This window comes from Fibrobacter sp. UWR3 (genome assembly GCF_900143055.1).
Lineage (GTDB): Bacteria > Fibrobacterota > Fibrobacteria > Fibrobacterales > Fibrobacteraceae > Fibrobacter.
In genome coordinates this window covers 1-114,851 of the sequence record NZ_FRCW01000001.1, presented here as the reverse complement: position 1 = coordinate 114,851, position 114,851 = coordinate 1, and the positions used below count along the sequence as shown (strand labels likewise).

Genomic DNA, 114,851 nt, shown 5'->3' with positions numbered 1-114,851 from the left:
ATTCTTTTCTTTTTTCCCAGAATATGCAACAAAAAGCCACTTTTGTGTAATGTCATCGTAATTCATGCCAACACCATTATCTTCTATTATAATGGTGTATTTGCCACTTTCGTTTTGTTTATAAGTGATGGAAACGCATGTTGCTCCTGCATCATAGGAATTTTTTACTATTTCAAAAATTGCGATATATTTATCGCTTATCAACTCTCGGCCAATAACACTTTTCAAACCCGCACTAATGCGGAAATTAAGTTCTTTGCTTTTATTAGCCATGGCCCATCACCTCCATCAAGGCTCTTCCCACTTGTTCGGCAAACAATGGTGGAACGGCATTCCCAACCTGCGTATATCGGGGAACTTCTTTCTTCCTTAACTTTCCACCCGAAGTGTATTTCCCCTTAAATTCGAACCAATCGGGGAAACTTTGAATTCGAGCTTGTTCGCGCACGGTAAGAATTCGCGGTTCTTCGTAATGAACGAGTTCATCTGGAATTGACGTTATTGTCGGTGCTTGAGAATTTGCGTCAAGGACTGTAACACCACGTCTTTTCAGATTATCAACATATCCGTCATCGGGCGTTATTCGCTTTCCTCTCGGAGCATTGTCCAACAAATCTCTATGCAACTGAATTACAGCAGCAGAATGGTTAACAAAACGATGACTATCGACAGCCCCTCGATGATTCTGGAGGCCTTGACGCATCAACTTTTGGTAACCCGACTCGGCGCGGCCATAGAATCCAGCCTGGAAGCGTTTCGTATCAGGGGACTGGCATGTGCCGTTCGATTCCTCCAAATCGCCTATGGCATCTTGAATAGTCGCAGACTGCTTGATACCTTTTTCTCGGCAAAAACAACCTTTGTTATTCTCCAAGTGCTTAAAAACTTCGGAGGGATTTGAATCAAGCATTGCGACAAGGATAAATCTGCGCCGCTTTTGAGGAACACCATATTGAGAAACATCGATAACTTTAGAATCCGTATGGTAACCGAGTTTCCTAAGTTTTTTTATGACATAGGATGAATATTGGGATATTCGGCCCTTTTGACTTTGAAAATGAACTGTAAAACCATGAACATTTTCAAATATGAGCGCCTTAGGCTTAACCAATTTGACAAACCTTATGTACTGTTTGACAAGCATGTTTCGCGAATCACTTGTATTTCTTTTGCCAGCCAATGAGAATCCCTGGCACGGCGGTCCTCCGGCCACCAAATCCACTTGACCTTCTAGCTCACGAAGTTTATCTTCGTTTTCATCCAAAAATTTCTTGATATCATGTTCTTTCACATCCAACCAATCGGGCCACTGGAAATGATGACCATGATCAATCAAGTTATATTTCAGTGTAGAGAATGCGTCTTTATTTTTTTCAATAGCGAATATGCCTTGCCAACCTGCGTTTTGCAAACCAACGGACAAGCCGCCGCACCCAGCGAATATGTCGATATAGCGCATTTACGCCTCCATGCCTTTCACGAGGTTGCCAGGCCTTTTGGCCTTGTTGTCAAGAAATGTTGAATGCATACAATATCTCAAGTTTAATATACATATTTTCACCATTTAGGTAAATAGGAACATCTTTTTTCGCTTACGTAGAGCCAGGGCGTTGCGGGGCCGGCGTCTGAGGCCCCACCTTGGTGGCCATGCGCACTAAGGAGCAAGCTCCTAAGTGCTGTCCGCCCGCAGAGGGGGTGTCCGGAAGACCCAGCGGAAAGTTGGCTTGTGATTGCTTCGCTACGCTCGCAATGACAACTTGGAGCCGGGGCTGCAGGCAGGGGACAACTGTGCAAGGCGAGTGTCGCGACAGACCGCTTGCGGGCTGGCATGATCGAGCCGAACAGTTGGGACTTTAGTCCCACGCTTCCCCCACCTTTATCCGTTCGGGTTGGCGGGGGCCGGGGTTGCTTTCCAGAACACTTCCCGGAAGAAGGGGTTGCCTGCAAGCCTGTTCCTGATTTTGAGGATGTTCCTGTGGGCGAGTTCTATCAAGATGCAGTTCCGTTTCAAATTCAGTGCGGCTTCCCCCACGACGCCGCTGCCGGCGAAGGTGTCGAGCACGGTTTCGCCCTGCCTGGTCACGAACTGGAGGATTCTTTCGCACAGGGTCAGCGGGAGTTCGCTCTGGTGTATCTTGTTCTTCCTTGCGACGGGCGGGATGTCGAACATGGCAGGGAGCATCTGCGCGGTGCCGCTCATGTACTGGGGCGTCCCGGTGTCTTTTGTCTTTTTGGCGTCGATGCGCAGGCAGCGCGCCTTGCCTTTCGAGAATATCATCACGTCTTGCGTGTTCTTGGACTTGCGCCCGGTATTGCTGACAAAGTTCCCCTTTTTCCAGGTGACTTTCGAGTAGTAGAGCAGCCCGCACTGTTCAGCGTATTTCTTTATCTGGTAGAGGTAATCGTAGTTGTTCTCGTTTTCGGCGGGGAGGATTTCGACGAGGAAGCAGCCGTCCTTGAGCACGCGGGCTTTTTCTTTGAAGTCGTCGAGGGTGTACCTGAAGCAGTCGTATGTGGCGAAGTTGCGGTCGCCGCCCTTGTTCGACTTCTTGTCGAGCCACGGGTGGTCGGTCAGGATGCAGTCGATTGAGGCGTCCCCGAGCATGGAGAGGTCGCGGCCGTCGCCTTCTATCACGACGCAGCTTTCGTCGCCCTCGATTGTCTTGTACAGGCCCTTGGCGACGCGCTCGAATTTTACGCCGAGGTTGTCGTAGATGCGTGCGCGGACGGTTTCCTTCGGCTTGTCGGAGTTTTCGGAATAGGCGTCCTTGAGCGAGAATTCGCCCTTGTCCTTGAAACAGGAGTAGATGGTATTTGCGAGTGATTTCATGCGCAGAAATATAGATCCGGCGGAGTGACAATTTGTGACATTTTAGTGTTCAAAAAATTTTGTATATTGTCTTAAACACCAGAAAGGGTGGTATTACGGATCATTCCCGCGCAAGCGGAGAGGTCCGTTTTTGTTTATAACGAGGTGAAAATGGCGACGGATTTCACATGTGCAAATTTTGCACATGTGGGTGCTGACGCTGATCAAACTTACAAGTTGCCAATGAAAGGACGATAAGGAATGAAAAAAATGTTGCTTTTACACGTTGTTTATACTATATTTTGTAGTTGTATCAACTGCGAGGCGCATATGGCGATGTCAATTCTACAAATCCGTGTAGACGATAATCTCAAGAACGAGGTGAGCGACCTGTTCGAAAGGCTCGGGATGGACATTCCGACCGCGGTCCGTATTTTCTTCAAGCGGGCTATCATCGAGAGGGGACTTCCGTTCAACGTGAACGAAATCCCTTCTGCCACCACGCAAGACAACAGTCGGCTGATGCAAGCCCTGTATGCGCTCAACGACGAGGCTCACAAGAACGGGACCGCCGGGATGAGCGAAGAGGAAATCGAAGCCGAGATCAAGGCGGCTAGGGCCGAGAGGAAAAAGAAACATGGTGTACGCAGTCGTTGATACAAACGTCTTGGTTTCTGCCGCACTGGCAAAAAACAGGGGTGAATCCATCCCACTAAAGATTTTTCTAGGCATTGCCCAAAAGAAGTATATTCCCATTATTGACAGCAATATTATTGAGGAATATCGGGAAGTCCTACAAAGGGGAAAGTTTAATTTCTCGTTAGAGTATCAGAATTCTTTTATTGACGAGATTTCAAAATACGCGGTCAATGAGCCGGTAAAAGAGTCTGGTGTTGTTTTGCCAGATATGGATGACAAGATTTTCTACGATGTTGCTTTCGCTCATCAGGATAAGAAAGCCTTTCTTGTGACGGGGAATTTAAAACATTTTCCAGGATGCCCTTTTGCAATATCGCCCAAGGATTTTTACGAACTGATTAGGCCTACTCCGTCGGGATTTGTCATAAACGAGTCTCGCATCGATTACGACGTTTCCAGGCTGATGCAAGCCCTGTACACGCTCAACGACGAGGCTCACAAGAACGGAACCGCCGGGATGAGCGAAGAGGAAATCGAGGCCGAAATCAAGGCTGTTCGTCATTCCCGCGCATCAGGATTATGACGTCGTTTCTGTCGAAGTCCTTGCCGAAGGCTTGCCGGTAGCTCGATTCCAGCGCCTCTCCGGGGGTGCAGTTTTCCCTGAACAGGACCATGCCGCTGTCCAGGCATTCCATGTTGAGTTCGCCGTCGGTGTCGATGCTTTCCGGCCGGAACGTGGACCATAGGCAATAGTCGGTGAACCCTTCCCGGATGTCTTCTTCGAGCAGGTTGTCGCCGGTGCCCGCCTGGACTTTCAGGAACGCCTTTGCGCTCTTGACCCATGCGAGTATCGCGCCGCCGAACGTGTCGTTTTCCATAGTGCCTCCGCCCCGAAAGATAGATAACGTCAGTGACAGAAAATGTCTTTTTGTGGACTGCGAATTTTTTGCGATTTTGCCCGGGGAAGGGGTTGACAAATTTCAGTTGACCGAACCTGCAAATAAATGTAGATTATGGGGGTATTATGGCTCTTGAAATAAGAAATATCCCGGTTCTTACAGGCTCTACGGCAGAGTCGTTCGTTCGTGCTGCCGAAGAACACGAAAAGAATCCGCGTCGTCTCGGGCTCAAAGTTTCCTTCGCCCAAATCGACGAGATGGCTGCCCGCGCCCGTTCTTACAGAGAGGCCCATAATGGAAAGAATCCGTTTAGCATCTGATTGCACCCTTTACCCCATCGACAAGAATACCGACCTGTCCTCGTTCTGTTGCGGCGATGAGGATCTAGACGATTTCTTTCGGAACGATGCGTACTTGTACTCCGCTCAATTGTTGGGGAAAAGCTATATCGCTGTAACGAATACGGAATCGCCGCAGATAGCCTGCGCCTTCACTTTGTCCAACGACAGCATCAAATCGACAATGATTCCCAAGTCTTCGCGGAACCGTCTGGAACGCAAGGTGCCCAATGCAAAGCATACGCGTACGTATCCTGCGCTCCTGATTGGACGATTGGGAGTTAACGGCCAGTTCCAACGCAGCGGCTTGCACTTGGGGAGTCAGGTCATTGATTACCTGATTTCCTGGTTTATCCACCCGGATAACAAGACCGGTTGTCGCTTTATGGTTGTCGATGCCTACAACAGGCCCGAAACGATAAATTTTCACCAAAAGAACGGTTTCCGCTTTTTGTATTCGGACGAAAATCTCGAGAAAGAAGCCTTCCGTGTTGATTCGAGCCAGTCGTTGAACACCAGGATGATGTATCTGGACTTAATCGACTTCGTGTCGTAGAGATTTTGACACCACTGGTGACAGTGGGCACGAACACGTTTTTCTTCAATCCCGATTTTAATTATACCGAATTCGGTACAATTAAAAATATGGCAGGAAGCAACAATTTCGTCCTTTCGACAAAACAATGGATACTTTCCACTAATGCCCTTGGCATAGTAGCAAAAACAGGCCGATATGGGGGAACATTCGCCCATAGGGATATCGCCTATCATTTTGGAATGTGGATTAGCCCACGATTTCACCTACTTCCCATTCACGAATACCAGCGTCTCAAGGCTGCAGAAAAGGCTCAATTGGGCTGGTCCGTGCGGCGAGAACTGTCGAGATAGCCATTTCTCAGATGACTGTGCTGGAATCGATTGGGGAAAACAAGTTATCGAAATAAACTAATAAGGTTTTAGGGGCGGTGAAAAAGGAGTTTTTTGATGAAAAACGGCGAAAAACCGCTAAAATCGCCTTTTTTGAATTATTTCTTTGGAAAATATCCGAAAACGGCGAATTATTTGTTTGGAAAATATCCAAAATTGACTATATTTTTCTTTGGAAAATGTCCGGAGGCGGTTCTAGAATGTATTTTGAGCGAAAAATTGACAAATTCTTGTTGGAATGGTCCAAGCAGAAAGACCACAAGCCGCTACTGCTACGTGGGGCACGCCAAGTAGGGAAATCTAGTTCTGTTGAACACCTGGGTGAGCACTTCGAAAATTGCGTCAGCATCAATTTTGAAAAGAATCCGGAATACAAAGAGGTTTTTAACAAAAATCTGGATGTGAATAGAATCGTTGCTGAAATTTCCGCTATAAGTGCCCAGCCTATTATTCCTGGACAGACGCTCCTTTTTCTAGATGAGGTTCAGCTTTGCCCCGAAGCGATCATGTCGCTCCGTTTTTTCAAGGAGGATTTGCCCTGCTTGCACGTGATTGCCGCCGGATCACTGCTTGAATTCGCCCTACAGGAACTCCCGACTTTTGGCGTGGGCCGCATCCATTCCATGTTCATGTACCCCATGACCTTTGACGAGTTTGCGCAGGCAAACGGTTTTGACGAGCTTCTAAAAATCCGCGACCAGGCATCGAGCGATAAGCCGTTGCCGGAAACGATTCACAATAAATTCGTGGAACTTTTCAGAACCTACCTCATGGTGGGCGGAATGCCAGAAGTAGTCGCCAAGTGGGTTGAAAGCAAGGACTATCTACAGTGTCAATCTATCCAAGACGACATTCTGATTTCGTACGAAGATGACTTTGCCAAATACAAGAAGAATGTCGACCCTACTTTACTCAGGACTGCATTCCGAAGTGCGGCATTGCAAATCACAAAGAAATTCACGTATGCAAAGGTAGGGAACGGTTACAAAACAGAAAAAATCCGTGAAGCCATGCAGTTGCTTACCCTTGCGGGAATTGTCACTCCCGTAACACGTTCTGCAGCAAACGGACTCCCTTTGGGGAGCGAAGCGGATCCGTCTTACCAAAAATACCTGCTTCTCGATTCCGGTTTGCAATTACGGCTAATGAATATGTCCCTTGGCGACATTTCCGAGACAATCTCTGCGATTCTCACGGCAAGTGCCGCGGATCTTGTGAACAAAGGCTCGTTGGCAGAAATGGTTGCCGGGCTTGAACTTTTACGGAACAAGACGCCAAATATGCGGCACGAATTGTTCTATTGGACGCGGATGCAAAAGAATAGCCAGTCCGAAGTGGATTATGTGGATTCCCTTGGTGGACATGTCATGCCTATCGAGGTCAAGGCAGATACCCAGGGGGGCATGAAGAGCCTATGGAATATGATGCGCGAGAAAAATCTTTCGAACGCTTATCGTATTTCTCTTGAAAACTTAGGGCAATTCGACTATCATGATTCCGAAGCGGAAAATGCAATTCGCCACGTTCAAATATGTCCGCTTTACGCCATATCGCAGATAAAGTAGAATTGGTTGAGCAAAAGTTCTTTAAGGAGCCTCAAACCCGTCCAAAACCTTGTACAGCAGGGTATACAGGGTCTTGGCTTCGGCATCGGAGAGGTTCACGCAGCTGGCCATAGACTTGGGGACGCTTGCGGCCTTGCGCTTGAGCGATTCGCCTTCGGCGGTGAGGCTTACGGAAAGGCAGCGTTCGTCGCTTTGTTCGCGGGTGCGCTGGACATAGCCCTTGGCTTCGAGCTTTTTCAAAAGCGGGGTGAGCGTCCCGGAATCGAGGAACAGCTTTTTGCCGAGTTCCGAGACGTTGCACTTTTTCTATTTTTACACCCATGAAACGCATAGAAGTCGTGGCAGGCATCATTTGCGCGGATCCTTTCGGGAATCCGGCTGCGCCTCGCACGCCAGGCGTTCGGTTTTTTGCCACGCAGCGCGGGTACGGCGACTACAAGGACGGCTGGGAATTCCCGGGCGGCAAGGTGGAACCCGGCGAAACCCCGCAGCAGGCCCTGGTTCGCGAACTAAAAGAAGAACTCGCCATCGACGTGAGCGTTGGCGAGTTTATATGTACCGTCGACTACGACTACCCGGCCTTCCACCTGACCATGCACTGCTTTTACTGTGCAATCGCGGGCGGAAAAACGCCAGAACTGCTGGAACACGAGGCGGCCCGCTGGCTCAACCGCGCGGAACTGCACAGCGTCGACTGGCTGCCTGCCGATATCGAGGTCGTGAAGGCCCTGGTAAAAGGCTAGCTACTTGCCGGCCTTGACCTGCTCGAGTTCCTCTTCGAGTTTCTTGGTCTGGGCGTTGTTCGCGTCGATGATGTTCTTCAGGTTCTCGATCTCGGTTTCCTTGTCCGAGAGCTTGTCCTCGAGGTCCTTCACCTTCGCCTCGGACTCGTGCTTCTGCTCGTTGCTCTTGCTGAGCTGCGCAAGCAGGCTATCGGTGGAACTGCGGAGCTTTTCGGCGGTCTCCTCGGCATCCTTCACGGCAGGGTTGTCGGAATCGTCGCCGCAACTGCAAGAGCAGAACTTGCCGGGGAACTTCTTGTTGAGGGCAAAAGCCGCCGCGACACCGAGAGCAAGGCCCGTAAGGAAACTGCTAGTCTTCATAAAAAACTCCTTGGAACAGATTGTCTTTAAACCGATTATGCTTGAAATCTATAAAATTTTCAAAAAAGTCAAGCATAAAAAATGAAAAAAGCCCCAAAAAACAAAAATCCCCCGGATTGCTCCGGGGGACCTTTGCAGCGGGAAGAGCGAGATTCGAACTCGCGATAGGATTAAGTCCTATACGTCCTTAGCAGGGACGCGCCTTCGGCCAACTCGGCCATCTTCCCATCTTGGGGACACTAATTTTACTTAATTTTTCGCCATTTTTCAAGGGGTACCTTACAAAAAATGCTAAATTCCCTATATAATAAAAGGCGCTGCGCTACCACGCAGGGTCTTTTTGGCGATTTTATGGCAAAAAGAAAAAGGAAAACTAGGAAATCTGGTTCCATGATAGGAAAGCTGTTCAAGATTACCGCTGCATTCGCGCTGGTCGGGCTCATTTGCTGCATTCCGGCGTACATCTTCGTGTTCAGGATTCTCCCGGAGAGGGACCCCGACAACCAGTTCAACCGTGATTCCATACTGCAGGTGCTTTCGGGCGAGACCCGCGTGTACTACAACGACGGCGACGAGCTCCTGGGCGCATTCTTCGATGCGAACCACCGCATTTACGTGCCCTACGGCGACATTCCCAAGGATATCGTGAACGCGCTTATCGCCGCCGAAGACGCCGGCTACTGGAACCACAACGGGTTCAGCCTGCAAGGATTCTTGCGCGCGATGGTCGCAAACATCAAGAGCGGCCACATGCGCCAGGGCGGCTCCACCCTCACGCAGCAGACGGCAAAAAACGTGCTCGGCCGCGAAGAAAGGAGCATCAAGGCCAAGTGGAAGGAACTCATCAACGCGCTCAGGCTCGAGACGCATTTTAGCAAGGAAGACATCCTCGAGTTCTACCTGAACCAGTTCCATGTTTCCGGTACGGGCAAGGGCGTGGCCATTGCCGCGCAGTACTTCTTCGACAAGGAACTCAAGGACCTCTCGCTCGCGGAATGCGCGTTTATCGCGGGCTCCGTGAAGGGCCCGTTCAACTACGACCCGTTTATCCAGCGCACCGAAGAACGCCGCGAAAGGGCAATAAAGCGCGGCGAGGACCGCCTGCGCTACGTGCTGGGCCGCATGGTCGAGGAAAAGTACATCGACAAGGAACAGATGGACGAGGCGCTGGCACAGCCGCTGCGCTTCAAGCACGGGAACTTCCGCTTCAGCGTTTCCACCACCCTCGAACGCATCGACGAAAAGCTCTCGAGCGACTTTTACCAGAAACTCTTCGAAGAGAAGGATATCGGCGACTGGCGCAAGGCGCAGCTCGAAATCGTTTCTACCCTCGACGCGAAGAGCCAGGATGCCGCAAAGCGCGCACTCCAGACCAACATCAGCAACCTGCAGATGCAACTGGGCGGGTTCATGCTCCCCAAGGCGCAGTACGCGAACAAGGCAGTGAGCGCACGCAAGGGCGACTACCTGTACGGCGCAATCGACACGGTACTCTACGACGACAAGGGCGGCCTCAAGGCGCTGCGCCTGAACTTTGGACAGCTCAAGGGCGAGGTGGGTACGGAATCCCTCAAGGAATTCGGCAAGCAGGTCGGCAAGGACCCGGCCGCAGTACTCGGCAACCAGACCAAGAAGGGCGCAATCCTCTTGGTGAGCGTCACCGACGAGACCAAGGTGAACGGGTTCGTGCCCTGCAAGATAGAGACCGAGCCCGTACTGCAGGGCGGCCTTATCGCCATCAAGAACGGCAAGGTCGTGGCAAGCCAGGGCGGTTTCCACAACACGGACTTCGACCGCAGTTTCAAGGCGCTCCGCCAGCTCGGCAGTAGCTGGAAGCCAATCCTCTACGCGCTCGCGCTCAAGCACAACTGGAACTACCTGAGCATCCTCGAGAACGACTACAACGTGTTCCAGTACGTGAACCAGTTCTACTACCCGCGCCCCGACCACAAGAACAAGGGCGACCTGGTGACCATCGCGTGGTCGGCAACGCGTTCCGAGAACATCGCGAGCATCTGGCTTTTGGACCACCTGCTCGACAAGCTGAACCAGGACGAGTTCAATTCCGTGGCGCAGGAAAACGGCTACGCCCGCCTCTCCGACGAAGACACCAAGGCATACTTCGCGAGGCTGCGCGACAAGTTCGGGCTCACCCTCAAGGAAGACGTGAAACGCGAAATCGAATTCACCCGCGCCCAGTACGCGCTCGCCGCGGAATACGAGGCCGAAGAAAAATTCGACCGCGCCATCGACGTGCTTGACCTGCGCTACGGCACCTACAACGACGTGGCCATAAAGCAGGCGAAGAAAGACGACAAGATAAAGGCGTTCATCGCACACAACTTCAAGGACTACTCCGAGATACTCCGCAAGCGCGAGGTGCAGGAACTCGACCCGGACCTCTCCGAAGCACTCCCGCCGCTCGATTCCGTAAAGCTGTTCAGGAACTTTACCCTCGGCGACCTGAAGCGCATTACCGTCAAGATGCAGCCCGTGAATTCCGAGGTGGACTACCTGGATGCGGAGCACCTGCGCTACTGGCCGGATTTCCGACGCTCCCTCTCCATGGCGGAATACGCACGCTTCGCACATGAAATCGGCATCAACCAGAAGTTGCAGAAGGTGTTCAGCATGCCGCTCGGCGTGAACGAGATTACCCTTGCCGAAATCAGCACGGCATACCAGTCCATACTCACGGGCAAGGTTTACAAGTGCAAGGACGGCGACTGGAACGAACCGTGCTTTATCAAGGAAATCAAGAAGGACGGGCAGACGATATTCAGGAACTCCGTGGAATCGAAGGTGATTCTTGATTCGCTCGTGACATCGCAGATGGGCGCCATGCTGCGCTCCGTGTTCACGAACGGTACGGCACGTAGCCAGGTGGGCGCCCTCACGGTAACGAGCCCCGACAAGGGAACCTCGCTCCGTTACCCCGCCCTCGGCAAGACGGGTACCACGAACGACTACAGGAACGTGGCGTTCATGGGCGCACTCCCGGTGTACGTTACCGAGAAGGAGGCCGTGGCGCTCGATACCGTAGTGGCAATCGGCAGCTACGTGGGCTTTGACAACAACAAGCCGCTCAAGTCGGGCAAGACCCGCATCGCGGGCGCCTCGGGTGGCCTGCCGCAATGGGCCGCCTTCGCTAAAGAAGAAATCGAAATCCTCGGGACGCCGAACATGATTGACTTCTTCGACATCTCGATGCTCGCCGCAGGCGAAGTCCCGCTGCACCTGGCAAACGAGCGCGGGCAGATTAGCGTGGATCCCGTCACCGGGTTCTACATCGCCGACGCATCGCAGGGCAGGCCGCTCCCCTACATAGAGGTACCGGGATACGTACCGCCGCAAATCCAGGAGAAGGCGGCCGAGGCCATCGCGACCACCGGGATTATGACGAGCATGCCGATGCCGGGAACGATGCCCGCCCCCGCGGAGAATAACGGCGCAGGCGCCCCTGCAGAAGCGGGCCCGGATGCGGGCGCCGTGCAGAATAATGCTGCACCGGTCGCGGAACAAGCAACAGTGAATTCTGCAGCACAGGCGCCTGCAGAGCAGCCCGCCGCGCCCGCAGGCAACGCTGCGGCGGCACCTGCGCCGGTTGAAAACGCGCCGGCCGAAGCGCCTATAAACAGCGGCGCGGCATTAAACGGCGCGGCATTAAACGGCGCGGCCGCCCCGGCAGAACCGAAGGCCGCCATGCCGAAGGACGACGACTGGGATCTGCCCGCAGGTATGGACGGTGGCGCATTCGTACCTATCGAGGCGGAATAAGACCAGGTTAAAGAACGGCGCGATGCGCCGACAGAAGTGTGAAATGAGGAGTGCGAAATGAGCACGAAATTTTTGTACAAATCCCTCCTGATGCCGGCAGTGGCTTTCGCGCTCGCCGCCTGCGCAGGGAACACGCCCTGCCCCGCGACCGACGCAGCACCGCAGGCAAGTGCAGGTGAAGTTGCGGCCGACACGCAGGCCGTTCCGCAGGGCAACGCGCCCGCGGGTGAAAGTTCCATAGCCGGCGACAAGTCCGCATCCGCGCCCGGCAAGCAGGCGGTGGCTCCGCAATCTGACGCATCGCCCGTCTTTACATCGAGTGCGCTCGACAGCTACAGGCTCGCCTCTCCGGATTCCATTCCCGCGACAAGCCCGCACAAAGGCGGCAGTGCAGACAACGTTACCCATAATACGCCCATTCCCGTATTGAACGACGTTCCCGTAGACCCCTACACCGCCTTCCCCGCGCTGGTCTCCCGCGTGTTCGCATACGCGGATTCCCTCTACGCGCAGGGCCTGACCGATTCCGCGAGCGCATACCTGCAACGTTTCCGCATCATCAAGCCGCTCTGGAACACCTGGGAAACGCAGACCGATTCCATGCTGAACGAGTTCGGCAAGACCCGCGCCGAGAAGGCGAAGGCGTTCGAGCCCTACGTGCTTACCATCCAGAACATGAACCGCGTGCAGGCCGCCTACAGTATGGTCAAGGAGACTGCGGATAGCCTCATCGCGCTCGCCCCGGGCGACTCGCTCGTGAACTGGGCGAACGGCCAGATGCAAGTCGCCTACAAGAACACGCTCGCGAAGGCAAAGAAGGAATACGCAAGCATCAAGGCGCTCGCCGATGACCACGCCCAGTTCAAGGAGGCGGCACAGAAGGCAAACGAACTGCAGATGCGCTACCGCGATTTCGAGAAAGAAATTCAGATCCAGGCGCTTATCGACTACATCGCGGGCCTCATGGCCGCAAACGACGAGGAGGCAACCAAGTACTGGGAATCGCACGACCCCGCCGAGGCCCTCGCAAAAGCCGGCGAACTCGTAAAGGCAGGCAAGTACGCCGAAGCCAAGTCGCTGCTCACCAAGCTCAAGGCGAGCAAGCTGCGCAAGGAGGCGGGCACAAAGTACCAGGAACTCGCCAACACGTTCTGCAACGCGCAGCGCAAAACCACATCGCAGATATTCGCGAAGGCGCAGAAGCAGAAGGATGCCACAAAGAAAAAGAAGTTGCTCCAGGACGCCATCGCACCGCTTGACAAGTGCCTCGCGGAATACCCCGAATACACGCAGAAGCAGAAGGTCGTAGACAACAAGAGCTTCCTCGAGAAGGAACTCGCGAAATGATTGACTCCGAAGTGTGGCAATATGCGCAGTACCCCGCATTCTTTGTGCTGGGGGCAGTAGTCAGCCTCATCAACAGCATCGCGGGCGGCGGTTCCACGCTGAGCCTCCCCATCATGATTTTCCTCGGCATGCCCGCGACCGTCGCGAACGGCACCAACCGCATCGGGCTCATCATCGGGAACTGCAGCAGCGCATACAACCTGATGAAGCACGGCTACCTGAACAAGAAAATCTTCATGCAGCTCGTGATACCCACCTTCCTGGGCGCGCTCGTGGGAGCATGCTTCCTCGTGCACATCGGCGACAAGGCGTTCCAGGCGATACTCGCGGTCGTCATCTGCGCCGTGGTGGTCATGAGCAACCTCCGCAAGGACATCCTCGGCAAGCCTCCCGCGACACCCCCCGAAAAACTCACGTGGAAGGGTGCGCTCGGGTTCTTCGGCATCGCCATCTACGGCTGCATCGTGCAGGTGGGTGTCGGGTTCGTGCAGATATTCGGGCTTACGCGCTACACCGGCATGGACGCCGTCCGCGTGAACGCGCTCAAGAACGCGCTCACCAACGTGTTCCTTATCGTGAGTACCATGGCACTCGGCATCGCGGGCAAGATCGACTGGCCCATCGCCCTCGTGATGGCCGCGGGTGCATGGTTCGGCGGTTACCTCGGGAGCTTTACGCAAAGGAAAAAGGGCAACAAGTTTGTCCAGCACTTTATCAGCGCCTGTAGCGTCGCGATGGCCGTGTATCTGATTGTGGACCTTGTTATTTAATTCGCAATATTATGCGAATTAAATGCGTTTTACAGGTATAATTCATTTAATTTAATGAATTAGAATTCACGCATCCTGAACGGATTCCTTCAGTCGTTTCCGTTTATCGCGCAGCTTTTTTTCGCAGGTCTTGACGGTTTTATCGCAGGTCTTGGCTTTTTCATCGCAGGTCTTGGCTGTTTTATTGCAGGTCTTGACTGCGCGGCGTTCTTTCCTTTCACGCGCAGACTTTTCCTCGAGGGTTTCGTTCAAACCCGCAAGCAGTTCTGCCGCAATCGCATCGTCACCGCCGGCAAGCAGTTCCTTCTGCTCGCGGGCCAGTTTCTTGATACGCGCCTCGAGCCTGAGCGCCTGCTCGTACGAGGGCAGTTCGAACTTGCGCAGTATGCACTCCGGCGGGAACGCCTTGGTGAACTTCGCCCCCTTTCCGGATTTGTGCTGTTCAAAACGCGCCTCGACATCTACGGCATAGCCCGTGTATATGCGGTTACCCGCACAGCGAAGCATGTAAACGAAGTGGGGCATTTTATGGCAGTCGGCAGATTTTAGTTGGCAGAACTTAGTCGGCAGTGGGCAGAGCTTAGTTGGCAGAGCCTAGGTCGCTTCGTTCTTCGGCTCTTCAGGAGCGTCATGCGGCTTCGACACGATGTTCATGTATATCGTACCGAGGATTGCAGCACAGAAGCTTCCGAGCAATATGCCGAGTTTCGCGGAGTCCTGGCGGTCGCCCACGTCGAAGGCAAGGCCCGCGACAAACAACGCCATCGTAAACCCGATACCCGCAAGCATGCCGCCACCCCAAAGGACCTTCCAGGGGTAGCTCGGCTTCTTGGAAATGCCAATCTTGACCGAGAGCAAACTGAACAGGAATATGCCGATAGGCTTGCCCAGAATGAGGGCGATTGCCACGGCACCCATCACCGGAATCTCGACGCCGCCAAGCTTGATTTCGACACCCGCGTTGCTGAGCGCGAACAGCGGCATAATGAAGAAGTTCACCCAGGGCACCAGCGGCTTGAAGAAACGTTCCTGCATCGAGATACTCTCGCGCGCACCGCGCTTGAGCTGCTGGAACACCTCGTACTGTTCGTTCCTGTCCTTCGCCTCGCCCGAAAGCGCGCCGCCCAGGCTACCCGCAAAGTGGGCAAGCCTGCCCTTCGCGAGCACGGGCTTCGCCGGTACCGAGAGGCCAAGCAGCACGCCCGCGATGGTCGGGTGCACGCCGCTCTTCACAAAGAACGCCCACACCGCAACGCCAATCACGCCGTGCAGCAGCAGGTTACGCACGCCAATGCGGAACAGCACGTTGATAAGCACCAGCAGTGCAAAGCCCGTCCCGAGGGCCACAAAGTTGATGCCGTCGCCGCTCGGGTAGCCAATCGCAATCACGAGGATGGCGCCGATATCGTCGGCAATGGCGAGGGTCAAAATCATCACGCGCAGGGCATGCGGCACCTTCTTCCCGAGAATGGCCATGCAGCCCACCACGAAGGCGATATCGGTAGCAGTCGGCACGCCCCATCCGTGGGCGGCGCTATGTTCGCCATGCGGGCAAAGGAGCAAGTAAATAAGTGCAGGGAAAAGCATACCGCCCGCAGCCGCGATAATCGGCAGGCTCGCCGCCTTCGGGTCGTGCAGTTCGCCGTATGTCATTTCGCCCTTGACCTCGAGACCGATATTGAAGAAGAATATCGTCATCAGGGCATCGTTGATAAACCAGTGCAGGTCGCCCGCGCCAGTCCAGCCGCCAATCGTCATGGAGAACGGCATGTGCCAAAAGTGGTGGTACGTTTCGGGGCTCAGGTTCGCCCAGACAAGAGCGGCAAGCGTCATGACAATGAGCACGATGCCGCCCGTCGTTTCCACCTTCATCAGGCGTTCAACAGGGGTAATGATTTTCCGGACGGGGGTTTCCGGGAACAGATCTTCAATCTTGTCGCTGCTAGTAACTTTTGCTGACATACGAAAACAATATAGATTATTTTGAAAAAATCTTTGACGGAAAAGCGAAAAACTGCAAAATTTTACGATAAACGGGCCTAAACGAGTATATCGCGGTAAGCATCCACGAGCCTTTCGAGCGATATGGCGCAGTTCGCGGGCGACGTGGAGGGGAGTTTAACCGCATCGATGCCTACATCGGCGGCACAGTACTTCTGGTATAGTTTGTGCGCAGTGGCGCCCGTACAGAATATGCGGGTTACCTTCGACCTTGCCACCAACGCGGCTATCTTGTTCGGGACGGCATCCTCGATGCTCGTGTCGCTCGCCCCCACGATGGTACAGCTTTCGAGCACGTCCCAGAGGGCGATGTGGTGCCTCTTGAGCATGGCCTTCTTTTGCGGGATGGTCTCGGGAATTTTTTCGCCGAGGACTGTTGCGAGCACCTTCCAGAAACGATTCTGCGGATGCCCGTAGTAGAAGCCCACTTCCCGCGACTTGGGGGATGGTATCGAGCCCAGCAGGAGCACGCGCGAATCCCGGTCGTAAACCGCGGAGAACTCGTGCGTCACGCGGGCGCGCACATTTTTGCCAGCAGGAGCCTTCTTGCCAGCAGTCGACTTCTTGCCGGCAGCAAGATGCGCGCGGTTCGTTCTCTTTTCTGTTCTGGTGGTCATAAGCAACTGCGGGTAAAAATATGAAATTTTCTATCTTTCCCTGCATGGACAGAGCACGCCGCCGCAAGTTTGGCCAGAACTTTCTGGATGTACCTACCGCACAGATGATTGCGGGCGACCTGCCTGCAAATGCCGGAGAGGCAGTGCTCGAGATCGGCCCTGGGCACGGCGCCCTCACGGAACACCTGCTCGACCGCGCCGTGCAACTCACTGCCGTCGAAATCGACGAGCAGTGCGTGGAATTTCTGCAACAGAAATTCCAGGGCCGCGAGAACTTCCACATCGTAAACTGCGACTTTCTCAAGTTCGACCTGCAGGCATTCCTCGACGCGCACGAAAAGCCGTGGGTTACCGGGAACCTGCCCTACAACGTGTCCACAGCGATTATCGCGGGGCTCATGCCTCGCCTGCACCTCACAAAGGGATTCATGGGAATGGTCCAGCTGGAAGTCGCCGAACGCATCTGCGCCGCCCCTTGCAGCAGCAACTACGGGAGCCTCTCCGTACTCGTGTCCGCGTTCGCCGACACGCAGATATTGCGCAAGATCGGGCCCGAGCACTTCACGCCCCGCCCGAACGTAGACAGCGCCACGATGCTCCTCACACCCAAGGAATGCCCGCTTGCCGCTCCCGAGGGCTATTTCGAGTTCGTACGCGCCGCCTTCACGCAAAAGAGGAAGACACTCGCGAACTCGTTCGGCCGCGCCTACGACAAGAAGAAAATCCAGGAAGCCATCGAGCTTTTGGACTACCCCACTACGGTACGCGCCGAGGAACTTTCCCCCGCGCAGTTCCTTGAATTCTACAAGGTCATCGTCGGGGAATAACCTTATTTTTCGACCGTGGCCTGCTCGAAGTCAGTCGCGGTAAGGCTGCTCACGTCAACACTGCCCAGGTCGGGCGATGCCGCCAAGCGGTTCGCCTGCTTCTCGATGACCTTCTCGAACAGGTTGCGCACGTAGCGCCCGTTACCGAACCTGCTATCCTTCCGGCTCACCGCATCGGCAATGCAGCGCTTCATGGCGGCAGCGGCGGCCGTGCCCATCTTGTAGTCGTATTTGTTGAGGAACGATCTGAAAATTTGCGCAAGCTCGTCTTCAGTGTAGTCGGGGAAGTCTATGTACCTGTTGAACCTCGAGGATAGACCCGGATTCGAATTCACGAAGCGCTTGATTTCTTCGGTATAGCCGGCGATAATCACCACCAGCCTTTCGCGGTCATCTTCCATGCGCTTGAGGAGCGTGTCAATCGCCTCCTGCCCGTAGTCGTTTTCCGCACTGCGCGCGAGCGTGTAGGCCTCGTCGATAAACAATACGCCGTCCAGTGCCTCGTCAATTACCTTGTTCGTCTTGATGGCGGTCTGCCCCATGTAACCCGCAACCAGGTCCGCACGGGTCGCCTCTACCAGGTGGCCCTTCCGGAGCACACCCAGGTCCTTGAAAATTTCGGCCATGATGCGCGCAATCGTCGTCTTGCCGGTACCGGGGTTTCCTGAAAACACGAAGTGGTACGATGTCGGGGGCACGGAAAGTCCCTTCTTCTTGCGTTCATTCTGCACGCGGATAAAGTTGTAGAACGTGACGACTTCCTTCTTTACCGTCGAAAGCCCGATGAGGGAATCGAGCTGCTTCACCGCCTCGCCGGACGGGACGTGTTCCTCTTTCTGTATGCGGAAATTCCGCTTTACGGCATCCTTCAGCGGGGTATCCTTGTAGTTCACTACGCGCGTGGAGCACTTCACGAATCCCGGGCGACGCGCCGCCGAGCGGTTGTTGCCGATATAGCGTTCCAGGTACTGCAGCCACTGCACCTCTTCGGGCGTGAGCCTGCCGTCGATGTTCGCGAGCGCCGCGGAGTAATCGTACATCAGGCGCATGTACTTGCGGACCGCATCGGGCGAATACCCGCCAAAAATTGCGGAGAACAGGAAGAGTTCTCCCGTAGATTCCAACTGCGCGTGGTTCTTCTCGAGGTTATGGACCAGCGGGCCCATCTCTATTTCCCTGTCGACAAACGACTGCAGTACAAGGCGGTTCCAGTCCGTAGTGGCAGGGGCGTTCGTACGCAGGCGCAACAGCAGGGCTACAAATCCGCACGACTCGTAATCGTCCAGGCTCATCTCGTGCCCGAGCTTTTCCGAGAGGTAGTTGACATCCGAGAGGAATATGGTCGAAAGTTCCTGGAAGGTATCCGTGCCTTCGCCCAGTTCAAAATGCTGGCGCAATTTCTCGGCAACGCCGTCGTAGTATATGAAGTCCTTGAAAAAGTTCGAGATGGCATTCACCGTTGGTGCAAGTTTTGTCATGTACTTCGTGAGCTTCGGGTCTATCTTGCCATCGGGCCTTACAGCGACGGCATACTGCGAATCGCCCGCGAGAGACTTTTCCAGCGGGGAGGTCATTACCTCCTTCATGAGGTCGGCAACCTGCTGCGCGGTCTCGGTAGAGCGGTAGCGGGTCCATATATGGAATCCGATAACCGCCACAATCAGGAAAAGCAAAATAAAGAGGAAGTACGAAGATGGGCCGAGAATAGTAGTGAGCTTGATTATCCCAAAAGACCCAAAAAGCATCACCAACATCATGACGATGGTGATGCACGTAAGCATTGTCTGGTTTATCTTTCTTCTCGGCATACCTTTCCAAATCTATAAAATAATATCCGGAAAAGAGCGCCAGGCATGCGGACAACAGAAAATTACTTGCGGTTCGGCCTCTTGTAGCCGAAGGGCTTCAGCAGGTCGTCGCGCACCTTGCGCACGTAACCCTTCCTGTTGGATTCCTTGTCCCTTTCCACGGGCGGCGTATCGCACTGCAGTTCGGACCTGACCGAGACATCGGTCTTGTACAGGTATGCGCCGGTCGCGTACTGGCGTCCGTCCGCCGTTCTCACGTAGCCGTCCTTGTCCGGTTTCTGCTCGAAGTAAAGCGTCATCACGCCCGCATCGTTCGTGTATTCGGGCTTGTCGAGATCCTGCTCGAACGAGAAGTAGTCCACAAAATTCCCGAGCGTCGTGTACACCCAGATTTTCACCTTCATCGTCGTGTGGTACAGGCTCGCCTTCGAGATGTCGCTCCCGAGGGATTCCTGGAATTTCGCAGTGCAATGTTCACGCACGTATTCCTCGACGGTGTGCTTGTCGCCGTTCTCGGAATCAATCCCGTCGTAGTTTACAAGGCCGTCCTTCCCGACAAGGTCATCGAGCGTGGCGAGGCCAAGCGTGGGGCGAATCGTGGAGAGCTTCGTGTCGATGGCGAGCGTCGGGCCAAGGTGCCCCTCGAGTCCCGGGTACGGTTCATCGCCGCTCCCTTCCTCCGTCTTGAAATCGCCGCCACGGAGCGTCTCGATTTCCTTGTCCGCCTTCGAATTGTAGATGGTCACCGCGAAGGTCTGCCCTTCCTTCGGTTCGTTGCTGGCATAGTATTCCTCGGTCTTCTCGCGGGTCACGATTGTCACCGGGGTGACCACGGAAATATCCAGGTCCTTCGAGTTCTTCATGATGACCTTCACCGTATCGCTCGCCACGTTGCCCGCCTTGTCGCGGTAGAAGCGCACAATCGCATTGCCACCCTTCACGAGCCCCTGCTCGGTAAGCGTGTCCATCACCACGGGGCCGTTGCCGTCGTTCCTGTCAACGGTCCATTTCACGTCCACGTAGTTGGCATAGAATATCGCGTTGTTTTCCGGCGAAAGGATTTCCACCTTCGGGGGAATCACGTCGACCACGATATAGATGGACTGGCTAGATACATTGCCGAACGCATTCTCGTACATGTAGGTCACCTCGTAGCCCACGTTGCCGTCCTTGTCCTCGATAGTCTTGCCCTTGGAATCCAGCGCATAGCCCACCGTGACCGATTCACCGTTCCTGTCGGTATAGCGGTAGCTTACCGTATAGACCGCACCCGTTTCCGATTCCACGGGCGCGCCGGTGAAGGCATCCGCCACATACGAAATCTCGACAGCCTTCCCGTCAATCTTCGTCGTGAACGAAACCTTTATCTGCCCGTCCACCACGTCGCCCTTCGCGTTCGTCACGTAAGAGACGGTCACGGAATCGTTCCCGATAGCCTCCCTGTAGCTCACGAGCACGAGGCTGTCGTTGAAGGGCGCCTGCTTCACGCTGCCAGCGGGCATATCGTTCAGCACGGGCTTTTCCGAAGCAATCTTTTCGACCGTCTTGAACGTCGCCTGCGGTACGTTCAGCGTCTCGAACATAACTGCAGAAACGATGATTTCGCGTTCCGTGTACTTGCAGGTAGAATCCGTGTACGTGGAATCGAGAACCGGTTCCTTGACCTTGACGGAGATATCGTTCTGCTTCTTGTTCACGTAGAACGCGGTATCGCCCTCGGCGGGTTCTTCCGCGATGGTATAGATATTCGCATCGGGCATCTTTTCGACCGTCGTAGAAACCTGCACCTCGGGAGTCTTCGTACAAACGAATATTATCACTTCCTTCACGGCGGGCATGTCCTTCGTCTTGTCGTAATAGGTGAGCGTCACCACGTTGTAGCCCTCGTGCAAGTCCGTGAGGGTCGTATCCGGCTGGGGAATGGCGTCGCCCGTCCACGAGAGCGTGAGCGTCTTGTCGTTTATCTTGATCGGTTCCTTCGGGTTCGACTCGCTATAGTTGCCGTTGCCCGATTCCGCGTGGGTCACGACAATCACGGAGGTCTCCATCACGTTCACGATGTTGATTTTCACTTCGGCCACGCTCTTGTTGCCGTCGGTATCCGCAATCTGGACCTTTACCACGTAGTACTTCTGGCTGTCCGGGAGCGCCTCGTAGTCAAACACCTCTCGCGTCGTAATCACACCCGTCCGCGCATCAATCTTGAAGAGTGCGGAATCACCGCCCACGAGGCTAAAGCTGTTCTCGCAGAATCCGGAATTTTCGCCGTCCTGGTCGTAGTAGAGCATCGTACCGACGGTCGCCCCCACGGGCATGTTTTCGGAAACCTGCATCACCGTATCCGTCACGGAAGGCGGATCGTTCTCGTCGACAATCAGGATTTCCACCGCGGTCGAATCTTCGGACGTGCTGTTTGCGCACTTCACAAAGAACACGTAGGAGGACTGCGTCTCAAAATCGAGAACCCCGTTGACGTATATGCGCGTAGTATCGAACCTGAAGGTGGCACCCGTATCGCCCGAAACGATAGCGCAGCTCTCGATGTCGCTAATGCGCAGCTCATCTATAATCCCGACGAGCGTATCGACCGAAGCGTTCTCGTTGATGGTGTACTGGAACCGCACCACGTTTATCGTCATCGTCCTCGCGGAATCGCTGATGTCCGGGTTATGGATGTTCGCCACCATAAATTCAAATGTCGTATAGGGCGAGCCGTACTCGTCATGCGCCGGAGTGTAGTTCAGGCTACCGGGGAACTTGATGAAGTCTCCAGCCGCTACGGGAGCGCCGTTGTACTTGAGCGTGCCCGAGGCAGGGAGCGTCTTGATAATCACGCCGTACTTGTCGAGTACAGTCACGCCGTCATTCTCGTACGCCGGGAAAGCAGTTATCGGCAATGTCTCGTTCATCATGACGGTGACGGAAGTATCTTTCGACACGGGCCGCTTGTCGTTATCCACGATGACATACTCCATCGAGTAGCTGGAATCCGCATTGCGGTCGCCGTCCGGGGTAATCGCCGCCGTCAGGTTGAAAATCTTCACCAGGACGAGCTCGTCCGCTTCCTCGAGCATGTCGTCCTTCGCGTGGAAAACGATGGGCGTTTCCAAATCCTTCGAGAACTGCGGGAACGCCGCATGCCCCGTATCTCTCCCGCACACCGGAATCTCGGTGTAGTTCGATTCCAGCACGTCATTCGCGTTTGCAAAGCTGCAGGCAGGGTCGTCCATGAAGCCGTCGCATTCGCTCGCGGGCTTCAGGGAAAAACAGTAGTCGAACGTCACGCGGGTCGGCGGGTCCTTTGAAAGCACGAGCTTCACCGTATCGCCGCGGGCCTCGTTATCTTCGTAGGCCATGGAACCCACCGCCATGTTGATTACAGGTGGTCTGAACGGCACGTAACGGAAGTCGCCCGCCTTGAATTCGGCATTGATGGAAACCTTCTTTGCCAGGAGCTGCCCCGCAAAGTTGTAATGCTGCTGAAAACTGATTGTGCCACCCGAAATATACGTTCCCTGGATAGTGCAGTTCTCTGCCGGGAACGCGATGTCGTTCGGCGTGTAGAAAAGGAGATTTCCGCCGTAGTTCTTATTCAGCGTGGTGTCCAGGGTACCGCCTTCCCACTGCTGTGTCGTCTCGTTCCAGGAACCCTCCGTCACGTTCAAAATGACTATGTTGTGCAACGTAGATGTAACCGTAAGATTTCCGTCGACAAAGATTCTCACATAACGATTCCCCGACATGCGAATGAACAGGTTGTCGTTGTTGTTGTCCAGCAGCATGTCCCCTTTCACATGGATATTGTAGAACTGGCCGGAACCTGATGGAATGTCGATGTAGTTGGTCTTATCGCTGAACGTGTACGAATCGACTTCTAAGTCATAGGTAATCGAGGAATGGTCTACGCGCGGCACATCCAGTGTGCTATCAAGTGCCGGGATATCATTTGCGGCGCAGTCAAGCTTTCCCCCGCCCTTGACCAAGCCCTTGGTCATGGTAGACTTGTCCCCACGCACGCAGAAGTTCCCGTGAAGTTCCACGTTATCGCTGTTAACGGCGTTATTGCCTATGTTGAAATTTCCGCCGAAGTACGAAGGGCCGGTCACGATATTGTCCTGGCCATCCCCGTTTTGGAAATTCCCTGCAAAGGCGAGCGGGCCACCAATGCTGTGCTTGATGTTGCGCATTTCAAGCCCGGCAATCGCGCTCCCCGAATACCCGACCGAATCAGTAATCTGCACGTCCTGCCCAATGAAGGCGACGCCATAGGCATCCCCACTTATGCCCGTCCCCCATAGTTTGTACTTAATGAGTCTCTGCCATTCGTCGTTCTGCTCCTTATCCGTCAACGCGTCAGGACTCGCACCGAAATAGAACGGCGTAATTTCCGAGGCAAAAAGTTCCGCCACGCCCCCAAGGCACAGGAACAGCGTCCCTAGTGCAAACGACAATTTACACTGTTTCATCGTTTTTCTCCTAATAAATGCTCGAAGCACCCCGTACGTAAAAAAAATATAATAAAAAAAAGTAAACGTTTGTCCGCAATTGCCCCTTTTATAGACAATTCATCCATAAGTATCGAGGAACGTCGGGGAACATTTTTCCTATACCACATTAGATTACTTAATGTCAGGGTGTGCTCCGTAGGTGGATTAGGGCAAAAAAGGAGTACAAATGAGTATTATCACGCGCAGTTTTCTTGCGACGGCGAGCATTCTCGCTTTTTGCGGGCTCGCTTCCGCCTACACCGTGTCGGGCAGCGTTTCCGACGAGCAGGGCAAAGCGCTCGAGGGCGTCTCGGTAAGCCTCCTCAAAGAGGGCAAGGCGACCACCACCGACAACCAGGGCAAATTCACCCTCTTCGAGGACGAAACCATCGGCTTCCATGCCGTCAGGAATTCCGTCGGGTACGTGAGCGTCAACAACGGCGTGCTCTCGTACTCGCAGAGCACCAGCGCGCCCGTCCACGTGCAGATATTCAACTCGCTGGGGAACCAGGTTTTCGGCAAGACCCTGCAGGGCTCCGGCATGTTCGACCTGAACAGGGCCATCAAGGCGCACGGCACCTACTTCGCGCAGGTAACCGTAGGTAACGCAAGGCAGAATTTCAAGTTCTCTACCGAGGGCAGCTACAGCAACACCTTCAGCGCACATGCAAGCGCACTCCTGAAGGAGGTAGCGCAGGGCGAGGCAATCCGCTTCGTGGCAGAGGGCTTCGACACGCTCACGGTACCGCTCGGCACGCTCGACACCACGCTCGACGTGAAACTCAAGGCAGTGGCACCGCAGTTCAAGTTCGGCTATGCGCTGGGGAACGAACCCACCCCGAGCAAGGGCTGCGGTTCCAACTCCAAGTTGCAAAAGGTCAAGAGCGTCGAAAATGGCGACCAGTTCCAGATCAAGGTAGGCAACGACAACCGCACCTACTTCATCACCCTGCCCAAGAACTACGACAACAAGAAGCCGCACAAGGTGCTCTTTGCACTGCACTGCTACGGCAGCAATGGCGAGGACTTCGTGCACCACAAGGCCGACTACGACCACCCCACTCCGTACTACGGCCAGCAAGTGCTCGACAAGAACGGCGACTACATCTTCGTTTCTCTCGATGCGGTTGGCGGCCTGTGGACCAAGGGCCAGGGCGACCACGACTTCTTCGCGCAGACGCTCACCACCCTCGAGGAGAACTACTGCATCGACACGAGCCGCGTGTTCATTACAGGCTTCAGCTTCGGCGCCATGTTCAGCTACTCGCTTATGCAAGATATGCAGAGCCGCGTGCGTGCCGCCGCGACATACGCCGTTGCCGACTACAACATCTGGCTGCCCGAAGGCAACAATATGAAGGACCTACCCATCGCCTGGATGAACGTACATGGCGTAAACGATGGCCGTTGCAATTACGACCGTGCAAAGAACAGCGCCCTTCCGCGCATCCTCAAGCGTAACGGCAAGGCCGACGCGAACGGCGACTTCACCGACGCAAGTTCCGAGAAGCCCAAGGAAATCAGCGGCAATACAGGGCACGTGTGCTACGACTTCAAGAACGTAGACGAACGCTTCCCCGTCAAGTGGTGCACCTGGCCGGGTGACCACCAGTGGACTGCGCACGACACCGGCAACATGGGCGTCGGCTGGAACTGGGAACAGACCTGGGTCCCCGAAGCGGTACACGAGTTCTTCGAGCAGTTCTAAAGTTTTACACCTCCATAAACTACCCTAGGGTCCGCCGGTAACACGGCAGGCCTTTTTTATTTTCCGTTAAGCCGGAACGCCACGCAGGCGATGTCTACGGCACGGGGTAAGCTCATCTCGCGGCTCATGCCCTGCGGCAGGTTCCTGAACCCGACATTGCAAATCGTATCGCAGAGTTTCTGCGCCGCACCCGCAACGGAATCACTTGCGGGGGCAGAACCCTCCGCGGTATTGCTCGCCGCGTTCTGGAGCATATTGAGCAGCATGAACCCTGCACCAAGCCGCTGCTGCCTATCCACAAGCGTCACGAGGCGCGAGGTATCGGCCACAAGGAAACCAATCTGCAAAAGCGAATCGCCGGCGAGTTTCACCTTCACCTGGCGCTCCACCGCAGAGGCAGGCCGCACATGTTTCTGCAGGGGCTGCATGTAGGCGGCGAAGGGGCGCGATTGTGGCACTTCGGCAAGCTCCGACGTGGATCCTATCGCCACACGGCTCCAGGATGACATCTTAGCGCATTCCGCCCTGTAATTCGCCATCACGATTATGTTGTCTGCAAGGTCGAGATAGTCCCCGCAGGCACCGGCGACAAGGATAAAGTTCATACCCGCAGAAGCGAGAGAACGAATGCGGTCGGTCAGCGGAATTAGCGGTTCGCGCTCGTCGCCCAGCAGCTTGCGCACGCGCACGTCGCGAATCAGGAAGTTCACCGCCGAGGAATCCTCGTCGATAAGGAACGTGCGCGCTCCCGCCTCCATCGCCTCGAGCAGGTTCGCCGCCTCGCTCGTGGAACCCGAAGCCGAGAGCGTGCTGAAATCCTTCGTGCTTATACCACCGGGCAGGTCACGAACGAACATCGAGAGGTCGGTCCCGCGTACGCTGCGCCCGTCCTCCACGCCCACACGGAGAGCAGTATCGTCCACGACTATACCCTCGCGCCCGTCGCCCGGAACATGCGGGTACACCGCACGTACAAGCGCCTGCAGCAGCGTGGACTTCCCGTGGAACGCACCGCCGGTAATTACCGTAATCCCCTTCGGGATACCCATCCCGCGGATTTCGCGCCCGCAGGCATTCAACGTCACCGCAAGTTCCGCAGGCGCTGCAAACGGCACCGCCCCTTCAAGCGGCATTTCGCTCAGGCCCGATGCCCGCGGAAGCACAGCCCCGTCGGGCACAAACGCGCAGAGCCCGCGCCCGTCCAGCTGCGCAAGGATTTCCCTGCGTTCGGCAAGCACGCGGTAATGTCGCTGCATCGCGGGTTCGTCGCCCTGCGTGTAGTAGAGCCCCGCCGCTACCAGGTCGGGCATGACCATCGTCAAAATCTCGGCGGCAAGTTCCGCCTGTATCTTGCGCCCCTCGCCAGGGAGCCTCACCTGCAGACACGCGCGGATCTCGCCGTTGTCTATCCACAGGCTGTTCCGCACCAGCATTTCGGGTCCCGCCGTGTCGAACACCACGGCGGCATCCTTACCCGGGTAGCGTTCCTGTACCATACGTCCGAGCCTCCGGTACAAGAAATCGCTCAGCGAAAGCCGGTGCTCGAAATCCGAGCCCCACTCCGGCGCATACCCGAGCGTCGCGAGTTTCGCACGCAACAGCACGCGCGATGCCGGCGCATACGGGTCGCCCTGCACGTGGATGAATTCCAGCACAAAATCGCCGAAATCCCATTCCCGCGTGGCGAGGTTCTTGTAGGTCCCGTAGGGTTTCCCGTCGAGGGAACGTATCTTCTGGTACAGTGCTTTCATATAAAATCAGGCCCGAAAGGCTCGTTTAAAAGAATTTTACCTACAAAATATTATAAAATGCGAGCCACTTCAAGGAAATCTTTATATTTTAGGGTAAAACGCAAATAGGAGTAAGCAAATGAAAAAGCTCTACATTTTCGCCCTTATGGTGGCGTTCCTTGTTACTGCGGCTGTCGCCGACGAAGATCCACCCCCGCGCGGTAAGGCCGCAACCGTGACCATCATTACCAACCCGCCCAACAGCGACGTGTACCTGGGCAATGAACTCCTGGGCAAGAGCCCCATCGAGAACATGCAGGTCAAGTCGGGCCGCCAGACGCTTATCGTCATCGACCAGGGCTACGAACTGGTGAACCAGCGCGTGAACGTGTGGCCGGGCAACGACAAGCGCAACACCTTCGACTACGGTACCAAGATTCCGAAGGGCAACATCGAAGTGACCACCAAGCCGGGCAAGTGCATCATCTACGTCGACGGTGAAAACTCCGACAAGACCGACGGTGCAGCGCTCACCATCCACAACCTGGATGCCGGCGACCACCTGGTTCGCGCAGAATGCTCCAACCGCAAGTCCGCCGAAATGCTCGTGACCGTGAAGGGTGAAGAAACCGTCAAGATCGAGCTCGACGCCACCAGCGGCAGCAAGAAGAAAAAGAAGTAATCGCTCAGTCAGGCATTACAATTAAAGGACGCCTTCCGGCGCCCTTTATTTTTTTATGCACCGTCAGGCGCCCACGAAAATAACCCACAGACCTAAACGTTGTTATATGAACGGAGTGGGTTATTGAGTGTCGGGAGGGTCTTAGGGAGGGCGGAGCCCGCCCTAGTCTCTATTTGCAAACCTTGTCGAATTCTTTGACCTTGAGCTTGCCGACAGCCTTCGTCACCGCCTCGGCCTCGGTCTTGCCCACGCCCTTCGATGACTTGGTAAAACTTACCTTGTCACCAGAAACAGACACCATCACGTCAAAGGAAAGCAGCTGGTTGAGCGAGCCCTTGGGCGTCGCCTTCACCTCGGCCTTGATAACCGGGTCCTTCGCGTTCTTGCCCACGAGCACCCCCTGCTTTGCCATCTGGTCGGCAAGCGCCTTGCAGCCCTCGGGGCTACCCGTGCAGTCAAACCGCACGTTGCACGAAGCCTGCTTCACCTCGTAGGGCACCACAAAGCCCTTCTCGAGCCTTGCCGCCTTCAGGATATCTTTCGGGAAGTCGGGCACGAACGATATGGCAAGCGTCCCCGCCCCAAAGTTCACGTTCGGGATGGTAAACACGGCAGTTCCGTTATCCTGCGTGCGGCGGGAATCGAGCTTCTTGCCGTCCTGCACCGCCTTGAGCGGGAAGTCCGTCACCGCACCCTTCGCGTCGGTAACCGTCACCGTGAGGTTCTCTATCACGTCCTTCTCGAGCACGAGCTTTTCGGGCGCGGTCTTTACCTGCAGGTTACCGAGCTTAGACGCAATATCGGCACGCAAACCCGGAAGGTTATGCTTCAGGTTGAACGACTCGTTCAGGGTAAACACCTGCGCAAGTTCGCTCTTCAGCGCGCTGTAAGGCTCAATGAGCGCCTCTGCGGCAGTGAGCATGCGGATAGCCTCGTCGTAACGCGATGCTTCCAGCGCGGCACGGCCGTCGGCCTCGTACTTCGCAATCTTCTCCTTCGCGTTAGCCATCTGCAGGCGGATGTTGTTCGTCATCTCGTCCACGTCGAGCGTCGCCGTGGCGCGGAACTTCTTGCCGTCCTTCGGGAGCGGCTGCACCTTCACCCACTTGAGGTCGACATTCGTCTTCACGTTCTTGTTCGAGGTGTAGGTCTGCGAAATCTTTTCCTTGCCGCCCGCGGAAACATCCTCGGTACGGAGCCTGTCGTCGGTCACGACCGTCGAGGAAACCTGCTTGGCGACACCCGCGATGGCCGTGTTGTTCGCCTGTTCCTGCGAAACCTCCGAGGAGGCGGTGTACGTGATTACCTTGCCCGCAAAAGCGGCTACAGAAAGGGAAAGCAGCAAAAAGGCAAACTTCTTGATGTTCATACTACTTGAGTTCGATCAAAATCAGTTTCTTGGTAATGTTTATCTTGCGCACGGTCACGGAACCCTTGAGCCCGCGACGGATGTAGCTGTAGACTTCCTGCGAGTCGGCGAACTTGTCCATGTCGGCAAACACGGTCATGTCGATAGTCTTTGCCGTCTGCACGTTCGTGTTCACACGCTTGAACGCCTTCTTCGCGAGCATGTTCACGTCGTCCTGGATATCTTCCACGCGTTGCTCGTCAAAGTCGCCCTGCAACTTCATTATTACCTTGTACTGAACGCCGTTCTTGCGGTCCACTTCCCAGTAGCCCTTGATTTTCTTCTCGAGACCCGGCATGGCACGGTGCGCGGCATCGAATACCGCCTGCGCAATGGCGCCCTTGCTCTGCCCGTTTGCGGCAGCCTGGCTCGTCTGGCTACCCAGCAGGCGCGCAGTCGCCGCCTCGTAGGCGCTCAGCTCGATAAGCACGATACCGCCTTCGATGGAAGCGGAGAACTTGATGTAGATATCGGCACTCAGGGCGAGGCTCGCGAGGTACGAAAGGTCTTCTTCCGTCTCGGCGATATCCTGCTGCATCTGGATGACCTCGCCGAGGGTCTCCTCGCCGGCAAGCGACTTCACCTCGTACTGGCGCTGAGTCAGGTAGCCGTTGATGGCCTCGATGGCCATACGGTTGTTCGGGTTGCTTTGGAACGCCTGGAGGTCGCTCATGCCCTTCGCCTTCTGGGCGGGGACAACGATAATCGTAGGCAACGCCTGGTTGCCCATAGCTATAGACTGCTGTCTGGGAGCGGGCGCCTGCCTGGCAGGGGCCTGCTTCTCGTAGGCGGGCCTCTTCGCGGGCCTTGCCTCGTCGGCATCAAGTTCGTCGAACGCCTTTGCGGAACGGCGGCGGGTGGCGGCATCGTCTGCCGCAAAGGAAAGGCTCGCCATGAGTCCCATAAGGGCGATCAGTGTTATCAGTTTGCGCATATTTCTCCTCTTGGAAAGAAAGTCGCCGGGAATCCCAAGGGACCCCCTTAAAACTTACATAATATATACTTTTTTTCGCGGGTATATACAATTTTGTTTACATTGTCTTGATAAATAAGCCATAAATACCGATAAAATGCGCCGGAACATCACAAAAAAGCGGATTTTGGCACTTTTTCGCCCCAGGGGGCGCCCCATTTTGAAAATTTTTATCTAGTTTCAAGTCTAGAAGTTTTCCTAGGAGCATTTATGAACGCTAAAATCCTACTCGCAGCAGGTGCCCTGCTCGCCTCGCAGTCATTCGCCATCATCGGTATCGGCGCGCACTACACCCCCAATTTCGGCAGCAAGATGACAGGCTTCGCCGAAACCCCCGACAGGTTCGGCAACAGCGTCAACGTCACCGACGCGGGCGAAGTCAAGCTGTGGCACGGCGGATTCGACGAGATGATGCACGGTTTCGGTTTCAAGGTGTGGGTGGATATCCTCCCCATCATCGACATCGAAGCGACCTTCAACATCCAGTTCGGCTCCTACGACGCATCGCTGTTCGTCATCAAGGACCCGACCGCAGTTCTCGCGGGTGCTGCGGCAGCCGACCTGAGCGCCTACCAGCAGATTGACCTCGAGGTGGAACTCGGCGGCACCCCGTTCGGCAAGGCGAACCCGAAGTTCGTGCAGATGAACGGCGACCTCTCCATTACCTACCCCATCACGTTCATCCCCATTATCCGCCCCTACATCGGCGGCGGCCTTACCTACTACATGAACACGTTCATCCTGAACCAGCCCTTCACCTCGAAGGTCGTGGGCGGCACCTACAACGTGGTGAAGGCTGAACTCGAGGCCGAAATGCAGAACGCGATTGACGGCGTGATGAGCAACCCGGCAGCGGCGCTCGACCCCAATTCCATTGCCCTGCCCGACCAGAACGCAATGGCACAGCGCCTTACCGACGCCCTTGTGGAAAACATCCAGGACGCCGCCCTCGAGGAAGGCCTCAAGACCAGCATCGGCGGCCATATCCTCGTTGGCCTGCGTGCAAAGCTTCCGATTATCCCGATTGCCGCATACGCGAACTTCAAGTACTACTTCGGCGGCGACTTCCCGGAAGAAATCGAACCGGGGCGCATGGCTGCTGAAATCGGCGTCGGTCTCGCAATTTAAACTAAATACCCCCATAGGAGTTTAAGGGAAACAAAAATGGCTAACAATACTAGCAACACTAGCATTCTTATTGTTGAAGACGAAATTGCAATTGCAGAAAGCCTCGTAGACCTCTGCGAGCTCAACGGCTACCACGTAAAGCATGTCGCCGACGGCGAAAGCGGCCTTACCGAGGCCCTCACCGGACAGTACGGACTGGTGCTCCTCGACGTGATGCTCCCGGGCATGAACGGCTTCGAGGTCTGCGACAAGATTCGCGAAAAGGACAGAAGCCTCCCCATTATAATCCTCTCTGCAAAGAACACCGACGAAGACATCATCAACGGCCTCAAGTTCGGTGCCGACGACTACATCCCGAAGCCGTTCTCCACCCCGATGCTGCTCGCACGCATCGAGGCCGTACTCCGCCGCAGCCGCCAGTCCATGGAAAACGAAGGCAAGCTCGTGGCAGGCAACCTCCGCGTGAACTTCCGCGAATACGCAGGCACGCGCGGCAAGGAAGAACTCGCATTCACGCGCAAGGAAATCGAAATCCTCGAATACCTGTGGAACAACCGTGACCATGCGGTCCCGCGCTCCGAACTGCTCCGCGAAGTCTGGGGCTACGAGAACGCCGAATCCGTGGATACCCGCACCGTCGACATCCACATCACCAAGCTCCGCAAGAAAATCGAGGACGATCCTTCCCATCCGAAGCTCTTGGTCACGTTCCGTGGCGAAGGCTACCAGATGCGTTCTACACCTGAATGCTCAAAAACCGCTTAATAAAGAAACGTCTCGTTCTCATCTATTCAGCCATCTTCGCCGTGATTGCACTCCCGGTGGCGGGGCTGCTTTACGATTCGTACCTGCACATGCAGGACGAGTCGAAGGCGGAATGGGCCATGCACGCAACGCAGGTCCTGAAGATGGCGAACAACCGCATCAAGGACGACCTCGCGATAGAGAACAAGCGCTCCTTCATGGAGTACAGGTTCATCAAGGTCGCGAAGACCATTTCTGCAGGCGAGCAGCCCACCTACTCGGACCTCGCGCTCAACTTCCCGGTAACATCGTGCAATAGCGATTCCAGCAAGCTGGACTACTGCAGCCAGTACGCCGGACTTATCGGGCATTTCCAGATAGACCCCGACGGCGTGTTCAGTACCCCCTACCTGCCGGCGGGCGCGCTCGGGCAGGTGCAGCTCGAGAACAAGGATATCCGCGAGTCGTTCCAGAACAGGCTCAAGTTTATCGTGCGCGACATGGGCATCAAGAACAAGGGGACGGCCGCCACGCTGGATACCTCCAAGACTGCAGGCGAAAGTTCCAACGCGCTTGACCAGCTCGCCAACGAGGTGGACCTTTCCAAGAGCAAGAACCGCAAGAAGCGCATGCGCGTGGAGCGCACCTCCGAGCAGGAACAGTTCGCGTTCAACGTGGAATCGGCCAAGATGGACACCTCGGGCCTGTACAGGATATTCCCGTACGTGGGCACGATGGACATCGCCATCGAATCGTTCCAGGCGGAACTGAACCGCCAGTACATCGTGTTCTACAGAAACGTGCTGCGCGGCGAGGAGAACTTTGTGCAGGGGTTCGTGGTAGACCTTCGCGAATACCTGAGGAGCATCGTGGATCTCGAGGTGGGCGACTACGCGAACGAAGACAACCACCTCGCCCTGAAGTTTACGTACAAGGGAGACCTCGTATCGTTCGGTATCGACACCCGCTTCGCCGTGAAGGTATTCGAGGAAAACCTCGCCGAACCGCTGAACGCCATCACCATGAGCGTCTACGTCGACAAGTCGGTGCAGGAGGCAGGCGGCAACGGCCAGATTATCAGCAACGGGCAGCTGCTGTTCCTGATAGGCGGAATCATGTTCCTGCTTCTGGGGGGCGGCCTCATCTCTATCTACCGGCTTACGCAGAGCCAGCTCGACCTGGCCCAGAAGCGACAGGACTTTATATCGGCGGTGAGTCACGAACTCAAGACACCGCTCACCACCATCAAGATGCGCGCCGAGATATTACAGACAAGTTATCAGAAGATGGACGACGCCAAGCGCAAGCGCAGCTTTGACCAGATTGCAAGCGAGAGCGACCGCCTCACGAGGCTTATCCAGAACGTACTCGACCTCTCGAAAATCGACGGCAACCGCTGGGTGGCAAACATCAGGAAGGACTGGCCGAAGGCCGTGCTCGACGACTTCGTGACCATGTACACCAAGAACATCGAGGACCACGGTTTTTCACTCACCGTGTCGTGCGACTCGGATATTGACCGCGTGCAGCTGATGATGGACCGCGACGCCGTGATGCAGATTCTCACGAACCTCGTGGACAACTCGCTCAAGTTCTCGAAGAACGCCGACTACAAGATGATTATCATCGAGATGAAGACGGAAGGCGACCACGTGTACCTCGCCGTGCGCGACTACGGCCCGGGCATTCCGCCCTCCGAGATGAAGAAGGTGTTCCAGGAATTCTACCGCGTAGAAAACGAGATGACCCGCACCACGAAGGGCACGGGCATCGGGCTCTCGATGGTGAAAAAACTCTGCGCGCTCTCGAACATGAAAATCGAGATAGAGAACGCGAACCCCGGTTTGCGCACGAAAATCCATTTCCCGCCGATGGTATAGTGGGCGCGGGCTCCGGATTTTTAGTATTTTAGGGTCACTATGACCCAAGAAGACATTCTCGCCAACCCGAAAGATTTTGACCTTTCTATTGAAACCGTCGGCAAAGGCACGCTGAAATCCCCCATGAAGGGAATCAAGTTCGTCTCGGAAGACGACCGCATCAGCCTCACCACCGACATCAAGCGCATACACGAATTCATAGACAAGGGTATCGAGGTCCCGTCGCTCGAGGCGGCCGGCCCGCGCGAAACCATTTTCCACGACCCCGCCTGGACACGCGCCGGCGTGGTGACCTGCGGCGGGCTCTGCCCCGGCCTCAACAACGTGATCAAGGGCCTCGTACAGGTGCTCTGGTTCGATTACGGCGTCCGCAATATTTTTGGCATCCCCTACGGCTACCGCGGACTCAACCCCGCATACGGCTACTCGCCCATCACGCTCAACCCCGACGTGGTCGATTCCATCCAGGAAGACGGCGGCACGATTCTCGGGAGTTCACGCGGCATGCAGGACCCGGTGGTGATGGTGGATACCCTGATGCGCCTCAACATCAACGTGCTGTTCTGCATCGGCGGCGACGGCACCCTCCGCGGCGCACACGCGATTGCCGAAGAAGTCAAGAAGCGCAGGCAGCCCATCTCGATTATCGGCATCCCGAAGACTATCGACAACGACCTGAACCTCATCGACCGCACGTTCGGTTTCGAGACCGCGGTCCTCAGCGCGACCGACGTGATTACGAGCGCACACAACGAGGCGAACGGCGCATTCAACGGGCTTGGGTTAGTGAAGCTCATGGGCCGCGACTCGGGCTTCATTGCCGCATACGCAGCGCTCGCGACTACGGTCGTGAACTTCTGCCTCGTGCCCGAGGTTCCCTTCACGCTGGAAGGCCTGTTCAAGGCTCTCGAGAGCCGCTACAGCAGTGGCAAGACACACGCGGTTATCGCCGTCGCCGAAGGCGCCGGGCAGGAACTGTTCAAGGACCAGGAAGAACGCCGCGACGCGAGCGGGAACATCCTGAAGAACGACATCGGCGAATTCCTGACGCGCAAGATAAAGGAACACTTCGACAAGGTCGGCAAGGAAGTGAACATCAAGTACTTCGACCCGAGCTACATGGTGCGGAGCATCCCCGCGAAGGGAACCGACGCCATCTTCTGCTTCCAGCTGGCAGAAAGCGCGGTTCACGCCGGCATGGCGGGCAAGACCGACATGGTGGTGGGCAGCATGAACGAGCAGTTCAGCCACGTACCCATAGAGTACGCCGTGAACGAAAGGAAGAAGATCGACCCGAACGGCACGCTGTGGCACGCCGTGCTCGGGGCCACCCGCCAGCAGGATTACTTTGCAGGCAAGGGCAAGGGCAACAAATAAAGTAACATTTAATTTTTTTTGTATTATTACCGCACTATGCTCAAGAAAGAAGACAAGATTCTGATTCGCACCGCCATGATGGAATACCGTAACCTGCTGTTCAAGACATTCCACGGCACCGACGAAGAAAAGAACAGGATTGCGCACGTCAACAAGTTTCTGAGGAACTGGCAGACCTAAATGCGTATTGCATCCAAAATAGCACTTGCCGTACTGCTCTGTACGTTCACGGTTTTCGCAAACGACGACCTGCGCTTTGCGGATTCGTGCTATGCGGCCAGGGCCGAACGCGCAAAGGGCGACAAGGCGGATGCACACAATGCGAAACTCATGATTGATGCCTACAGGAAGGCGATGGACGACGCATCTGTTGCCGAGGCGGCGACCGAGGGCTACGTGAAGAGCCTGTACTTTTCTTTCCGTTTTGTACCCTTCGACAAAAAGAAGCGCTCGCAGAAGCTGGACTCCCTGAAAAACATCAGCGAGGCGGCCTATGCGAAGTTCCCGAAGAACAAGGACATCTCGCATATATACGCAACCGCGGTATCGATGTGGGGGGCCGACAAGAACCCGCTGCAGGCGGTAAAGGACGGGATTGCGACAATCGTGCGCGACGTGGCCACAAAGACTGAGGACTGGCAAGTGCTCGGTCGCGCCCACCAGCTTTTGCCCTACGTGCCCCTGATTCTCACGTGGCCCGACAAGGACCTCGCCGACAAGTACCTGAACATGGCCCTGCAGCAGGACCCGAAGGACCTATACAACTACTTCTTCCTTGCCGAACTGCGGTTCGAGCAGAAGCGATACGCCGACGCGCTCGACCTGATAGAGCGCGGACTTTCCCGCGGAATACGTACAAGCTACTTTATGGAAGACAAGCGCGGGCGCTGGCAGTTGAAAGAACTGAAGAAGAAAATCAACGCGAAGTTAGACAAGAAATAATATGAAATGTCATGCCGCAGTCAAGCTTTGCTTGACAAGGGCATCCAAAAAAAATCGGCTGCGAAATAGCAGGCGATTTTTTTGATATATGCTAATGGACACACTTGCCTTGCTACGCAAGGCTTCGGTGTGACGCGGGCTTAACCCGCCTGCACAGCAGTCAAGGCAATCGTGTAGACGATGTCTTCGACGAGGGCGCCACGGCTCAGGTCGTTCACCGGCTTCGCGAGGCCCTGGAGCATGGGGCCGATGGCGATGGTGCCCTGCGCGCTACGCTGCACGGCCTTGTAGCCAATGTTACCCGCAGAGAGGCTCGGGAACACGAACACGGTGGCCTTGCCGGCGACGGTGCTGCCCGGAGCCTTGAGGGAGCCGACGCTCGGCACGGTCGCGGCATCGTACTGCAGCGGGCCATCCACGAGCATCTCGGGGCGGGCTTCCTTAACGATCTTGGTCGCTTCGCGCACGAGGTCTGCATCCGGGCCCTTGCCGCTGTTCATGGTGCTGTAGCTGAGCATCGCGACACGGCTGGGAAGGCCAAAGGCCTTAGCGGTGTCGTCGCACTGCATGGCGATTCCCGCGAGTTCCTCGGCGGTGGGGTTCAGGTTGATAGCGCAGTCGCCGTAGATGTAAGTCTTGCCGGGCATGCACATGAAGAACACGGAGCTCACGGACTTGACGCCCGGGGCGCACTTGATCACCTGCAGGGCAGGGCGCAGTGTATCTGCGGTAGAGTGGATGGCACCAGAGACGAGACCGTCGACTTCGCCCATCTTGAGCATCATGGTGCCGAGCATTACGTTATCTGCAAGAGCCGCGCGGGCCTGGTCTTCGGTCATGCCCTTCGACTTGCGGAGTTCCACGAGCGTCGGAACGTACTTTTCGGCGAGTTCAGCACTGGGTTCGATAATTTCGATGTCAGCCGGGAGCTGCACGCCCTGTTCCTTCGCGACCTTCAGGATTTCCTCCTTCTTGCCCACGAGCACGGGAACCGCGATACCACGGTCGATTACGAGCTTCGCGGCCTGCACGGTACGCGGTTCGCTACCTTCGGGGAGCACAATGCGCTTCTTCGCCTTGGACGCCTTGAGGAGCAGGCCCGCACGGAACATCGCCTGGCTCGTCTTGCGTTCGGCAGGTTCTGCGGCGAGGTCCTTCGCGAGGCACTTCCCGCAGTGCAGCAGGCGGCACGGGCAGAACAGGTCGGCATCCTCGCTATCGGAATAAATCTTCGCGTCGAGCGCGGTCGCGAGGGTGTCGTTGAACTTCTGGGCCATCACGTCGCTCATGCCAACAGCGCCTTCCACCACGACTGCATCCACGGAATCGAAATTCTGCTTGAGGAAGTCGGCGGCAATCTTTTCCATGAGCACGGCGGAGTTGTGCGCCTTGAGTTCGGCGGCGGCTTCGGCACCGTTCACGCACGGCTTGTAGGTGGCGGACTTGAGGCCGGCAGCGGCAACGCCGTCGACGACTTCCTTGACCTTCGCTTCCATGTTGGCAGAAGCAACCAGATATACACGATTCATAAATTATCTCCAAAAAAAACTGTTTGTTGAACGTATAAAAAGTAGGTTTTAACCGCGGGAAAAACCGGAGCCAGACCCAAAAACGGCACCCTTCGCCTTGTAGTAAACTTTTATTTACGTTTCAAGTATGATTTATGCACGTTTTTTGCACGCTTATGTTAAATTGGAACCCTGCCTCCTGTTGCATTTTTACCCAAAATAAGCGATATTTATAGTATCGCCCCACTGATTGGGATGTTTATTAAGGAGCGTTTATTGTGTGGTATAAGGCTATCACCCGTGTCATGTTGTTGACACTCATCGCCTCGATGTGCGCTATGTCACAGCCCGGGAACGGGAACGGCAGAGACAACAACAGGGAAACACCTGCAGAACAGGAACCTGCCGGCGGAGAAGCTGCAGGCGGTTCTAACGTCGTTATCCGGTTCATGCCGAACTGGACGAACACCAACGCCATCTTGAACTACAAGGGCACCGAAACCACCATGACCGCGGTCAAGAACTACTGCGGCTGGTTCGAAGCCAGGGTCAAGAACGCACCCGCCACCGGCTTCGAGGTCATGTTCAAGCAGACCATCGGCAACACCTACGTGACCGCGGAAGGCCCCGAGCACGTAGCACGCGGGCTCACCCCCGTAGGCGAACCCATCAACCTCGACAGCATCGCGGCACTCAACGACACGCTGTGGATTATCGGCAACCCCTCCGGCCCCCCAGACCAGTTTTCCGCATACCCGAACCGCCTGGGCGACTGCCCGGTAAAGACACTCTCGGTAATGATGTTCGACTGGTACGACGGTTCCGAAAGGGGCGGACGCAACGGCTACGAGGCGCGCGGGGTCCCGAGGCGCGGCGAAGGCACCAACGAGGACTTCGGCGCAGACGGCTGCACGCTCACCAAGGGGATGGTCGAACCCGTACTCGGCAGCAACGGCGTACCCGTGCGCGTACAGGAACTCCCCTCCAGCTGCACGAACGCGACACATCTCGACTACTGGTTCTTGCCCGATGTCATCAACACCGATGCGAACGGCAAGAAGTACACGAACGCCACCTGCCGCGACCTGGAACTCGAACTGACCGACGACGGATTCTGGCTCGGCCAGCGTGACGACGGCAGCCCCGAAGGCGGGCTGTTCTTCCTCGACGACTTCCGCTGGCTCGACGAGGAAGGCACTGTCGAGAACGTGAACTACGACTCCCTAAGCGGCAACAAGGGCTACCACAACTTCGGCTTCACCATGAAGATCCAGGCGAAGTTCGAATACGTGCCCGGACAGTACTTCGAGTTCAACGGCGACGACGACGTGTGGGTGTTCATCAACAACCGCCTGGTGGTCGATATCGGCGGGCAGCACACGAAGGCATCGGGCGCGGTGGACCTCGACACGCTCGGGCTTACCGAGGGCGAAACCTACCCGTTCCATATCTTCTACGCCGAACGCAAGCAGACGCAGTCGAACTTCATGATGCGCACCTCCATAGACCTGCGCACCGAGGCGAGCATATTCCTCACCGACCTGCGCTCCACGCCCGCCATCAAGAACTACGACGTGTGGCAGATTGTGAAGAAGGACGCCCTCAGCTGCGACTTCTCCGCGAACGAACTTGCAGACGTCGACACGGTAGAAGGCCCGTCCAACTACAGGCTCACCGGCGGCAACCTCGGCGAAGCGGGCGTAATGCTCGATACCGCAGGAACATGGTTCGAAGGCATCACCATCGAGGACAACTGGTACCAGTTCAGCATCGACTCCGCACGCATCGTAGAGAACAACGGGCTTGCCCCGGGCCACTACTACCTCGAGGTCTCGCTCAAGAACAACCCCGAACAGAAGACCGGCGTGTGGATTACCATCCCGCCGTACAAGGTGCCCACGCTGGTGTTCGCTACCGAGCAGTGGAAGTCGCTCACGTCGCAGGTCTCGGGCGACACGCTCCAGATTGGCCAGTGGGCGTACGAGATGTACAAGGTGCAGGTGATGTTCGAGGAAGACTGGGCGCAGGTATCCATCTACAACCAGAACATAAACCTCTCCTCTAGCGACCCGAACATGAAGACGGTCGACGAGACCGGCAAGGCAATCAGCAAGGTGGTGCTCGACTCCACGGGCCGCGCCACGTTCTACGTTATCGCGAACGCGCCCGTTACGGGAGCGACGCTGCAGGCGAAGGGCGCCGCATCTTCCGCTGCCGTCTGGACCGACCTCGTGTTCCAGGAACCGCCCATCCCGAGAATCTCCAGCGCGGAATTCTACGACCGTAACGGCGACGGGCGCGGCGACAGCCTGCACATAAAGTTCAACAAGGAACTCGGCGGCAAGAACACCCTCGATTCCCTGAAGTTCGCGTTCGGCGAAGGCTTCCCGGTACAGACAAAGGAAAACTGGAAGGTTTCCGGCAACAACACCGAACTTACGATTGTCTCGAGCGGCACCTGCGAGCCTTACAAGCTCTGCGGTTTCAGCAGCTTGATATTCACCGGCGGCAAGGAAGACCTGTACACGGGCAGCATCGACACCTGGTTTACCTACACCGAGAACAACAAGGGGTACCACTTCCACATTGCGGCGGACCCGCTTACGGATAAAGTAAACCCGATTGTTACCCAGGCGGTAAAGAGCATCACCAAGAGCGGGCACGAGCTCACCCTCACCTTCAGCGAGGCGATTACCGAAGACACGAAGCAGTACTTCAAGGACATGTTCCGCTATTCGTGCGTGCGCGGCGGCGAGAAGGTCGACCCCGAAAAGCCCGTAGGCGCAGACAACGGTTCTTCGAACAGTTCCATGACCCTGCTGTTCACCATGAGCACCTACGATGCGGTAATCCCCTCCGTGGGCGACTCCGTAGGCTTTGTACCGCAAGGAGGTTCCACCACGAGCCTCGCCGAGGACATGAGCGGCAACAAGCCCCACAGGTACACGCCGATGGTGCGCATCTCGGGCCAGCAGGACATGCAGATTACCGGCACCGACGTGCTGCCGCTCGACCCGAATAACGAGATTGTGCAGGACGAAGAGAACACCACGCAGCCGAAGCTCATCACCAACAAGGATGCCGACGCGAAGCACGTGTCCGATTCCCTCGGCGTGCAGGGCCACCTGATAGGCTTCGACGTCGCCGAGCTCATCTCGACGCAGACCGCCGAAGACATCGCGAGCCTCGACGCGCTCATCTCCACGCTCCTGAACGGCGGCGAAGACGACACCACGTACACCGTGCTCGAGATTACCGAGGAGGAATCCATCGCGCAGCTCATCGAGGCCATCAAGGCGAGCGCCATCAGCGGGTTCACCGACGAGGCCATCACCGGGTTCATGGACTCGAGCATCACCGCGAACAACTACAAGAAGAAACTGAGTGACGAAGACCTCGAACTGTTCGAGGAATACGTGCAGCGCGGTATCGAGGCGAGCCGCGATACCATCGTGAACATCAAGACCGCGGCCGACATGGACGTGGGCGCGCTCTTCCAGGATATCATCGACGGGAACATCTCCGCGAAGGAACTCAAGAAGAACGGCGTGAGCGAAGAGGTGATCGAGGCAATCAAGAACGGCACGATTACCGCAAGCAACATCGACCAGTTCCGCGACGGCACGCTCTCTCTCGCGAAACCCGACGATGTGAAGCTCAAGTACGAGACGCACTACTACACGCACCTCGGCACCTACGTGGGCGGCAGTTCGGGCAGCATCCTGTGTTCCGACAAGGAAGTCTACGGCGACGCGGGCTGCCTTGCCAACCCGGGCAACCTGTTCCTCGCGTGGAACATGCGCGCCGACGACGGACGCCTCGTGGGTACGGGCGCCTACATCGCCCGCCTGCACGTGAAGGTGATGGTGGGCCACAGGACAGTATCGAACATCACGCGCGACCTGATGTGGGGTGTGCGCCGCGGGAGTACGAACGGTATCAACCTCGGCGACATCCTGAACGAGAAAAAGAAAAAGTAGGGCATCAAAGGGTTTTTCGGAACCTTTATACCCTATTGTAAAATTCCTTTAACATTCAATACGCGAAAAACGCCCCTTTTCGCGTATGTTCTTGTGTTGTAAATAATTATATAGTTGCTTTTTTGCTTACAAAAAGGCATATTTATATAGAAGAGTTATCGCGTTTTATACAGGGATGTTAAAGGAGCGAGATTGTGTGTAAGTCAATTACTCATGTATTGCTGTTGACCCTAGTCATGGCAGTGTGCGCTGCATCACAAACTGCACCCGGGGGTGAACCCGGCCAACCGGCCGCCACCACAAGTTCAACTAAAATCATCCGGTTCATGCCGCACTGGACGAACACCAATGCCGTGCTCATCTACAACGGCACCGAAACCATCATGTCGGCGGTGAAGAACTACTGCGGCTGGTTCGAGACTAAGGTCAAGAACGCGCCCGCGACAAACTTCACCGTAAGGTTCAAGCAGACCATCGGCTACACCTACGTGGGTGCCGACGGTAACGAGGAAGTCGCCGCAGGCGGCATCCCCATAGGCAGCGAAATCGTGCTCGACAGCATCGCCGCCCTGAGCGACACGCTCTGGATACAGAGTTTCAAGAACGACGTACCCGAAATGTTCGCACAGTACCCGGGCGTGCTCGGGCAATGCCCCGTCCGCACCATCCAGGTGATGATGTTCGACTGGCTACACGGAGAAGGTTGTGACGGCATCGAATGCTCCGCTTCCTCGAACAAGCCCTACGCAAACGGCGCCAAGGACCAGTACTTCGGCAACACCCTCTACCTGATCAGCAACGACTTCGGTAGCGGCGGCTGCAGCGGATCTTACAACAACTACAAGAACAACGCGAAGGACAGCAAGGGCACCAGCTACATGGCGGGCATGGTGAGCGAAACGCTCGGCCCGAACGGAGTCCCCGTACGCTCGCCGACCTTCCCAGAAGACTGCAAGCTTTCCGACCACCTCGACTACTGGTTCCTGCCCGTCGTAATCGGCCAGGATGCAAGCGGCAAGCAATACACGAACTCCGCCTGCCGCGACGTCGATCTTGAACTTGACAAGGAAGGCTACTGGTACGGCCAGAAGAACGGCAGCAGCCCGGAAGGCGGGTTCTTCCTGCTTGACGACCTCGAATACCTCGATGACGCCAAGACGGTCAAGAACATCTTCTTCGACCAACTGAACGACAAGAAGAACAAGAAGCACAACTTCGGCTTCACCATGAAGTTCCAGGCAAAGTTTGAATACGTCCACGGCCAGAAGTTCGAATTCAAGGGCGACGACGACGTGTGGGTGTTCATCAACAACCGCCTGGTGGTGGACCTCGGCGGGCAGCATAGCGAAGTCGTCGGTTCCGTGGACCTCGATACGCTCGGCCTTGTCGAAGGCAAGGAATACCCGTTCCACATCTTCTACGTGGAACGCCATACCAGTTCCTCGAACTTCATGATGCGCACGTCCATGGACCTGCACACCGACGCAAGCATATTCCTTACCAGCGACTCGCTCAACGCGGCCGCGATGGGCAAGGCATGGAACCCCAAGAACTACGACATCTGGCAGATTACCAAGGGCGACGCGCTCAGCTGCGACTTTGACGCGAACGAAGGCGGCCAGGTCGATACCACCGAAGGTCCCTCGAACTTCCGCCTCACCGGCGGCAACCTCGGCGAAGCGGGCGTATTGCTCGACTCCGTAGGCATGTGGTTCGAAGGCATCAACATCGACGAGAGCTGGGCGAAGTTCAGCATCGACTCCGCAAGGATTGTCGAGAACAACGGGCTTGCTCCGGGCCACTACTACCTGGAAATCACCCTGAAGACCGACCCGACGCAGAAGACCGGCGTGTGGATTACCATCCCGCCGTACAAGATCCCGACGCTCGTCTACGCGACAGAAGAATGGAAGCCGCTCGGCGCACAGGTCTCGGGCGACACGCTCCAGATTGGCAAGTGGGCGTACGAGATGTACAAGGTACAGGTGATGTTCCTCGAGGACTGGGCGACGGTCACGCTCTACAACCAGAACGTGAACCTCAATTCCTCTGACCTGAACTTGAAGACCGTCGACGAGACCGGCAAGCCCATAAACAAGGTGGTGCTCGACTCCACGGGCAAGGCGACCTTCTACGTTATCGCGAACGCTCCCGTAACGGGCGCGACGCTACAGGCGAAGGGAGCCGCGGCCTCTGCCGCAGTATGGACGAACCTCGTGTTCCAGGAACCGCCTATTCCGAGAATCTCCAGCGCAGAATTCTATGACCGTAACGGCGACGGACGCGGCGACAGCCTGCACATCACGTTCAACAAGGAACTCGGCGGCAAGAACCACCTAGACTCCCTGAAGTTCGCGTTCGGCGAAGGATTCCCGGTACAGAAGGAAGAGAACTTCCACATCCACGGGAACAAGACTGAACTCACGATTGTAACCGAGGGCGCCTGCGAGCCCTACAAGCCGTGCGGTTTCAGCAGCCTGATATTCACCGGCGGCAAGGAAGACGTGTACACAGGTAGCATCGACACCTGGTTCACCTACACCGAGAACAACAAGGGCTACCACTTCCACATTGCGGCCGACCCGCTTACGGACAAGGTAAACCCGATTGTCACCCAGGCGGTAAAGAGCATTACCAAGAGCGGGCACGAACTGGAACTCACCTTCAGCGAGGCGATTACCAGCGAATCGATGGAGCACTTCAAGGACATGTTCCGGTACCACTGCGTACGCGCAGGCGAAGTCGTAGACCCGGAAAAGCCCGTAGGCGCAAGCAATTCCAGCTCGCAGAGCAAGATGGTTCTGCTGTTCAACGTAAGCACCTACGACGCTGTGATACCCTCCGTGGGCGACTCCATAGGCTTTGTACCGCAGGGAGGCTCCACGGTGAACCTCGGCGAAGACATGAGCAGCAACAAGCCGCACAAGTACACGCCGATGGTACGCATCACGGGCCAGCAGGATATGCAGATTACCGGCGCCGACGTGCTGCCGCTTGACCCCAGCAACCCGATCGTACAGAACCCGACAACGACGCAGCCCATCCTCATCACCAACAAGGATGCCGACGCGAAGCAGGTTTCCGACGAGAAGGGTGTGCAGGGCCACCTGATTGGCTTCGACGTGGCTGAACTCATCCAGACACAGACCGCCGAAGACATCGCGAGCCTCGACGCGCTTATATCCACGCTGCTCAACAGCGGCGAAGACGACACCACGTACACCGTGCTCGAGATTACCGAGGAAGAATCCGTGGCCCAGCTTATCGCAGGCATCACGGCAAGCGCGGTAGGCGGGTTCAGCGAAGAGGCCGTCAACGGGTTTACCGAAGGCACGATTACCGCCGACAACTACAAGAGCAAACTGAGTGACGAAGACCTCGACCTGTTCGAGGAATACGTGCAGCGCGGTATTGAGGCGAGTCGTGATTCCATCATGAACATCAAGACCGCGGCCGACATGGACGTCGGGGCACTGTTCCAGGATATCATCGACGGGAACATCTCCGAGAAGGAACTCAAGAAGGCCGGCGTGAGCGAAGAAGTGATTGACGCCATCAAGAACGGCACGATTACCGCAAGCAACATCGAACAGTTCCGCGACGGCACGCTCTCTCTCGCGAAACCCGACGACGTGAAGCTCAAGTACGAGACGCACTACTACACGCACCTGGGCAACTACGTGGGCGGCAGTTCGGGAACCATCCTCTGCTCCGACAAGGAAGTCTACGGTGACGCGGGCTGCCTTGCCAACCCGGGCAACCTGTTCCTCGCGTGGAACATGCGCGCCGACGACGGACGCCTCGTGGGTACGGGCGCCTACATCGCCCGCCTGCACGTGAAGGTGATGGTTGGCCACAGGACCGCCTCGAACATCACGCGCGACCTGCTGTGGGGCGTGCGTCGTGGTGGCAAGAACGCCATCAACCTGGGCGACGTCCTGAACGGAAACGACCAGAAGAAAAAGAACTAGCTCTCTCTTTCTGCAACAAGAAACCCGCGGATAAATCCGCGGGCGTTTTTGTTAAAACGAACTTCGATAAACGAGCGTGCCCGGCAAGCCGGGCGCGGTACGCTATACCTTTCCGTAGAGTTCGGTGATGTCCTCGTTGCTGCGGTCGAGCATCCAGAACTGGTTCACGTGGGCGCAGGTATCCTCGACGAGGTTTATCTTGATCCCGTGCTTCGCTTCCAGGTAACGGTAGAGGCGCAGGGAATCTGCACACAGCGCGTCGACCATCATGGTGCTTACCACCAGGTTGATTTCGCGGAGCTTGCCCTTGTTGCGGGCACGCGCCATCCAGCGGTCAATCTCGCCCATCGTGGATTCGAGCGTCGCGATGCGGCCACCGCCACGGCATACCGGGCAGATTTCCGTCTTCTCGGTCATGAGGTTCACGCGCACGCGCTTGCGGGTAACTTCCATGATGCCGAACTGGCTAATCTGCGCAGGGCTAATCGGCGCCTTGTCGCGGCGGATAGCCTTGCGGAATTCCTGGTACACGGCATCGCGGTCGGAATCCGCGCCCATCTCGATGAACTTGATGATGATGAGGCCGCCCACGTCGCGCATGCGCAACTGCTTCGCGATTTCGCGGCAGGCGTCCAAGTTCGTCTCGAGGGCGAGCTTGTTCCTGTCCTTGCCGCGGGCACGCCCGAGATTCACGTCGATGGAGACGAGCGCTTCCGTCTGCTCGATCACGAGGTTCGCCCCGTTGTAGAGCGGAATGCGGCGCTGCAGGGAACGCGCGTAGTCGTTCTCTATCTTGAAATGTTCGAACAGGCTCTCGTTCTTGTCCCAGAGCTTCACCTTGTCGAGCTTGTCCGGAGAAAGCACCTTGAGGTAGTCACGCAGCGCGAGGTATTCCTCGCGGTTGTCGATATACACGTAGTCGGTGTTCTCGCCGAAGTATTCGCGCACGGTCTGCTCGATGGAATCGGATTCCTCGTAGATGCAGGTCTCGGCAGGCTGGTTCGCGAAGTTGAACTTGGTCTGTTCCCACTTGCTCTCGAGTTCGCGCATCTGCTTCTGGATTTCGAATTCGGATTCGTTGAGGCCGTTGGTACGCACGATGTAGCCCACGTCGCGGGCCTTGAGGCGGCGCACCACCTTCTTGAACTCGCGGCGCTTGGCCGGGTCGCGTTCACGCTTCGACACGCCGATGAAGTTGGTACCCGGCATGCACACGAGGAAACGCCCCGCAAAGCTCAGGTGCGTCGTGAGGCGTGCGCCCTTCGTGCTGATGGGTTCCTTCACCACCTGCACCATGATTTCCTGGCCTTCCTTCAGAATCTCGTCGATAGAGATTTCCTTGGACGGGCCATCTTCGTCATCGTCGTCACCGTATTCGCGGCGCAGGAGTTCACTGCGGTCCATTGCATCGTCCTGGTGCAGGAACCCGGCCTTCTCCATGCCGATATCGATAAACGCGGCCTTGAGCGCGGGCAATACCTTCTGCACCACGCCCTTGTATATATTCCCGAGCACGCGGGTCGAGGAAACGCTTTCCACCACGAGTTCGGCAAGCTCGCCGTCTTCCATGATGGCAATACGCTTCTCGTAAGGCGTCTTGCTGATGAGGATTTCGCGTTTCACCTTGTTGCGGCCGCGCATGTTGCCGCGCTTGGGGCGCGTAGGCTTCGCGGGCGCATCGGACTCCACGAAGTCGTAGAGCTCGGTGATGTCTTCCTTCTGGTCGTTGAACATCCAGAACTGGTTCACGTGGGCGCGGTCGTCCTCGACGAGTTCGACCTTCATGTCGTGCTTGTATTCCAGGTAGTGCAGCATGCGGGCGCGGTCACGCACCAGCACCTCCACCATCGGGGAGCTGAGCACGAGCGTCACCTGCTTGAGGCCGCCCTTCGAGTGGGCACGCGCCATCCAGCGGTCGATTGTCCCGAGGGCCGACTCGAGCGTGGCAATGCGGCCACCGCCACGGCACACCGGGCAGAACTTGCTCTTGTAAGAATCTTCGCGCACGCGTTCGCGGCGAATTTCCATGAGCCCGAACTGAGTAATCGGGGAAGGCTTCACGATTGCCTTGTCGCGGCGGGCGGCCTTCACAAATTCCTGGTAGATAATCTCGCGGTCGTTGTCGGTCTCCATGTCGATGAAGTCCACAATCACAAAACCATCCACATCCCTGAGTCTAAGCTGCTTCGCAATCTCGCGGCAGGCGTCGATGTTTGTTTCGAGGATAATCTTGCCCTGGTCCTTGCCGTGCACCTTGGGGCCCGTGTTCACGTCGATGGACATGAGCGCCTCGGTCTGCTCGATTACGAGGTTTCCGCCACGCGGGAGCGGTACCTGGCGCTGCAGGGAACGCGCGTAGTCGTTCTCTATCTTGAAATATTCAAAGAGGCTCTCGCTAGAGCTCCAGAGCTTCACCTTGTCGAGCATCTCGGGAGCGGCGCTGCGCAGGTAGTCACGCAGCGAGAAGTACTCGTCGCGGTTGTCCACGTACACGTAGTCGGTGTTGCCGTTGAAGTATTCGCCGATAGCGCGGCCCGCGGAATTGGACTGCTCGTACACGCAGGTACCGACGGTGGCACCCGCATAGTTTTCCTTGGTGCGGTTCCAGAGGGCCTCGAGTTCCTGCATCTGTTGCTGGAGGGCTTCCTCCGTCGCTTCCATGCCCGAGGTACGCACGATGTAACCCACGTCGCCGGCCTTGAGGCGGTTGATCATCCCCTTCACCTCGCGGCGACGGGCAATATCACGTTCACGCTTCGACACGCCGATGAAGTTCGTGCCCGGCATGCAGACCAACAGGCTACCCGCGAACGTCACGCGCATGGTGAGCCCCACGCCCTTGCCTCCCGCGGCCTCCTTCGAGACCTGCACCATAATCTCGTCGCCCTCGTGGAGCACGTCGGTTATGGCGGACTGCCCGTAGGCATCCGAATCGTCGTCATCGAACCTGCATTCGAGCGCGGCCTTCGCGTCAAAGACATCCTCTTGCCGCAAGACACCGTCCTGGCCGAGCCCTACATCTACATAGGCAAGCCCGGCCGCAGGAACGACCTTCTGTACGACACCCTTATAAATATTACCCTGGACCTGATTCGAAGAACTCCCCTCGACCACGAGTTCCGCCAGTTCGCCATCTTCCATGATGGCATAGCGCGTTTCGTAGGGAGTCTTACTAATCAAAATTCCACGTTTGCACTTATACGTCATTAACAATCCTAAAAGTATGGTAAAACTTTATAGAAAAACGCCCAAAACAGCAATCCGGGTCCGGAGCGCCGTAAAAGGTAATATAAATATAATAAAAGATATTTAAACCAGACGAGCAGTCACGTGAGACGAAGCGACCGATATCAATCGGTCATGTAGGCGACCTTTGGACACTTGGCCGTTAGGCCTTAGTGTACATGGCCACCTTTAGGTGGGAGTGCTCACGTCAAGTGAGACGGCGGGGCACCGGCGCTGTTGCGGATGGCGGCCTGCTTCCTTGCCACAATCTGGTCGGCGATGGCGCGGGCCTTCTCGGTCAGCCACAGCCACGACTGGCTACCCGTCACGTAGTCCGCCTCGCCGAACATCTGCACGCGCTGGGCATGCCGGAGAGCCTCCACCTGGCGGAAAGCCTTCACGTCGCCCTTCGGGTACACCGCAAAGGTGGAACCGCCGTTGTAGTTCAATATGCTGAACGCGGGCACGTCACTCGGGCCGTCCGCAATGTAGACCATGTTCTCGAAGGGCACACGCCTGCTCTCGCGGGCAATCGCCGAATTCACGTCGATGGAATCGGGATACTTGTTGCTCCCCTTGTTTATCTCGAACAGGTAGCGGGTCTTGCTCGTGTTGTCGAGCGCGCAGGCGACCTGCGAAATCTCGCGGGCCGGAACCAGGCCAAGTTCCGCGGCAGACGCCCCCGATTTCAGGTCCCCCGCTGCATCCAAAAAACCGGGCTGCAGCGGGTTCTCGATAAACTCGCAACCAAAAATGCCCTCCACGTAGGGCGCGATGGAACTCCCGCGAATCGTCTCCGCAAACCCGGTACTGACAACGTAATGTTCCAGCCGGATATCGAACGCCTTGTACTTCGGGTCTTCTTCCACAAGCTTCTTGATTTCGCCAAAGAACTGCGGGAGCCCCGGGTAAAACACGAGTTCCTTGCCGAACTCGCGCAACAGCTTGTTCGAAAGCCCCTTGAAGAGCCCCGCCTTCACGTAGGTAAGGATATGGTTCAGGTAGCTTGTATCGGAATTCACCGAAATGCCCTGCGCGCCGTAACGTTCCTTGAGCGCATTCACCTCGGCCCAGAATGTTTTACCGTCCACGCCATAGTGGCGAAACAGAGGCTCCTGCATGTACGAACTGATGAGGGTCTTGTCGCAGTCCCACACCATCGCGATAATATTCTGTTCAAACGGCGCCTGTTTCATAATAAACCTCTACACCTCCCGCAATAAACTTCTCAATCCCGCAATAAACATCCCGTAACGCGAATCCTAATCATCCATCATCAATCATCCATTATCCATCAATAAACATCCCGTAACCCGAATCCTAATCATCCATCATCAATCATCAATTATCAATCATCATTTACTTTGTAATAAAGTAGTCTTCCGGGTTCACGGGCACGCCGTCCAAGCGAATCTCGTAATGCAGGCCCACGCCGGATTCTCGCCCGCTCTCGTTGACGGTCGCAATCGGGTCGCCACGGCGCACCACGTCGCCCTCGCGTACCAGCGCATGCCCCAGGTGCGCGTAGAATGTGCGGACCTTCGGCAGGTGGCTAATCTTCATCGAGAGTCCGAATCCGCGGTGCGAACGTACCTCCATCACGATGCCCGCGCCTGTCGCGTACACCGTGTCGCCCACATCGGCCACGTAGTCAATCCCGCGGTGCGGCAGTTCAATCTCGGTAAACGGGTCGCGAATCATCTCGAACCGGTTCCTTATAGCGTGCCCGTTCTTGAGCGGGTGAATCACAGGGAAGCGCGCCGCCAGCGCCGAATCCGCCTCGATTCCCTTCAAGAGCCTCTTGAAGCTGCTCTCGATTTCGCGCAGGCTCTTCCTGGAAGAGAACGGCACCGATTCCTCGCCAAGGGCATCGTCCAGCGTAAACCCGAGCCCGCTCAGCTTCATGGTGCTGTCGCGCAGGAGTTTCGTCTCCTCCGCCTTGAGGATAGATTCGTCCACCGTCTCGCGGATACCCTTGATTTCTTCCTTGATGGCCTTGTTCTGGCGGTAAACCGAAACGATATCGTCTGTTGTTAAGTTGTCTATAATCTGCGTCGGGGAGAACAGGATAAACCCGACTGCCGCGAGCAGTATGGCCACCGGCACAAGGAGTATGCGCCAGAACGACAGCCGGAAGTTCTTGCTGCCGGACGTCCGTTCCGTAAACACATGGACTTCGAGCTTGCGCACGGGCTAGCGGCCCCCTCCGGCAATCTTTGTCTCGAGGTCTTCGATACGGCGCTTGGTCTCCTCGATGTCGCCGATGAGTTCCACCACCGACGGGTCGTCCTTGATGGTGGAAAGAAGGTCGCCCTGGACCGCCTTGTAGAGCTTTTGGCCGAGGGACTGGAACTTGGTTTTGAGCCTACCTTCTTCCGTAGCCAGTTCAACCCTGCTCAGTGCGGTGCCGGCAACCCCCAGCGCCTTGCTTTTTATCTTGTTTAGAGCCGTTCCGTTCATAAATCTTACCTCGCTCGGCCTTAAAAAATAGTAGTTTTTCATTGTAAAAAACAATGGAGACATAACATGAGCCGAAGCGAACGCAGACGCGCTAAGCAGAACGTCAAAAATTTTACGCCAAACAAAAAGAACGCCCTGAATAAAGGGGTTATCGTAATTATCGGAATTATTGCGGTCGTATTCTTCGTGGGTACGATGCTTATTCAGAGAGGTGCCTAAACAATGAAGTTCGTGATCGAAAAGAACGCTTTCCTGGATGTACTGCAGGCAGCCATCAACGCAGTCCCCAACAAGTCCACCATCCAGATTCTCAACAACTTCGCTCTGCGCCTGGAAGGCAACTTCCTCGAAGTGAGCGCGACCGACCTGAACCTCGGTATCAGGGTCAAGGTCGAAGTCCAGGGCGAACGCGACGGTTCCGTGGTCATCAACGCGCGCAAGCTGCTCGACCTCGTGAAGAGCCTCGTCGACCCGAGCATCACGAATGTGACCTTCGACGTGCAGGATTACCTCGCCACCATCCAGTGGAGCGCGAAGGGCAAGGCCTCCATCAGCGGTATCGACGCGAGCGACTTCCCGCCGTTCCCCGAAGTCTCCGAAGGCGAATCCCTCAACTTTGCCGCAAGCGAACTCGCTTTCCTCGCCGAAAAGACGACCTTCGCCTGCTCGACCGACACTATCCGCCTCAACCTGAACGGCGTCTATCTTGAAGCCAAGGACGGCGTGATTTCCATGATTGCGACCGACGGTCACCGTCTGGGCCGTGCCTCCATCGAACAGGAAGGCGCGAACCTCACGAACGGCGCCATCATCCCGAAGAAGGCCCTCCAGCTTATCCTCCACATGGTGAAGCCCGATGCTACAGTCGAGGTCCGTACGTCTGCAACGCACATCCTCTTCAACACCGGTTCCACCCAGGTTATCTCGAAGCTCTTCGAAGGACCGTACCCCAACTACCGTGCGGTGATTCCGCAGAACTTCGAACGCACCGTGCAGATGAACACGGTTGAATTCCAGAACAAGATGCGCAGCGTGATTGCCATGGCGAACGTGCGTACCCACAAGGTGCGCCTGCAGATTGACGGCAACAACATGGAACTCAGCGCAAGCGACCCGGATGTCGGTGGCGATTCCCGCGAAGCACTCGCAGTGACGCACAACGGCGAAGGCAACTTCAGCATCGGGTTCGACGGTCGCTACCTCTCCGAAATCTTCAGCATGTGCAAGAGCGAAGAGACCATCATGAAGATGAACAACCCCATCGGCGCCTGCATCATTGAACCGGTAGGCGACAATCTCGGGTTCAGCTTCCTCCTGATGCCGACGCACCTGAACGACGACTAATAATCGCGCTTTAAGCCACGCGTTACAAACAAATTAAAAGACTCCGCCCGGCGGGGTCTTTTTTATTTTATATTTGTTTTGCCTACAAGTTTTACAAGTTTACATCTTTTTTTCAAAAAAAACAATTTTTGTTTTTCATTTAAAATAAATATATATTACAGGTATGCGTTCCTTACTCATTATCATTGCTTTTATTGCTTGTAGCAACGTTTTTGCGGGAAAATGCTCTTTTTTTTATGTTCCAGGAATGCAACAAGTGGCAGAGGATTCATTTGACGGAGCCGATTCTTCGGCATTTCCCAGCCTAAAACACACTATAAACATTTCTGGAATTGTAGACTCAACAGCAGAGGCTCAATTTTTGTCGGAATGCATAAGACACGGAGTACCCTATTGTTCCAGTGTAACAGTCCATTATCAAAACAATCCTCTATATAATAACAGCGCATCAGAAGAAAGTTGGGGATGTGCAGCTTGGCTAGAAAATGTAACCTTATCTTACGAAATTGAGTCTCCAATGTCAAAAAAAGCCGATTCGAGAATTATTTATCCATGTGAATTAAATCTAAATATAGGTGATACAATATATATAAAAAACTATTCCGTTCTATATTATGAAATTTGGGATGAATATTACAAATGCGATATTGATCCTAAAATAGAAGCTATCGGCGAATACACGGTCATTCCTCAACAGCAAACCAAAATACTTCCCCCCGCACACACAAAAAAATTCGAACCGACAAAAATCTACAACCGTGACGCTAGCGGACGCTTTAACAACGGCAAGAATAAATACATTATCCATTACTGAATGCATCACGGCTTTTTCTTTACAAATTAAAAAACTCCGCCTAGCGGGGTCTTTTTTTTCACCGGCGGCTACACTGCCGACCTGTTTTTACGGAGAATTATCAAAAATGTCAACCCTTTTTCCAAGAAAAAGATTATTTTAAAAATATGACGTTAATGATAATCCAACTCCTGGTTGTGCTTCTCGCACTCTACGTGGGTTCCCGTTACGGGAGCCTTGCCCTCGGTGCCATTTCGGGAATCGGCCTTGCCATCCTCGTACTCGGCTTCGGCCTGCAGCCCGGCAAGCCGCCTACCGACGTTATCTACATCATCATCGCGGCGGTGACCTGCGCAGGCATATTGCAGGCATCGGGCGGCATGGATTGGCTGATCCAGGTTGCGGAGCGCCTGTTGCGCAAGCATCCGAACCACATCACGATTCTCGCCCCGCTCTGCACGTTCTTCCTCACGGTGCTCGTGGGTACCGGCCACGTGGTTTACACCCTCATGCCGATTATCTGCGATATCTCGCTCAAGAAGGGAATCCGCCCGGAACGCCCCTGCGGCGTGGCCTCCGTCGCATCGCAGGTCGGTATCACCTGCTCGCCCATTGCAGCTGCCGTCGCCTCGTTCGTGATTATCTCGAACGCGAACGGGTTCAACATCAACAACCTGCAGGTCATCGCGATTACTATCCCCGCGTGCCTCTGCGGGCTCATGGCCGCAGCGCTCGTTTCGTACAGGCGCGGGCTCGACCTCGACAAGGACCCCGCATTCCAGGCCCGCCTCAAGGACCCGCAGATGAAGGAATACATGTACGGGAATACCGCTTCCGTGCTCGACAAGGAAGTCTCCAAGGAAGCGAAGCGCGCCGTGTTCATTTTCCTCGGTGCTCTCGCCGTCATCGTATTCTTCTCCATTATGCAGATTGCGGGCCACGACATTCGCCCCAAGTTCCCTACAGGTAAAGTAATTGACGGCGTGGCGCAAATGAAGCCGCTCGCCATGAACATCATCATCCAAATTGTGATGATAACGGCCGCGGCGTTCATGATTATCTGCTGCAAGGCGAGTCCCAAGAAGGCCGTGGCGGGCGCCGTGTGGCAGAGCGGCATGGTCGCCGTCGTCGCGATTTACGGGATTGCCTGGCTTGCCGATACCTACTTCGCGAACTACATGGACGTGATGCAGGGCGGCCTCAAGGACATCGTGCAGCATTACCCGTGGGCCATCGCGTTTGCGTTCTTCGCGGTGAGTGTGCTCATCAACTCGCAGGGCGCGGTGGTGGTCGCCATGCTCCCGCTCGCCTATAGCCTCGGCATCGAAGGTCCTGTGCTCCTAGGCGTGTTACCGAGCGTGTACGGGTATTTCTTTATCCCGAACTACCCCTCGGACATTGCGACCGTGAACTTCGACCGCTCGGGCACAACCGTCATCGGCAAGTACCTGTTGAACCATAGCTTTATGCGGCCGGGCCTCGTGAGCGTCATCGTCTCGACCATCGTGGGTACACTGCTCGTGAAGCTGTTCTACTAGAGCCCGCTTTATCCGTGCAATTTGCCGCCTATCGTAAAGATTAGCCTGCATTATTGACCGTGCAGAGGCAATTTCTTACCTTATGCGCATGAAATTCGCACGAACAACAGCACTAGTCATTTACGCATTGACAGCCCTGCTTACCACGGGGTGCGTCACGACGCAAATACACAAGTTCCGGATGACGGCATCCGAGGCACCGGAAGTACATGGCGCAAACACCCAGCAGGCACCCAATTCCTCATCGTGGAGATTCACGGCGAAGGTCAACTACAATGCAGAAAAGAACGTGGACATCTCCGAAGACATATATGAAACCGCAGATTTCGATAGGCTTTTTGAAAAAGAGATAAAGTTCAAGGATGCCGCGTACGAGATGGGCGGCCTCGACTTCAGCGGAAAAATCGACTACCTCTATAAAGGCAAGAGTTTCGTGGTTGGAGGTGGCCTCGGTTACAAGGACGGCCTCTTTTCGCACCTCACGATGGGCGCAAACTTCACGCACTTTGAATTCGGCACGTTCATCGGGACATACAGCCAATACAGCGACCTAGAATACTGGGGAGAGACGGGCGAAGACTGCGGAGATGATGACGGCGAGTGCAAGACTATCGGCGACCACACTTCCCGTTTTAATGCAAGCTTTTTTGCGGGACTATACGCCGGGTTCTATTTCGACAAGCTATTCTTCAACCTGAGCGTAAGTTCCTACGGTCCGAATTCCGAAATCGAGGGCATTCATCTGGACACCCCTGGCATTGCGACAGGGTATCTCACTGCAGGCTACAGACTCAACCGCTGGCTCGAATTCAGCGTAGGCGGAGTCTTCACTTATATAGGCACTTCCGATTGGCACGACAACGTAGGTGTTACCGGTGGCATAAGCCTCTACCTGTAAACACAGCGCACGGAACGGAAGTCCCCCTTGGGGAAGGCGTTCATGCTTGCGGCCTTGCTGCTGAAATCAAGGAACAGGTAATACGCGAGATCGTCGGGCGTGGCGGTCGCACTCCAGAAATAGGCGTAACCGCCGATACCGTCGTATGTACCGCCGGCAAGTGCGCCGCACTCGCCTTCATAAACGGCGCCGCGATAACCTGCGGGGAGCACGTTAAAGCCGAACGCGTCGGTACCGTTCCCCTTCTTGAACCACCCGCCGGTGGACTTTAGTTTTTCGCCCGCGACTGCCATGCCGCTCGCAAAATCCGCGCCGCCCGCCTCCGTAATAAGCGATGCAAAGTCCGCGCTGTCCGGGAGATGCCAGCCTCCGGGGCACGCCGTGCTCGCATCGTCCCAAGTATAGAGCCTTCCGTACTTATCGCAGTTGCGGTTGTCGCCCTCGGGGCACACGCTCCCCTCGGTCACGAAATTCAGGTTCTCCGCAAACCAGGTGAGGCCACCAATCTTTACTACGTCGTAGCTCTGGCCATCGCGCGGGTCGGTGAACGACTCGGAGCAGGCAACAAAGAGCACAGCAAGGAAAAGCCCAGCGAGCAATGATAAAACGCGACGCATAGGAGAAAAAATAATAAATGATATCGCCTGTTTCCTGTAAGAACCAGAAAAAGTGTTTTCGGGAAGAATAAAAAGCGCAGCAGGTTGTATATTTACTTTAGAACAACTTTAAGACGGTACCCTATGTTAATTGAAAAGATTGCATCCCCGAGAGATGTGAAGAAGATGGACGCGGAAAGCCTGAAGGCGCTGGCCGGCGAGATTCGCACGGCGCTTTTGAACAAAATTTCAAAATGTGGCGGACACCTGGGCCCGAACCTTGGATTCATGGAACCGACCATCGCATTGCACTATGTATTTGAATCGCCCAAGGACAAGATTGTCTACGATGTTAGCCACCAGAGCTACACGCACAAGATTTTGACAGGCCGCGCCGAAGCGTTCCTGAATCCGGAAAAGTACTGGAGCGTCACAGGTTACACCGAACCTTGCGAAAGCGAACACGACCAGTTCATGATTGGCCACACTTCAACCTCGGTGAGCCTTGCGCTCGGGCTTGCAACCGCCCGCGATATCAAGGGCGAAAAGGGCAACGTCATCGCCGTCATCGGTGACGGTTCCCTAAGCGGCGGTGAAGCATTCGAAGGCCTCGACAACGCCGGTGAATACGCGACCAACTTTATCGTGGTCGTAAACGACAACGAAATGTCCATCGCCGAAAACCACGGCGGGCTTTACGGGAGCCTCGCGGAACTCCGCGCCACCCAGGGCAAGAGCGAAAACAACTATTTCAAGAGCCTCGGCTTTGACTACCTGTATGTAGAACAAGGTAACGACATCGAATCGCTTATCGCGGCATTCAAGCAGGTGAAAGATTCCACAAAGCCCGTGGTGGTGCACATCCACACGCTCAAGGGCAAGGGCTACAGCTTCGCCGAAAACGCGAAGGAAGGCTTCCACTGGGCGGCTCCCTTCGACATCCCGACCGGCGTGGTGGACTGGGGCAGCGGCGAATCTTACGGTGCAATCCTCGGCGACTACCTGATGAAAAAAATCAAGGCCGACCCGAAAATCGTCGTAATCCATTCCGCCGTGCCCGCAGGCATCGGGTTCTTTGCCGAGCAGCGTAAAGCGGCGGGCAAGCAATTCATTGACGTGGGCATCGCTGAAGAGCACGCCGTCGCACTCGCCTCCGGACTCGCGAAGGGCGGCGCAAAGCCCGTGTACAGCACACACAGCACGTTTATCCAGCGCACCTACGACCAGCTCTCGCAGGATTTGTGCGCGAACAACAATCCGGCCACACTGCTCATTACCATGTCCGGCGCCGACGGTATGAACGACACCACGCACCTCTGCATTTTCGACATCCCGATGATGAGCAACATCCCGAACCTGGTTTACCTCTGCCCGACTTGTGTGGAAGAGGCAATCGCCATGATGGACTACGCCATTGACCAGACAGAACACCCCATGGCCATCCGCATCCCGAACGGGGTTGCGCACCGCAGCGTAAAAATCGACACTGATTACTCCAAGCTCAACACATTCAAGGTTGACAAGCGCGGAAGCAAGGTCGCCCTTATCGGTCTCGGCAGCTATTACGCCCTCGCCGAAGAAGTCGCAGCAGAACTCGCCAAGCAGGGAATCGACGCGACCATCATCAACCCGCGATTTGCAACGGGTGTGGACCGCGAAGTGTTGGACGGCCTGCGCGCCGACCACCAGGTAGTCGTGACGCTCGAAAACGGTGTGATTGACGGCGGCTTCGGCGAAAAGATCGCCCGCTTCTACGGCAACAGCGACATGCGCGTACTCGTAAAAGGCCTCAAGAAGGAATTCTACGACAAGGTGCCTTACGGCGAACTCATGGAAAGGAACCGCCTCACGCCCAAGCAGATTGTGGAAGACGTGATGGCCGCGCTGGAATAACGTCACCGATACGAGAATCGTGCCTTTCGCCCGAAATAAGTATATATTTCGGGTATGTCCATCTCGCAGCACATATTCCGACTCATGCTTCCCGCGCTCTTGTGCGGAGCTGTCGGGCCGCTTGCCGGTACCGCCCATGCCGTGGGGTTCGCGGGTGTTTTCGATGCGGGCTGGTCCACCGCCTACTACCCGCAAGATTCCATCACGCACATGCACCAGCGCCTGCACGCACTCGGGATGGACGAGGTCGTGTTGCAGTATGCCGCCGTCGAAGCGACACACTTGTACTACCCCTCGCAACTGGACTTTTTGCAGAACACGCAGTACAAGAACAACGAACTTTTTCCCAAAAGCATCGAGGCGGCGAAGGCCACCGGGACCAGGGTCTGGCTCGGGCTTTACTACAATGGCGACAACTGGTACACGCCACCGACCGCCGAGCAGCTCGATACTTTGTCTGCACGCAACCTGAAGGTGCTCGAAGAAATTTATGCGCTGTACGGGAGCGAGACCGTCGTCGAGGGCGTGTACATCCCGCAAGAGATCGCGCGCTACTACTGGGACGGCCTGCGCGATGACGCGACGCCGGAAATGCTTACGAAGCACTTCTTGAAACCGGTCACCGAAGCCGCACAGGCTAAGGGCTGGAAGGTGATGGCCGCACCCTTCTACAACCAGAATCTAGAATCGCCCGCAAAGCTGCAATCGTTTTTCGAGAAACTTTTTTCCACAGGATTCAAGCCCGACGTAATCGCCGTGCAGGATGGCGTAGGCGCGAGCGACGCAGGCAAGCACCATGCTGAAACCGCGACCGTAGGCAACTACGAGCGGGCGGTTGCAAGCGCCTGCAAGCAATACGGGATTGAATTCTGGGTAGACCTGGAACTGTTCCGCACCGACGACTCGCACGCACTCGCAGACAGTGCAAGAATTTCGGAACAGCTCGACACCGCTTACGCCGCGGGGGCTTTGAAGGTCATCGGCTATGACTTGGCCGTGCTCGGGAACGCGGGACTCGATTCCCTCGAGAAGTGGAATCTGGAATCGAGCATGGAGCCTGCGTCACCCGATTCCACAACCGGCATTGCGATACCACGCGAATATTACGAAACCCGACGCGCAGCCAACGCCCGCATGTTCGACATGCAGGGCCGCTACCTCGGCACCGACGAAAAGAAAATAAGCCCCGCCGTCAGGACCGTGAAGAAGCGGTAAAGTTTAGAATTCAGAAAAAATACATATTTAGAGAATTATAACGCTAAAAAGTGCTTATAACGCTCTAAATCTTGTATTTTTTTACACATTTAGAGAATTATAGCGCATAAAATGCACTATAGCAAAATTGTCTAACGTAACAAATCGGAATAAATCAGGTAAGATTCTTCCACTTGAAGAAAAGCGCCTTCAGTTTCTGGAGGTAGAACTTGCTTTCTTCTACATCTATAAAGAACGTTGCGATGCACACCACAAGGTGCGCACTGAAAACTATGCTCACGATAGCATTGGCAACGTAATACGCGCCAAACATGTTTATACGGACAAATTCAATGTGAGTCCACAGGAGCCAGAGAATTGAACATACCGCAAAGGCCTTCAGGACCAGCGTGTTATTCTTGGCAAGGGCAACAATGCCCGCCGCAATCGAAGCCGCAGTCATGATTACGACAGGCACGGAATGGTCGTACCCGATATGTACCAAGAAGCCAAACCCGTCTACCAAGAATACTACGGCGCAGAACCGGAGCAGGCTCAGATTCACGTGGCTCCCTTCCTGAGTCTTCATGTTCCCCATAAACAACGAAACGAAATAGACTACCATAAACATGTTTATAAAGTGGTCGGCCAGCCTTTGCAGCAGGAACCCGACACCCGGCGAATATTGAAGGCCCAAATACACGCGCGCGAAGTTTATACCGCCAACAATACTCACTATTATCATGATTGCGGAAAAGACTCTCAGGAGTTTCGCGCTCTTTTTTGCGAACACGATTATCCCCACGAGAATAATGGCGACACTTGCGAGAATCATCGGAGCAATATCCGTAAAGGACTCGCCCTCTTCAAACCCCACCATAGTAACCTGCAACAAGAGCCTCATGAGTCTATTTAACTCGTGCACGGCAATCAGGATGCCGAAAACTCTAAGCAAGTCAAGGTTCATCACAAGTCCTAATGCTCGTGTTTCCCTGTCGGGCTATAACTACAGCCGGAGCCATAACTAGTCGAGCCGCAGTAGGCGCACTTGTCGTTACCGTGACCATGCTTGTGATTGCCGGTGGGGCTATAGCTGCACGAGCCATAACTGGACGAGCCGCAGTAGATGCAACTCGAAGAGTCCGCGATATGGACATGCTTGCCGGTGGGGCTGTAGGAGCAACCGCTCCCGTGACTGGATGAACCGCAAAAACGACAATGTGACATGGTTTGTACCTCCGATTGTAATATATATAAAAAACACCCCCGGCCGTGATAGTCGGGGGCGGTTTAATGCGGGTCTGGATCCTTCGACTTCGGCGCTATGCGCCTCCGCTCAGGATGACGTTCGCAAAGGCCCTTCGGCAGGCTCAGGGACCTTTATTTCACGAATGCGCCGTAGATGGCCTTGATGGCCTTCTCGGTATCGGCTTCGTCAACACCGGTGATGATGTTGATCTGCGAAGAACCCTGGTCGATGATGCGGACGTTTACCTTGTTGTCGGCGAGAGCGGTGAAGAGCTTTGCAGCCACACCGATCTTGTTCGTCATGCCGTGACCGACAGTCGCGATGAGCGAGATGCCCGGGAAGACCTTGATACGGTCGGGGCGCATCTGCTGCGTGATGTCTTCGAGGACCACGTCCTGCACGGCGTCGAGGGCCTTGCTATCCACCACGATGCTCATGGAGTCGATGGCGCTCGGGCACAGTTCGTAGGAGAGGCCTTCGCTTTCGAGCACGGCGAGCACGCGGCGACCGAAACCGACTTCCTTGTTCATCATGGACTTTTCGATGTAGATCATCGAGAAGCCCTTGCGGCCGGCGACACCCGTAATCGGGAGCTTCGCTTCTTCCGGAGTGGGGCCGATGATGGTGCCCGCGTCTTCGGGGCGGTTCGTGTTGCGGATATTGATAGGAATCTTCTTGGCGCGGCACGGAGCGATAGATTCGTCGTGAAGCACGGAAGCGCCGGAATAAGCGAGTTCGCGGATTTCGCGGTAGCTCACGTATTCAATGGGCAGCGGATTTTCCACAATGCGCGGGTCAGCCATGAGCATGCCCGAGACGTCGGTCCAGTTCTCGTACTTGGCGGCATCGATGCCGTTAGCGAGGATGGCGCCCGTAATGTCGGAACCGCCACGGCTGAAGGTCTTGACTTCGCCACGGAGGTTTGCGCCGTAGAAGCCCGGCAGCACGTAAAGCTGGTTCTCGTCGGAGAGGGCCTTCGCGATGTCTTCGTAGGTCTTCGGGACAATGCGGTACTTGTCATCGAAGGTAATCAGCGGAAAGGTATCCACGAAGTTTGCGCCCAGGTACTTGGCCATGAGGCGGGCGCACAGGAATTCGCCACGGCTCACGAGGAAGTCGGTGCTGACGGATTCGGGGTGGTTCTTCAGCTTGTCCTCGAGGCTGTCGAGGTCTTCGGTCAGCTTGTCTTCGAGACCGAGGTCCTTGCAGATTTCGTCGTAGCGCTGACGGATCAGGTTCCACGGGGTCGAAAAGTCGAGGCCCTTGGAGGCGAGGTCGTAGGTGCTGTAGAGGAGGTCGGTAAGCTTGGTTTCCTTAGGATTGCGCTTGCCGGGGGCGGAAACGACGATGACCTTGCGGTTCTTGTCGGATTCAACGATGGCCTTGATCTTCTTGAACTGGCCGGCATCGGCGACAGAGCTGCCGCCGAACTTGCATACGATTCTTTGACTCATTTTTTCCTTTCGGGCCACCAAACCTCTCGGCTTCGAGCGCAACCGCTTTCCTCGCGATCAGCATCCCGTTCGGGATACTTGCCCAAGCCTACCCATCTGGCCAGCCACTTTGGTAATATGGTTGTCTATGTCTGCGACGGCATTTTACCGCCGCGCGGGGGCAAAGATAGAAATTTGACAAGTGCGCGGCAAGGTTTTGTAAAAATTGATACGCGAATGTAAAAAAACAGGGAGGGCTTGGCTCAAAATCGCCGCGAAACCGTTTTATGGTTAGGAGACCACCATGAAACAACCTAAGGAACTCATGAAAATCGCGGCGAACTCCTCCGTACCCGTGCTCATCCAGGGGGAATCGGGCGCAGGCAAGGAAGTCGCGGCACGCTACATACACGAGCAGAGCCCGCGGAGGAACGGCCCGTTTATCGCGCTGAACTGCGGGGCGCTCGCGCAGAACCTCATCGAAAGCACGCTCGAGGGCTCCGTAAAGGGCGCCTACACCGGGGCATACGCCGACCAGAAGGGAATCGTGCGGTCGGCACACGGGGGCACGCTGTTCCTCGACGAGATAGGCGAACTCCCGCTCGACGCCCAGAGCAAGCTACTGCGCATTCTGCAGGAACGCACGGTACTGCCCGTAGGCGGCTCGCACTGCATCCACGTCGACTTCCGGCTCATCTGCGCTACAAACAGGAACCTCAAGAAGGAGGTGCTCGAAAAACGTTTCCGCGAAGACCTGTTCTTCAGGCTGAACGTATTCCCGATAGTCATCCCTCCCCTGCGCTCGCGCGACGACTTCGAGGAGCTCGCACGCGACCTGTGGTACAGGATATGCGAGCATGCGAGACGCACGCATTTCGAGGTCCCCAAGACAAGGCTCACCATTGGCGAGATTACCGCCCTCAGGCAGTTCAAGTGGCCCGGCAACGTGAGGCAGCTGAAAAACGTGCTGCAGCGCTACGCCCTGCTGGAATCGCACGGGATAAGGCTCGAGGAACTCCTGTGCGAGGAATTCGCGATGGCATCGGTACACGAAGAAGAATCAAGGCAAAAGGGCGAGCAAAACGCACTCTGGGCCAAGCGGCGCGCGGCCGCCCCCAAGTGGGAAGTCATCAAGAACGTGCTCGACTCGTGCGAATGGAACAAGAGCATGGCATCGAGCAAGCTAGGAATAAGCAGGGGGAGCCTCTGCTACCAGGTGCGCAAGCACGCGGGGAGCATGGCGGAGGCGGGCTAGAATAAGGGCTAGAACCTTACGCCCAGGCCGAGATAGTGGTTGCCGTCGCCAAGCGCGGGGCGCGGCGAGTAGCCGTAGTCGAACACGATTCGCCCGAAGGTGAACCCGAGGCCCGCGCTGAAGCCGTCCTCGGTATGCGGGCGCGCCGCATAGCCCGCACGGAGCAGCAGGAATTCCTGGTAGGCGACTTCCATGCCGAAGCGCCATTCGGGGTCGTCCATGTCGGCGCGGCGGTAGGCGTCGGCAGAAACGTGAACTTCCCAGAGGCTCTCGAGCCCGAGGAGGCTACTCACGGGAACGATGCCCGTAACGCCCGCCTGCAGTGCCATCGGGGCGGCCTCGTGCTCGCCGCTGTACTCGCTGTCGGTCACGTAGCCGAAGTTCGTGATGGTGGCGCCGAACGAGAGGTACTTGAGCATGCGGTAAACGACGCCCGCATCGCCCAGAATGGCGAGGGTCGACTCGTCGTCAATCGCCTGGTAGGCAAAACGTGCAGAAAGCGACCAGCCAAAGGCCTTGCCGTAATTGCCGGCGCCAGCCTGCAATGCCCACGCATACGCACCGTAATCCCCGGTAAGCATGCCTTCCTCGTCACGGCCCTCCAGGTCATCGTACCCGAGGTACTCGAGCCCGAAGGAAAGCGCGAGCGATTCGAAAAGCGGCAGCCCGTAATAAACAGAGACAAAGTTGTCTGCACCCGCATCACCGAAAATTATCTGGTTAAGCCCGAATTCGGATTCGCGCAGACCCGTGAGTGCCAGAGGGTTGCGCGTCACTTCGGAGATGCGGCTTGCATCGGCGACGCCCGCACCAGAAAGAGCTGCACTGCGCGGCGACACCTGCATCGAAAGGAACTGCATCGTAACACCGCCAAGCCCGGTATTCCAGTAGCGACCGCTGGCGGCAAAGGCGGCCACGCACGGGAGCAGGAGGATAATCAGCAGTTTCTTCAACATACAAGTTATAAGATACAAAAAATACTTGTGCAGGTCTTAACCGCGCCAGCCTTCCATGATTTTCATGCAGGCCGCGAGAAGCTCGGCGGAGCGCACCTTGTCCTCGGTTTCCACGTAGCAGCGGAACTCGGGAGCGTTGCCGCTCGGGCGCAGGTGCACAATGTCGCCGGAATCGAATTCCATGCGGTAGCCGTCGGTCTCGTCGATTGCGACAATCTTGCCCTGGAACTGCGCCGGGGCGGAACCGTCCTTGGGCTTGAAGCGGCTCGGCTTCGCGGTCAGCGCGCCGAAAAGCTTTTCGCCGAGTTTCTGCTCGCGGATTTCGGCAAGTTTGGCCTTCGAGGTCGCGGTCGGGAATTCCTTGAGGCGGTCGCTGAGCGTGAAGCGCTTGGGGAGGCGCTTGAGCAGGTCGACGACGCACATGCGTTCCTCGCGCACGCGCACCATCACGGCAATCATCGGGAGGAGCGCATCGCGGGTCGGGAGTGCGGGCAGCGTGCGGGTGGCACGCGTCTCGCCGCCGCGGCCATCGCTGTCCACGAATTCACGCGTAAGGTCGGTCTGCAGCAGGAACCCGCCGTTCGCCTCGTAACCGGCGACGGACGCGCCCTTGTCCGCGGCGTCCACAAGGCTTTCCATGCCGGCAATCACGTACGGGCTCCCGATGCGGGTACGGCAAATTTTCTCGAAGGAGCCGGACTTCTCGAGCGACGTGTTGCAACTCACCGGAGTTGCAATGCGCTTGATGCCAAGCGCCTGGGCAGCGAGGATGCCCAGCACGTCGCCACGCAGCCACATGCCGGTATCGTCTGCCAAAAGCGGGCGGTCGGAGTCGCCATCCGTGCTGAAAATCGCATCGACGAAGTCCTTGTGCGCGAAGTCGCGGGCAAGGTCTTCGTCTTCCTTGCGGATAGCTTCCGTATCGACCGGGATAAACGTCTCGCTGCGGGCGAAGGGCTTCACCGTGGCGCCCAGGCTTTCGAGCACCGTCACCACGATATCGCGGCCCACGGCGGAATGCTGGTACACGCCGATGGTGAGGCCCGAGAGAGCCTTGCTGCCGAAGAACGCGGGGTAACGCTTCAGGTAGTTCTCTTCCGCTTCCATCTCCACGGCGGGGAGTTCCGGGGCATTCTTCAGCATGCCGCCTGCATCGAAAATCGCCTCGTCAAAGTCGACGGACTGCGAAACGATTCCCTGCTCATCCTTCTTGGAAATCTCGCCCTGCGGGTGGTTGAACTTGATGCCGTTACGGTCTGCGGGGATGTGGCTACCCGTGACCATGATGGTCGGGAGCGCCTTGTCGATGCCGTACAGCGCAATCGCCGGGCTCGGGATGCGGCCGCAGTACACGACCTTCCACGCGCTGTCCTCGCCCGCCTTCACGAGCGCCTTCAGAATGCGTTCCGTACTCGGGCGCAGGTCACCCGCAATCGCAATCGTATGCTCGCACTTGTAGCTCTGTTCACAGTACTTGATAAACGAACGCGCGTACACGTAGCACACGCGGTCGGTCATGGCAGTTACCAGGCCGCGCGCACCGCTCGTACCGAACGCCACGCCGGACTGTTTCATCACATCTTGCATCGAAACGGTCATGGAAACCTCAATTTAAAAAAGCGCCCCGCCTAGCGGGACGCGAACAAACTAGAAAAATACAGGCGGCCAACGCGGGTTCTTCGAGCTCATGTCGATCTTGTAGAAGTCCTTCTCGAAGCGTCCGTCGTCCAGACCGTACATCTGCATCACGTGGCGGGCAATCCACTTGCCGAGCTTCATCACGGTGAGCTTCTTGCGGAGGCGGCCCTGGCAGTCGCGGTTCATGATGTCCGGGAGGGTGGACGTCGTGAGGATTTCGTCGATGGCCGGGCTGTTGAGCTTCTCGCGGGCCTCGGGGCTCGTGTGGAAGTGCGTCACGCCGAAGCACACGCGGTTCGGGTTGCCCTTCTTGATGTGCTCGCAGCACTGCACGATGGTCGTACCCGTACGCACCATGTCGTCGAACACGATCACGTCCTTGCCCTGGATTTCCTCGATGCTGATGTCGGAAAGTTCCGGGTTGAAGGTCATGCTGATTTCACGTTCGCCGGTACGGACCTTGTCCATCACCACGCGCTTGCATTCCGGCAGGTCGAGCGCCTCGTAGACGGCGTTCATGAACGGGCGTGCGCCCTTGTCCGGGGAAACGATCACCAGGTTGTTGCCGTCCTTGCCCGTCTGCACGAAGTTGCTGTTCTTGATGTAGTGGGCGTAGACGTCGGTCGGGATGAGGTTGTGGAAGTGACCTTCGAAAATTTCGCTGAAGAGGTTCTGCACCTTGACGCTGTGGTTGTGCACCGTCACCACGGCATCGACACCGGACTTTTTGAGGAGTTCGGCGTAGAGGAGGCTCGTGAAGGCCTGGCCGTCGAACTTCTTCAAGTCGATGTCCGGGCGGTCCTTCTCGAGAGGGCCAATGCGGTGCGGGCCACGGTCCTGTGCGCTGTAGAACAGGTCGGGTTCCACGAGCACCACCTGCTCGGCACCGTTGTCCTTCGCGGCGCGGGCCAGAATGCAGTTGCGCATGGCGTAGTCGTTACGGCTGCGTTCGTGGTTCGAGACCGAGCAAATCAACACGATCTTGCCCTCGAGGCGACGGCCGATATGCTCCATGTCGTCCACATCCAGCATGTAGCGGGGGCAGAATTCGGAGTTGGCGAAGGTCTTCAGGGAGACCACGTCGGAGATGTCTTCACGGAGGCCGATGTACTGGGCCATGTCGATGGCGAACGGGTCATCGGTGAAGTTGCCGGTCACGATAAAACGATCTGACATAAATGCGCCTTGATGTTAAAGTTGAACCTTTTGGGTAGCGCAAATATAGTTTTTTAATCAGAGCCTCGCCTTCACAAGCGCGAACAAATCCGCAAAGACTTCGTCGGGAGTGCGGTCCGCATCGATTGCGGCAACGCAGTCCGGGTATTCGCGAGCCGCGGCCAGGTACCCCTGGCGCACCCGTTCGAAAAAGTCGGCCTTCTCCTGCTCCAGGCGATCGGGTGCCTCGCCCCGCTTCGCGGTGCGTGCGCGGCCGCGCTGCACGTCGATATCGAGCACCACCGTGAGTTCCGGGAAGCACCCCCCGCAGGTCAGTTCCGTAAGCTGCTGCACCATGCCGGCGCCAAGCCCGCGGGCGTATCCCTGGTAGGCGAACGTGCTCCACGCAAAGCGGTCGGCAATCACGACCTTGCCCGCATCGAGTGCCGGCTGGATAATCTCGTGAATCACCTGCGCGCGGGCGGCATTGTACAAAAGGAGTTCGGTCTTGTCGCCCATCACGCCCTTGAACGCAGGGTCAAGCAGTATCTCGCGGATGCGTTCCGAAATCTTCGCGCCGCCAGGTTCGCGCAACTTCACGACGGAATAGCCTTCCTTCGTGAGGGCGGCGATAAGCATGTCAATCTGGGTCGTCTTTCCCGACCCGTCGATGCCTTCCAGACTAAAGAAACGCTTCGCGGTCTGCATCATTCTACCGTAACAATACACTGGACTGGATCCTTCGACGAGATGCCTCGCGGCATCTCGCTCAGGATGACACCCCTAATCCTTACTCCACGTCCTTGCCGTGGCACTTCTTGTACTTGAGGCCGGAACCGCACCAGCACGGGTCGTTACGCCCGAGCTTCGGGCCCTGCTGCTGGGCGCGCTTCCTTGCGGCGGCGAGCACGGCGGGGTTCGTGTAGGTACGGCGCACCGTCGGGCGCGTGCCCGGCAAGGCGGACTGCGGCATCGGCTGGGCGCCCTGCTGTTCTTCCGAGATGGCGTTGCTTTCGGAAGTAGCGGCCTGGCCGGCGAGACCCGCGGCCTTCGCGCCTTCTGCACTCAGCTGCTCCGCTTCGGCAGGCTCAGCGGCCTTATCGGTCGGTGAGCCGCCCTGTGCCTGCGCGGCTTCGGCGGCCTTGCGTTCAGCATCAATCTGTTCCTGGCTCTTGAGCTGCAGCTGGTCCGGCGACACGGTCATGCCGTTCGGGAGCGTAATGCGGATGTTCAAGATGCGCAGCGCCGTGAGGGTCGCAATCTTCTCGAGGCAGCCCTCGAACAGCTTGAAGCCCTCGTTCTTGTAGACCATCAGCGGGTCCTTCTGCGCGTAACCGTGGAAGCGGATGGCATCCTTCAGCTGGTCCATCGCATACAAATGTTCCTTCCACACCTGGTCAATCGTCATGAGCAGGAAGCGGCGCTCGATGTTGCGGAAGTCGGCTTCCGGGATAATCTTGCCGAGCTTCTCGTAGCGCGCCTTGCAGAGCCCGATAATCTCGTCGAGCACCTGTTCCGGAGTCTTGTGCATCGCCTCGTCGAGCGTGAGGTGGTATTCCATGCCGAGCGTGCGCTGCAGGTCGGTATGCAGGCCCTCGAGGTTCCAGTCCTCGGGGTAACTCTTCGCCACGATGTAGTTAGAGACCTTGATATCGCACGCGTCCTCGATGCGGTCCATGATTTCCTGGCTGATGTCCTCGCCGTTCAGAATACGGCGGCGGAGCCCGTAAATCACCTTGCGCTGCTCGTTCATCACGTTATCGTAGTCGAGCAAGTGCTTACGGATATCGAAGCTCTGGCCTTCCACGCGGCGCTGTGCACCACGGATGGAGCGGGAAACGATCGGGTGCGTAATCACCTCGTCTTCGCCCACGCCAAAGCGGGTCATCAAGTTCTTCACGCTGTCGCCACCGAAAATGCGCATCAGGTTGTCGTCGAGGCTAAGGAAGTACTGGCTCGAACCCGGGTCACCCTGACGGCCCGAACGGCCGCGCAACTGGTTGTCGATACGGCGGGACTCGTGGCGTTCCGTGCCAAGCACATGGAGACCACCCAGTTCCGTGACTCCCGGGCCAAGCGCGATGTCGGTACCGCGACCAGCCATGTTGGTCGCAATCGTCACCTTGTCCTTGTAGCCCGCGTACTGGATGATTTCCGCTTCGCGGCCATGGTTCTTCGCGTTCAAGACTTCGTGCGGAATGCCTTCCTTCTCCAAAAGGCCGTGCAGGTGCTCGGACTTCTCGATGGATGCCGTACCCACGAGGAGCGGCTGGCCCTTGCTGTGGCGTTCCTTGATTTCTGCCACGATGGCGCGCCACTTCGCGTCTTCGCTCTTGTACACCATGTCCTGCAGGTCCTGGCGGATGCAGGGCTTGTTCGTGGGAATCACCCACGTGTTCATGTTGTAAATCTTGATGAATTCCGTAGCTTCGGTTTCGGCGGTACCCGTCATGCCCGAGAGCTTCTTGTACATGCGGAAGTAGTTCTGGAACGTGATGGTCGCAAGCGTCTGGTTCTCGCGACGGATCTGCACGCCTTCCTTCGCCTCGATGGCCTGGTGCATGCCGTTGCTGTAACGGCGGCCTTCCATGAGGCGGCCCGTGTTCTCGTCCACGATGACGATTTCGCCATCGCGCACGATGTAGTCCACGTCCTTCTCGTACAGGTGCCATGCGCGGAGTGCCTGGTCAATGTAGTGCACCCAGTCGGCGTGCTCGCCGTAGAGGTTCGTAATCTGGAGGAGGCTTTCCACGTGGTTCACGCCCTTCTCGGTGAGCATGATGTACTTGTCCTTCTCGTCCACGCCGAAGTCCTTGTTCTTGATGAGTTTCTGGGCAATCTCGTTCGCCTTCGAGTACTTGTCGGTCGCATCCTCGGCAGGGCCGCTGATGATAAGCGGGGTACGCGCCTCGTCAATCAAGATGGAGTCCACTTCGTCCACGATGCAGAAGTTGAGCTCGCGCTGCACCAGCTGCGAGGGGTCGACCGCCATGTTGTCGCGCAGGTAGTCAAAGCCGAACTCGTTGTTGGTACCGTAGGTCACGTCGCTGTTGTAGCTCGTGCGGCGCGTTTCCGGGTCGAGCCCGTTCACGATAAGGCCCACCGTAAGCCCGAGGAACTTGTACACGAGGCCCATCTGCTTCGCGTCACGGCCTGCGAGGTAGTCGTTCACCGTCACCACATGCACGCCGTGGCCGCCGAGGCCGTTCAGGTACACCGGGAGGGCGGCAGCGAGGGTCTTACCTTCACCCGTCGCCATTTCGGCAATCGCGCCCTCGTGGAGCACGAGGCCACCGATCATCTGCACGTCGAAGGGCATCATGCGGAACGGCTTTACCGATTCCGGGTAGAGCTCGCGCACCTTCGCGTAGAGGGCGGCAGGCAGGTAGACTTCCCATTCGTTCTTCCCGCTGTCGAGTTCCGCCTTCGCGTCGTTCACCGCATCCTGCAGTTCGGGGCCGAGGCGGCTGAAGTCGAAGCCATATTCCGGCTTGAAGATGTTGAAGATACCGAGCCTGCGGTCACAGGCTTCCTGGCACACCGCAAAGGCATCGACCTTGATATCCTCGAGAGTGCCGCCGTTCTTGAGTTTCTCGCGGAATTCCGCGCTCTTCGCGGCAAGGGCCGCATCGTCCAGGGCCTCGAGGGCAAGCCTTGCCGCATGAATCTTCTCGATTACAGGGCGGAGCTGCTTCACCTTGCGTTCGTGCGGAGTTCCGAAAACCTTGTGGAGGACAGTATCTACTATGCTCATAACGTTCCTTTATAACGGCCGAAGGCGTACCCGCGGCCACGATTAAATTTTACGTCTGCAAATTTAGGAAAAAACGCCCACACAAAAAGCCCCCGCACGCGGCAGGTGGCCCAAAACAAACGTTTTTGAGGGTTCAGGCGCTAGAACCTGTTGAGTTCGTGGTTCCCGTGTTCGCGAAGCCAGTTCTCGAACGCGATTTCCCACTTTTCCTTCTTGCGCACCGGCACGAAGTGTGCCTCATGGCGGTAGAGCCTCCAGCAGGCGTATGCAAACAGCACGACCGAAACACCCACCACGCACACGAACTTGATTACAAGAACCAAGAGTTCACTATCTCCAAACAAGGTCATTTCAACCCCTTTCCTTTGTCTCCAATCAACAACAGACAAACATCCAAAACCGGGGCCAAATATAGATACATCTCGCTAGGGCATTGCGACAAAAAACCTATTCGTTTCTTTCAAAATGCTTACAGCACGCACAAAGTAAAGAAATTTGTACGTAGGGAGGCCTAAAAGCAGTTCACGAAGTTCTCAAACTTTTGCATACAGCAGCCTCCCCTCTCGAGCAATGGCAGCCTTCAACTTGTCTGAAACAACCTCGTTCAGGTTCACAACATCAAACGACAGAAGCGTATCCGCCTGCTCTTCAAGCAACTCCTCGAAGCGATCCACACCACCACCAGAAACCGCCAAGTCAATATCGCTCCGCTCCCGGTTAGTCCCCCTTGCCCGAGAACCAAACAAAACGACCTTCTCGAGTTTGCAAGTTTTCGCAAACTCCTCTATCTGGCGTTGTATGTTCAGCGGCAAGTTCATGGTTCCTCGGACTGCTATACCCTTAAATATAATTTAAAATAATAAATTTTCAAAATAGCAAGTTATATATCCCCTCCTAAAAATTATATATTACCATAACAGGACCCGCCCTCACAAAGGAGATCAATATGAAAAAGGAAAGAATCGGCTTTCTAGGCCTTTCTGCCATGGCGATGCTGTTGGCGTCGTGTGGCGACGATTCCAGCAATACATTCATCTCCGACCCATCTGATAACTCCTCAGTAGAAACCATCTACGACCTGGGAAAATGCAACGACAAACGCGAGGGCGAGGTTGTCTTTGTCGAAAAGGCAAACGCTAACTATAAATGCGTGAGAAGCGACTGGGAAAATATTGGAAAACCAGAAAGTTCCTCCGACGAAAAGAAGTCATCGAGTTCCGGCAAGAAGGAGTCTTCTAGTTCAAGCAAGAATGACTCCTCTAATTCGGGCAAGTCATCAAGTTCCTCCAAGGGAGATTCATCCGACAAGAGTTCATCCAGCGAAAAGAGTAGCCAGGGCAAATCATCCAGTAGCAAGGTTTCCAGTTCAAGCAGCGTTCCCGAATCCAGTTCGAGCGTGCAGGGCGCCGACGAAACCGTCAAGACCGTCGCCATCAGCAAGCAGGTTTTCAATGGTGTCGCCGAGAAGGGGCCGTATGCCGCAGGCAGCACCCTGAGGCTTTCCGAACTTGACGAAGCGCTAGACCTTACCGGAACCAATTTCGAATGGGAAGTGACCGGCTCGCAGGGAGATTTCACGTCACCGAAAATTACTTTATCCACACAATACGCGCAATTGCAGGTAAGCGGCTCCTACTACAACGAAAACTTTTTCAAGCCCTCTACGGGCACCCTGACCTTGAGAGGCATTGTCGACCTAAAGGACCGCGAAAGCGTGAACATGAATGTCCTGATCCACTTGATTCACAAGCGCGTAGTGTATCTTTATACGGAAAGCGGGAAATACAAGAACGTTCCCGCCGCAAAGGCTGCTGCAGAACAGGAAATAATGAAGGCATTCAACTTCGGTGGAGCGAACCACTCTTTCGAAGACCTGAGCATTTTCGGCAAGACAGAGGATGACGCCAAATTGCTGGCCGCATCTGTCCTCTTGCAGGGCGACCTCACGGAATCCGAACTCCTCAGCCGCCTTACGAGCATCGCGGAAAACCTCGAAAAAGACGGCACCTGGGACGATGACGAAGAAACTCGCGTAAAAATGGCCGACTGGATAATGGCGTATTCGTACGGGACACAGGGCATTCGCCAGATGCTTGAAGAAATCAATCCGCAGGTTCCCCCGTTCGAAAAGTATATCGGGCTGTTTGTTGGCGACGCTTATGGCTTTGGTGCTTGCACCGACGAAAACGACGCGGAATTCCTCAAGGTGAAAAACGGATACAGCAGCAATCTCGGAAAACAGTATGTCTGCGAAGAAGGGGCCTGGAGAATCATGTATTCCACCGAAGCCCTTTACGAGAATGCCTGCACCGTCAAGAAATCAGGCACATTCATGTCGCCCGAGACATCGAAGGACACCTATATCTGCGATGGCGGTCATGGCAGCTGGCGTCCCGTATCGCTTTATGACCTCCCAAAAGAACATTTCCGGAACAGCGAGGTCGAATACGGTTCGTTCAAGGATAGCCGCGACGGCCAGGAATACAAAACCGTCACTATCGGGCTACAGACATGGATGGCCGAAAACCTGAACTACTACGACAAGGATAACACCAACCTGGTCGCCAATGCCTGGTGCTACAAGAACGTGGAGAAGAACTGCAACCTTGGCGGAAGGCTCTACACGTGGACCGCCGCGATGAACCTGCCCTCGGGCTATCTGACCGCATCGGCAGCCGAAGAAATCGAGTCCCCACATCAAGGCATCTGCCCCGATGGCTGGCACCTTCCCGATTCCACCGAATGGTACCAGGTGGCAAACTATGTCTATAAGGTTGATGGCGCTTCGGGCCTGTTGAAGTCGGCAAAGGGATGGCAGACCTATTCGACATCGACCGTCTCCAATGACCCATACGGTTTCTCGGCTATACCGACGGGCGCCTATTATGGGACGCATACCACTCCCAGCGGGGATTTCAGCCAGACGACATTTGACGATGACGGCTACTTCGCAAACTTCTGGACATCATCCGAAGCCAAGAAGGTTACAGGTGCAATCTATGCCTACCTCGATTACCGCAAAACAGCATTGGGATTCTACTCATCACAATACAACGAAAAAGACCGCGGGTTCTCTGTCCGCTGCGTGAAAAACTAAGAAAAAAATCTCGAGTTTGCGAACTAGCGCAGCACCATTCAAACCATACAATCTTCCGCATATCACTTATAGTCCTGGCACTTTTGCTTCATGTCTTCAGCATAGCGTTCCAGAATATCATCGGGGTTTTCTGTCAACGGCACTTCGGGAGAGGAACAGGTCAAACGCACTTCCCTGACATCCTGGCACTCTACATAGTGGCGATACAAGTCCCAGCCCTTCGTTTCGCAAGACTTCTCAATATCGGCAAGGTCTTTTTCGCACAAGTCCTTGCTACCATAGTTGTTGTAGATTTTTTCATGATAGACAACTCCATCATTACCTGCAGTAAGGAAGAATATAAGCCAGCACATTGATTAATATTTGCCCACCTTGGACAATTATCGCTATTTTTGCGTATCCTGCTCGCGGAGTTTCTTGTAGCCGGGACTTTCGAGCGGGAGGATGGACGGGTCAAGTTTCAGGGGCTTGTAGCCCTTGAAGTCTTTGGGGTCTGTACGGACGGTCAAGGAGAAAATAGGCTCATTTAGAGGAATGTCAAACTCGTAAATGGGGCCTTGCAAAGTTTCACGAACAAATCCCTGTTCATCTTTTACAGCGAGGTAATTCTGCTTCAATCTTTTATGATTTTGGATTTGTTCTGATTCAATGCAAAGGCTGTCGCCCGAATAAAAAACACGAATATAATCGTTCGTAGTATCCAACACCATGGATCGGCCAAACATAGCCCCCATAATCCACTCAAATGTAGAAGGATTCATTGTATATAAGCATTCAGCATCCAACCCGCCATTGTTCTGGTTGGAATCAAACAATTTGTCCCCAAGAAGACCCGAGCCACGCAAACAAAAACCTGGATTATAACGACCTTCCACGACCCCTGAAGGATTGCTTAACGAATAAACAAGCGCTTCTTTATCTATAGTACGTTCCATTCGAAGCGAAGAACCGACCCATCGCAGCATGTTCCATTCAGCAAAAACATGGATGGTCTGCTTTTCCGGAATCAAGAAAGTATCTTCAGCAGAAAGCCGCGAATGGAGCCAATCACCAACGACCGGTTTTTTGGCACATCCACAGAAAAATAAAAGCAGTATAAACAAAATCCGTTTTTTCATTTACAATCATCCATATAAGCATCAAATGGTTGCTTTTTCAGCAAATCATACAAAGGAATCAATCTATCCAAAGGTTTCTTTATTACTATTTCATCTTTTCTAAAATCATTAAAAAAGAATTCTCTTACACCATCACCTTCTTTTACAAAGCCAAAATAAATGACATCATCCGTATTGGAAAGACGTTCCCAACCTTTCATAACTGTTATCAAAGGATATCGTTCAAAAGGCGTATTCTTCAAAAACAAGGCAGCACCCTCATCAAGAACCATTCGCCGAAAACACCTGTCAAAACTGATTTGGTTCACCTTTCTTTTTCGTTCATCTAGATAACCATCTGGATTTATCCAGCGGGATTCATTCATAATCGGATGTTGATAAAGATTCACTTCTCTTCCATTTATAAAAAAGAGCTTTAATTTTTCTTTTTGCTCAACAAACAAGTAAATTCCATTCCTTTCCCAACTGTACAAAGAATCTCTAAAAAACATCTCAAAAACATTTTTTTCCATAGTAATTTTTTGATGTATCATTTCTTTTGGAGATTCTTCGAATTTCAAATCAGAACCCATTACGGAACAGGCGAAAAAAGAAAAAATAATAAAAATCTTTTTCATCAAATTCATGGTTCTTCGCACTCCACATCCAACTGATTTCCATGGGAAATATAGAAGCGTTCCGGATTATCTACTAGTTTATCCCATCTACATTGCGAAAAATCTATTTCAATCAGTTCCTGAAGCAAAAGAGAAATTTCTTCATAGAAATCAAGTACAATGGAACGTTGGTCTTTCTGTATTTTTGAAATATCTGGTACATAAAATTCTTTATCTGCGCCATTATCTCTGAATATCAACTCATATGTTTCAATGGGCCGCGAGGCGTAAAGTATTTCAGATTTATGCTCTCTCAATAAATTCAACCATTCCTTAAGTTTTGGTTTGAGTGGAATAGCCTTTGAACAAGATTTTTGATATCTTCCAAAATTAAGCATAAAATGCTTTTTCAAGCATCTACCAATACGGCCTGCCACTGGAAAGTCCTTTGAAACCCAACTCGGATCTACAATTATATAAATGGAATCGGTCTCATATGAAAAAAAAGCATGCATGTCCCTGTCAGTGTGATCAATATGTTCATAATAAAAAAAAGGGCCATCCTTATCTATATTTTTGCCAGGAAATAACGGACGGATATTATCATATATTATTTCAAAAAGAGATACGGATGATTCTAAAACAACATCTTTATCAGCATAATAGAGATGATGCGGATCCGTTTTTTGGAGAAACAACGTGTCCTTGAGCTTATCAGCCTGCGCACAAACCGATAAAAAAAGAAATAATACTAATATCACCATTTTCGCCATTCGAACCCTGCTAAATCAATTAAGAGATGAATCTACTTATTCTACCAAATTCGGATATTCCCTTTTCCAGCGCCAGTTGAACTTGCCGCACTCGCGGATCATCTTTTCCCTGTTGCCGAAGTTGTCCCAGCGGCAGGCGCTGAAGTCCTGCTTTATGAATGCCGCCATCTCGTTGTAGAACTCGATGTATTCGGAAATGCGTGGGTCTTTTTTAATGTTTTCATCGAGACAGGAGGGCTTGGACATGTCGAAATAGTGGTACTTTTCGCCATCAAAAATAAACATGTCTAAATTTGTGGCGCAATTGCGACTATCAATTGATTGTTTGCCGTCCAGCAAGAAGGACTTCATCTTATCAATCAAAGCCGGCGGCATGGGAACCCTTTTTCGGCACAGGTCATAGACTGTCGGCATTCTTTCTTTTATGTTCCCTTCCATACACTCTTCAAAATCTCCTCGCGTTTCAGCGAGATGTTCGTCCTCAATTGAGTACAGCATATAAATCAGAGCATCGGAACTATCTTGAGGCAATGATAGGATATATATTTCAATATCAGAAAAAAGAACATAAAAGATATTCTTTTCTTTTTCCCATTCCAAGTCCTTGCTATTAAAACGCACATTAAAAAGATCTTCTATAGACTGATAATTCATTCCCATACCGTCCGATTCAACAAATCTAGAGTAATTTATATTTACAGGCTGTTTATCAGTCTCTTGCCTTGTCCCGAAGCATCCTAAAAAAAGGAAGCAAGACGAAAACAACAATATTTTCACCGAACGCATACCAATATCCTCGGCCTTTCCATCCTAAATAATCAATCAAAAAATGCGTAACAAAATTATTGCCGTAATTGTAACTAGAATAGGTAAAACCATCTCTATTTCAACAAAAACCTTTGATTCGAAATTTCCAGGATTACAGGTGTTTGCCTTACCCAAAGTATTCCACCATGTATATATCCCTGGTCTAGCAAAGCACCATTCAAACCATACATTCTATATAGTTCATCGCGCCAATCTTTCTCTACTAGGTAGGCATTGCCCGAAATTTTGCGAATAGTCACACTATTCATAAGACGGGTTCCAGGAATACTAGCCGTAACCAATTCCGGGCACTGGCTCAAGGTGTCCATAAAATAGCAAAAACCTTCGCAGAACATTCCCGCCGTCAGCGCCTCTGCCGCGACATCGGCATCATGGTCATCTTCGTCACTATAGGATCTATCGTAATTATAAGAGATACCGGAAAGGGTAAAGTCATTATACGATTCCGACAGCATCACATCAAGGATATGTCTAGACAAGGAATCAGCGTCAAACTTGCGCACAAACAATCCCCTTGACCCCATTTTGTGCATTTCGTCGGATATGACCTTCGCAAAATCGTAGTCTTCGTATAAACTATCGCACTCCTGGGCCGAATGACACATCTTATAAAATTTCATTTGCTTGCCATTCAAGTAAACATACACCGATGTATCCAAATCCGCACGATACGCCAAGAAGGTCTTTTCTTCTTTAAGCAGACCATTTCCATAGTCAATCGATTTCACCTTGCCCATATCAACCTTATTCTCATCAAACAGATTGATTTCTACAATAGGGTAATCATGACTTGACATTGCGACAACCTCACATGACAACGCAATATCAGCCAAGAGCAGAATCAAACAAGCAATCTTCCGCATATCACTTATAGTCCAGGCACTTTTGCTTCATGTCTTCAGCATAGCGTTCCAGAATATCATCGGGATTTTCTGTCAACGGCACTTCGGGAGAGGAACAGGTCAAACGCACTTCCCTGACATCCTGGCACTCTACATAGTGGCGATACAAGTCCCAGCCCTTCGTTTCGCAAGACTTCTCAATATCGGCAAGGTCTTTTTCGCACAAGTCCTTGCTACCATAGTTGTTGTAGATTTTTTCATGATAGACAACTCCATCATTACCTGCGGTAAGGAAGAATATATAGAATATATAATAATACGAATTGTCACTCCAAGCACTCCCTGCCATCAGCACTCCATATTCCGGACGATAGATATTGATGAAGCATGAGCCGTCAACAGTAGTAAGATACTGTTCCCATTCACCATTGAAATGGATTTCATACCAGTAAATGGTTGAGTCAATTTCGTCATCATCAATAGACGCAGAAAGTTTATCTTCAAATACTTTCGAAGAATCCAGCGGATGTTCCGGAATGGTGTATTCCGCAATCGAGTTCCCGTCCACCGTTCCGCCTGCGGTGCGGTCTTCGGAACAGGCGAAAAGCCCCCAAAGCAGGGGACACAGCAAGGCCAGAACGTAGCAAGGGATTCGATTCTTCATCTTGAATAGAACTATTTAAGTATTACACTACGGCTTGCCCCGTTCACCCGGACGATGTAGTTGCCCGGAGTTTGCAGGGTGATACTCGTCGTTGCACTGGCAATTGACTTGGCGGCAACCATGTGACCGAGCGCATCGAAGATGCGGACAACGCCACCCTGCGTATTAGAAAGCGTGAGCGTCATGCCGTTTACCGCAAGATTGAACATAGGCTGAACAGTGTTCCACGCAATATCCGTTCCCTTCGAGGAACTACTATTCACCTTCGACGAGGAAGATGATTCAGACTTTGCAGAAGAACTGCTTTCAGCCTCCGATGACGAAGACGCTATCGTGCTCGAAGAACTTGTTTCATCGCCCAGAGAACTCGAAGAGTTAGAAGCAATCTCAGAACTGCTAGAAGGTTGTTCAGAAGAACTGGAGGAAATTCCAGCCCCATTCTTTGAACACCGAGCATAATAAGACTTATCCGCACTAACAGCAGCAACAATAGGCATCCAGCCATCAAACTCATACCCTAACTCAGCACACGTAGGCTTTTCGCCTTTATATTCCGGCATATCTCCATAAGCAAAAGAACCTGTCTGTAGAGTATCCGTTCTAGAGATGAACGAAATCTTGTACAAAATAGTCTCATATTTTGCGTTCAAGACTGACAATCCGTTCGGAACAATTTTTGCACCCGCGGCACCGACAAATTGGTTTCCATTGTACCAGCCAAGAAATTCATAACCATTCTTGGAAGGAGCATTTGGCAAAGTAATTTCTACCATTTTATCTGAAATCACATATTTTGCAAAAACATCGCCGGTCTCCGTTTTAAAGGCCAAAGTTTCAACCACAGAATTTTTTGGCACATATGTCGCATAAACGGTATAATCACCATTAATAATCGTATTTTCGTCTATCACCTGGTTTTCATAAGCCCAATAGCCAAACTTCAAGTCTTCATCGGCATCGCTAGGATCAGGAGCTTCAGGCATGTCTATAATTACTCCCTCATAGTTGGTAAGGCTTTCACCAATCTTATAAGTCTTGATATTAATAACCCTAGAAGAATCCTTGAATATAACTTTGTAGATTGCATGATTGTCTTGATCAGACATTACAGGATAGTTGTCTCCATGCTGGCTCCAATAACCAGAATTTTTGACCAAGCCATTACAAGTATTTAGGCGATACGCAAATTCTATCGTCTCCATTTCAGCAGTTGATATACCGAAACCAAGTGAGTCGTCATCAACACGGTAAATATCCTTATCAAAAAAAGCACACTGGGCAACCGTATCCTTATTATTTTTCAATGTAGAACCTGCAGTCAAACGCCCATTATTTACAATTGAATCAGATAAGGAAATGCTTCCTGCCACAGCCTTTGCCCTCGTAGATTTTCCATCAGCAGAAACTCCATGTAGCGGATATACGTGAGCATCACCATTACCCCCATTCACAATAATAGTCCCTTTATTTATATTTCCTCCAAGTCTTGTTGTTGACGAAATCGTCGCCGTGATACCTGCGGCATAGCATTCCTCGCCTATACCTGCCAAATTTACAACAACGCGCCCTTCATTCAACGAATAATACGCACTTGTTTGACCACCGATTCCACCAACCTTACTTGTAGACCGCGTATTTACGGTAATTGCGCCCTTGTTGACACACCCCTGAACAGTGCCTAAACCTGCAATACCGCCAACAGTGGGAGAACCTACCGAATCAATTGTAATGTTTCCATAATTTCTGCAATTTATCGCAGAACCCCAGTTTCCAAGAATTCCGCCAACATTAGCAGTCTTGCTATTGTCCTTACCATCAAGAATAATTTCACCATAATTTTCGCAATTTGTCGCAGTACAATTGGAACAAGTTCCAAAAATACCACCAACATCAGCTCCCCCGTCAGTTATAATTTTACCCATATTGGTAGAATTCCTAACATCAACCTTTGCGGTTTTTCCAGATACTTGTGCTATGAAACCTGCAATATGTTCTCCAGTTCCTGCGATTTCACCCGCATTCACACTATGATCAATTATAATCGTGTCCCACGCTTCTCCAATAAATCCTCCCGTATAGCGACCAACAATTGTCCCCACATTTCTGCTATAATCAATAATGAGCGAACTATCTGCCGATGCTTACCCAACAAAACCACCAGCAGCAGTCTTTCCATCAATTGTACCTGCATTTTCAGAATCTGTGATAGTTAATCTTGCGATAGCCAATCCCACAAATCCACCCGCCTCGTAAGCCGAATATATGTTGCCCATATTAAAACTATGATCTATGGAAACCTGACCATTTGCAGACATGCATCCTATAAATCCACCTGCGAAATGTGAAGAAGTAATGCTTCCAGGATGCTTAATCTCTCCTTCATTCACAGAATTATAAAACGATAGATTGCCTTTGCTATACCCCACAAAGCCACCAACATAACTTTGACTACCCTGGATATTCCCCCTATTAAGACAACTTACAAAATCCGCAGTAGCACTAGGTGCGACACGCATCACAAAGCCCCCTAAATCAGCCGGAGAATCATTCAATCGTATATTAACATTATTAGTGTCATTTTCAAAATATGCATAAGCAGAATCTATACCAATAAAACCACCCACCATGCCCCTTATTTCAGAACTATCTGCGAGTCCCGAAACATGACTGTTTAAAATTTTTACAGAATCCATCACCAACGCGGCAACACCACCAGCAACTTGTTTTTCGGAATATACAATATACTCGTTATATTTTTTTGCTTTTCCTACAAAGTAAACATCGCCCCTAAAGCCGTTAATATAAGCCTTGCTCTTGATAATGGCGGCAAGACCTCCTGCATATGTGGTATCCGAAACAGTTCCCGCAACAGAAACATTAATAACGGAATCTCCAGAGAACATACTCGACAGTAAGCCTGCTCTAGATGTTACTCCAAAATAACTTTGAGCCAATACATTTTGAAGATTTAGATTTTTAATAACCGCGCCAGGGCCAATAAACCCGAAGAAACCTGCATACTTTGCATTTGAATAAACTCCTGAAATCGTATGCCCATCACCGTCAAACACACCCTTGTAACTAACACTATCTGCATCTCCAATCGGCGTCCATTTGACTGATTTTCCTGTTACGGCAGAATCAACAATTGAAATGTCTTTTTTCAAGACTGCATTATAACCGGTATTGCCCTTGTTTACCTGCATCATAAACCATGCAAGATTTTCGGCAGACTCAATTTCATAAAATGTCCTGCCATTTTTTTCAATGGTTGAAGGCTTTTTGACACCACCATCCCAATCTGCATATAGCATGGTTGGTAAAGAAAGCCCTGCCAGCAAGCAGAGAATGATTGTCTTGAAAGCCGAGAATCGGCTCGGACGGGAGAGGCGGATCTGGGTAGTCATCTTACTTATCCTCCATGCATTGTTGTTTCATCTTTTCTACATAGCCATCTAGGACTTCATCCATGGTTTCTGTCAAATGGTCCTTGGACGTGTAACAGGTCAAATGAATTTCCTTTTCCGGGAAATCGACATAATGGCGATACAAATTCCATCCCTTGTTCTCGCAGGATTTTTCAAAAGCGGAAAGGTCGCCCTCCCAGCGATTTTCTTCCGGCGCATATGAGTTGTCTAGTTTCTCATGAAAGACAACCCCTTCATCACTTAAGGTGACGAAAAACGTGCGTAGGGAAAGACCTCCCCTTGAAAACGATTCAACAGTACGAACGCCGTATTCAGAACGATAAACATTAATACTGCAATAAAAGAATGGTTCCGTTTCTTCATAGGAGAAAACTTCTTCCCCTACACCATTGAAATTTATTTTATACCAGAAAATAGTTGAATCTATTTCAGGCTTGTCCATACTTGCAGATAACGCATCCGCGAACACCTTGACAGAATCAATATGAACTTCCGCAATCGAGTTCCCGTCTACCGTTCCGCCTGCGGTGTTGTCTTTGGAACAGGCGAAAAGCCCCCAAAGCAGGGTACACAGCAAGGCCAGAACGTAGTAAGGGATTCGATTCTTCATCTTGAATAGAACTATTTAAGTATTACACTTTTGCTTGTGTCAGATTTTCTGGTATTCAAACACGACTTCTACCCTCATCATTAAATCTTCTTCCTTGGGTCTATATCCTAATTCGAAGATGTAGTCATTTATCTGTTTTTGGAAGCAGATTGTACCAGTGAATGGTGACACATTGCATTTGGCTATAGGCATCCAGCCGTCTGCGGTAAGGGCTGCCTGGTGTTCGCTCCATTGCGGCTGTGTCATGTAGATGTAGCTGTCTTTGTTTGATTTTGTGAATAAGTCACAGCGTTTTTCGGCTTCCCAAGTAGAATCTTTTTCGGGAATGTTTGCCACGTAGGCAGCATTTTTACAGTCTGATCGCAGATTAAAAGTAAACTGGTTGGGTTGGCTTGACCTATGGAATAGAATCCCCATGTTGGCGTAATAATCATATTTTGAGCCCTTATCTACAAGTGAAAGGCTATAGGCTCCTAGGTTGCTGCGGAAATTAAAACTTGCCGATGTGTCTACCGCGCTTGGAAAAACTACGACACACTCATCTTCCTCTGCGTCATAGGTGGCGGTGTAGGCCAGTTCCGGCTGCACGGGCAATGCCTTCATAATTCCTTCGCAGTCGCTTGGCTGGAGGATTGCCGATGTATTCCCTGGCGAGGGGACTGCGTTGGCACCTGAGTCACTACCGCATGCGATTATCGTCATGCTTGCGGCAACAGTTAAAAGCGGCAAAAGTGTTCTTTTCATGGCGTGTTCCTTTTAGTTTTAGTATCTTCAGTGTCCCCGATCCTTTCGGTCAGCGGGAATAGTTGCAGGTTGAGCCGCAATACACGCTCCACCTTGTCGTCGTTAAAGATTATGCTCTGCACCTGTTCGCGGCACTTGCGCAGCGCCTCGACAATCTTGCCGAAGGCATCGTCCGAAACACCCATGGTAATGCCCGAGACAAAGCGCTCGTCTGCCGGGACGCTGTCAAGGGTTTCGGCGGCAAACTGCGCCATCTGCCTGTTCATGGAGCGGACCGCCAGCGCCATCGACTGCGTATCGCCGGCCAGCAACTTGTCCGTCTGCTCGTATTCCCCCGGCCCCGTCTTCTTGAGGAGCCCCGCCTCCACCTGGAAATCGATGGAATCCTTCACCTCCTTCGCCGAGACCTCGTGGAGGCACTTCTGCGCGATTTCCTTCGGCATAGCCCCCGGCATGGCCGGCGCGAGTTCACGCACCACCGGGTGCACCCAGGAATCATAGTACTTGTAGGCATCGGTGCCGACATGCGCCACCCTGTTCGCGCTCGCGATGCTCTCCATCTCGGCAAAGGCGTAGCGCCGCTTCTCGTCGGTCTTGGCCTGGGCATACTGGACCATGTTGAAAAAGTATTCGCGCTCGGCGCCGACAAACCCGAACGCATCCGCCACCTTGACGGTCGCCTTTTTCCCGAGGTTCGCCTTGCCCTCGCAAACCTGCTTCAGGAACACGGGCGAGGCAAACCCCGCCATCCTGGAAAAGTCGCGCCAGGAGAAAGCGGACGTCCGCTTTTTCCAGTCATAGAAGTTTTGCAGGTAGCACCTATAGTCTTGATACTGCAGCAATGGGGCCATATACCTATGAATCTAGGTTCCAAACCCCGTTTTGTCAACATTTTTTAATACAAAAGTGCCGTTTTTATTCAAAATTGTTGAATTTTTCACAACTTTTCGCAAATCTCAAAAATTTAGATACGCTTTGGATACAGGAAGAGGGCAGGGCGCCCCTATCAAAGAACAGCCTGGCAGAGCCCCAAAAAGTTGAAACTATGCGCACTATTGGCGGTTTTAAAAAAAAATACCTTGCGCACTATTGGTAAATAGTATATATTTTACTTTGCGCACTATTGAAACGGAGAAACCTGTGGAAATTCAGAGAAAAGCCTACAACCGTCTTGTGAAATGGAAAAAAGAATCCAACGGGAAGAGCGCCCTGCTGATAGAAGGGGCTCGTCGAATTGGCAAATCCACCGTGGCCGAGCGGTTCGGTGAACGTGAATACAAGTCGTATATTCTTGTTGATTTCAACAAGGCCTCCAAAAAGGTTCGCGATAATTTCGAGACGAACCTGAACAACCTGGACATTTTCTTCCAGGTCCTGTCTCTGGAATACAATAAGCCGCTGTTCAAGAGAGAGTCGCTGATCATCTTTGACGAAATCCAGAAATTCCCGAAGGCGCGGGAATCGATAAAGTACCTTGTGGCGGATGGCCGCTACGATTTCATCGAGACGGGGTCACTGATTTCTATAAAGGAAAATGTCGATGACATAACAATCCCCTCCGAAGAAGAAAAACTTAAAATGTTCCCTTGCGATTTCGAGGAGTTCGCCAGGGCCTTGGGCGAAGATGTCTTGCTTGAGTATATTGGCAAGTGCTTTGCCGAAAAGAAACCTTTAGAAGATCATTTTCATAAGCGTGCGACGCGCCTTTTCAGGGAGTATATGCTGGTGGGCGGCATGCCACAAAGCATTGTTGCGTATGTAGAGAACAATCGGGACTTTTCGAAGAGCGACAAGGAAAAACGGAAAATTCTGGACCTCTATCGCGACGATATCAGGAAGGCATCTAAGCGTTACAATTCCAAGGTCTCCGCAATTTTTGAAAACATTCCGGGTTACCTTTCAACCCACGAGAAAAAAATTGTCCTTACCGAGATTGACAAGTCTAATGCGGCGACATTCTCCAAATATGACGAGCCGCTCTTTTGGCTTGACGACTCAATGATTTGTAACCTTTGTTATAAATGCGATGATCCCAATGTCGGCTTCGCTTTGAACAAGAACGATTCGTTGGTCAAGTGCTATCTGTGCGATACGGGCCTTTTGGTGAGCCTTGCTTTTAGCGAAAACGAGATTGCGTCGAACCAGTTATATAAGGCCATCATGGAAGGCAAAATCTCGCTGAACGAGGGGATGCTCCATGAAAACATGATTGCGCAGATGATTCGAGCCAAAGGGCGCAAACTCTTTTTCTATACGGAATACGATGCCGCAAAGCATCGCAATTCCATGGAGATAGACTTCTTGATTTCTAATGAAAGCAAGGTCAATTTCAAGGTGTTCCCGGTAGAGGTGAAGTCTTCGAAAAATTATACGACAACATCACTCGGCAAGTTCAAGGATAAATTCAAGAAACGCATAGGCGAGTCCATTATAATCCATCCGAAACAATTTGCGGTTGATGACGGGGTAATGAAGGTCCCGTCGTATATGGCCTGGTGTATTTAGCGAATGATAGACTGAATGATGGCAAGTGCTTAATACAGCGCGATTACGCCGAAGCGGTACTTCTGCCAGCCGCCATTGCCCAGAAAGTCCTCGGGCGTGTATTCGGCGTAGAAGCCAACGGGGCTCTTCAGCTTTACGAAGATGTTTACGCCAAGCGTCGTCACGTTCTTGCGAATGGCATACGCGGGCATGTTCTCTTTATCGCCGAAAGAGATGATATCGATAAATATAAGGTCGTCTTCCGAAGAGCCGCCATCATTCATGGCCATCCTCTCGTAGTTCATGTAGGCGCCAAGGGTAATACTTTCCCCGAGATCGAACATGACACCGCCGCCAAAGTTGTACAGGATGAAAAAATCAAAACGGCCGAGGGAATTGTCTGGCTCGGGTTCCAAATCGCTATCCTGGCGGTTGGGGTAGAAACCCCCGACAAACGACGCGCCCGCACCCAGGTAGAGCGGGCCCAGCCACTGCACAAAAACAGGTCGGATGCCGACATCCATCGGGATAGAAACCGGGAGCGAGAGGAAAAGGCCGCCCTTCTGGCCCAGCACGGAATAATCCATCGAGGCAAGGCCCACCTTAAAGTTCTCCGTAAAGCCATACACGTGCATGTCGCTATGCGGGGCTTCTATAGTGTGGTCCGTACCCGCGAAAGTCGTGCCCACCTCCATAAAGCGGAATGTCTTTTCTGCCGTGGAATACCGGAGCGAGGCCGCCTCGCCCACCATGTTACCCGAAGAGGTAACAGCACAGCCGGTAAGGTTGAGCACACAAGCAAAAAGGACGAATATAAGCGGTTTTACATTAAACAGTTTCACAATAAACTCACATTGCTCTTGTCCCGAAAAATATATGTTTTTGGGGAGCAAATTGAGCATCGCCAATCAGCGAAAAATGCCGCTTATCGGGAAAACGGGCTATTTTTACAGGATGTGGAAAAGGCTGCGCCCGTTAAAGCGCAGCCTCTCGTTTCCAGGGAGTAATACAATTCTTCTAGGTTACTTGCCGAGCTTCTTCACGGCTTCCTTGCGGAATTCTTCCATAATCTGGTCGATGGCGAGGTTGTAGGCCTTCACGGACTTGTCCTCGCGAAGGTTCACGTAATCGCCGTTGACCTTTGCGGATTCGCTACCCTCGACCTGCTTCCAGCCGCGGTCGGTGAAGAGCACCTTCTCGCCGTTCTTGTCGATCATGGCAACGTTCACGAGCACGATCGGGGTCACGTTCCTCGTAATCTTGGTCATCATGCCGGTTTCGTAGTAGAAGTAGTATTCGGCCACGACGATGGCGTCGACACCGAGAGACTGGCACATCTTTCCGAGTGCGCGGTGTACCGGGGCTTCGATGCGTTCACCGTTCACCCAAGTATTGCCTTCGGGGTCAACCTTGTCAAAGGAGAGTTCGTACATGCCCCTTGCAGGCACGCGGCGCTTGCCGTCGCGGGGAGCGACCTTCTCGGCGAAGCCCTCGACCTTTTCCCAGGTATCCTTGTTCTCGAAGAAGGCCTTCACCTCTTCGTTGTTGTTCACTTCTTCGAACGGGATAACGCTCCAGCCATCAATGCCGTTGAGCACCTGGAACAGCGCGTTCGCGCCGTGAGTCGCGATATTCACCTGCGGCTCGTTAATCATCTCGACGTTGTCCTTGATGATGTTGCCCACGACAGAGAGGAGAGTTTCCTTCTTGCCCTTGACGACTTCGATATCTTCGTATTCCTCGCTACCGGTGACGCTCAGGATAGCAACCTTCTTGACGTTTCCGATATCGGGCTGCTTGACATTCACGCCGGCGCAGGAGCACAGCAGGAACACAAAAGAGCAGAGGGCGATTAGCTTTTTCGTCATTTTCTCCTTGTAGGATTTAAAAGTTCTTTGTTCTCGTCTTAACCCGGCAGCGAATTTAGAAAATAATTTGATTCCTGTCACAAGATTTTGACTATTCTGTTGTATATAATTACAACAAGTTAACATATTTTTTTCTTACTTTAGGTGGAACGCTTTATTTTGTAAGAAAAATGTATGATGATTACGGGTGCGAGATGCGTTTGCGGGGAAGTGATGCGCGGGGATAAAATGTTTATTGTGGGGATAAGATGTTTATTGTGGGAGTTGAATGCGCGAGTATAAAAAAGTTTTTCGAGGGGACAAAATGTGTGCGTTATGTTGTGTGCAATTTTTGAACAGACTTCACGTGATTCTGCCGGACGCTTTCGGGAACGTTCACGCAGGGCTGCAGCGCCTGCCACCACGATTCCAGCGTGCGGGAATCATACACCTGCGGGCGCGAACTGAATGCATGCTCGAGCGATTCGCGCAGTTCGCACAGGTGAAGCACCCGCCAGCCATTCCCGTTTTTGCCGAACTGCCCGCAGGCAGGCACGTTCCTGAGCGTACACCTGTCGCTGAACACCACGAAGGAATATATGCTCGCGCTCTCGAGACGGACTTTCAACTGCCGGAGAAGCGCCCCCATGTGGCCCGTGTTCTGCCGGATGGGGTTATACAGCGTGTGATGCACCCGCGGGCCCAATTCCTGGTTCCAGCGTTCCACATCGAGGTCGCCCTCGATTTCGCCGGAGATGTTCTTCGTCTCGAAAACATAGATGCCCGTGACATGCAACAGCACCGTATCGATTTCGGTATAGCCCGCATGCGTCGGGATAAAAACGTTCTGCAATATGAAATGCCTTCGCCTGTCACCGGAAGCCGCCCGCGCTACGAGCGCCGACGTGGCCGCCTCGCCGAACTTTCCGTGAACGTCATCGGCCAGGGCGGCCTCGAGCCCGCGGGCCTTGCGAGCATCGACCGGAGGGCGATCCTCCTGCCGGAACTGCACGTCGCGCGCATTCCAGTAGCCCGCGCCGTCGAATCCGTTACCTGCGGGCGACTTGCGGGAAGCGCGCCGGCCGGGCCGACCTTGCCGTGAATCCCCGCGATGCCCGCCCTTCCGCCGCGTCAAGACGAGCAGCAGGAATATTGCAATGAATATGGCGGCAAGGAGCGCGGAATTCATGAGAAGTTTCTGCGGGGAAAGGCGCTACACCGGTTTGCTGTAGTCGCGTTCGCCGAAGAGGGCCGTGCCCACGCGAATCATCGTGGAGCCTTCTTCAATCGCGACTTCCAGGTCGCCAGTCATGCCCATCGAAAGCTGGTCGAAGTTCGCGAACACGCCGCCACGTGCCAAGAACTTGTCGCGCAATCCGCGGAGGAACGCGAAACATTCGCGGCTGTCTTCGGCGACACCCGTATTCTTCCCGATGGTCATGAGCCCGCGGAAACGCAGGTGCGGGAAGTTTTCGCTCTTGCCGTCGGAAGCGGCGCCCGCTTTTTCTGCGAGCCCGTTCAGGAATGCTTCGGCCTCATGCACGTCGAGCCCGCTCTTCGTCTCTTCTTCGCCAGCGTTCACCTGGAAAAGGATATCGAGAATCTTGCCCGCGCCGTTCTCTCCGGGGAGTGCCGCGCAAACGCGTTCCAGCTTTTCCACTGCCTCGATGCTCGCGATAGAATGGATGCAGTCGGCAACGATGGCCGCCTTCTTTAACTTGTTGCTCTGCACGGGGCCAATCACATGACAACGCACGCGACTCCCGTCCTTCGCCATACGCGGTTCGCTGAACTTGAGTTCCGCTTCTTGCACGCGGTTCTCGCCAAAATCGGTCGCACCCAAACTAATTGCATTTTCCACGGCTTCTGCCGGGTGGAACTTGCTCACCCAAACGAGTTTTACCGATTCACGGCTACGGCCCGCAATCTTGCAGGCTTCCGCAATCCTTGCCTCGAGAGTAGCAAGGTGTTCACGCATTTCATCAAGAGTAAATTCCATTTTACGCCCCTATTTTTCAACGCACAAATATATAAAACGAGTTATCGTCTAGCAAGAAAAAGGCCCAGTAAAACAATGAGATAGCAAGCCAAGAAAATAAAGGACGGTAAACCAAGAATCCCCACCATTTCCCATTCCCACTTGATAGACAACCAAATAGCGCAGCCCAATATATACAGCCATCCTGGAATAAACGGAACAAACGAAATCTTGGCAATGGTAAAGAAATCATGCGGCGTGCGCCAAAGTTTTCTATAGACGCACACAAAAGGGGCGCACAAAGCGAATGGAATAAAAGGCCAAAACACTGCAGAAAGAATCCACGCCCGTTTATCCGGACCCGTACCATAATCTACATAAAAACCCAAAGCAATCGCTGCCACAGTTAAAATTGTCGGCAAAAGAAAAAGAACAGTTTCTACAATCACAAAAAAGAGAACATCTCTTTTTTCAAGCGTATATAGTGGCTTATCTTTCGACATATAATTTGTCCGTCAAATTTCTTTATTCAAAATACAAAAAAATCCCCGGAGCGCACCGGGGACAATAAATGTACCTATCGCGCTTCGCGCTCCAAGGTGACACTCAGGCTACCTACTTCTTCGCCTTCTTCTGCACGAACAGAATCTTCACGATTTCGTCGATGTGCTTGTGCGTATAGATCTTGAGGCCCTTCTTTGCAGGTGCCGGAAGTTCGTCCACGTCCTTCTTGTTCTGGGCAGGCAGGCGAAGCGTCTTCACGCCGGCCTGGAGAGCCGCAAGCGCCTTCTCGTTGAGCCCGCCAATCGCAAGGCATGCGCCCGTGAGGCTCACCTCGCCGGTAAACGCGACGTCAGGCGGCACGGGAATCCTGGTAAACGCAGAGAGCAGGCACAGCGTGAGGGCGATACCCGCGGAGGGCCCGTCCTTCGGCACGGCGCCTTCGGGCACGTGGATGTGGATGTCCGTCTTCTTGACAATCGCGGGGTCGATGCCAAAACGGTGCAGGCGTTCGCGCACCAGGCTCACCGCAATCTGGGCGGATTCCTTCATCACGTCGCCGAGCTTTCCGGTCATTATAATCTGGCCCTTGCCGCTCAGGAGCATGCATTCGATGGGGAGAATCTCGCCACCCACGCTTGTCCACGCAAGGCCTGTAACCACGCCGGGGCGGCCCGGTTCGGGCAGCTGGCTGTCGAGGAATCTCGGGGCGCCGAGGTATTCCTGCAACTGCTTCTCGGTAACGGCGGGCTTAATCTTCTTGCCCATCACGATTTCTTTCGCACGGTGGCGCACCGCACTCTCGAGGGTACGTTCCAGTTCGCGCACGCCCGCCTCGCGGGTCCAGCCGCGCATCACCTGGTTGATAATCACATCGTCAAACGAAACCTGCTCGCCGAGTTTTACGCCGGTGCGTTCGCAAATGCGCGGCACCAGGTACTTGCTTGCAATCTGCAGCTTCTCGTGCGGGTAGTAGCCGGGCAGGCGCACGATTTCGAGCCTGTCGCGCAGAGCCTCGGGGATTTCGCTCTCGCTGTTCGCCGTTGCGATAAACAGCACGCGGCTCAGGTCGAGGCCCACTTCCATAAAGTGGTCGGTAAAGTCGTGGTTCTGTTCCGGGTCAAGCACCTCGAGCATCGCGCTCGCGGGGTCGCCACGGAAGTCGCTCGCCATCTTGTCGATTTCGTCGAGCAGAATAATCGGGTTCATGCACTTGGCACGGCGCAGCGCATGGATAAAGCGGCCCGGCATCGCTCCGATGTAGGTACGGCGATGCCCGCGTATTTCGGCCTCGTCGCGCACGCCACCGAGCGTAATGCGCACAAAGTTACGCTGCATCGCGTTCGCAATCGATTCCACGAGGGTCGTCTTGCCCACGCCGGGAGGCCCCACAAGGCACAAAATCGGAGAACGGCGTTCGGTCCCAGTGAGCTTGAGCACCGCGACGTATTCCATGATGCGTTCCTTCACCTTGTCGAGCCCGAAGTGCTTGGAATCGAGTTCGCTCTTCACCTTCTTCATGTTGAGGACGGTGTCGGTGTACACGCCATAGGGCAGGTTCAAAAACCAGTCGAGGTAGTTGCGGCTCACCGCATATTCCGGCGAGGTCGGCTGCATGAGCTTCATGCGGCTAATCTCGTCCTCAAGCTTTTCCACGATTGCCGGGGTAAAGTTCTTCGCCCTGATTTTCTTCAAGAGCTGTTCGGGTTCCGAGGCCCCTTCGCCATCACCGTCCAGTTCATCCTGCAGCTGGCGGATCTGTTCGGAGATAAACCATTCCTTCTGCTGTTGCGCCATCTTCTGGCGCACGCTCTGCTGCACGCGCACGAGCACGTTCTCGTTGTCCTCGGAAACGTCCATCAGCGCAAGCAGCTTCGCCGACATCTCGTCGAGCGTCGCTATCTCCAGAAAGCTCTGCTTCTCGGCAAGCGACACCTGCAAGAACGGAATCATACCGTAATAGGCGTCCAGCTGGTTTTCCATGCCGAAGAACGCATCGACCATGCCCTCGGCGATGTTCCTCTTTGTCGCGTAGTCGCGGAAGCGCGTAAGCACCTCGTCAAAAAGGGAGGTCTTGTCCTTAGCGCCGATGCGCATCTTGCGTGGGGAAACCGTCACGTTCAAGAAGCCGTCGTTCATCAGGATGGAGCGCAGGTCCACAACCTCCTCGCCCTCGAGCACCACCTTCACGCAGCCGTTCGGGAACGGCATCACGTTACTCACATGCGCAATCACGCCCACCGAATACAGGTCGAGCATCGGGTTCTGGATTTCTTCAACGGTCACGTCCTTCTGTGCAACGAGGACTATTTCATTATTGTGGCTTTCGGCAAATTCAAGCGCGCGTAAAGACATGTCGCGGCCCACCAAAATACGGCGGGTCGTGTGCGGGAACACCACGGCATCCCTGAGCGGGAGCAGCGGATACGTTTTCGAAAAATCAAAGTTCATACACTGCAAAGATAGTATCTTAAAGAAACAAAAGGCGGCTGCCGCAATTCCCGCGGCAACCGCTAGAACATTTTTTCAGCAAGCCCTACGAAGCCTTCTTGCGGCCACGGCGCGGGGAATCCTTCACGAACTCGGATTCCGAAAGGTCGGCAACCCCGCCGAACTCCACGGAATTGTCCTCGGGAGAAGCTTCCTCGGAAGCGACGGCAAGTCCCTTCTTCACCGTATCGGCGGTCACCACGAGCTTCTTCACGTCGGAACCGGGCATCGTAAACATCGCCTTCTGCAGGGTGCGTTCCATGACGGAGCGGAGCCCGCGGGCACCGGTCTTGCGGCTCATCGTCTCGTGCACGATTTCCTTGAGGGCGTCGTCGGTAAACGAGAGTTCGATACCGTCCATCTCGAACAGGCTCTTGAACTGCTTCACGAGCGCGTTTTTCGGCTGCGTCAGGATGTTGAGCAATGCAGACTCGTCGAGTTCCTCGAGCGCAACCGCAATCGGCAAGCGGCCCACGATTTCGGGAATGAGCCCGAAACGGATAAGGTCGTCGGGTTCCAGCTGCTGGAACAGCTCGCTCAGCGTGTTGTCCTTCTCGCTGCGGATATCGGCGCCGAAACCCATGCCACCCTTGTTCACGCGCTGGGCAATAATCTTGTCGAGCGTCTCGAAGGCGCCACCGCAAATGAACAGGATGTTCTTGGTATTCACCTGCACCAGCGGCTGTTCGGGGTGCTTGCGGCCACCCTTCGGCGGCACTGCGGCAACGGTTCCTTCCAGGAGCTTCAAAAGACCCTGCTGCACGCCTTCGCCACTCACGTCACGAGTGATGGAAGGGTTCGCGGTCTTGCGCGCAATCTTGTCGATTTCGTCGATAAAGATGATGCCACGCTCGGCACGGGCCACATCGTAGTCGGCAGCCTGCAACAGGCGCACGATAATGCTGTCCACGTCCTCGCCCACGTAGCCCGCCTCGGTAAGCACCGTGGCGTCGGCAATGGTAAAGGGCACGTCCAGGAAGCGCGCCATGGTCTGCGCGAGGAGCGTCTTGCCGCTACCGGTGGGGCCCACCAGGAGCAGGTTGGACTTTTCCACCTCGACGCCCGGCGCATCGGCATGGGCCTGCCTGTAACGCAAGCGCTTGTAGTGGTTGTAGACGGCAACGGAGAGCGCAATCTTCGCCTGGTCCTGGCCAATCACGAACTCGTCCAGGTGCGCCTTGATTTCGGTCGGGAGCGGGAGCGGCTTCTGCACGGCAGCATCCGCCTTGGCCCTCTCCTGCATCGAGCGGGACTTGTCCTCTTCGATAATGCGGTGGCACATCGCCACGCAGTCACTACAAATCTGGACACCTGCGCCAGTAATCATCTTCTCGACACGTTCCGCGGGCTTTCCGCAGAAACTGCATGTCACGGTCGGATGGTTTTTCCCGCTACGGTACATGAGCGCTACACTCCCTCTTTACGCGGAATAAAAATTTCGTCGATAACGCCGAAGGACTTCGCTTCCTCGGGCCCCATGTAAAAGTCGCGGTCGGTCTTCGCGCGGACTTCATCGATAGACTTGCCCGTATGCTTCGCCACGATCTCGGTGAGGGTATCCTTGGTGCGGACGATTTCCTTCGCGGTAATCTGGATATCGGTAGATTGGCCGGTAGCGGCACCCGACGGCTGGTGCAGCATGATGCGGGAATGCGGGAGCGCATAGCGCTTGCCCTTGGTACCCGCGGCAAGGAGCACGGCGGCCATCGAGGCGCAGCTTCCGATGCAGATGGTCGCGATATTCGGGCGAACATGCTGCATGGTATCGTAAATGGCAAGTCCTGCCGACACGTAACCACCCGGGCTGTTGATATACAGCGTGATATCCTTCTCCGGGTTCTCGTACTCAAGGAAAATCAGCTGCGCCATGACGTTGTTCGCCACTTCATCGTTGATGGGCGTACCCAAGAAGATGATGCGCTCCTTGAGGAGGCGGGAGTAGATGTCGTAGGCGCGTTCACCACGCCCGGTGGTCTCAATGACGGTAGGAATGATCATTAACTAACCTCTTTTACTTGGTTTCTTCGGCAGCGGGGCGGATGCCCACGATGAAGTCCGCAGCCATCTGGACACGGAGTTCGTCACGCAGCTGGTTGATTCTGCCGCTCTGGCGGAAATGGTTCTTCAAATCTTCGAAGCCGATATGGTAGGCATTCGCCATCTGCTGGAGGCGTTCGTCCACCTTGGCCTGGCTCGCCTTGAGCTTTTCCTTCGTGGCGACGAAGTCGAGAATGCGGTGCTTCTTGATTTCGCGGATAGCCTCGGGAGAAAGCGTCTTCACCTGTTCTTCGGTCGGCTCGACGGCGTCCTTCTCGTCCTGCACGTTGCGGTTGAGCGACCACCTGATGAGGTCGAGCACGCGGGCGTTCGGCACCTCGAACGGGTTCTGCTCGATAAGCTTGTCGATAGCCTCGTTCACGGCCTTCGTCTTGGCGGCATCCTGCTTCTGGTTGGCGAGGCTCTCGGCGAGGTTGGCCTTCAGTTCGTCGACGTCCTTGACGCCCACCTGCTTGCAGAATTCCTCGTCGAAGGTCGGCGGCACGATTTCGCGCACGTCGGTGATTTCCACGTTGAACTGGGCGGTCTTGCCGCGGTAACGTTCGTCCTTGTGGTCATCGGGGTACTTGAAGTTGATTTCCTTCTTGTCGCCCGCCTTGACGCCCATGAGGCCCTCGTCGAATCCCGGAGAGGCGGATTCGCCGAGCAGGCTACGGAATTCCTTGTTTTCGGGGAGTTCCTGCTTTTCGCCGTCGATAACGACCTCGATGTAGTTGCCCACGACGACATCGCCCTTGCCCGCGGCGCGGTCGACGTGCTCGTCCTTGCTCCACATCTTCACCAGGCGGTCAAATTCTTCCTGGACTTCCTCTTCGTGCACGGCGGTATCGGGAACGGTAATGCCCGTGTTGTCGTAGCCCTTGATGTCGATTTCGGGGTCAATTTCGACTTCGAGGGTCAGTGCGACGCCGGCTTCCTTGTTGTCTTCGAACTTGGTGACCTTGAGCTGGCCGACCGGGATAATGTTCGCGTTCTTGAGCGCCTCGCCCACAACCTTGTCGACGGTCTCGTTCACGGCCTCGTGACGGATGGCGTCACCGAACTGCTTCAGGATCATCGCCTTCGGGACCATGCCCTGGCGGAAACCCTTCAGGGCCACCTGCTTCTTGTACTGGGAAAGCTTCTTTTCGAAGGGGGCTTCAAGGTCGGCCTGCGGGATTGCGACTTCGAGGGTGCGCACGGTTGCGCTTGTTTCTTTGATTTCAACGGACATTATGGACTCCGATATGCGGTTTAATTTGAAATTCTCTGCGAAAGGAGGGAGTCGAACCCTCACACCGAAGTACCAGATCCTAAGTCTGGCGCGTCTGCCAATTCCGCCACTTTCGCGTTTCCGCACCCAAAATTAGAAAAAGTCCAAAACATTTGCGAGCAAAACATCTATTTTATCCCTCGTTGCAAGTATTCAAGAACATAAAGATCGGCGTTTTCATTTCCTTGGTGAACATACTCATACAAGGCGTTTCCGTCCTTGTACAGAATATTATCGCAAATAACCTCGGAATTGTCAACTTCGGATATTTCGGAATCTTACAAAGCGATTACACCATATTCTGCGCGCTCGCCGATTTCGGCATGGCCACGCTCATTCTCGCCTATTTCGGGAAAAGGGCCACCGAGGGCAGGCTGTTCAGGAATGTGCTGCAGCTGAGGCTCCTCACCACGGCTATCGCCGCCAGCGCGATGGTCATCTTCGCGATTGTCGCACGCCACGACCACCCCGCCTTCTGGGGCGAACTCATTCTTGCCTTCGGGCTACTGTTCCAGCACGCGTTCTTCGACTGGTACTTCATCTGCGGAAACTTCTGGAAAAAGCTGCTCATCTCGAAAATACTCCACACCGTATCGTACACCGCCATCATGGGCATCGCACTCTGCGCGCTCCGCTTCGATTCCATCGCGCCCATCGCGCTTTCGATGGTGCTCGCGGCACTGCCCGCGTTCGGGTTCGGCGTGCGGCAGGCGTTCACCCCGGCGGTCCTTTCTATCGGCAGGCATGCGCGCAGGTTCTTCGCCCTCATGTTCAAATCCGCGGTCCCCTACGCCATCGCGAGCATCGCAAGCTTCGCCTACCTGCCGGTGGGGCTATACACCGCATCGCATGCCGCAACTCCCGAATTCCTCGGCTCGTACAACTTTGCGCATAAACTAATAATACTGGCGTCGGGGCTCATGGTGCACTTCATATCGTCGAGCCTCATATCGCTCCACCAGACCGACAGCCGCACGCTCCACCTGCGCGACATCGGGATATTCACCCTCTTTATAGCCGCGGTGAGCACGCCGTTCTCGGTGTTCCCCGAATGGACGCTCAAGATAATCTTCTTTGCAGCGCCCTGGACAAGCGACGTGCTATACACGAGTTCGCTTTGCCTCCGCATACTCACCTGCTCGCTCATACTGCAGGCCATCCGCATGAACATGATATCCACCCTGCTCAAGGAACGCCGCATGGCGCTCTACTGCACGCTCATAGCCCTCGGAGGCATTTTCAATATCGGCGTGTGCTACTACGGGTCGGGCATGTTCGCGCCCGAATGCATCCCCGCGCTCACCCTAGCGGGCGACGTCTTCCTTACCGTCGCGCTCGCATTCTACTTCACCCTCAAGCGGCGCATCCGCTGGTAGGCACTCCGGGGCGCATTCCCGCACATCCCCGTTTTTGAAAGTCGCGTCTGCAAGCCCTGCAGGCGACTGGCCCGCAGGCTCGCCGCCTTCCTGCGAAAGTTCCACGGGCCTAGAGCATATCGTAGTCACTAGGTATATCGCCACGCCCCACATGCAGTAGATGCTCTGCTTGTAGCCCGAGGTAAAGAACCACCAGCCCACGAAGTAGATAAAGAACACGTGGAACATCACCTGCCTCGGCGTAAACGGCCTGCACAGCTTCAGGTGCAGAACCGTAAGGCCTATGCCGCACAGGAACGGGAAGAACAGCACTCCCAGCAGGTGGAAATCCTTGTAGACATCCCACAGGTAGTTCACGGTGTTGAACCCGTACTCCTTCTGGATGCTCTCGTTGAACGCGTCGTCCCAGCCGAACGAATTCCTGAAACTCCCCGGGATGCGGAAAAACTCGAGGAACCCGCTCAAAAAATCAAGCCCGTAGGTATGCGGGTGGTACTCGTCGTCGTTGGGCGGGTTTATCGCGTAGTCCATGTTCCAGTAGTTGTTGGCCACGTACTTGTACGGGAGCACCACCAGCACCTCGAGCGCCTTGTCCTCGACCCCCTTGGTACCGTACTGGTTACGCAGGTTACTGATGGCGACAAAGCTCAGGATAGCAACCGCCATCGCGATAAGGATAATGAGCGGCGATATGCGCTTGTAGAGATAGTTGATGAGAATCATCAAGAATCCCAGGTTGAAAAAGAGCGCCGTGCGGTTCGGGTAGGCAAGCAGGTTCACGACAATCACCACGAACACCATCACGAACGAGACGCGCCTCACCCACACCACATCGTTGAACTTCTTGAACGCGGCAACCCCGAACATGAGCACGCACAGTGGCCCGCTACTGAACAGCAGCGGAAAGTACCCGTAGCTCACGTCCTTGCTCATCCAGCGGCCCGGATTCTCGGTGAATATGATGAGGTTCCCCGCGACCGCGATAATCTTTACCACGCCCACAAGGAACAAAGCAAACAGGAAAAACGAAATTACCAGGTGGAGCCGCCAGTTGTAGCCCTGCGGGGGAGTCGCCTCCACGACGCGCACCGGGAGAGAGCGCGCCTTCGCCGAAAGCTTCGCGACATAGCAGCCCGAACAGAAGGCGACAAGCCCGAGTATCCACACCATCCAGGTGAGCGGCTTGAAATCCGACATGAACGCGTCTATCTGCAGGTAGGCAATCGCTAGCGTTATGCACTGCGAAAAACAATAAACCGTCACCGGACTAAAGAAGTCCTTCTTCAGGAGCCACGACTGCAACAGGCAAAAGAGCACTACCAGAAGGAGCGCGCACGTTACCGGATAAACAGCCATCCAGTGAAACATAGGCTATGCCTTCTGTTTTCTGAAGAACCCCTTGAACGCCTTCCACTGCTCGGCGACCGATGAACCGCGCGCCTCCTCTTCCTTGAGGTAGTCGAGCGTGTTCGCAACAATCGTCGCGATGAGGAACGTGACGAACACGGTAAAGATGAGGGTCACACCGCGCAGGGGGGCGACCTTCTTGTCGTTTTCCCAGGGAGCTTCCAGCACGTGCAGGTTGGTGAGCATCTTGGATTCCTCCATGCGGAGTTCCTCGCTCTGCTGGCGCAGAATCTTATAGAGCGCTTCCTGAATCTTTATCTGCGCCTTCCACTGCATGTACTCGGCCGTCAGTTCGGGAGACTTCTTGAGCGACACCACGCCCACGTTCTTCTGCTTGCCGTTGAGGGCGCCGTTCAACGCGGAGTTCACGCTCTTGTAGCGCTTGGAAAGTTCGTCGTAGCGCTTGCTGCCTTCGCCGCGGTCCGCCTTCTCGAACGCAAGTTCAATCGAGAGTTCCTCGCGCCTGCTCTGCAGTTCGCCCAAATACTTGATGGTCGATTCCAGCTGGATTTCCGGGTCGTAGAAGTCGTGTTCCACCTGGAACTTGGTAAAGCCCTGCAACAGCGAGTCGAGCGCATGCTCGCACGAATCCAGGCGCGACTGCATGTATTCCCTCGACTGCTTCGCCTGCGCCGTCTTGAACGCGTTGAACGCGGAATCCGCCTTGTCGAGCATGAACTGCACCATGGCGGCGGCAAGCTTGTAGTCCTTGTCCTCGATGGCGACCTCGAACATGCTTTCCTTGTTGCAGTCGAGGCTGAAGTTCTTGCGGAATTCCTTCAGCAGGTCGGCATGGAAGTTGCCGTCGAACTCGTAGTGCTCGGCAAGGTTGAACTTGTCGATGACCATGTTGTGGAGTTCCCACGAATTGAGGATAGTCCACACGGCGTTCGCGTCGTTATCGCTGAACGAAAAACCGAGAAGCGAACTGAGGCCGCCCGAAGCCCCGCCCAGAAGGCTGCCCAGACCCTGGAGGCTCGTCTTCGATGCCGAGGGGGGAGTGACAATCGCCTTGGAACGGTACGTGGGCTCGATTACCCACATCACGAGGGCGAACACCGCGAGCGTAGGTATAATCACGATAGAGGCGCACAGCCAAAAGTGCCGCAGGTTGCTGTTGATGAGCCTGAGGCAGACTTCGATAAATCCTGAACTCTCTTGTTTCATAGTGCGCTACTGTTTGTTGTAACTGGCGTAGATGATGAAGGCCGATGACACGACCGTGAGGAGCGAGGCGAGGAACAGCGTAAAGTCCTTGAACGCCTCGTAGCGGCTCTTGGGAATCTCGATGTAGTCGCCGGGGAGAATCGGGTCCTCGGTAACGCTCAGCTTCAGCGGGTCGGGCTTGTTGCCGCGCCACACCTTCACCTGGCTCCACGTACCCGAAATCGTGTTGAGGCCCGCCGCGGCGATGTAGTCGATGGCGTGCCAGCTCGGGTTGTATTCCACCTGCCCAATGCGGGCAACGGCGCCGCCCACGTAAACGAGCATCTCCTTCACGGTAAACTCGAGTTCCGTGTTGGCCTGCACCGTGGTCTTGCTCATCTCGGTTATGGGAATCCAGCGCGGGTCGCTACCCGGTTCGCGCACGCACACGGCCTTGTAGCCGTAGTTGTGGAGGCGGCCGGCGCCCGAAAGCTCGAAGTATTCCTGAATGGTGCGCCCTTCCTTGTAGGGCACGCTCGTGCGGTAACCCGGGAACAGGAGCGCGACGTTCTCGCCCATCACCTGGTAGGGCACGAATATCCGGTCACCCTGCTCTATAATCGGGTCACTCGCGAAATCGCCCTTGGTCGATATCGCGTTGAAGTCGATATGCAGCGTATCGTCGTTCCTAATAAGGGTAATGTCTTCCAGGTTCGCGGTCGGGAGCGGACCGCCCGCCTGCCGGATAAAGTAGCTGAGGCGCGTCTGCGGGTCCACCGGGTGCTGGCCCACGTGCACCACCGCGCCCATGATGCTCGCGCGGAACCGCTTGAGGGCCGAAAGCTGCACGTAGCAGTACTCGCGCTTGTAGCGCTTCGATGCAAGGTCGAGGATAAGTTCGCGGGCCTCGGCGAGGGTCTTGCCCGCCACCTTCACGGAACCGCATTCCTCGATTGCGACATAGCCGTCCGGGTAAATCTGCACCGTCAGGTAGTTGTTCTCGAGCCCGATATCGAGAAAGTCGCCCGGCCCCAGCTTGTACGTGGAATCGACGGTGACTTCCGAATACGCGGGAGCAAGCGTCACGCTGCTCCTGGGCTGGATTCCCTGCTGGGTCACGCCGGTAACACCGCTCGGGAGCGTCGCCGAAAACGAGAGGGCGCAAAAAGCAGACAGGAACAGGATAAATGTCGCGAACCTAGACATAATTCATTAACCAGCAATAAAATAGACGTTCTACAAAAATACAAAAAAAGCGTGCCTACAGAGTCATTCCCGTGTCATTTTTCTATACGAAAAAGGTCCGGCTTTTACGCCGGACCTTTTTCGCAAAAGCGCTGTGCCTTAGTTGGAAGCCTTGCCTTCGCCTTCGACCATGCTCACGGCATCGGACTTGGCGGGTTCAGCAGCCTTCTTTTCCTTCACGACGATCTCGTCTTCGACGAGGCCGATGAGGGCCATTTCGGCAGCGTCACCAGCGCGGTTCGGGCCGAGCTTGATGATGCGAGTGTAGCCACCGTTGCGGGTCGCGTAGCGCGGGCCGATGGTAGCAAACAGGTCCTGCAGCACCTTCGGGCTCGTGATGAAGCGGGCAGCTTCGCGACGGGCAGAAAGGTCGCCCTTCTTCGCGTAGGTAATCATGCGGTCCACGTTGGAGCGGACAATCTTTGCCTTGTGGAGCGTAGTGCGCACGTAGCGGGCAGACTGTTCGGCTTCCATGCCCTTACCGATAATGGAGGTAGCAAGGGCGCGGAGGATGGCACGCTTGTGTTGGGCGTTCACGCCCAGTTTCTTGTTCTTTACACCGTGTCTCATTGTTAATCCTTCAAGTAGTCATCGACGTCCATGCCAAAAGAAAGGCCCATGGAGGTCAATACCTCGTTAAGTTCCACCAAGGACTTCCTTCCGAAGTTCTTGTATTTGAGCATATCGTTTTCCTTGTTGCGCACAAGTTCGCCGACGGTATGGATGTTGGCCATACGCAGGCAGTTGCTGGAACGAACGGAGAGTTCGAGTTCTTCCACGCGGGTGCGCAGGAGCGTCGCAATACGCTGGCGTTCTTCGTCCATCTCGATTTCTTCGGGGCTCTCGAGGTCGCCTTCGAAGTTGATGAAGATTTCCAGGTGATCGACGAGGAGCTTCGCAGCGTATGCGAGGGCGTCTTCGGGATCGATGGAGCCGTCAGTCGTGATTTCGAGTTCCAGGCGGTTGAAATCGGTACGCTGTCCAACGCGGGTATCGCTGATGTGCATCGCGACCTGCTGCACCGGGTTGAAGTTAGCGTCCGTGGCGATAACGCCGATCGGAGCGTCCTTGTCCTTCAATTCGTCGGCACGGACAAAACCGCGGCCACAGGAGATCTTCACATCCATGGAGAGCGAAGCGTTCCCGTTCAATGTCGCGATATGGACATCCGGGGTCAGGATGACCACGTTCGGATTGTCCATGAAGTCCTTGGCCGTGACTTCGCCGTCACCGGACATATCCAGGTGCAGTGTTTCGTCATGGTCGGAAAGGAGCTTCACGCGGATGCTCTTCAAGTTCAGGATGATATCCGTGACATCTTCCTTGACACCCGGAATCGTAGACATTTCCTTTTCAACGCCTTCGATTTTCACGGAGACGATTGCCGCACCCTGCAGGGAGGAAAGAAGCACACGGCGGAGAGCGTTACCGAGCGTGATGCCCCAGCCCCTTTCGAGAGCCTCGACAACAAACTTGGCCTTGCGACCGTCTTCGCTAGATTCCACCTTCTGGAAGCTACGCGGCATCTGAAGTGATTTCCACATCATAGGCGATACCTCTTTGGATTAGACCCTTCTCTTCTTTTTAGGACGGCAACCGTTGTGCGGAATACCCGTCACGTCTCGAATGGAGAGAACTTCGAGGCCCGCATTCTTGAGAGCGCGGACGGCGGACTCACGGCCACCACCGGCACCCTTCACGCGGACATCCACCTTGCGCATGCCGAGGTCGAAAGCCTTGTGGGCGGCAGTTTCGGCAGCGAGCTGGGCGGCAAACGGAGTGCTCTTGCGGGAGCCCTTGAAGCCGGAGTTACCGGGGGAACCCCAAGCGACGACGTTGCCACGAGCGTCGGTGATAGAGACGATTGTGTTGTTGAAGGTGGCGTTGACGCAGGCGATGCCCTGGATGTCAATACGCTTCTTGCCCTTCTTGACCTTAACTTCTTCAGTAGCGGCTGCGGCCGGAGCTTCAGCAGCGGCAGCGGTTTCCTTGATTTCTTCTTCAGCCACGACGAATCTCCTTACTTCTTCTTGTTAGCCACAGTCTTCTTGGGGCCCTTGCGGGTACGGGCGTTGGTACGGGAACGCTGACCGCGGACCGGCAGGCCCTTGCGGTGGCGGATACCACGGTAGCAACCGATATCCAAGAGACGCTTGATGTTCAGGGTAACTTCCGCGCGGAGCTGACCTTCCACGGAGTATTCGTCTTCGAGAAGATGACGAATCTTACCTTGTTCTTCTTCGGTGAGGTCATCGCACTTCTTGTTCTTGTCGATGCCCAGCTGAGCACAGACCTTGTTTGCGGTGAACAGACCGACACCATAGATTGCCGTGAGACCGTACTCGACGGTCTTGTTTTTCGGCAAATCGACACCAGCTATACGTGCCATACGATCTCCTTATCCCTGCTTCTGCTTGTGACGGGGGTTCTTCGAACAGATGATGCGCAATACACCCTTGCGACGGATGATCTTGCAGTTTTCACATCTGGGTTTGATGGAGGCTTTGATTTTCATAGGTTTGACCTTCTTTGAAAATACCTATTACTTGTAACGGTAAGTGATTCTTCCACGATTGAGGTCGTAGGGAGAAATTTCTACCAACACTTTATCGTCCGGCAAAATTCGGATGAAATGCCGACGCATCTTTCCTGAAACATGTGCGAGGATCTCGTGACCATTTCCGAGTTGGACACGGAAGAATGCGTTGGGGAGAGCCTCCAACACAACGCCTTCTACTTGAATGCCTTCTTCTTTAGCCACTAAGATGCCATCCTGCCGCGAATGCGGCCATGCTTCAAGAAACCTTCATAATTCTTGGTATGCAACTGGGCTTCGAGTTGACGAAGCGTATCCAGCGCCACACCGACCACGATAAGTACCGAGGTGCCCCCAATATAGAAACTCATATCGAAGGCGTCTTTCAGATACCAGGGCGCAACGCTAATAAAAGCGAGGTAAAGCGACCCGGGAAGAGAAATTCGGGTTAAAACGTGGTCAATATATTCGGCCGTCTGCTTGCCCGGACGAACTCCCGGAATGAATCCCCCAGACTTCTTCAGGTTTTCGGCAATGTCGTTAGGGTTGTACTGGATTGCCGTGTAGAAGAAGGTGAAGAATATGATAAGGAGCGCGTCGATCACGCTGTAGGACAGGTGACCCGGGACGAACGCGATGGCGAACGACTGCATCGCAGAGACGTTCGGGAACCAGGAAGCGATCATGGCCGGAATGAACATGATGCAGCTTGCGAAAATCACGGGGATCACGCCAGCGGTATTCACCTTGAAGGGCAAATAGCTGGACTGGCCACCCATGACCTTGTTGCCGACAGTCCTGCGAGGACTTTGGAGTGGAATGCGACGGTTCGCCTGCTCTACGAAAACGATAAATCCGATAATCACGACCACGATAGCGAGAATGATGATTTCGCTAGCGAGCGGCTGGATATCTTCCTTGAACATTTCCCATTGGGCGAGGAAGGCCCGCGGAAGGCCCCCGACGATACCGGCGAAGATGATAAGAGAAATACCGTTGCCCACACCGTGCGAAGTAATCTGTTCGCCCAGGTACATCACGAAGATGGTTCCTGCGGTGAAGGTCAGGGTAGCAAGTAAGCGGAAACCGATGTTACCGGCACCGGTGGCGAAGTCGTCTGCGAGGGCAGAAACCTGGACACCGGAAACGGACACCTTGAGGGAGGAAAGCCACACAGAAATGCCCCAGCCCTGCAAGGCGGCGAGAGCCACCGTAAAGTAGCGGGTGTACTGGTTCAACTTGGCGCGGCCTTCCTGACCTTCCTTCTGGAGCATCTGGATGCCCGGGATAACGGAGCCCATCAACTGGATGATGATGCTCGCGCTAATGTAAGGCATGATACCCAGGGCGAACACGGTCGCTTTCGCAAACGCACCGCCCGTGAAGGAGTCGTACAGGCCGAACAGGTTGTTCGAGTTCTTGAAGTATTCTGCCAGCACGGCAGCGTTTACTCCGGGGATTGTGATGTGTGCGCCCACGCGGTAGATGATGAGCACGGCGAGCGTGAAGAGAATCTTCTTACGCAGGTCGGCTATCTTGAACGCGTTGACGAACGCATCTATGGCTTTCTTGAGAGCTTCCATTAGACGATCTCGACTTTGCCGCCGGCAGCTTCGATTGCAGACTTTGCAGCTTCGCTGATAGCGTTAACCTTTACGTTGATTGCCTTGTCGATGGTTCCAAAAGCGAGGACCTTAATCGGTTTGTCAATATCCTTGATGAAACCCTGGTCGAACATCACCTGAGCGTCGAAGTCCGTGACGCTAACGCCAGCGAGCTTCTTCAGGTTGACGATCTGGAATTCAACACCGGCGTGCTTGAAACCACGCTTCGGGATGCGACGGTGGATCGGCATCTGGCCGCCTTCGAAGGCGACACGACCGGCCTGGGCGCTCTTACGAGCACCGGCACCCTTCTGACCACGGCCAGCAGTGGTGCCCCAACCGGAACCCGGACCGCGACCGATGCGCTTGCGGCTCTTGCCCTTGGCAGCCTTGCCAGGATTGAGAGTATTGAGTTCCATTATTAGATCTCCTCGACCTTCACCATGTCAGCCACGGCATTGATCATGCCCTGGATGCTGGGGGTCAAAACGTGTTCAACAGACTGTCCGATCTTGCGGAGGCCGAGGGCCTTCACATTGGCACGGTGCACCGGCAGGCGGCGAACAGTGCCCTTGATCAAAGTAATACGAACTTTCTTCATGGTGTATTACTCCTTAGGCTTCAAAACCGCGCAGCTTGGCGCAGTCCTGCTTGTTCTTCTGGGACATCAGGCCTTCCAGGCAAGCGCTGACGACAGTGCTCGGGTTGGAAGAACCGTGAATCTTGGTGAGGATGTTGCGCACACCGGCGAGTTCGAGAACAGCACGGGCGGCAGCACCGGCGATAACGCCAGTACCCGGAGCAGCCGGCATGAGGAGGATGCGGGTAGAACCGCTCTTCACTTCGATGTCGTGCGGGATGGTGCCGTCGAGGAGCTGGACTTCGACGATATTGCGCTGAGCGGCTTCGGTACCCTTGCGGATGGCTTCGGAAACTTCCTTAGCCTTGCCGAGACCCACGCCGACCTTGCCGTTCTTGTTGCCGACGACAACGAGAGCGGAGAAGGACATACGGCGACCGCCCTTGACGGTCTTTGCGCAACGGTTGATGTGTACAACCTTGTCTTCAAATTCAGAAACTTGAGCTTCGCGTTCCAAAGTGTACCTCACTAGAATTTGAGTCCGCCTTCACGAGCTCCCTCAGCGAGAGCCTGAACGCGACCGTGATAGATGTAACCGCCGCGGTCAAAGACCACGGATTCAATGCCCTTGGACTTCGCGATTTCAGCGATCTGGAGGCCAAGCTGCTTGGCCTGTTCCGTCTTCGTCATTTCGGCGAACTTGCCCTGGAATTCCTTGGCAGTCGTTGCGACCTGAGCGAGAGACTTGTTGTTCGCATCATCGATAATCTGGGCGACCATGTGGGACAAGGAACGGCGAACAGCCAAACGAGGGCATTCTGCAGTTCCGACAACAGTCTTGCGCACACGAGCATGGCGTGCGATTCTGGACTGGATTCTTTTCTTAGCAATTGCAGTCATAGTTTACCCTTATTTACCTGTCTTCTTACCTTGCTTACGGCGGATGATTTCGCCGGTGTACTTGATGCCCTTGCCCTTGTACGGTTCAGGCTTCCTGTACTTGCGGATTTCTGCAGCAGCCTGGCCGACCTTCTGCTTGTCGATGCCGGAGATGGAAATCTTCAGCGGGTCGACAGCCTTGAGCTCGACGCCTTCGGGTGCCTTGAAAATGACCGGGTGGGAGAAACCGAGAACGAGGTTCAGGTCCTTGCCCTTCTGTTCGACGCGGTAGCCCACACCGACGATTTCGAGAGTCTTCTCGAAACCCTTGGTAACGCCTTCGACCATGTTGGCGACGAGGGCGCGGGTGGTACCGTGCATAGCGCGGGAGAACTTTTCATCGTTCGGACGGGAGAAAGAAAGCTGGTTGCCTTCGAGCTTGATGGAAATCAGCTCATGAACAGTAGTTTCCAGCTTGCCCTTGGGGCCTTCCACCTTGATGTTCTGACCATTGACGGCGACTTTAACGCCAGCCGGGATATTGATAATAGCTTTTCCGATACGGGACATCTTTTACCTCACCAGACCTTTGCGACAACTTCGCCACCCACCTTCTGTTCGCGGGCTTCGTGGTCAGTCATCACACCTTTAGATGTGGAGATAATCGCATAGCCGAGGCCGTTACGGACGCGCGGGAGCTTGGCCACGTCAACGTAGTGACGAAGACCCGGCGTAGAGACGCGCTGGAGGCCCTGGATTGCGGGAACGCCGTTCGTGTAGCGGAGCAGAACCTTGAGGATACCCTGCTTGCCGTCATCGACGACGACGAACTTCTTAATGAAACCTTTTTCCTGCAGAACGCGTGCAATTTCACGCTTCAGGTTGCTGGCAGGAATGTCCACCACGGGGAGCTTTGCCTTGCAGGCATTGCGCACGCGGGTGAGCATATCGGCGATAGGATCTGTCATTGCCATGAGTTATACTCTCCTTACCAAGACGACTTTGTGATACCGGGGATTTCGCCGGCGAGTGCCATTTCGCGGAAGCAAATACGGCAAAGGCCAAAGCGGCGCATAAAGGCGTGCGGCCTACCGCAACGCTTGCAACGGTTATACCCACGAACGGTATACTTCGGGGTACGCTTGCATTTTTCAATCATTCTTCTGCTTGCCATGGTATTACCTTACTTCCTGAAGGGGAGTCCAAGTTCTTCGAGCAGGGCGCGGCCTTCGTCGTCCGTCTTGGCGGAAGTCACGAAGGAGATGTCCATACCGAAGGTACGAGAAATCTTATCGATATCGATTTCGACGAAGATCGTCTGTTCCTTGATACCGAGGGTGAAGTTACCCATTCCATCAAAACCACGGCGTGCAAGACCACGGAAGTCACGGACACGCGGGAGGTTGATGTTGATGAAACGATAGAGGAAGTCCCACATCATGTCGCCGTGGAGAGTGACCTTGGCACCGATGCCGATGCCTTCACGGAGGTGGAAGTTGGCGATAGCCTTCTTCGCGGTGGTGACGACTGCCTTCTGACCGGTGATGGCCGTGAGGGTTTCAGCGGCTTCATCGAGAATCTTGCGATTCTGAGCGGCAGCGCCCACGCCCATGTTCACCACGATCTTCTGGAGACGGGGAATTTCCATCACGTTCTTGTAGGCAAACTTTGCTTGCAAGGCCGGAACGACTTTTTCGAGATAAAATTGCTTCATCTGGTTCATTTCTTTACCTTACACAGCCTTTCCAGTCTTGACACTGGTACGAACGCCCTTCTTGCCCTTCTCGCGAACGATGCGGGTACGGACAGGCGTGTTGCCTTCGAGGAGCATCACATTGGAAATGTCGATGGGCATTTCCTTCTCGATGATGCCGCCAGTTTGGTTGGTCTGGCTCGGCTTCTCGTGACGCTTGCAGACGTTCACGTCCTTGACGGTCACCTTGCCGGCCTTGACACTAATCACGGTGCCGGTCTTGCCCTTGAAGGCACCGGAAATCACCTTGACGTTATCATTCTTCTTGATGTTTGCCATTAGAGAACCTCAGGTGCGAGGGAGATGATCTTCATGTAATTCTTTTCGCGGAGCTCACGAGCCACCGGTCCAAAAATACGGGTTCCACGCGGTTCGCCATCCTTGGTGATGAGCACAACTGCGTTGTCCGAGAAACGAATGAACGTTCCGTCCGGACGGGAGATTTCTTTGCGCGTACGCACGACGACGGCGTCGGCCACGGAACCCTTCTTCACCTTGCTCTGGGGGATAGCGTCCTTAACGGCTACCTTGATGACATCACCGATGCTAGCATAGCGACGGTTCGTGCCACCCAAAACACGGATGCAGGCGACTTCCTTGGCTCCACTGTTGTCAGCCACGACGAGTCTGGTTTCTTCTTGAATCATAATTCGCCTTACTCCAGGAGTTTACTTCTTCTTTTCGACCACGCGGACGAGACGCCAGCGCTTGGTTGCGGAAAGAGGACGAGTTTCCATGATTTCCACCAGGTCACCCTCGCCCGCTTCGTTATTTTCGTCGTGAGCCTTGAGCTTCTTGGTGGTGGTCATGATCTTGTTGTACATGGGATGACGCTTGCGGTTTTCAACCACAACCGTGATGGTCTTGTCCATCTTGTCAGAACTGACAATTCCCTGCTTGACTTTACGAAGGTTTCTATCCATTTCCTGCTCCTGCCGGCTTATGCCTTGGCCTTTTCGCTGAGGATGGTCTTGATACGGGCGATGTCCCTGCGGGCAGCCTGAATCATAGAGGGTTTTTCCAAATTACCGAGCTTCGCAGTCATGCGGTAATTGAACAAATCGAGATTCAACTGAGCCAGCTTTTCCTTGAGCTGCTTCACGTCGAGAGCTCTCAGTTCGTTTTTAATGTCACGTGCCTTCATTAGATCTCCGATTCTTCGATGATTTTGCACTTGAGGGGGAGCTTCTGCGAAGCGACATGGAGGGCTTCCATGGCGAGTTCACGTTCAACACCGCCCATTTCGAAAATGATGCGACCCGGAAGAATCACGGCGACCCAGAATTCGACGCCGCCCTTACCCTTACCCATACGGGCTTCGGCCGGGTGACGAGTGATGGGCTTGTCGGGGAACACGCGGATCCACACGCGACCGCCACGCTTGATCTTACGGGTCATAGCGATACGAGCCGCTTCGATCTGGCGAGCCGTCAGCCAGCACTTTTCAAGAGCCTGAATGCCGAATTCGCCGAAGGCCATGGAATTGCCGCGGGAAGCGACACCCTTCATGCGGCCTTTCATCTGCTTACGATGTAATGTTCTTTTAGGACTCAGCATATTACTTCTCTCTCTTGTTGTCGTTCATGACGTCCTTGCCAATCTTTTCGCCGTGCATGATCCACACCTTGATACCGATGGCACCATAGACGGTCTTAGCAATGGAAGTCGCGTAGTCAATGTCAGCACGGAGAGTGTGCAGAGGCACGCGGCCTTCGGCATACTTCTCGACGCGGGCAATTTCGGCACCGCCGAGACGGCCGCCGCACTGCACCTTGATACCTTCGACACCCAGGCGCATAGCGGACTGGATGGCGCGCTTCATGGCGCGGCGGAAGGAGATACGCTTTTCGAGCTGACGCGCGATGTTTTCAGCGACGAGCTTGGCATCCGTTTCCGGGCGCTTGATCTCGTGCACGCTGATGAAGATTTCCTTACCGGTGAGGAACTGGAGTTCGCTCTTGACGCGATCGAGTTCTTCGCCCTTCTTACCGATAACGATACCCGGGCGGGCGGTAAAGAGGTTCACGTTCACCTTCTTGACGGTGCGTTCGATGCCGACCTTGGAGAGGGAGGCATGTTCGAAGCGCTTCATCAAGTAGCGACGGAGGGTGATGTCTTCATAAAGAAGATCTGCGAAATTGTCTTCGGCATACCACTTGGATTCCCAACCGCGGATAACGCCAAGACGAAGACCATTGGGATGACTCTTGTGACCCATTGTTATTTCTCCTTGTCGGCGACGACGACGGTGAGGTGAGAGAGCGGCTTTTCGATACGGAAAGCACGGCCCTGGGAACGCGGGTGGATACGCTTCATGATCGTACCGCCATCGGCAGCGATGGTCTTGATCACGAGCTCTTCGGCAGCGACCGCACCAGCGGCCTTCTGCTTGTAGTTCGCGACGGCAGACTTGAGAGCGTTCTCGACGAGCGGGGCGCCCTTGGTCTTGGTGTGGAGAATGGAAAGCATTGCGAATGCTTCGTCAACACGCTTGCCACGAACCAGGTCCACGACACGGCGGAGCTTGCGCACACCGTAACGGACGTTTTTCACTTTAGCAACAGCTTGCATTATTTCTTACCTCCAGCGGCGGTTTCCGTCTTGCGGTGGCCGCGGAACGTGCGGGTCATTGCGAATTCGCCGAGCTTATGGCCGACCATGTTTTCAGAAACATAGACCGGGAGGAACTGCTTTCCGTTGTACACGGAGAAGGTAAGTCCGACCATATCCGGAACGATGGTGGAACGACGGGACCAGGTCTTGATCGGCTGCTTCTTGTCGGAGCCAGCCATAGCCTGGGCCTTGTTGAGAACGTGGGAATCCACGAACGCACCTTTCTTAAGGGATCTCGACATGAATTAGGCCCTCTTCTGACGACGGCGCACGATGTACTTATCGGTACGCTTGTTGTTACGAGTTTTTGCACCCTTCGAGTTCTTACCCCACGGAGAGCACGGATGACGACCACCAGAGGTACGTCCTTCACCACCACCGAGCGGGTGGTCGACCGGGTTCATAACGACACCGCGGACGGAGGGACGCTTGCCAAGCCAGCGGGAGCGGCCGGCAGAGCCCGAGGATTCATTCATGTGGTCGATGTTGGAAACCTGGCCCACAACGGCGAGGCAATCTTCAGAGATGAAGCGGACTTCGCCACTCGGCATCCTGACCTGGCAGAGCTTGCCGTCCTTGGCGACGAGTTCGGCAGCGGCACCGGCGGAGCGGACCAGCTGGGCACCCTTGCCGGGCTTCAGCTCAATGTTGTGGATCATGGTGTTCAGCGGAATGTCGCGAATCGGGAGAGCGTTACCCACGCGGAATTCGGCACCTTCGCCGGAATTCAGCACATCGCCGACCTTCACGTTAGCCGGAGCGACGATGTAGGCGCGCTTGCCGTTCTGGTACTTGACCAGGGCGATACGGGCCGTACGGTTCGGATCGTACTCGATCGTCTCGACAGTGCAGGGGATGCCTGCGAACTGGCGCTTGAAATCGATGATACGGTACAGTTTCTTGTGGCCACCGCCGCGACGGCGGGAAGTGATTTCACCAGCGTTGTTACGACCGGAGCTGCTCTTGATGCCTTCGGTGAGCGGCTTGTACGGCTTTTCGGCCGTAATTTCCTTGCGGTCACCAATCTGCTTGTAGCGCAGCGTCGGGGTAAGCGGTCTATAAGATTTCAGACCCATAGTTATACTCCTTCGAACTCGGCAATCTTTTGCCCGGCCTTCAGCGTGATGTAGGCCTTCTTCCAGTTGGGTTTCTTGCCAGGAACCATGCGAACGCGCTTGATCTTACCGCGGGTAATGGCGGTGTTCACAGCGTCGACCTTCACTTCAAAGCGCTTTTCGATAGCGTCCTTGATTTCGGTCTTGGTAGCGTTCATGGCAACCTTGAAAACGTACCTGTGCACGTCGTTACGCGGATTCACCATGTTCTTCATGGTTTCTTCGGTCACGTGCGGGGTAAGCAGGATTTCACGAATTTCCTTCATTAGCGGCCTCCTTCAAGTTCTGCGAGAGCAGCCTGGGAGATGACGACGTTGTTGGCGCGGACGATGTCGTAAGTATTGACATCTTCGACGCGGGCGCAACGGCACCAAGGAATGTTGTTGGAGGAGAGGTAAAGGTTCGCATCCTTCGCGCTCACGATGAACAGGGCGTTGCGCTGTTCGAGGTTAGCCTTCTTGAGGACGGCGAGGAGGTCCTTGGTCTTCGGGGCGTCGAAGCTGAGGGCTTCGAACACGACGACCTTGCCTTCCTGGGCCTTGGAGGCGAGAGCGGAGTGGAAGGCGATCTTCTTCACCTTCTTGTTCACCTTCTCGAAGTAGTCATGGGACTTCGGACCATGGGCCTTAGCACCACGAACCCACACAGCGGAGGTGTTCTGGCCGGAACGAGCGCGGCCGGTGCCCTTCTGCTTCCACGGCTTCTGACCGCCACCGCTAACGGAGGACTTGTTCTTAGCCTGGGCAGTACCCTGACGGTTGTTGTTCAGGATAGCCTTGATGTGGAGGTACATGCAGACCTTGTTGACTTCTTCATCAAACAGCTTCGGGAGTTCGATATCGTTCTTGAAATCGCCTGTTGCGGCGAAAAGCTTTGCACTAGCCATTAGTCTTTCCTCACCACGATGATGCTGTTCTTTGCACCGGGGACTGCGCCGCGGACGAAGATCAGGTTGCGATCGCCATCAACTTTGACGACCTGGAGGTGCTTCACGGTCACTTTCTTGTTGCCGTACTGGCCTGCCATGCGCTTGCCCGGGAAAACACGGCCCGGGTAGGAGTGAGCAGACGTACCGCCCGGTTCGCGCATGTTGTGCGTACCGTGAGAGCGGGGACCGCTGTGGAAGCCGTGGCGCTTGATGGTACCAGAGAATCCGTGACCCTTGGAGATACCGGAAACGTTCACCATCTTCGCATCGGCAAAGTCAGCTGCACCGAATTCCTTGCCAACCGGCCAGGATTCGAGATCAGCAACGTCAAACTCGGCGAGGTGTTCACGAACAGCGACGTCAGCCTTCTTGAAGTGGCCGATTTCAGCCTTGTTGGCACGCTGTTCTTTCTTGAGACCAAAGCCGATCTGGACAGCCTTGTAGCCATCCTTTTCTTCTGTCTTGTGGGAAACGACCACGCACGGACCGGCTTCGAGAACCGTGACAGGGACGCATTCGCCCTGTTCCGTGAACACTTGGGTCATTCCCAACTTCTTTGCGAGAATACCGTTCATTGTTATTAGACCTTAATTTCGACTTCGACACCAGCCGGCAAGTCAAGTTTCATGAGGGAATCAACAGTCTGCGACGTAGCATCGAGGATGTCGATAAGACGCTTGTGCGTACGGGATTCAAACTGTTCACGAGAAGTCTTGTTGATATGCGGAGAGCGGAGCACCGTATACTTCTGGACTTTCGTCGGGAGGGGGATGGGTCCCGCAATGCGGGCACCCGTTTGCTTAGCTGTATTCACGATGTCTTGGGCAGAGCGGTCGATCATACGATGGTCGAAGCTCTTCAAGCGAATACGGATGCGTTCACCAGCCATGATTTTTCCTTACTTGATGATTTCGGTTACGGAGCCAGCACCAACAGTACGGCCACCTTCGCGGATAGCGAAGCGGAGCTGCTTTTCCATGGCGATCGGGGCGATGAGGTTCACGTGGATCGTGACGGTGTCACCCGGGGTCAC

General features: G+C 54.6%; 111 protein-coding genes, 2 tRNA genes and 3 pseudogenes (1 of these 116 running past the window's edge). 31 read left to right on the top strand and 85 right to left on the bottom strand.

From position 1 onward, the window contains the following. The 3 genes from BUA44_RS00565 to BUA44_RS00555 all read right to left on the bottom strand — a co-directional run. A protein-coding gene (locus BUA44_RS00565; RefSeq protein WP_072807631.1) for an ATP-binding protein crosses the window boundary here: on the bottom strand, positions 1-273 show its 5' end (the start). Its footprint begins 1,998 nt before the window's first position; the window shows 273 of its 2,271 coding nt (coding positions 1-273); it begins with the start codon at positions 271-273; the stop codon falls past the left edge of the window. Continuing rightward, positions 266-1,459: a DNA cytosine methyltransferase gene (locus BUA44_RS00560; protein ID WP_072807630.1), complete on the bottom strand. Its 1,194-nt coding sequence runs from the start codon at positions 1,457-1,459 to the stop codon at positions 266-268. Before BUA44_RS00560 ends, BUA44_RS00565 begins: the two co-directional genes overlap by 8 nt. 417 nt (positions 1,460-1,876) lie before the next feature. Beyond that, positions 1,877-2,830, bottom strand: a complete 954-nt coding sequence (locus BUA44_RS00555) for a DNA-methyltransferase (protein WP_083579400.1) — start codon at positions 2,828-2,830, stop codon at positions 1,877-1,879. 309 nt (positions 2,831-3,139) lie between these two features. Between BUA44_RS00555 and BUA44_RS00550 the strand changes: the two genes are divergently transcribed. Continuing rightward, positions 3,140-3,466 (top strand): type II toxin-antitoxin system RelB/DinJ family antitoxin, encoded by a 327-nt coding sequence (locus BUA44_RS00550; protein WP_072807962.1) that lies wholly within the window; start codon positions 3,140-3,142, stop codon positions 3,464-3,466. Next, on the top strand, positions 3,447-4,031 hold the full coding sequence (locus tag BUA44_RS00545) for a PIN domain-containing protein (protein ID WP_072807629.1): 585 nt from the start codon (positions 3,447-3,449) through the stop codon (positions 4,029-4,031). Before BUA44_RS00550 ends, BUA44_RS00545 begins: the two co-directional genes overlap by 20 nt. On the opposite strand, the gene BUA44_RS00540 is transcribed toward BUA44_RS00545, so the two are convergent. Beyond that, positions 3,994-4,326, bottom strand: coding sequence for a hypothetical protein (locus BUA44_RS00540; protein WP_072807628.1), 333 nt, complete (start codon positions 4,324-4,326; stop codon positions 3,994-3,996). The genes BUA44_RS00545 and BUA44_RS00540 overlap by 38 nt on opposite strands. Positions 4,327-4,472: 146 nt before the next feature. On the opposite strand from BUA44_RS00540, the gene BUA44_RS15170 reads away from it, so the two are divergent. The 4 genes and pseudogenes from BUA44_RS15170 to BUA44_RS00525 all read left to right on the top strand — a co-directional run bounded on the left by BUA44_RS15170 (position 4,473) and on the right by BUA44_RS00525 (position 7,177). Next, on the top strand, positions 4,473-4,667 hold the full coding sequence (locus BUA44_RS15170) for a hypothetical protein (RefSeq protein ID WP_073058087.1): 195 nt from the start codon (positions 4,473-4,475) through the stop codon (positions 4,665-4,667). Beyond that, positions 4,642-5,241, top strand: coding sequence for a GNAT family N-acetyltransferase (locus tag BUA44_RS00535; RefSeq protein ID WP_072807627.1), 600 nt, complete (start codon positions 4,642-4,644; stop codon positions 5,239-5,241). The genes BUA44_RS15170 and BUA44_RS00535 overlap by 26 nt, the downstream gene beginning before the upstream one ends. A gap of 44 nt (positions 5,242-5,285) precedes the next feature. Then, positions 5,286-5,570, top strand: a pseudogene (locus BUA44_RS00530) (KilA-N domain-containing protein); the annotation flags it as partial. Between the two features lie 242 nt (positions 5,571-5,812). Beyond that, entirely contained in the window at positions 5,813-7,177 is a 1,365-nt protein-coding gene (locus BUA44_RS00525) for an ATP-binding protein (protein ID WP_072807961.1), read from the top strand. A gap of 21 nt (positions 7,178-7,198) precedes the next feature. Here the strand turns inward: BUA44_RS00525 and BUA44_RS00520 are convergent. Beyond that, positions 7,199-7,465: pseudogene (locus tag BUA44_RS00520) on the bottom strand (MarR family winged helix-turn-helix transcriptional regulator); the annotation flags it as partial. Between the two features lie 32 nt (positions 7,466-7,497). On the opposite strand from BUA44_RS00520, the gene BUA44_RS00515 reads away from it, so the two are divergent. Next, positions 7,498-7,920: a (deoxy)nucleoside triphosphate pyrophosphohydrolase gene (locus BUA44_RS00515; protein ID WP_072807626.1), complete on the top strand. Its 423-nt coding sequence runs from the start codon at positions 7,498-7,500 to the stop codon at positions 7,918-7,920. On the opposite strand, the gene BUA44_RS00510 is transcribed toward BUA44_RS00515, so the two are convergent. Both BUA44_RS00510 and BUA44_RS00505 read right to left on the bottom strand, forming a co-directional pair. After that, positions 7,921-8,280 carry a hypothetical protein gene (locus BUA44_RS00510; RefSeq protein WP_072807625.1) on the bottom strand — a complete coding sequence of 120 codons (360 nt, stop codon included), beginning with the start codon at positions 8,278-8,280 and terminating at the stop codon, positions 7,921-7,923. A gap of 138 nt (positions 8,281-8,418) precedes the next feature. After that, positions 8,419-8,507, bottom strand: a tRNA-Ser gene (locus BUA44_RS00505). 163 nt (positions 8,508-8,670) lie between these two features. Here BUA44_RS00505 and BUA44_RS00500 point away from each other — a divergent pair. The 3 genes from BUA44_RS00500 to BUA44_RS00490 are packed head-to-tail and all read left to right on the top strand — an operon-like array spanning position 8,671 to position 14,174. Then, positions 8,671-12,057 carry a transglycosylase domain-containing protein gene (locus BUA44_RS00500; protein ID WP_255370407.1) on the top strand — a complete coding sequence of 1,129 codons (3,387 nt, stop codon included), beginning with the start codon at positions 8,671-8,673 and terminating at the stop codon, positions 12,055-12,057. Between the two features lie 57 nt (positions 12,058-12,114). Then, positions 12,115-13,404 (top strand): hypothetical protein, encoded by a 1,290-nt coding sequence (locus BUA44_RS00495; RefSeq protein WP_072807624.1) that lies wholly within the window; start codon positions 12,115-12,117, stop codon positions 13,402-13,404. Next, entirely contained in the window at positions 13,401-14,174 is a 774-nt protein-coding gene (locus tag BUA44_RS00490; RefSeq protein WP_072807623.1) for a sulfite exporter TauE/SafE family protein, read from the top strand. The genes BUA44_RS00495 and BUA44_RS00490 overlap by 4 nt, the downstream gene beginning before the upstream one ends. Positions 14,175-14,240: 66 nt before the next feature. Here BUA44_RS00490 and BUA44_RS00485 read toward each other — a convergent pair whose 3' ends face one another. From BUA44_RS00485 to BUA44_RS00475, 3 genes are all read right to left on the bottom strand, one after another. Next, on the bottom strand, positions 14,241-14,699 hold the full coding sequence (locus BUA44_RS00485; RefSeq protein WP_072807622.1) for a GIY-YIG nuclease family protein: 459 nt from the start codon (positions 14,697-14,699) through the stop codon (positions 14,241-14,243). A gap of 69 nt (positions 14,700-14,768) precedes the next feature. Beyond that, positions 14,769-16,136, bottom strand: coding sequence for a Na+/H+ antiporter NhaA (gene nhaA, locus BUA44_RS00480; RefSeq protein WP_072807621.1), 1,368 nt, complete (start codon positions 16,134-16,136; stop codon positions 14,769-14,771). Between the two features lie 77 nt (positions 16,137-16,213). Beyond that, positions 16,214-16,792, bottom strand: a complete 579-nt coding sequence (locus BUA44_RS00475; RefSeq protein WP_083579398.1) for a DNA-deoxyinosine glycosylase — start codon at positions 16,790-16,792, stop codon at positions 16,214-16,216. Between the two features lie 44 nt (positions 16,793-16,836). On the opposite strand from BUA44_RS00475, the gene rsmA reads away from it, so the two are divergent. Then, positions 16,837-17,619, top strand: a complete 783-nt coding sequence (gene rsmA, locus BUA44_RS00470) for a 16S rRNA (adenine(1518)-N(6)/adenine(1519)-N(6))-dimethyltransferase RsmA (protein WP_072807955.1) — start codon at positions 16,837-16,839, stop codon at positions 17,617-17,619. 2 nt (positions 17,620-17,621) lie between these two features. On the opposite strand, the gene BUA44_RS00465 is transcribed toward rsmA, so the two are convergent. Both BUA44_RS00465 and BUA44_RS00460 read right to left on the bottom strand, forming a co-directional pair. After that, positions 17,622-19,427, bottom strand: coding sequence for an AAA family ATPase (locus tag BUA44_RS00465; RefSeq protein ID WP_083579397.1), 1,806 nt, complete (start codon positions 19,425-19,427; stop codon positions 17,622-17,624). Between the two features lie 62 nt (positions 19,428-19,489). Beyond that, a complete protein-coding gene (locus BUA44_RS00460) occupies positions 19,490-23,893 on the bottom strand; it encodes a cadherin repeat domain-containing protein (protein WP_083579396.1) in 4,404 nt (1,467 codons plus the stop codon). A 208-nt stretch (positions 23,894-24,101) separates the two neighbouring features. Here BUA44_RS00460 and BUA44_RS00455 point away from each other — a divergent pair, with 208 nt between their 5' ends. Further along, on the top strand, positions 24,102-25,622 hold the full coding sequence (locus BUA44_RS00455; RefSeq protein WP_072807618.1) for an esterase: 1,521 nt from the start codon (positions 24,102-24,104) through the stop codon (positions 25,620-25,622). Positions 25,623-25,678: 56 nt separating this feature from the next. Here BUA44_RS00455 and BUA44_RS00450 read toward each other — a convergent pair whose 3' ends face one another. Next, positions 25,679-27,373 carry an ABC-ATPase domain-containing protein gene (locus BUA44_RS00450; protein WP_072807617.1) on the bottom strand — a complete coding sequence of 565 codons (1,695 nt, stop codon included), beginning with the start codon at positions 27,371-27,373 and terminating at the stop codon, positions 25,679-25,681. A 118-nt stretch (positions 27,374-27,491) separates the two neighbouring features. On the opposite strand from BUA44_RS00450, the gene BUA44_RS00445 reads away from it, so the two are divergent. Next, on the top strand, positions 27,492-28,034 hold the full coding sequence (locus BUA44_RS00445) for a PEGA domain-containing protein (RefSeq protein ID WP_072807616.1): 543 nt from the start codon (positions 27,492-27,494) through the stop codon (positions 28,032-28,034). 169 nt (positions 28,035-28,203) lie between these two features. On the opposite strand, the gene BUA44_RS00440 is transcribed toward BUA44_RS00445, so the two are convergent. Then, on the bottom strand, positions 28,204-29,403 hold the full coding sequence (locus BUA44_RS00440) for a hypothetical protein (protein WP_072807615.1): 1,200 nt from the start codon (positions 29,401-29,403) through the stop codon (positions 28,204-28,206). Between the two features lies 1 nt (position 29,404). Then, the gene (locus tag BUA44_RS00435; RefSeq protein ID WP_072807614.1) at positions 29,405-30,376 is read right to left on the bottom strand and encodes a DUF6175 family protein; all 972 of its coding nucleotides are present in this window, start codon (positions 30,374-30,376) and stop codon (positions 29,405-29,407) included. 249 nt (positions 30,377-30,625) lie between these two features. Between BUA44_RS00435 and BUA44_RS00430 the strand changes: the two genes are divergently transcribed. Genes BUA44_RS00430 through BUA44_RS00410 form a run of 6 tightly spaced genes read left to right on the top strand, consistent with a single transcriptional unit; the run spans position 30,626 to position 36,486 of the window. Then, the gene (locus tag BUA44_RS00430) at positions 30,626-31,543 is read left to right on the top strand and encodes a hypothetical protein (protein ID WP_072807613.1); all 918 of its coding nucleotides are present in this window, start codon (positions 30,626-30,628) and stop codon (positions 31,541-31,543) included. A gap of 36 nt (positions 31,544-31,579) precedes the next feature. Next, positions 31,580-32,308: a response regulator transcription factor gene (locus BUA44_RS00425; RefSeq protein WP_072807612.1), complete on the top strand. Its 729-nt coding sequence runs from the start codon at positions 31,580-31,582 to the stop codon at positions 32,306-32,308. Beyond that, positions 32,290-34,167 (top strand): sensor histidine kinase, encoded by a 1,878-nt coding sequence (locus BUA44_RS00420; protein ID WP_072807611.1) that lies wholly within the window; start codon positions 32,290-32,292, stop codon positions 34,165-34,167. Before BUA44_RS00425 ends, BUA44_RS00420 begins: the two co-directional genes overlap by 19 nt. A gap of 39 nt (positions 34,168-34,206) precedes the next feature. Beyond that, entirely contained in the window at positions 34,207-35,544 is a 1,338-nt protein-coding gene (locus BUA44_RS00415; protein WP_072807610.1) for an ATP-dependent 6-phosphofructokinase, read from the top strand. A gap of 36 nt (positions 35,545-35,580) precedes the next feature. Next, positions 35,581-35,724 carry a hypothetical protein gene (locus BUA44_RS15475; RefSeq protein ID WP_175547237.1) on the top strand — a complete coding sequence of 48 codons (144 nt, stop codon included), beginning with the start codon at positions 35,581-35,583 and terminating at the stop codon, positions 35,722-35,724. Next, positions 35,725-36,486, top strand: a complete 762-nt coding sequence (locus tag BUA44_RS00410) for a tetratricopeptide repeat protein (protein WP_072807609.1) — start codon at positions 35,725-35,727, stop codon at positions 36,484-36,486. 140 nt (positions 36,487-36,626) lie between these two features. On the opposite strand, the gene pta is transcribed toward BUA44_RS00410, so the two are convergent. Further along, positions 36,627-38,015 carry a phosphate acetyltransferase gene (pta, locus tag BUA44_RS00405; protein WP_072807608.1) on the bottom strand — a complete coding sequence of 463 codons (1,389 nt, stop codon included), beginning with the start codon at positions 38,013-38,015 and terminating at the stop codon, positions 36,627-36,629. A gap of 284 nt (positions 38,016-38,299) precedes the next feature. On the opposite strand from pta, the gene BUA44_RS00400 reads away from it, so the two are divergent. Then, positions 38,300-41,974, top strand: coding sequence for a fibro-slime domain-containing protein (locus BUA44_RS00400; RefSeq protein ID WP_083579395.1), 3,675 nt, complete (start codon positions 38,300-38,302; stop codon positions 41,972-41,974). Positions 41,975-42,300: 326 nt separating this feature from the next. Continuing rightward, positions 42,301-45,945: a fibro-slime domain-containing protein gene (locus tag BUA44_RS00395; RefSeq protein WP_072807606.1), complete on the top strand. Its 3,645-nt coding sequence runs from the start codon at positions 42,301-42,303 to the stop codon at positions 45,943-45,945. A gap of 102 nt (positions 45,946-46,047) precedes the next feature. Here the strand turns inward: BUA44_RS00395 and BUA44_RS15835 are convergent, their stop codons facing one another. From BUA44_RS15835 to BUA44_RS00375, 4 genes are all read right to left on the bottom strand, one after another. Next, positions 46,048-49,125, bottom strand: a complete 3,078-nt coding sequence (locus BUA44_RS15835; protein WP_255370406.1) for an Rne/Rng family ribonuclease — start codon at positions 49,123-49,125, stop codon at positions 46,048-46,050. A 248-nt stretch (positions 49,126-49,373) separates the two neighbouring features. Continuing rightward, positions 49,374-50,366: an HAD family hydrolase gene (locus BUA44_RS00385; protein ID WP_072807604.1), complete on the bottom strand. Its 993-nt coding sequence runs from the start codon at positions 50,364-50,366 to the stop codon at positions 49,374-49,376. 163 nt (positions 50,367-50,529) lie between these two features. Then, positions 50,530-51,360 (bottom strand): M23 family metallopeptidase, encoded by an 831-nt coding sequence (locus BUA44_RS00380; protein ID WP_072807603.1) that lies wholly within the window; start codon positions 51,358-51,360, stop codon positions 50,530-50,532. Positions 51,361-51,363: 3 nt separating this feature from the next. Next, positions 51,364-51,630 carry a hypothetical protein gene (locus tag BUA44_RS00375; RefSeq protein ID WP_072807602.1) on the bottom strand — a complete coding sequence of 89 codons (267 nt, stop codon included), beginning with the start codon at positions 51,628-51,630 and terminating at the stop codon, positions 51,364-51,366. Between the two features lie 222 nt (positions 51,631-51,852). On the opposite strand from BUA44_RS00375, the gene dnaN reads away from it, so the two are divergent. The 4 genes from dnaN to BUA44_RS00355 all read left to right on the top strand — a co-directional run bounded on the left by dnaN (position 51,853) and on the right by BUA44_RS00355 (position 56,203). Further along, a complete protein-coding gene (gene dnaN, locus BUA44_RS00370) occupies positions 51,853-52,974 on the top strand; it encodes a DNA polymerase III subunit beta (protein ID WP_072807601.1) in 1,122 nt (373 codons plus the stop codon). A gap of 163 nt (positions 52,975-53,137) precedes the next feature. After that, complete coding sequence (locus BUA44_RS15160) at positions 53,138-53,788, top strand: hypothetical protein (protein WP_143151795.1); 651 nt, start codon at positions 53,138-53,140, stop codon at positions 53,786-53,788. 146 nt (positions 53,789-53,934) lie between these two features. Beyond that, positions 53,935-55,305, top strand: coding sequence for an anaerobic C4-dicarboxylate transporter (locus BUA44_RS00360; RefSeq protein ID WP_072807599.1), 1,371 nt, complete (start codon positions 53,935-53,937; stop codon positions 55,303-55,305). Positions 55,306-55,393: 88 nt separating this feature from the next. Then, the gene (locus BUA44_RS00355; RefSeq protein WP_143151794.1) at positions 55,394-56,203 is read left to right on the top strand and encodes a hypothetical protein; all 810 of its coding nucleotides are present in this window, start codon (positions 55,394-55,396) and stop codon (positions 56,201-56,203) included. Here BUA44_RS00355 and BUA44_RS00350 read toward each other — a convergent pair. After that, a complete protein-coding gene (locus tag BUA44_RS00350; RefSeq protein WP_072807597.1) occupies positions 56,194-56,820 on the bottom strand; it encodes a fibrobacter succinogenes major paralogous domain-containing protein in 627 nt (208 codons plus the stop codon). The two genes, BUA44_RS00355 and BUA44_RS00350, sit on opposite strands and share 10 nt — an antisense overlap. Before the next feature lie 123 nt (positions 56,821-56,943). Here BUA44_RS00350 and BUA44_RS00345 point away from each other — a divergent pair, with 123 nt between their 5' ends. Beyond that, positions 56,944-58,692: a 1-deoxy-D-xylulose-5-phosphate synthase gene (locus tag BUA44_RS00345; RefSeq protein WP_072807596.1), complete on the top strand. Its 1,749-nt coding sequence runs from the start codon at positions 56,944-56,946 to the stop codon at positions 58,690-58,692. Positions 58,693-58,746: 54 nt separating this feature from the next. Then, entirely contained in the window at positions 58,747-59,907 is a 1,161-nt protein-coding gene (locus BUA44_RS00340) for a DUF4434 domain-containing protein (protein WP_072807595.1), read from the top strand. 154 nt (positions 59,908-60,061) lie between these two features. Here BUA44_RS00340 and BUA44_RS00335 read toward each other — a convergent pair whose 3' ends face one another. The 3 genes from BUA44_RS00335 to BUA44_RS00330 form a co-directional block, all read right to left on the bottom strand. Next, positions 60,062-60,853 carry a hypothetical protein gene (locus BUA44_RS00335; protein WP_072807594.1) on the bottom strand — a complete coding sequence of 264 codons (792 nt, stop codon included), beginning with the start codon at positions 60,851-60,853 and terminating at the stop codon, positions 60,062-60,064. Between the two features lie 8 nt (positions 60,854-60,861). After that, a complete protein-coding gene (locus BUA44_RS15155; RefSeq protein WP_143151793.1) occupies positions 60,862-61,113 on the bottom strand; it encodes a hypothetical protein in 252 nt (83 codons plus the stop codon). 153 nt (positions 61,114-61,266) lie between these two features. Continuing rightward, positions 61,267-62,589, bottom strand: a complete 1,323-nt coding sequence (locus tag BUA44_RS00330; RefSeq protein WP_072807953.1) for an aspartate kinase — start codon at positions 62,587-62,589, stop codon at positions 61,267-61,269. A 283-nt stretch (positions 62,590-62,872) separates the two neighbouring features. Between BUA44_RS00330 and BUA44_RS00325 the strand changes: the two genes are divergently transcribed. Then, positions 62,873-63,823 (top strand): sigma 54-interacting transcriptional regulator, encoded by a 951-nt coding sequence (locus BUA44_RS00325; RefSeq protein WP_072807593.1) that lies wholly within the window; start codon positions 62,873-62,875, stop codon positions 63,821-63,823. 8 nt (positions 63,824-63,831) lie between these two features. Here BUA44_RS00325 and BUA44_RS00320 read toward each other — a convergent pair whose 3' ends face one another. The 7 genes from BUA44_RS00320 to BUA44_RS00290 all read right to left on the bottom strand — a co-directional run bounded on the left by BUA44_RS00320 (position 63,832) and on the right by BUA44_RS00290 (position 72,144). Then, a complete protein-coding gene (locus tag BUA44_RS00320) occupies positions 63,832-64,779 on the bottom strand; it encodes a PorV/PorQ family protein (protein WP_072807592.1) in 948 nt (315 codons plus the stop codon). 36 nt (positions 64,780-64,815) lie between these two features. Continuing rightward, the gene (locus BUA44_RS00315) at positions 64,816-66,378 is read right to left on the bottom strand and encodes a phosphomannomutase (protein WP_072807591.1); all 1,563 of its coding nucleotides are present in this window, start codon (positions 66,376-66,378) and stop codon (positions 64,816-64,818) included. 48 nt (positions 66,379-66,426) lie between these two features. After that, positions 66,427-67,593, bottom strand: coding sequence for a ribose-phosphate diphosphokinase (locus BUA44_RS00310; protein ID WP_072807590.1), 1,167 nt, complete (start codon positions 67,591-67,593; stop codon positions 66,427-66,429). 57 nt (positions 67,594-67,650) lie between these two features. Beyond that, positions 67,651-68,283, bottom strand: coding sequence for a dTMP kinase (tmk, locus tag BUA44_RS00305; protein WP_255370405.1), 633 nt, complete (start codon positions 68,281-68,283; stop codon positions 67,651-67,653). Between the two features lie 79 nt (positions 68,284-68,362). Continuing rightward, entirely contained in the window at positions 68,363-71,326 is a 2,964-nt protein-coding gene (gene secA / locus BUA44_RS00300; protein ID WP_072807589.1) for a preprotein translocase subunit SecA, read from the bottom strand. Between the two features lie 140 nt (positions 71,327-71,466). After that, complete coding sequence (locus BUA44_RS00295; RefSeq protein ID WP_072807588.1) at positions 71,467-71,676, bottom strand: hypothetical protein; 210 nt, start codon at positions 71,674-71,676, stop codon at positions 71,467-71,469. Between the two features lie 183 nt (positions 71,677-71,859). Next, positions 71,860-72,144: a nucleotidyltransferase domain-containing protein gene (locus BUA44_RS00290; RefSeq protein WP_072807587.1), complete on the bottom strand. Its 285-nt coding sequence runs from the start codon at positions 72,142-72,144 to the stop codon at positions 71,860-71,862. Positions 72,145-72,272: 128 nt separating this feature from the next. Here BUA44_RS00290 and BUA44_RS00285 point away from each other — a divergent pair, with 128 nt between their 5' ends. Beyond that, complete coding sequence (locus tag BUA44_RS00285) at positions 72,273-74,423, top strand: fibrobacter succinogenes major paralogous domain-containing protein (RefSeq protein WP_072807586.1); 2,151 nt, start codon at positions 72,273-72,275, stop codon at positions 74,421-74,423. Between the two features lie 62 nt (positions 74,424-74,485). Here the strand turns inward: BUA44_RS00285 and BUA44_RS00280 are convergent, their stop codons facing one another. The 12 genes from BUA44_RS00280 to BUA44_RS00225 form a co-directional block, all read right to left on the bottom strand. Continuing rightward, a complete protein-coding gene (locus BUA44_RS00280; RefSeq protein WP_143151792.1) occupies positions 74,486-74,776 on the bottom strand; it encodes a hypothetical protein in 291 nt (96 codons plus the stop codon). A gap of 33 nt (positions 74,777-74,809) precedes the next feature. Beyond that, positions 74,810-75,541: a hypothetical protein gene (locus tag BUA44_RS00275; protein WP_072807584.1), complete on the bottom strand. Its 732-nt coding sequence runs from the start codon at positions 75,539-75,541 to the stop codon at positions 74,810-74,812. Then, positions 75,538-76,167, bottom strand: coding sequence for a hypothetical protein (locus BUA44_RS00270; RefSeq protein ID WP_072807583.1), 630 nt, complete (start codon positions 76,165-76,167; stop codon positions 75,538-75,540). Before BUA44_RS00270 ends, BUA44_RS00275 begins: the two co-directional genes overlap by 4 nt. Then, complete coding sequence (locus BUA44_RS00265; RefSeq protein ID WP_143151791.1) at positions 76,164-76,910, bottom strand: hypothetical protein; 747 nt, start codon at positions 76,908-76,910, stop codon at positions 76,164-76,166. The genes BUA44_RS00270 and BUA44_RS00265 overlap by 4 nt, the downstream gene beginning before the upstream one ends. 36 nt (positions 76,911-76,946) lie before the next feature. Next, positions 76,947-77,696: a hypothetical protein gene (locus BUA44_RS00260; RefSeq protein ID WP_072807581.1), complete on the bottom strand. Its 750-nt coding sequence runs from the start codon at positions 77,694-77,696 to the stop codon at positions 76,947-76,949. A gap of 95 nt (positions 77,697-77,791) precedes the next feature. Further along, a complete protein-coding gene (locus BUA44_RS00255; protein ID WP_072807580.1) occupies positions 77,792-78,601 on the bottom strand; it encodes a hypothetical protein in 810 nt (269 codons plus the stop codon). Position 78,602: 1 nt separating this feature from the next. Further along, positions 78,603-79,244 carry a hypothetical protein gene (locus BUA44_RS00250; RefSeq protein ID WP_143151790.1) on the bottom strand — a complete coding sequence of 214 codons (642 nt, stop codon included), beginning with the start codon at positions 79,242-79,244 and terminating at the stop codon, positions 78,603-78,605. An 11-nt stretch (positions 79,245-79,255) separates the two neighbouring features. Further along, positions 79,256-81,343, bottom strand: a complete 2,088-nt coding sequence (locus tag BUA44_RS14960; protein WP_083579393.1) for an InlB B-repeat-containing protein — start codon at positions 81,341-81,343, stop codon at positions 79,256-79,258. Positions 81,344-81,385: 42 nt separating this feature from the next. Further along, on the bottom strand, positions 81,386-82,651 hold the full coding sequence (locus BUA44_RS00240; protein ID WP_072807577.1) for a hypothetical protein: 1,266 nt from the start codon (positions 82,649-82,651) through the stop codon (positions 81,386-81,388). Position 82,652: 1 nt separating this feature from the next. Then, positions 82,653-83,282 (bottom strand): hypothetical protein, encoded by a 630-nt coding sequence (locus BUA44_RS00235; protein WP_072807576.1) that lies wholly within the window; start codon positions 83,280-83,282, stop codon positions 82,653-82,655. A 39-nt stretch (positions 83,283-83,321) separates the two neighbouring features. Then, positions 83,322-84,026, bottom strand: a complete 705-nt coding sequence (locus tag BUA44_RS00230; RefSeq protein ID WP_072807575.1) for a substrate-binding domain-containing protein — start codon at positions 84,024-84,026, stop codon at positions 83,322-83,324. After that, on the bottom strand, positions 84,023-84,877 hold the full coding sequence (locus BUA44_RS00225) for a TIGR02147 family protein (protein WP_072807574.1): 855 nt from the start codon (positions 84,875-84,877) through the stop codon (positions 84,023-84,025). Before BUA44_RS00225 ends, BUA44_RS00230 begins: the two co-directional genes overlap by 4 nt. A gap of 289 nt (positions 84,878-85,166) precedes the next feature. Between BUA44_RS00225 and BUA44_RS00220 the strand changes: the two genes are divergently transcribed. Then, positions 85,167-86,531, top strand: a complete 1,365-nt coding sequence (locus tag BUA44_RS00220; RefSeq protein WP_072807945.1) for an ATP-binding protein — start codon at positions 85,167-85,169, stop codon at positions 86,529-86,531. Positions 86,532-86,560: 29 nt separating this feature from the next. On the opposite strand, the gene BUA44_RS00215 is transcribed toward BUA44_RS00220, so the two are convergent. From BUA44_RS00215 to BUA44_RS00170, 10 genes are all read right to left on the bottom strand, one after another. Further along, positions 86,561-87,304 carry a hypothetical protein gene (locus tag BUA44_RS00215; protein WP_072807573.1) on the bottom strand — a complete coding sequence of 248 codons (744 nt, stop codon included), beginning with the start codon at positions 87,302-87,304 and terminating at the stop codon, positions 86,561-86,563. Between the two features lie 228 nt (positions 87,305-87,532). Continuing rightward, positions 87,533-88,378, bottom strand: coding sequence for a hypothetical protein (locus tag BUA44_RS00210; protein ID WP_072807572.1), 846 nt, complete (start codon positions 88,376-88,378; stop codon positions 87,533-87,535). 313 nt (positions 88,379-88,691) lie between these two features. Further along, positions 88,692-89,546: a nuclease-related domain-containing protein gene (locus BUA44_RS00205; RefSeq protein WP_072807571.1), complete on the bottom strand. Its 855-nt coding sequence runs from the start codon at positions 89,544-89,546 to the stop codon at positions 88,692-88,694. A gap of 24 nt (positions 89,547-89,570) precedes the next feature. After that, the gene (locus tag BUA44_RS00200) at positions 89,571-90,356 is read right to left on the bottom strand and encodes a YggS family pyridoxal phosphate-dependent enzyme (protein WP_083579392.1); all 786 of its coding nucleotides are present in this window, start codon (positions 90,354-90,356) and stop codon (positions 89,571-89,573) included. Positions 90,357-90,397: 41 nt separating this feature from the next. After that, the gene (locus tag BUA44_RS00195) at positions 90,398-90,838 is read right to left on the bottom strand and encodes a hypothetical protein (RefSeq protein ID WP_072807570.1); all 441 of its coding nucleotides are present in this window, start codon (positions 90,836-90,838) and stop codon (positions 90,398-90,400) included. A 112-nt stretch (positions 90,839-90,950) separates the two neighbouring features. Next, on the bottom strand, positions 90,951-93,287 hold the full coding sequence (lon, locus tag BUA44_RS00190; protein ID WP_072807569.1) for an endopeptidase La: 2,337 nt from the start codon (positions 93,285-93,287) through the stop codon (positions 90,951-90,953). 85 nt (positions 93,288-93,372) lie between these two features. After that, the gene (clpX, locus tag BUA44_RS00185) at positions 93,373-94,728 is read right to left on the bottom strand and encodes an ATP-dependent Clp protease ATP-binding subunit ClpX (protein ID WP_083579391.1); all 1,356 of its coding nucleotides are present in this window, start codon (positions 94,726-94,728) and stop codon (positions 93,373-93,375) included. A 5-nt stretch (positions 94,729-94,733) separates the two neighbouring features. Beyond that, positions 94,734-95,324, bottom strand: a complete 591-nt coding sequence (locus BUA44_RS00180) for an ATP-dependent Clp protease proteolytic subunit (protein ID WP_072807568.1) — start codon at positions 95,322-95,324, stop codon at positions 94,734-94,736. 13 nt (positions 95,325-95,337) lie between these two features. Beyond that, positions 95,338-96,597 (bottom strand): trigger factor, encoded by a 1,260-nt coding sequence (gene tig / locus BUA44_RS00175; RefSeq protein WP_072807567.1) that lies wholly within the window; start codon positions 96,595-96,597, stop codon positions 95,338-95,340. A 36-nt stretch (positions 96,598-96,633) separates the two neighbouring features. After that, positions 96,634-96,713 (bottom strand) — tRNA-Leu (locus BUA44_RS00170). A 111-nt stretch (positions 96,714-96,824) separates the two neighbouring features. On the opposite strand from BUA44_RS00170, the gene BUA44_RS00165 reads away from it, so the two are divergent. Then, positions 96,825-98,012 (top strand): oligosaccharide flippase family protein, encoded by a 1,188-nt coding sequence (locus BUA44_RS00165; RefSeq protein WP_178348711.1) that lies wholly within the window; start codon positions 96,825-96,827, stop codon positions 98,010-98,012. On the opposite strand, the gene BUA44_RS00160 is transcribed toward BUA44_RS00165, so the two are convergent. The 32 genes and pseudogenes from BUA44_RS00160 to tuf all read right to left on the bottom strand — a co-directional run. Then, entirely contained in the window at positions 97,941-99,380 is a 1,440-nt protein-coding gene (locus BUA44_RS00160; protein WP_083579389.1) for an O-antigen polymerase, read from the bottom strand. The two genes, BUA44_RS00165 and BUA44_RS00160, sit on opposite strands and share 72 nt — an antisense overlap. Positions 99,381-99,383: 3 nt before the next feature. Beyond that, the gene (locus tag BUA44_RS00155) at positions 99,384-100,586 is read right to left on the bottom strand and encodes a GumC domain-containing protein (protein WP_072807564.1); all 1,203 of its coding nucleotides are present in this window, start codon (positions 100,584-100,586) and stop codon (positions 99,384-99,386) included. A 6-nt stretch (positions 100,587-100,592) separates the two neighbouring features. Continuing rightward, positions 100,593-101,771, bottom strand: coding sequence for a polysaccharide biosynthesis/export family protein (locus BUA44_RS00150; protein WP_072807563.1), 1,179 nt, complete (start codon positions 101,769-101,771; stop codon positions 100,593-100,595). 138 nt (positions 101,772-101,909) lie between these two features. Continuing rightward, positions 101,910-102,380 (bottom strand): 50S ribosomal protein L17, encoded by a 471-nt coding sequence (gene rplQ, locus BUA44_RS00145; protein WP_072807562.1) that lies wholly within the window; start codon positions 102,378-102,380, stop codon positions 101,910-101,912. 2 nt (positions 102,381-102,382) lie between these two features. Beyond that, positions 102,383-103,357, bottom strand: coding sequence for a DNA-directed RNA polymerase subunit alpha (locus BUA44_RS00140; RefSeq protein WP_072807561.1), 975 nt, complete (start codon positions 103,355-103,357; stop codon positions 102,383-102,385). Between the two features lie 18 nt (positions 103,358-103,375). Further along, on the bottom strand, positions 103,376-103,804 hold the full coding sequence (rpsK, locus tag BUA44_RS00135; RefSeq protein ID WP_173304119.1) for a 30S ribosomal protein S11: 429 nt from the start codon (positions 103,802-103,804) through the stop codon (positions 103,376-103,378). 26 nt (positions 103,805-103,830) lie between these two features. Continuing rightward, complete coding sequence (rpsM, locus tag BUA44_RS00130) at positions 103,831-104,199, bottom strand: 30S ribosomal protein S13 (protein ID WP_072807559.1); 369 nt, start codon at positions 104,197-104,199, stop codon at positions 103,831-103,833. 9 nt (positions 104,200-104,208) lie between these two features. Next, on the bottom strand, positions 104,209-104,325 hold the full coding sequence (gene rpmJ, locus BUA44_RS00125; protein ID WP_014546097.1) for a 50S ribosomal protein L36: 117 nt from the start codon (positions 104,323-104,325) through the stop codon (positions 104,209-104,211). A 27-nt stretch (positions 104,326-104,352) separates the two neighbouring features. Continuing rightward, complete coding sequence (gene infA / locus BUA44_RS00120) at positions 104,353-104,571, bottom strand: translation initiation factor IF-1 (RefSeq protein ID WP_014546098.1); 219 nt, start codon at positions 104,569-104,571, stop codon at positions 104,353-104,355. Beyond that, a complete protein-coding gene (gene secY, locus BUA44_RS00115; RefSeq protein WP_072807558.1) occupies positions 104,571-105,929 on the bottom strand; it encodes a preprotein translocase subunit SecY in 1,359 nt (452 codons plus the stop codon). The genes infA and secY overlap by 1 nt, the downstream gene beginning before the upstream one ends. Continuing rightward, positions 105,929-106,369: a 50S ribosomal protein L15 gene (gene rplO, locus BUA44_RS00110; protein WP_072807557.1), complete on the bottom strand. Its 441-nt coding sequence runs from the start codon at positions 106,367-106,369 to the stop codon at positions 105,929-105,931. The genes secY and rplO overlap by 1 nt, the downstream gene beginning before the upstream one ends. Positions 106,370-106,371: 2 nt before the next feature. Next, on the bottom strand, positions 106,372-106,551 hold the full coding sequence (rpmD, locus tag BUA44_RS00105; RefSeq protein ID WP_072807556.1) for a 50S ribosomal protein L30: 180 nt from the start codon (positions 106,549-106,551) through the stop codon (positions 106,372-106,374). A 13-nt stretch (positions 106,552-106,564) separates the two neighbouring features. Further along, entirely contained in the window at positions 106,565-107,047 is a 483-nt protein-coding gene (gene rpsE / locus BUA44_RS00100; protein WP_072807555.1) for a 30S ribosomal protein S5, read from the bottom strand. 11 nt (positions 107,048-107,058) lie between these two features. Then, positions 107,059-107,430 carry a 50S ribosomal protein L18 gene (rplR, locus tag BUA44_RS00095; RefSeq protein ID WP_072807554.1) on the bottom strand — a complete coding sequence of 124 codons (372 nt, stop codon included), beginning with the start codon at positions 107,428-107,430 and terminating at the stop codon, positions 107,059-107,061. Between the two features lie 9 nt (positions 107,431-107,439). Beyond that, entirely contained in the window at positions 107,440-107,979 is a 540-nt protein-coding gene (gene rplF / locus BUA44_RS00090) for a 50S ribosomal protein L6 (RefSeq protein WP_072807553.1), read from the bottom strand. 8 nt (positions 107,980-107,987) lie between these two features. After that, entirely contained in the window at positions 107,988-108,383 is a 396-nt protein-coding gene (gene rpsH / locus BUA44_RS00085; protein WP_072807552.1) for a 30S ribosomal protein S8, read from the bottom strand. Between the two features lie 14 nt (positions 108,384-108,397). Next, positions 108,398-108,583 carry a type Z 30S ribosomal protein S14 gene (locus tag BUA44_RS00080; protein ID WP_014546106.1) on the bottom strand — a complete coding sequence of 62 codons (186 nt, stop codon included), beginning with the start codon at positions 108,581-108,583 and terminating at the stop codon, positions 108,398-108,400. Positions 108,584-108,592: 9 nt separating this feature from the next. Then, on the bottom strand, positions 108,593-109,132 hold the full coding sequence (gene rplE, locus BUA44_RS00075; protein WP_072807551.1) for a 50S ribosomal protein L5: 540 nt from the start codon (positions 109,130-109,132) through the stop codon (positions 108,593-108,595). A gap of 9 nt (positions 109,133-109,141) precedes the next feature. Beyond that, a complete protein-coding gene (rplX, locus tag BUA44_RS00070; protein WP_072807550.1) occupies positions 109,142-109,441 on the bottom strand; it encodes a 50S ribosomal protein L24 in 300 nt (99 codons plus the stop codon). Continuing rightward, positions 109,441-109,809: a 50S ribosomal protein L14 gene (rplN, locus tag BUA44_RS00065; RefSeq protein WP_072807549.1), complete on the bottom strand. Its 369-nt coding sequence runs from the start codon at positions 109,807-109,809 to the stop codon at positions 109,441-109,443. Before rplN ends, rplX begins: the two co-directional genes overlap by 1 nt. Positions 109,810-109,830: 21 nt before the next feature. Next, positions 109,831-110,085 carry a 30S ribosomal protein S17 gene (gene rpsQ / locus BUA44_RS00060; protein ID WP_072807548.1) on the bottom strand — a complete coding sequence of 85 codons (255 nt, stop codon included), beginning with the start codon at positions 110,083-110,085 and terminating at the stop codon, positions 109,831-109,833. Positions 110,086-110,102: 17 nt separating this feature from the next. After that, positions 110,103-110,306, bottom strand: coding sequence for a 50S ribosomal protein L29 (gene rpmC / locus BUA44_RS00055; protein WP_072807547.1), 204 nt, complete (start codon positions 110,304-110,306; stop codon positions 110,103-110,105). After that, a complete protein-coding gene (gene rplP, locus BUA44_RS00050) occupies positions 110,306-110,719 on the bottom strand; it encodes a 50S ribosomal protein L16 (protein WP_072807546.1) in 414 nt (137 codons plus the stop codon). Before rplP ends, rpmC begins: the two co-directional genes overlap by 1 nt. A 1-nt stretch (position 110,720) precedes the next feature. Beyond that, the gene (gene rpsC, locus BUA44_RS00045) at positions 110,721-111,380 is read right to left on the bottom strand and encodes a 30S ribosomal protein S3 (RefSeq protein WP_072807545.1); all 660 of its coding nucleotides are present in this window, start codon (positions 111,378-111,380) and stop codon (positions 110,721-110,723) included. A 2-nt stretch (positions 111,381-111,382) separates the two neighbouring features. Next, positions 111,383-111,733 carry a 50S ribosomal protein L22 gene (gene rplV, locus BUA44_RS00040; protein WP_072807544.1) on the bottom strand — a complete coding sequence of 117 codons (351 nt, stop codon included), beginning with the start codon at positions 111,731-111,733 and terminating at the stop codon, positions 111,383-111,385. Beyond that, positions 111,733-112,017, bottom strand: a complete 285-nt coding sequence (rpsS, locus tag BUA44_RS00035; RefSeq protein ID WP_072807543.1) for a 30S ribosomal protein S19 — start codon at positions 112,015-112,017, stop codon at positions 111,733-111,735. The genes rplV and rpsS overlap by 1 nt, the downstream gene beginning before the upstream one ends. 3 nt (positions 112,018-112,020) lie before the next feature. Continuing rightward, complete coding sequence (gene rplB / locus BUA44_RS00030; protein ID WP_072807542.1) at positions 112,021-112,851, bottom strand: 50S ribosomal protein L2; 831 nt, start codon at positions 112,849-112,851, stop codon at positions 112,021-112,023. A 2-nt stretch (positions 112,852-112,853) separates the two neighbouring features. Next, complete coding sequence (rplW, locus tag BUA44_RS00025; RefSeq protein ID WP_072807541.1) at positions 112,854-113,156, bottom strand: 50S ribosomal protein L23; 303 nt, start codon at positions 113,154-113,156, stop codon at positions 112,854-112,856. Next, positions 113,156-113,776: a 50S ribosomal protein L4 gene (rplD, locus tag BUA44_RS00020; protein WP_072807540.1), complete on the bottom strand. Its 621-nt coding sequence runs from the start codon at positions 113,774-113,776 to the stop codon at positions 113,156-113,158. The genes rplW and rplD overlap by 1 nt, the downstream gene beginning before the upstream one ends. After that, on the bottom strand, positions 113,776-114,393 hold the full coding sequence (gene rplC / locus BUA44_RS00015) for a 50S ribosomal protein L3 (protein ID WP_072807539.1): 618 nt from the start codon (positions 114,391-114,393) through the stop codon (positions 113,776-113,778). Before rplC ends, rplD begins: the two co-directional genes overlap by 1 nt. A gap of 5 nt (positions 114,394-114,398) precedes the next feature. Further along, positions 114,399-114,707, bottom strand: a complete 309-nt coding sequence (rpsJ, locus tag BUA44_RS00010) for a 30S ribosomal protein S10 (protein ID WP_072807538.1) — start codon at positions 114,705-114,707, stop codon at positions 114,399-114,401. A gap of 9 nt (positions 114,708-114,716) precedes the next feature. Then, positions 114,717-114,851, bottom strand: a pseudogene (gene tuf, locus BUA44_RS00005) (elongation factor Tu); the annotation flags it as partial.

Excerpts from the sequence above, each read along its gene's own strand:
- BUA44_RS00560 (WP_072807630.1), bottom strand. The coding sequence starts at position 1,459 with ATGCGCTATATCGACATATTCGCTGGGTGCGGCGGCTTGTCCGTTGGT.
- BUA44_RS00555 (WP_083579400.1), bottom strand. The coding sequence starts at position 2,830 with ATGAAATCACTCGCAAATACCATCTACTCCTGTTTCAAGGACAAGGGC.
- BUA44_RS00550 (WP_072807962.1), top strand. The coding sequence starts at position 3,140 with ATGGCGATGTCAATTCTACAAATCCGTGTAGACGATAATCTCAAGAAC.
- BUA44_RS00545 (WP_072807629.1), top strand. The coding sequence starts at position 3,447 with ATGGTGTACGCAGTCGTTGATACAAACGTCTTGGTTTCTGCCGCACTG.
- BUA44_RS00540 (WP_072807628.1), bottom strand. The coding sequence starts at position 4,326 with ATGGAAAACGACACGTTCGGCGGCGCGATACTCGCATGGGTCAAGAGC.
- BUA44_RS15170 (WP_073058087.1), top strand. The coding sequence starts at position 4,473 with ATGGCTCTTGAAATAAGAAATATCCCGGTTCTTACAGGCTCTACGGCA.
- BUA44_RS00535 (WP_072807627.1), top strand. The coding sequence starts at position 4,642 with ATGGAAAGAATCCGTTTAGCATCTGATTGCACCCTTTACCCCATCGAC.
- BUA44_RS00525 (WP_072807961.1), top strand. The coding sequence starts at position 5,813 with ATGTATTTTGAGCGAAAAATTGACAAATTCTTGTTGGAATGGTCCAAG.
- BUA44_RS00515 (WP_072807626.1), top strand. The coding sequence starts at position 7,498 with ATGAAACGCATAGAAGTCGTGGCAGGCATCATTTGCGCGGATCCTTTC.
- BUA44_RS00510 (WP_072807625.1), bottom strand. The coding sequence starts at position 8,280 with ATGAAGACTAGCAGTTTCCTTACGGGCCTTGCTCTCGGTGTCGCGGCG.
- BUA44_RS00500 (WP_255370407.1), top strand. The coding sequence starts at position 8,671 with ATGATAGGAAAGCTGTTCAAGATTACCGCTGCATTCGCGCTGGTCGGG.
- BUA44_RS00495 (WP_072807624.1), top strand. The coding sequence starts at position 12,115 with ATGAGCACGAAATTTTTGTACAAATCCCTCCTGATGCCGGCAGTGGCT.
- BUA44_RS00490 (WP_072807623.1), top strand. The coding sequence starts at position 13,401 with ATGATTGACTCCGAAGTGTGGCAATATGCGCAGTACCCCGCATTCTTT.
- BUA44_RS00485 (WP_072807622.1), bottom strand. The coding sequence starts at position 14,699 with ATGCCCCACTTCGTTTACATGCTTCGCTGTGCGGGTAACCGCATATAC.
- nhaA (WP_072807621.1), bottom strand. The coding sequence starts at position 16,136 with ATGTCAGCAAAAGTTACTAGCAGCGACAAGATTGAAGATCTGTTCCCG.
- BUA44_RS00475 (WP_083579398.1), bottom strand. The coding sequence starts at position 16,792 with ATGACCACCAGAACAGAAAAGAGAACGAACCGCGCGCATCTTGCTGCC.
- rsmA (WP_072807955.1), top strand. The coding sequence starts at position 16,837 with ATGGACAGAGCACGCCGCCGCAAGTTTGGCCAGAACTTTCTGGATGTA.
- BUA44_RS00465 (WP_083579397.1), bottom strand. The coding sequence starts at position 19,427 with ATGCCGAGAAGAAAGATAAACCAGACAATGCTTACGTGCATCACCATC.
- BUA44_RS00460 (WP_083579396.1), bottom strand. The coding sequence starts at position 23,893 with ATGAAACAGTGTAAATTGTCGTTTGCACTAGGGACGCTGTTCCTGTGC.
- BUA44_RS00455 (WP_072807618.1), top strand. The coding sequence starts at position 24,102 with ATGAGTATTATCACGCGCAGTTTTCTTGCGACGGCGAGCATTCTCGCT.
- BUA44_RS00450 (WP_072807617.1), bottom strand. The coding sequence starts at position 27,373 with ATGAAAGCACTGTACCAGAAGATACGTTCCCTCGACGGGAAACCCTAC.
- BUA44_RS00445 (WP_072807616.1), top strand. The coding sequence starts at position 27,492 with ATGAAAAAGCTCTACATTTTCGCCCTTATGGTGGCGTTCCTTGTTACT.
- BUA44_RS00440 (WP_072807615.1), bottom strand. The coding sequence starts at position 29,403 with ATGAACATCAAGAAGTTTGCCTTTTTGCTGCTTTCCCTTTCTGTAGCC.
- BUA44_RS00435 (WP_072807614.1), bottom strand. The coding sequence starts at position 30,376 with ATGCGCAAACTGATAACACTGATCGCCCTTATGGGACTCATGGCGAGC.
- BUA44_RS00430 (WP_072807613.1), top strand. The coding sequence starts at position 30,626 with ATGAACGCTAAAATCCTACTCGCAGCAGGTGCCCTGCTCGCCTCGCAG.
- BUA44_RS00425 (WP_072807612.1), top strand. The coding sequence starts at position 31,580 with ATGGCTAACAATACTAGCAACACTAGCATTCTTATTGTTGAAGACGAA.
- BUA44_RS00420 (WP_072807611.1), top strand. The coding sequence starts at position 32,290 with ATGCTCAAAAACCGCTTAATAAAGAAACGTCTCGTTCTCATCTATTCA.
- BUA44_RS00415 (WP_072807610.1), top strand. The coding sequence starts at position 34,207 with ATGACCCAAGAAGACATTCTCGCCAACCCGAAAGATTTTGACCTTTCT.
- BUA44_RS15475 (WP_175547237.1), top strand. The coding sequence starts at position 35,581 with ATGCTCAAGAAAGAAGACAAGATTCTGATTCGCACCGCCATGATGGAA.
- BUA44_RS00410 (WP_072807609.1), top strand. The coding sequence starts at position 35,725 with ATGCGTATTGCATCCAAAATAGCACTTGCCGTACTGCTCTGTACGTTC.
- pta (WP_072807608.1), bottom strand. The coding sequence starts at position 38,015 with ATGAATCGTGTATATCTGGTTGCTTCTGCCAACATGGAAGCGAAGGTC.
- BUA44_RS00400 (WP_083579395.1), top strand. The coding sequence starts at position 38,300 with ATGTTGTTGACACTCATCGCCTCGATGTGCGCTATGTCACAGCCCGGG.
- BUA44_RS00395 (WP_072807606.1), top strand. The coding sequence starts at position 42,301 with ATGCCGCACTGGACGAACACCAATGCCGTGCTCATCTACAACGGCACC.
- BUA44_RS00385 (WP_072807604.1), bottom strand. The coding sequence starts at position 50,366 with ATGAAACAGGCGCCGTTTGAACAGAATATTATCGCGATGGTGTGGGAC.
- BUA44_RS00375 (WP_072807602.1), bottom strand. The coding sequence starts at position 51,630 with ATGAACGGAACGGCTCTAAACAAGATAAAAAGCAAGGCGCTGGGGGTT.
- dnaN (WP_072807601.1), top strand. The coding sequence starts at position 51,853 with ATGAAGTTCGTGATCGAAAAGAACGCTTTCCTGGATGTACTGCAGGCA.
- BUA44_RS15160 (WP_143151795.1), top strand. The coding sequence starts at position 53,138 with ATGCGTTCCTTACTCATTATCATTGCTTTTATTGCTTGTAGCAACGTT.
- BUA44_RS00360 (WP_072807599.1), top strand. The coding sequence starts at position 53,935 with ATGACGTTAATGATAATCCAACTCCTGGTTGTGCTTCTCGCACTCTAC.
- BUA44_RS00355 (WP_143151794.1), top strand. The coding sequence starts at position 55,394 with ATGAAATTCGCACGAACAACAGCACTAGTCATTTACGCATTGACAGCC.
- BUA44_RS00350 (WP_072807597.1), bottom strand. The coding sequence starts at position 56,820 with ATGCGTCGCGTTTTATCATTGCTCGCTGGGCTTTTCCTTGCTGTGCTC.
- BUA44_RS00345 (WP_072807596.1), top strand. The coding sequence starts at position 56,944 with ATGTTAATTGAAAAGATTGCATCCCCGAGAGATGTGAAGAAGATGGAC.
- BUA44_RS00340 (WP_072807595.1), top strand. The coding sequence starts at position 58,747 with ATGTCCATCTCGCAGCACATATTCCGACTCATGCTTCCCGCGCTCTTG.
- BUA44_RS00335 (WP_072807594.1), bottom strand. The coding sequence starts at position 60,853 with ATGAACCTTGACTTGCTTAGAGTTTTCGGCATCCTGATTGCCGTGCAC.
- BUA44_RS15155 (WP_143151793.1), bottom strand. The coding sequence starts at position 61,113 with ATGTCACATTGTCGTTTTTGCGGTTCATCCAGTCACGGGAGCGGTTGC.
- BUA44_RS00330 (WP_072807953.1), bottom strand. The coding sequence starts at position 62,589 with ATGAGTCAAAGAATCGTATGCAAGTTCGGCGGCAGCTCTGTCGCCGAT.
- BUA44_RS00325 (WP_072807593.1), top strand. The coding sequence starts at position 62,873 with ATGAAACAACCTAAGGAACTCATGAAAATCGCGGCGAACTCCTCCGTA.
- BUA44_RS00320 (WP_072807592.1), bottom strand. The coding sequence starts at position 64,779 with ATGTTGAAGAAACTGCTGATTATCCTCCTGCTCCCGTGCGTGGCCGCC.
- BUA44_RS00315 (WP_072807591.1), bottom strand. The coding sequence starts at position 66,378 with ATGACCGTTTCGATGCAAGATGTGATGAAACAGTCCGGCGTGGCGTTC.
- BUA44_RS00310 (WP_072807590.1), bottom strand. The coding sequence starts at position 67,593 with ATGTCAGATCGTTTTATCGTGACCGGCAACTTCACCGATGACCCGTTC.
- tmk (WP_255370405.1), bottom strand. The coding sequence starts at position 68,283 with ATGATGCAGACCGCGAAGCGTTTCTTTAGTCTGGAAGGCATCGACGGG.
- secA (WP_072807589.1), bottom strand. The coding sequence starts at position 71,326 with ATGAGCATAGTAGATACTGTCCTCCACAAGGTTTTCGGAACTCCGCAC.
- BUA44_RS00295 (WP_072807588.1), bottom strand. The coding sequence starts at position 71,676 with ATGACCTTGTTTGGAGATAGTGAACTCTTGGTTCTTGTAATCAAGTTC.
- BUA44_RS00290 (WP_072807587.1), bottom strand. The coding sequence starts at position 72,144 with ATGAACTTGCCGCTGAACATACAACGCCAGATAGAGGAGTTTGCGAAA.
- BUA44_RS00285 (WP_072807586.1), top strand. The coding sequence starts at position 72,273 with ATGAAAAAGGAAAGAATCGGCTTTCTAGGCCTTTCTGCCATGGCGATG.
- BUA44_RS00280 (WP_143151792.1), bottom strand. The coding sequence starts at position 74,776 with ATGTGCTGGCTTATATTCTTCCTTACTGCAGGTAATGATGGAGTTGTC.
- BUA44_RS00275 (WP_072807584.1), bottom strand. The coding sequence starts at position 75,541 with ATGAAAAAACGGATTTTGTTTATACTGCTTTTATTTTTCTGTGGATGT.
- BUA44_RS00270 (WP_072807583.1), bottom strand. The coding sequence starts at position 76,167 with ATGAATTTGATGAAAAAGATTTTTATTATTTTTTCTTTTTTCGCCTGT.
- BUA44_RS00265 (WP_143151791.1), bottom strand. The coding sequence starts at position 76,910 with ATGGCGAAAATGGTGATATTAGTATTATTTCTTTTTTTATCGGTTTGT.
- BUA44_RS00260 (WP_072807581.1), bottom strand. The coding sequence starts at position 77,696 with ATGCGTTCGGTGAAAATATTGTTGTTTTCGTCTTGCTTCCTTTTTTTA.
- BUA44_RS00255 (WP_072807580.1), bottom strand. The coding sequence starts at position 78,601 with ATGCGGAAGATTGCTTGTTTGATTCTGCTCTTGGCTGATATTGCGTTG.
- BUA44_RS00250 (WP_143151790.1), bottom strand. The coding sequence starts at position 79,244 with ATGAAGAATCGAATCCCTTGCTACGTTCTGGCCTTGCTGTGTCCCCTG.
- BUA44_RS00240 (WP_072807577.1), bottom strand. The coding sequence starts at position 82,651 with ATGACTACCCAGATCCGCCTCTCCCGTCCGAGCCGATTCTCGGCTTTC.
- BUA44_RS00235 (WP_072807576.1), bottom strand. The coding sequence starts at position 83,282 with ATGAAGAATCGAATCCCTTACTACGTTCTGGCCTTGCTGTGTACCCTG.
- BUA44_RS00230 (WP_072807575.1), bottom strand. The coding sequence starts at position 84,026 with ATGAAAAGAACACTTTTGCCGCTTTTAACTGTTGCCGCAAGCATGACG.
- BUA44_RS00225 (WP_072807574.1), bottom strand. The coding sequence starts at position 84,877 with ATGGCCCCATTGCTGCAGTATCAAGACTATAGGTGCTACCTGCAAAAC.
- BUA44_RS00210 (WP_072807572.1), bottom strand. The coding sequence starts at position 88,378 with ATGACGAAAAAGCTAATCGCCCTCTGCTCTTTTGTGTTCCTGCTGTGC.
- BUA44_RS00205 (WP_072807571.1), bottom strand. The coding sequence starts at position 89,546 with ATGAATTCCGCGCTCCTTGCCGCCATATTCATTGCAATATTCCTGCTG.
- BUA44_RS00200 (WP_083579392.1), bottom strand. The coding sequence starts at position 90,356 with ATGGAATTTACTCTTGATGAAATGCGTGAACACCTTGCTACTCTCGAG.
- BUA44_RS00195 (WP_072807570.1), bottom strand. The coding sequence starts at position 90,838 with ATGTCGAAAGATAAGCCACTATATACGCTTGAAAAAAGAGATGTTCTC.
- lon (WP_072807569.1), bottom strand. The coding sequence starts at position 93,287 with ATGAACTTTGATTTTTCGAAAACGTATCCGCTGCTCCCGCTCAGGGAT.
- clpX (WP_083579391.1), bottom strand. The coding sequence starts at position 94,728 with ATGTACCGTAGCGGGAAAAACCATCCGACCGTGACATGCAGTTTCTGC.
- BUA44_RS00180 (WP_072807568.1), bottom strand. The coding sequence starts at position 95,324 with ATGATCATTCCTACCGTCATTGAGACCACCGGGCGTGGTGAACGCGCC.
- tig (WP_072807567.1), bottom strand. The coding sequence starts at position 96,597 with ATGTCCGTTGAAATCAAAGAAACAAGCGCAACCGTGCGCACCCTCGAA.
- BUA44_RS00160 (WP_083579389.1), bottom strand. The coding sequence starts at position 99,380 with ATGTTTCACTGGATGGCTGTTTATCCGGTAACGTGCGCGCTCCTTCTG.
- BUA44_RS00155 (WP_072807564.1), bottom strand. The coding sequence starts at position 100,586 with ATGAAACAAGAGAGTTCAGGATTTATCGAAGTCTGCCTCAGGCTCATC.
- BUA44_RS00150 (WP_072807563.1), bottom strand. The coding sequence starts at position 101,771 with ATGTCTAGGTTCGCGACATTTATCCTGTTCCTGTCTGCTTTTTGCGCC.
- rplQ (WP_072807562.1), bottom strand. The coding sequence starts at position 102,380 with ATGAGACACGGTGTAAAGAACAAGAAACTGGGCGTGAACGCCCAACAC.
- BUA44_RS00140 (WP_072807561.1), bottom strand. The coding sequence starts at position 103,357 with ATGATGTGGAAATCACTTCAGATGCCGCGTAGCTTCCAGAAGGTGGAA.
- rpsM (WP_072807559.1), bottom strand. The coding sequence starts at position 104,199 with ATGGCACGTATAGCTGGTGTCGATTTGCCGAAAAACAAGACCGTCGAG.
- rpmJ (WP_014546097.1), bottom strand. The coding sequence starts at position 104,325 with ATGAAAATCAAAGCCTCCATCAAACCCAGATGTGAAAACTGCAAGATC.
- secY (WP_072807558.1), bottom strand. The coding sequence starts at position 105,929 with ATGGAAGCTCTCAAGAAAGCCATAGATGCGTTCGTCAACGCGTTCAAG.
- rplO (WP_072807557.1), bottom strand. The coding sequence starts at position 106,369 with ATGGAACTCAATACTCTCAATCCTGGCAAGGCTGCCAAGGGCAAGAGC.
- rpmD (WP_072807556.1), bottom strand. The coding sequence starts at position 106,551 with ATGAAGAAAGTTCGTATTACTTTGATCAAGGGCACTGTTCGCCGCCTG.
- rplR (WP_072807554.1), bottom strand. The coding sequence starts at position 107,430 with ATGACTGCAATTGCTAAGAAAAGAATCCAGTCCAGAATCGCACGCCAT.
- rplF (WP_072807553.1), bottom strand. The coding sequence starts at position 107,979 with ATGTCCCGTATCGGAAAAGCTATTATCAATATCCCGGCTGGCGTTAAA.
- rpsH (WP_072807552.1), bottom strand. The coding sequence starts at position 108,383 with ATGGCAATGACAGATCCTATCGCCGATATGCTCACCCGCGTGCGCAAT.
- BUA44_RS00080 (WP_014546106.1), bottom strand. The coding sequence starts at position 108,583 with ATGGCAAGCAGAAGAATGATTGAAAAATGCAAGCGTACCCCGAAGTAT.
- rplE (WP_072807551.1), bottom strand. The coding sequence starts at position 109,132 with ATGAACCAGATGAAGCAATTTTATCTCGAAAAAGTCGTTCCGGCCTTG.
- rplX (WP_072807550.1), bottom strand. The coding sequence starts at position 109,441 with ATGGCAAACATCAAGAAGAATGATAACGTCAAGGTGATTTCCGGTGCC.
- rplN (WP_072807549.1), bottom strand. The coding sequence starts at position 109,809 with ATGATTCAAGAAGAAACCAGACTCGTCGTGGCTGACAACAGTGGAGCC.
- rpsQ (WP_072807548.1), bottom strand. The coding sequence starts at position 110,085 with ATGGATAGAAACCTTCGTAAAGTCAAGCAGGGAATTGTCAGTTCTGAC.
- rpmC (WP_072807547.1), bottom strand. The coding sequence starts at position 110,306 with ATGAAGGCACGTGACATTAAAAACGAACTGAGAGCTCTCGACGTGAAG.
- rplP (WP_072807546.1), bottom strand. The coding sequence starts at position 110,719 with ATGCTGAGTCCTAAAAGAACATTACATCGTAAGCAGATGAAAGGCCGC.
- rpsC (WP_072807545.1), bottom strand. The coding sequence starts at position 111,380 with ATGGGTCACAAGAGTCATCCCAATGGTCTTCGTCTTGGCGTTATCCGC.
- rplV (WP_072807544.1), bottom strand. The coding sequence starts at position 111,733 with ATGCAAGCTGTTGCTAAAGTGAAAAACGTCCGTTACGGTGTGCGCAAG.
- rpsS (WP_072807543.1), bottom strand. The coding sequence starts at position 112,017 with ATGTCGAGATCCCTTAAGAAAGGTGCGTTCGTGGATTCCCACGTTCTC.
- rplB (WP_072807542.1), bottom strand. The coding sequence starts at position 112,851 with ATGGGTCTGAAATCTTATAGACCGCTTACCCCGACGCTGCGCTACAAG.
- rplW (WP_072807541.1), bottom strand. The coding sequence starts at position 113,156 with ATGAAGGAAATTCGTGAAATCCTGCTTACCCCGCACGTGACCGAAGAA.
- rplD (WP_072807540.1), bottom strand. The coding sequence starts at position 113,776 with ATGGCTAGTGCAAAGCTTTTCGCCGCAACAGGCGATTTCAAGAACGAT.
- rplC (WP_072807539.1), bottom strand. The coding sequence starts at position 114,393 with ATGAACGGTATTCTCGCAAAGAAGTTGGGAATGACCCAAGTGTTCACG.
- rpsJ (WP_072807538.1), bottom strand. The coding sequence starts at position 114,707 with ATGGCTGGTGAACGCATCCGTATTCGCTTGAAGAGCTTCGACCATCGT.